Here is a 106,127-nt window from a genome sequence, read left to right on the forward strand (position 1 = left end):
GTTGGGTTCTAGAGGTGTGTGAGGGTGTTATTGTTGCTGGTGGTGCTAGTAATTATTTTGTCTGAAGATGGTCTTGAGTGCGGCTTGTTTACCTTAGTTAGTAGTGATGGCCAATGGTGGCTTTCTATATCAAGTTGATAGCTAATTAAGGAATTTTGAATAATGGAAAAGAGTGTTAAGGGTTTGATTATAGGTTTAGATGCGGCGGGTACTGGGTTGGAAATTACGGAACTGATAACGACACAGGCCACTGCGTTTAAGGAGATGAAGGCAAAGATTGGTTGCAGTACGCTTCAGTTGTTGGAGTTTGAGCATCCGAGTCTTGGTTTGTTGTCTGTTTATCTTGATGAGGAAGGTAAGTTAAAGACCGGTGACGATAAAATGTTGGTAAGTATGTTTCATGGCTGCGGTCAGAAGTTTGTCGGTAGTATCGCTGTGTTTGGTCCTATTGATTACTCTAATGATGAGAGCCCATACACTGATGTGCCTGATAATTTGACAATAGATACTGCTGAGCATGAACTTATGTGTGGAAGCGGAGTTGCAAGTCGAACTGATATCTACAGAGCTTACGGACCAAGCTTTGCTTAGGTGGTAATGAAAACAGAGATAGTCATTGGCTATCTCTGTTTTTTTTAATGGAATGTGATCGACTGTTTAGTGATGGCGCTAATGTAGGAGTGAGAAAACTCAAGCTTGTTGATATTGCACAGCCATCGAACATTTCGTTTCAGAGTTTTGTCATTTGAAAACAGTTTTACGGTGTCGATGTTTTGCATGTTGGTAGCGAGTTCTGCTCCGAGCATAAAACTCAATCCCATATCAGCCGATTGCTTGTAGTTGGGGCATCCTAGCTTCCGAATTCTCTCAGAGCAAACCTGGCTAAGAATTGAGGTTGTGGTTTGGTTGTTTTGATTGTGGGCAAAGTAGGCGGTAATGTTCTTATGCTCACGAACATACTCGCACACCTTTAGTATGGCGTCTGTGCCGATCGCGTCAGCATCAATGAGAAAAATACTCTTACTCATCGGCTAAAATCGTGTCTCATCTCGGCCATTCTGGCGCTTTGCATTTCAACGATCGACAGTCGTTCTTTTGTGGTTTTGAGTTCCTTTGAGAGGTTTATTATTTGAATAGTTTGCTCCTCGTGAGTCGTATGTAAGCATTCCAGCTCTTCCATTACACTGCCGGCAATATCAAAGATTTGTGAGGCTGAATCTTTAATGGCTTGTTTGGTGGAAGTTGGTTGTGAGTTTTGCGGTTTTACGCTGAGCGTCTGCAGGGTATTAGCGATATTTGCAAGCGTGGCCAGTTGTCTCAGACTGTTGGCGACGTTCGGATTGCGAGATTGAGTCATGCGTTAAATTCAGGTGTTTCCGAAAAAAGAAACGGAACCCAGCAAAGCTGAGTTCCGTATAGTTTAGTAAGTCACTTCTGTGCCAAAATCTTCAAGAGATTGAATTTTTGCACCACCAGCGTATTTGTGTCCACCGCCACCAGCGCGTTCTAGCATGGGTAGAATGTTAACGCCTTTGTCTTTGTGTCCTCGCACTGAGGTTGTAAATCCATCAACTCTTTGAGTCATTAGGATTACTACGTCATGGTCTGGATACAGAGCGTGTAGTCGAGCAGCCTGCACTGAGCGCAATGCCAGTAGACTGTGAGCGCAAATGCATTTTACTCCGTCAATGATGACCTCGTATGCTGTGTTATCTGCCGCGGCTAACAGTTGCTCTTGATAGGACGTTAACGTACGTCCTTTTTCAATCAACGACTCTTTGCTTAGACTAATAGCTTCTTCAGCACCTTCGATGGTCATTGGGTAACTCTCAGCTGCCAGTACAATTTCTTTTGTGTTGGGCAGTTCGTGAGTCCACAAATCGTGGTCGTTTATGACGTCAATATACCAAGGTTGCTCTGCATTGGATTGTCCAAACAGTTCATCCCAAGTGATTTTTGTGCCACAGCGACTTAGATCTAAACATCCTGTTATCAGTCCATCATTGTATAGATCAATAATGTGCTTATAGGACGTTTCGTGATGATCGTAGATACGAATGTCGTATTCACGCCCAATTAACGTCAGACAGTCTTCACGTTCCATTGTGAAGTCGGTCATAACGATGATATCGGTACCATCTTCAACTTTGCTCATGATCTCGTCAAAATCATAACCATAATTGATGCCAACGGTCGTGACTTTACAGCCGGCTTGCTCGAAGTAGTTTTTAGCAAGTAGGCCAGAGAACGTGCCGTCAACGTCGATGGAGTGGTGTAATACAGCGACTTTCTTCATTGTGTAATTTCCTTTATTTATCTGATTACAGAGGGTTAATGAATCAATGATTCGAAGGTCTGTATTCCAGATAAGGTATCTATGCACTAAGGGTTACACTTCAAAGATGCTTTGCGTTGATTGCGGGAATTATCTGCGAGGTGTTTCTCAAATCTATGGGGTTCTGAGTGGTGTCCTAGGCAAGAAAAATGACCTCTCCACAAATGCAGATAGCGATTGATTCCCCAATGAGCCATTCGTGGTGATTGCTGTTAATGCTTATTGGGTTTGGGGAGATGTCTCGTAAGTTACTACTAGGCGTAATACTTGGCTGGTGGTTTAGTATGGTTTTAGAGGCCAAAAGTAAAATTTGGCTTTGCAGGTATTGACTGTTCTTGTGTCTTTGAAAAGGTGTCTTATCAGTTTACAGTGTAAATGGTCTACATTCAGAATTTGCAGAGGTGACAAGTGTTGATGATAGGTAAGCCAGGGGATGCAGCTGTGTTTGAAATGCGTTCAATCGGTGACATAACGCCTGTTCAGGCGCAGGTGTCGCTTAAGGTTAGTTTGAACATCTTTGAAAAATGGCAGTTAACTGATACTGAGAAACTGAACCTTTTGGGTCTGGATAGTGTGTCGGATCTAGGTTTGATGGTTGCAGGTTTGGTGATGGTTAGGGAGGATGTATTGACTCGAGTAAGTTATGTGTTGCAAGTACATCGTCACTTACGCAGTTTGTTTTCGGAGGATGCGAGCGTTTATGGTTGGGTGAAGAAACCTAATGACCATCCGCTATTTAGAGGACGAACTGCAGTGGAGTACATTGGGGTTGGGGGTGTAGACCGCTTGGCGCGAGTGGTAAGTGTTCTGCGTTCCTATGTTGATGCACAACCTGCGGTGACGTTTGTTGGATAGTGGCCACTGCAGGTTGGTTTGCTTATTGTTGTGTGTCGGTGTGGTTTTGAATTTTCTTACTGAGATATCGAATGGTCGATGTGTTTCTCGCTATGGTGGCTAGTGAGTAGAATAGGCTAAGGGTTGAACAGACGATGATGGCAATTTCGTATTGCGGATCATAAATCGTGCATAAGTAGATGGTGATGGTAAAGAGGATTGCGTTTACGCTGGCCATCCATCTTACTCTAGTTAATTTTTTTCTCATCGTAGTGCAGCGTTCTACGATGTCTTTGTTGATTTCGTCTTGTGGCCGTGTAGTTGCATTGGGTAATTTGAGTGCATTGGATTGCACTTCAAGCATCTTCTCTTTCAGTAATCGCTCGGCTTTGTGGTCGCCTTTGAGTCTAGCTTGCTCGATGGATTCGAGGATCATAGTGGATTGGCGGATAACGCTTCGTGTGTTTTGCATGAGATGGCCCGGGTGTAGTAGGAAGAGATTCCTAGGTAGGTCGATAATCTTGGGTGCAGGTTACGTGAACTGTGTTTGGGCTTCGATGCAGGCAGGAAGAGTTGCGTGATGTCTCGCAAGTTGTTGCTGCGAAGACGATTCGACTCTAGTTAATCTTTGCGTTTAAAATCGAATCGTCATTATTGCTCTATCACAGATAGACGGGAAGTAATTCTGGGTGTTGTTGCAGCGCGACTACTCGTTGTTCTCTTTGTGTTGACTTGTTAAAGGTCGTTTTGGATTTCAATTTAATCAGGGTGTCATTTTCTGCTCGTTGGTGATCAACAAACGGCAACTCTAAAATGTGGTTGGTGATAATTTCTTCATCCCTGCTGATTTCAGCGCGAATTGAAGGTAGTAGATCACGTCTAGAGGTCCCGTGGAAATTAAATATGTTGGTAAATATGGCCTGCAATGAGGCTACCTGATTTCGTTTGGCGGCCTGAGTTCTCTTGAGGATGTTTTTAATTTTATCGTCGCGTTGCTCATCGAGATAGGTACCAAAATCTTCAATCGCTATGCTGTCGTATGTTCTATTTATGGATAGATGACTGATCTGAAAGCCTTCGATTTTCTCTAGACGCTCCACCAGCTCTATTAGGTAGATTGCTTTCATTGTTATGGTTAAATTCTGCGGATGAAAGTACATGTCACTCATTCCAAATACCCGATCACTGGCGCTGTATTTTCCGGTCACTTCAAAGGATAGGTCTTTAGTCTGCTTAAATTCAGTGATGGTTTGCTTGGTTCGTTCTACAAGTGCTTGAAAGTTTGCCTTGCTTTGCGTTGAGTGGCCTTCGCCCCATACGTACCCAGTCTCGATGAAAAGGTTTGCACGAACCATTTTATGAGGATTATCAGTACATAGAATCTGCTGTGCATCCTCTTGGGTGATTTGTCCGTCATCCGTTAGTATTGTAAAGCTCATGTTATGCCTCCACTGTACATTCAAATTGTGCAAGTTGTGCGTCTCTGACTTGATCTTGAATGTAGAAATAATTCGCGCGCAACTGATAGCTGACCTCTTGGGCTTTCTTAGCTTCTTCATTGATGGCCAGCTTGTCCTCTAAGGTGCCACGGCAACGTTTGGCCTTCGTTTTCAGGGTTTTGATTTGCTGATTGGCACGTTTAATTTCTCTATCTAAATCATCTTCACATTTGATGCGATCTCGACGCTGCTTGAATGTCAGTGCTTTCATTGTTCGGTAATCCTCGATGTCCGTCTTAGTTCAGTACCTAGACTACAGGGAGGGTGGGTTCGCTAAAGCGCGTCTTTTGGAATTTCAATTGCGCGATATCTCGCAAAAAAGATTTCCGGTATTTCCGTTGTGAAAGTGAAGTGATCACACTGCCTGCAGTGAGTTAAATATTGTGGGAATTGTAGTGATTGAATTATTGAGGTTAATTGGAAATGGAAAAAGTGCACTGGATTTGGATACCACGGATGGTGTAAATGGGCGTTTAGTAGCACAGACAGTTAATGCCCTAGTTTCTGTGCTTGATATGTCTAATGTTGATTTACAAGGTGACCAATTAGTTGCAGATCATTTGGCTACGATATTAGAGCGGTCGATTTTACGAGACTGTGAAGACCTTACGCCAGAAAGAGAATCTATTAATGCGGAGTTGATTGCCGTACTAACAAGGGGTTTGATGGGGGATATATTCGGCGCTTGGGAGGTTCAGTCACATCGATTTAATGATGGTGGTGAATATTCGAGTGTGAATGCATCTTTGACCTTTAAGGATGTCGCTGGTGGTAATGTCGTATTTATAGGTTTTGATATTCCCCAGAAGAAATACGATGCGGATTCTGAGGTGATGGTGACTACGTCCGTTCGAATGTCTGCGCCTAGTAATGATGGCTTTCCTAATGCTGATTTAAAGTTGGTGTACCATCGCGAAACTTGCTTGAACTTTGAAATCAATTTACTGGTTAGTCATCTACAGGCTATTTCAAATCTTGGTATGCATTATGAGTCTGGAATTTGGCGCTTTAATAGATTAAGTGCATTCAATACGACTGCAGCGATAGTTCAGCTCATGCAGGAGCATGAAGGTATAGATATATTGTCGGAATTCGATATCGGACTCTTGTATGACGTTGCATCAAATGACGTGACTGTTTTTGATTTTTGTCCTTTCATGGATGTGGAGGAAATGATAGATGTCATGCCGACGTTGCTGGTTTACTTTACCGATAATGTCCAGGGGGAAGTGCATGGATTTGGTTATCGCATTGCGCTGTCGCTCGTCTATAACGTTCTACGTTTAGGTGATGGATGTGAAATATCGCGTATGTCTGAGGAGTTGTTTTGTATTTTTGTGTATGACTTCGGACCATATGATCTAAAGGTGAGTATCGATGATGCAGTAGGCATAATGACTCGATGTGTAAATGATATTTCGCATATGCATGAAGACGATGGCCTAGATGACGTATCTGGTGCGATAGAGGTCTTTAATGAGTCTTTGACCAGTGCGGTGAGTCAGCATGCAGAGTTAGAGGCCATGTCGAAAAACGTCGCCTTGTGAAGGCCTTGTTTAAGCGCTGTGTTGAGATTCACTTTCGACATTGGCAGACGTTCCTGATTTTCTCTTTCGTCGTATTTATGGGTTTGCGTGTATGGCCTGGGTTCTTCACTCCAGTTGTCGTGAGTGGTGTTATTTGCGCTGTAGGCAGTGCGCTCGCGTCTTTCGATCGGAAGCTTTCTGGATTCTTTAAGCGCTTTTCGGTACCGGTTGCTAAGGTACTTTTACTGCTTTGCCTGTTTGCAATATTCGAAGTGTTGAGTATGTTGCTCTTGTATCTTTGGTTTATCGCTATTGCCTTCCGGCACACTGAATACTTCTTGTTTGTAAGGGAAGGTAGCCTTTCCTTAATAGGGGTGCTTGGGGCTTTGATTTGGTGGTTGTTGGCTGACGCAATCACCGGGAAGTATTTAGGTACCAAAACGATGGTAACGCTCCGGTCTATACGCAGGAGCGTTGTTGTGGTGTTCCGCTATAGTAATTCGCTCATTAGAGGGATCTGAGCCACTTCGGGTTTTAGTCTGTCTGCGGCTTCTGATACTACCGATATGCAAAGATCTATGTGTTTAATTTCTTCTGGGTTGAGGTCGTAATTAGAAAGGAGCTCAGCCTTGGTGTGTTCCATGCCCATGATGGTATCGTCAATGGTCTTCATCATGACTAATTCCATTCGTGAAAGGCTGACTTCAAATCTCGAGGCGAAGTCTGCGAGCATGTACGCCGTGATTTCGTTAGTAAAGTTACCCGCGGAGCCAGCTTCCCATTCCCCAATGGACATTGCGAAATACCGGCTGCTCCTGTCATCTGGCAATATTGGATTGTCGCTGGTGGTGTTATGAGGGGAACGAATGACCGCTTCAATATTGACGAGATCGTAAAAGGGTGTCAGTCGAAGTCCTTTCGGTGTGACATGAAAGCTGACGTTCTTGCCGTGGGCGTCATAGTTGCCGTTGAGAATATTGAAGGTCATCCACTGGATTAACTTCGTTTGATACTCAACGCGGTTGACAGTCTTAACATCAAAGAGTTTGGGGAATGAAACGCCGTCCCTGTAGAGTTGAGCATCACGTTCGTCACCATGTTGGCGCTCGTATTTATACGAGGGAGGTGTGTTGGTTGCCTGGCACGAATCAATAACATGCCTGCGCTTAACTGAGTTCCCTGATTCCTCTAAGAAGCGATCAAACCTTTTGATGGTGAATGTTCTGATAGTGCCGTAAGTTCTTAGTCCTACTTCGGGTATATCTAACCCTGCTTTTTTTGCTAAAAGCATAGTGAAAAGTTCATTGGCGACTATGCATGGCGCACGACCGGTTTCAAATTTGAAGATGTAGTTTGAGCACAAGGCGCCTTCGCCAAAACCCAGTGAGCCATCGTGCTTTACCAATAAGTTTAATTTATCTTGTACACCTGCCACTGACAGACGTGTTGCGCCGTTCCATATTGAAATAGCCTCAAGCCCTTTTTGTGCGAGTTGGAGTTTTGCAGTGAGTTTACTTTCAGATATTTCCTCAAAAGAAGTGACGGTTTCACTTGGGGTTTTAGTGTAGAAGCTTAATGCGCCTGAGGTTTCACGACCAATGGCAGCGATTAGTCCAAAAGTATTCGCTTTTGAGATTGTGGTATTGCTAGTGAGATCATCGAGAGCCTGTCCTTCCGGTAGTAGGTTTCTTAAATAGTTGCTGGCGGCGTTATGTGTGTGCTCTCTATTTAAAGGTAGGTGAGGCGAGATTGGGAATCCGGTTTTTATCCAGTTGTCAGAGTAATGCAGTTGGATATCGCTCTCTGAGCCTACAGGTAGCGTGATTGTGCCTACTTCTTTCTCTTGGCCTGCAAAGACTTTAAGTTCCTGCTTAGAACCACTCATCGTCGCTCTCCTTGCTTACATTGGATGAATCGGTTTGTAAGGACAGTGTTATCCCAAGCAAGTTGATCACTTTCATTACATTGTGCAGTCGTACGTTCAGTTCACCTTTTTCTATTTTGTTTACCGTGTCTTTAGATAATCCACATTTCTCTGCAACGTCAATGATGCGCAGATTTAGCTTGGTTCGTTGATGTTTGATCGTCAGGCCTAGCTGAACTGCTGAGAACGGCTCTTGTAGATCAGGTAGAGGTATCTCTTTGACGGCTTTGCCTTTGGCTCTGTATTGGTTGTTTTTCATCTCGGGCACCGATATAAAAATGGTGGTTACAATTGTTAAATCCGAATAAAAAAGGATTATAGCTCGTAAGTATAACAGGATTTATTAAAAGGCGAGTATGTTAGGATTTTAAAGTTACATTGCCTGTTTTGGAGCTAAAAGGCTAGTAGAGTGGGATTATAGGTCTTGAGGATGTGATGGTGGTTTTTGGAGTCGAAAAAACCCGCCATATATAAAGCGGGTTTGTGATTGAAGTGATTATTTCACTTTATGGAAGGCTTCCTTGATGTTGATTGGCTGGGCGTTAATTTCGATAAGAAATTGCGCTTGGCTTCTTTTGTACTCTGATTCATCAATCCGAAGAGTGACGACCAGGTTGTCGTGCTCAAAGAAGTGGTTTTTGTATACAACGTTTGTGTTTAGACCTTTTTGTTTCAGGAATTCCCTTACAATATCTGGCACACAATCAGTCAAAGCGGAGTTTCTTATCAAGCATTTGCTTTGAGATTTCCCATTAAACTGATCCAGGTCATGCAGGTGGCACGCATCAATCGCTTCCGGTGAAAGATCTTGGTTGAGTTCTTTCAGGTGAGTATTGATTGCTTCATTAGAGCATTCAGTGAAAGTGCTCTTAATCGTTGCCTTTGTTGTGTTGCATGTCTGCGGAAACGTACCTATCGAGGTTAGTTCGTAACCTCTAAAAGCTTGGTGGCCGCAAGCGTTGCATTCAGTGACAAAGCCGAGCTTACCGCCTTTTAATTCGGTTTCCCCGAACACGAGATCTCTACTTGCGCAAAGTGGTAATACACACTCCGCATGTTTGAGGCCTTTTGCTTTTTGTGTTTCGGTTGCTAGTTCCATTGTGTCGAAGTTCATAGAGTTCCTTATTTGCTTGAAAGCGTTGATTTAAAGCGCCTAATGCGCGGTCAGTATCACTATGGAAATAGGTGGGATGTTGAGTTGGTGTTGATGTGCATGTGTGAATAAACATTATCTAGTGGTGAGCGCTCGACCTTTCATGCGAGGGAGTTTCATGTGCGTAATGAATTGGGTGAGTGTAAAAAGCACTGGCCGATTGTTCGGTTGATGCTTTTTCGTTTCTGGCTTTGTTGAGTCGGTATTAATGAGGTTGAGTCTGGTTGTTCCACCATGCATTGATGCTGGTGGATAGGTCGCCCTCAAACTCAGGATCTAGGATTGGCACGATGCTTTCTGAGCAGCACATTAACGTAGCGAGTGGTTTGTTGGTGCGAGTAAAAATGCAGGTGACTTGCTGCAGACTTTGAGTGATCTCACCAAATTCAGTTTCCCCTTTTTTTGATGAGACCAGGCATTCCATTTTTTCTTTTGGCCAATTGAAAGTCTTTCCATCTAACACTCCAATGCTAGGGTCGCTCGAGGTGCTGGTGTTGAATCCCTTGATGAAAACAGGGTTGCTCGCCAGTTTGTTTGCCATGGTAATAGAGGTTTCGCAGTCTTTCGGTCCAATGAGAATGACAGGTTCACATTCGGCGAACAAAGCAACATGCTCACCATGGGTGATGGTGCTGCTGGGAGAGCATGTTGCCAAAGTAATAGTGGATTCTTTGAGAAGTCGGCTGAGTTCGAATGGGAGAGTGCTACGAGTCATATCGGTGCCTTGCTTATTGATTGGTTATGTAGCAACAACAATACATTAGGCGAGCCTTCGCTAAAGCCTCTTGGTTGCGTAGGTTTGCTTGAGGCAAAAAAATAACGCACTTAAAAAAATAAGTGCGTTTGGTAAGCAAGGTTGAAGTTAATCGATGACTTGCAATAAATTGCTAAGTTCAGTCTTCTCTAGTCCACATGATTCGAATACGAACGCGCGATTGGCGTGGTAAATATTAACCCAAGTATCTTTTTTCTCTTCATATAGAGCTTTGAGCTCAGGCTCCGTGGCGTTCTCCATTTTTTCGTTGAAGTGCCATGAGATCATGTTGCTGATCATTAAGTTTGCGATTATTACCGCTGTTTTGAACTCAACAACAGTGTCTTCTTCACTCCAGTTGTTGGGGTTCTGTATCTTGACCTTTGTTGTATCATCACTCATGAGCATGACTGCTCCTTTGTGGTGAACCCAATAGAATATTGAGCCGCAATTGTTATCAACATTCGCGTCCAACCACGGGTAGATATTGTTCTCAAAGAGAGCAATGTCAAAGCCGATAGCACCAAAGATGCTTAAATTAGCCTCTTGGCTTGCTTCTTCAGTAAGGGCGTTTTTCAGGTCAAATTTTTCTAGTGTTTTTTCCATTAAAGTATCTCCTAAGGCCGAGCGTTCGGCGGTTGTGCTGCCAAAATTGGCATAACACAGGAGGTAGTCACATTAGTGGTGTAGATTTATTGAGTGCTGATACTTAATCGTCGTATCGTGCTGATGGTACTGACTGAGAAAGGATCCTTGAGCATTGTCGACAGAAGAAATTAGTGATAATTTCTAATGGGTAGTCTTCGTTTGTGTATCCTTCAGGCAGAGTGGTGTCTGGGTAGTGAGGGCGTTTGTTGTCTCGTCGCCCGCAAGCGCGTGCATTGACTTCCACCATCACCGCTTCCCCACAAATGCATTTGTCCTTGATAAAGAAATTCTTTAGTTCCCATCCATTTTGAAATGCCGGCTCGGTTCTTTCTTCCCAAAACTCATTTGGTGTCACTACAACTCCATCTTCGAAGAAATAGAGGCCATCCCTGCAGGTAATCCATTCCTCTGTGGTAAACGTTCGGTGAGTCAGTGTTCTACCGGTCTTGAGTGCGTTGATTGCTTGATTCTTATTCATGCCTGGCTTGTCGCTGCTTCGTCTGATCTATTGGATGAGTGCGTTGATTTGCTCTTCAATGTGCCCAAAGGGTGTATCAATTTGGATTTTGCTGTAGTCATCGCGAAATATTCGTAATAGTTCAGCGTGGCCGGCTTCGTTAAATTTGAGGATGGTGAGGAAGGCGCTGGGTTCTATGCTATCGATGAGGTAGTCAGCTGACTGACAGGCGGTATCTAGGTACAGTTGATTGCCTGCTAGTCTGGGTGATAACGGCATAATGGTGTGGCCATGCACGCAAAGCGACGCCCCTTTGATGAAGTCTCTTTCGGCAAAGGTTTCATCGGATTGTGAGAGTGCTTTTTCGAACTGTGTCATAGCGCTATATTGCGCTACCCGATCGGGGTTGGATTTTGTTAATTCTCGGAAATCGCCCCCAGGAATACCCGCGTGAGTAAGTCCGATGATTTTTCCGTTATGCACCAGTTCTATTGCGACAGGAAACTTCTCATCAACCAGTTTAAAAATGTTTTCTAGGGCAGTCTCATCATGGTTGAAAGTCCAAGTGCCCCCATTGGCTATTATTAGATGGTAGTTTTCTCTGTCAAAGTCACAAAAACCTTTTACTGCGGCATCTTCGTGATTTCCACGTAGAGAGAATGTATTGGCTGCAAATAGGAAATGGCAGAGAGTATTAAAGCTGCCATTGTTGCGGTCTATGCAGTCACCCAGACTGATCAGTGCGTCTTTCTTGACGGAATGACCGGCAAGTTTCAGTCCTTCCATCAAGACCTCGTAGTTGCCGTGAACATCAGTAACGATGAACACATTTCGGAAATCACGAGAGGTAATCTGCATGGAGTTTTTCAAGATCTAAATCCTTCTTACATAGGTGCTACTGTGAATTTAAAGGATTTATTTTCCTTTTGCATTAACTCGCGTACACGCTTGATAGCGTCAAATGATTCATCTTCTTCAAAGCGGTTATAGCTGATGCAAAGGAAGGCATTAGAGGAATTGCGTTCGATGACTTTCGCTTCTAATCCAAACTCTTGTAGGCGATGTTTGGCATCCCATGCGTGTTTCTTTGACGTAATGATGGATTCTGTCAGGGGAGCGGCAGTACGAGGATTCATTGTGGCTAGTTACCTATTGTTTAACGTTTAAAAGGGTGATTTGGCGCTTGGTTCGCTCAAAGAGATACGGTTCAAACAAGTTGTCACTTTTGTGAATGTGTAAATGTATGTAGCGAGCGGAGTTCTGGCTCTTTGCAAGAAAGGTTGCTGCGCATTCTTTACATCGGTGTTGTGTCGTTATCTTGTCGTCAATGCCTTCAACAAAGGTGTTTGAACTGTTGCAGTTAGGGCATGAGTGGTGCGTTTTTTCCAACTTAAACAGTTTGAGATTGCGATTGGCCATCCAGTCAGCGAGTAGTGCAGGTGGATTGAATTTATTGATTCGATAGAGGTGTTCTTGGGTGCGTTTGGGTAGAGAATTTAGGAACTCACCAAAACGTATTATGTGTCTTTCGGTAATGATATCGGCGTTGTCCAATAACTTGGTCAAACTGCGTTCAGATAGGTCTAGGATTTGAGCCACTTCCGCATGAGAGAGGTTGAGGTACATTCCGACAATGTGCAGTTGTATTGGGTGTGACAAGACCATGAGTATCTCTTAATCAGTTCCGAAAAGAGGTCGTACTATGCCACTGGGTCAAATCAATCTTTTTTGTTCAGGAAAAACGTGAGAGACATCTCGCAAAACACCAAATGGCTTTTCATCGGACAAAGCCGAAGCGTGACTAATTAGTACCTTTACTCAATTTCCCTTAGAGATGAATAGGTAAATTAGAGGTAAAGTGAATGGCGAAGATTCAACGAACGCTGGGTATGGTCAAGCCTTGCAATTTTAAAAACAGCAAGTCGATCATGACGAATATTAAAGATGCAGGTTTTACGCTTTCAGGTGCAACATGCTTTAGATGGAGTAAGCAAGCCGCTGCTGAGTTTTATATCGAGCATAAAGACAAACCTTTTTATGGTGAGCTTATTGATTATCTAACCGAAGGGGATGTACTTGTTTTTGTGTTAGAAGGTGAGGATGTGGTTTCACGCTTCCGTAAGTTTGTCGGCAATACCGATCCGAAGAAAGCGGCAAAGGGTACTTTACGCGCACTGTATGGTGAAAGTAAGGCTCGTAATGGTATTCACAGTTCTGCGAATGTGGGCGATGCCGAGCGCGAGATTGCGTTAAGTGGTGTGATGGCGGTGGATGCCGGTTCTTAATCGCAAGTAAGTCAAGATAGTTAATATTCAGAAATCAGAGTGACGCAAGTTGCTCTGATTTTCTTTTCGTTTAGACAAGGTAAAGGTTTGGGTGTGTTTTGCCTTATAGGCTCCTGAAAGCGATGCAGTTGTATCGTTAATTAAAGATCATAATTGATCTCAAGGAGCAGCAAAATGGAAACGGTAAACGAAGTGGCGGGCGAAAAAATCTCAAAGATAATGACCGAATGTGGCGCATTCTTTGCTTTTGGTCAGGAGCAATTAAGTGAAGGTCTTGCTAAAAGTAAAGCGGCGGGCTTTTCTGGTGTTGCTAAGGATTATGTCCGGACGGCAGCGGGAATGATTGCCCCTCGTTCGACGGTGAAGGCTTGCAAAGAACAAATGAACCAAGCTTATGTTGATGCGATGGACGCAATTATAGCTAAATACGGTCGCAAGGCGGTGATACGTTATCAATTCAGTAACTACGAGTGTTACTACTCTGGTGATCCAGATGATGCGATTGACGCGCTTCTGCCTTATGGGTTTACCAAAGAAGAAATACTAGCCGAGTTTTAAGCGGCTAATCAAAACAAAGACCAGTCCTGCCTTATGGTAGTGACTGGTCTTTTTTCTTGGTTATTGGTTTATAGTTGTTGGCGGTAATCGGCTTCTGTGATTACAGTGACGCCTTTGTTTCGAGCCGCTTGCAGTTTAGTTTCACCTGCCTTCTCACCGTACACAAGGATGTCGGTATCTGCCGTCACTCGTTTTTGGTGGATAAGACCATAACTTTCAGCTTCGCTACCCATGTCGTCACGACCTTTTGAGCATTTACCAGTAAATACTACTCGTTTGCCAGCCAGTGAACTTGTGGATGATTCCAGTAGGCTTTGAGCTTCTATTGCGGCATCTTGTGTGTGAATGATGCTTTGATAGTTCTCAAGTAGAATACTAAGGTCGTTGCCTTTTGTGGTTTGCATTGCCATGAAGGTGTTATCAGAAGTCACATTCCCGAAGTCTTTAATGCTCAGAATATCATTGCGAGAGATTTCCTTTAGTGTATCAATTCGGTGTACCGCTAATAGCTTCTTACTTGAGCCTCTTCCAAGTTTACCGATGCCTAAAGAGCCGAGTAGAAGGTAATCGGGCATTGGTGAGGTCGTGGCTTTCTTGATGTCGGTGATCAAGTTCGTAGCATCGCCAATGCCAACACCGGCACTTAGGTAGTCATTTAAAGTCAACGAATACACGTCACTAAGCGTTGTCAGTTCTAGTTTGTCCACCAGCTTCTTGACGGTCTTGTCACCAAAGCCGTTGATTTTGAGGGTCTTAAAGTGATGAATAATGCTTCTTTCAATTCGACTTTCACAGCCTTCATTTGGGCATGTGAGGAATGTCGGATTCTTTGATTCCTTATCGTAGCTCCATACCAGTTCCGTTTCACAGCATAGGCAGTGAGTCGGGATAGCGGGTTCACCATGAGTATGAACTTGAGTGACGAAAGGAATGATTTCACCCGATTTTGTTACTGAGATTTCAGAGCCAATACCAATGCCTCTGACTAATAGTGATCCACAGTGATGAGCGGTCGCTCGGTTGTGGGTTGCTCCCTTCATAATTACATCGTTATAGCAAAGTACCGGGCTGTGCTTACCTGTGCGCCCGATCTGGAAAATGATGTCGGTAACAATTGTTCTGTAATCTTCACCACGCACTTTTTTGGCTATCTGCCAGCGATGATACGTTGTGGCAGTACCCATCTGGTTTTTGACCATTTCATTGGCGATTTCGAATACGACGCCATCAATTGCGTATCTCGATCCGATTTCACGGCATTTAAGTTCCAGTGCTTCGAGATTGCTGCTGGTGGCGTCTGCAATGTCGATGAACTGCGCGCAATCAAGGTCTTTGAACAGGACTAGCTCAATAGCGCCTTGTGAGAGGGCGAACTGCAAGTGACGGTTGGGAGTTTGAGAAGTCACAAGCCCGGCAACCGCAGAAAGCGGGTTAGCAAAGTGTTCTGAAAGATACTTATTGAAGAAGTCGTTGTTAACGACGATCTCGCCAGCGCCACTTTGCGACGCATCACCAATGATGGTTAGGTTAAGATCGAGCAGTTGTGAGATGTTCGCGCCAGAGCCACCATCGTTGCGAGTGGCTAGAGTGCGATTGTCGGCGTCATAGCACGCAGCGACACCATCGAGCTTTGGGGTGCATTTGATTTGGGTTGAAGGGTAGTTGAGTGATTCTCGTGCTTTCTCTACCTTTGCTATCCATTTGGACACTTCATCGTAAGAGTAGGCTTTCTCAGTCGAAAGCATTGGGATGATGTGAGCAATAGAGCCGTCAACTACTTTGTAACCGACCTTATTGAAGTAAGGGTGATTGGGTTCAACTGAGCGAGCTTCTGCACAAAGATGATCGTATTCAATGTCAGAGATTTCAGGTTTACCAGTAAAGAAAAGGTAATCGTGTTTTTCTAGTTCAGCGAATAGCTTTTGTGAATCAAATGCGGTTTCACCAGTAAGGGTAATCCCACCCCATTTGCGTTCTTCACGGATTTCTTCTCTGATTGGGGAGTTTGACATAATTCTGTAGACCTCTGTAGTGGTGGTTGCGGTTATGAGTAGCAAAGTTCGTGATGTTCTTTCATGGCATCAAAAACGCTTTTGAATGCACGGTGGTAAACAACTTGATTGGGCATAATTTCGTAGTAGTAGTCGAAATGTTTGGTGAGATTGTTCCTTTTGGCGCTCTCGCGCAGTGCGTGAATGAAGTCGGCTTCTTCCTTATATCGAGCTTCGATGTTATCCAGTTCTGAGCCGTCAACGTTCAATATCAGTCTTGCCAGTCGCTTTATTGATTTTCTGCGAGATGTTGTTGTCTCGGTGGGGGTAGAAATCATCCTTGTAACCTCTAGGTTCCTAATTGGTCATTCAATACTATCGGCAGAAGTCATTCGCAAAAATGCAGTGAAATGTAGAGATGGCTGAAGATGTTCCACTGAAAAAGACTGTCGGTATTGTCGTTGTTTAATATCTTCGAGGTGTTTCACAAAAAGTAGCTTATCGTCATGGGCGACAAATAGTGACGCTTAAATGTGAGTTGAAAATTTCGAGGTATCCCTAAGAAATTAGGTGTTTAAATTAGTTCTCGGAAACCCCTTGATAGTCTTTGAAGGAGTGAATTAACCGAATTTAAGAAGAAAAGCATGATGTCGATGTTTCAGTGTGTGGAGTGTGGTTGTCAGGAGAGTACGTCTACATCTAATTGGGCTTACTTGGTAGCGACAACTCAGGAGCCTCTTTGCAGTGCTTGTGATCCAGAGATAGGGCAGTGGCACGGCGCATTCAAGCGAGTGTTCCTGCCAAAAGGGCAATTTACGATGGATGAGTCTGGTTTCTTGGTTCACATAGAAACCGGAAGTTACGATATTAGTAAGTATGCGTTAGGGCGTTCAGATGCGTAGAGATGTATCTGGACTGATACTATTCGATCCCGAATCGTTTGTTGTTGCTTATCAAGAATTACCAGAGGAATTGTTGCCGCTGTCTCCGATAAGTCATTTTCAGTATGTCCATGCTGAGGTGTTGATTGATGGTTTGAAGATGGTACTGCCAGGTTCAGTATTGGGTTATAGCGGTGGTCAGTTCTATTGCAAATACCTTGATTACTACTTTTATCAAGATGGTGTTCACCAACAAGCGAAGGCTGAGCATTTACCTATCGCGCTTTACGGAAACGATCCTAGAGAAGTTGAGTTTTTGCTTCGGGTAGCGGCTATTTACGATGAGATTGAGTCGGCCACACTTGCGTTCGATATTACAGCTGAACCTGATGACTATCTTGAACACTATCAGGCCTATGCACGGTATCTGGCTCGTCAATATTTGAGAAGTGTGGGTCTTATGGAGTTGGTTTGGGATTAGTCACCACTTTAAAAAATCATCATGACCTTGTGGTGTTGGAATTTGCTCATAAAGAGAGTGATGACGCGATATTGCGTTTTAAACTCTCTTAATGGAGCGAAAGGATGTCTAAATTACACAAATTACAGGTCTGCGAGCAGACAGGAGCTTACACGCTGGAGTCACCATCTACGGTGCTTAGTGAGGATGATATTTTCAAAATCGCTAATCAGATTGTTGAGAGGCGAATGCGAAAAGGTCAGCCGATGAGTAGCCCGCGCATGCTTATGGAATATCTGAAGGTAGAACTTCAAGAGTCACCTATTGAGCAGTTTGGCGTTATTTACGGAGATGTACGAAATAGAATCATAACGAAAGAGATTCTATTCACAGGTACGATAGACGCTGCGGCGGTCTATCCTCGTGAGATAGTGCGTCGAGTTATTGAGCTCGGAGCTTCGAGCGTGTGGCTGTACCATTGCCATCCGAGTGGGATGGCAGAACCAAGCCAAAGTGATCGCGCAATTACTCGTAAGATAAGAGATGCTTTGTCTCCGATAGATGTGAGACTTCTTGACCATATCGTTGTTGGTTACGAAGGTAGTGTGTCTTTTGCTGAGCGAGGTTGGCTGTAATTAAATATAAACACCTAACATTTTGTTAGGTGTTTTTCTTTTGCGTGGTTTATGCGCGCATCGGCATGTAACGCGTTTCTGGACATGAACATGTCAGCGATTCTTCTAAATTAGCAATGTATCTTTATATGCTCTCAGCAAAATCTGGTTGCTTTGTCTTTGTTATATCGGTGATAGCACCAAGCTCCATTGCTTCTTTCAATTCAGCTTGTTTACGCATTGCTTTAGTTTCATTGAAGTCCTGTGCTACAGCAGTTTCAATGAACTCAACACCATCAATATCGAAGTTTTCAACGGCTTGCTTGATGTCAGACAGGTCTACTTGGAAAAATTCTTTACGACGATTTACCATGTTCAGACGCTCATTATCGAATACGCGGTGCAACTCTTTCTCAAGAGAAGGAGCGTCACTGGTGTGAATCATGGCATGAACATCAAAACTGAATGGTACTGAAGCATCACCCAACTCCTTCACTCGATCCATTGGTTCGAGTCGGCGGGTCATACCAATTTTATAAACGTTTTCTCCAAACGAGCCAATATTACTAATAATATAAACGTGACCTTGCTTGGTTTGCTCTGCCATGCTCTGTACTCGTTTGTGCTTTTGCTTTGCGGCTTCAAGATCAGCCTGTAGTTGTGCGATCTGCTCTTCCAGTTTACTGCGGGTTTCATTATTCGCTGACTCAAGCTGTTTTCTGGCGGTTACAAGAGCTTTAGAGAAGCGAGTTTCTTCTCTAATAGCTTCTTGTTCCACTTTCTTTATCTCAGCCTCAACCTTCGCTTCTTCACGCATTTGAGCCTTAATTTCTGCCTGCTCTTCTTTCTCGCGTTGTTTCTTCGCTTTGTGCTCATGAGTCAGGCGAAGTTCCTCAATTTTAAGTTGCAGATACTTGTTTGAAATGATGATCATGTTGGACTCATTCAGCTTATTAATTGCTTCAAAGGCTTTATTGATCCTCGCTTCCATCTTGGTGGCATTTTTCCATGTACAGTTGGCGATGGCGGCTTCACATTCATTGTTGAATGCGCGGGCTGTGAGCCTAATGCCTCTGTCAGTCATCTTCTTGCCTTCAACTTTTGAGGTACCTACCGTCCACTCAGTAGTGCAGTAAATAGCTCCAGTGGCATCCTTCAGACGAAGAAGGTCTTTTTGACGCTCTTTGCACTCGCGGATCTTCTCTTTAAATTGCTCTGCAGTGTCAAAGTCAAAATGTGGTTCATAGAAGCCTAATTCCAGCAACTCAACATCATCATCATAAATGCCTATCTGATGGATGAGTGAGTCATATATGTCTTTCTTCTCTTTGTAACTCGACTGGAGCTGCTCAATATCATTTTGAGCCTCAAGAAAAACTGCATTAGCTTCATCTTGGCGCAATTTGGATGCTTGGTCTCGAACCTCGATCTCTTTGTCCACGTTAATGATGCCAGAATATTTTTTCTCGTAGTCAGCAAGTGCTTGAGAAGCCTTTGCGGTTTCCTGTTTGGAATCTTCGAGTTCTCGCTTTGTGGATTTCAGTCGAGCAATAAATACAAAAAGCATCACAACTAGTAGTGCAGAAATCACTAGAATTGGTAGCGGGGGTAAATTTTCGAATACTGATTGAGGCATCATCACTCCTGATTAAAAAAAACTAAGGCGCAGTGTAACAGGATAATTCGGAGATGTTATGTCACTTTACATCTAGCGCTTTGCCACGCTTTACTTTTTGTATGTCAAAATTAGCTGCCTATCTGAAGCGTATGTTTGGCAGTTTTCATTAAAATGACAAAAGAAAACCCTGGCTCTTTGAAAGCGCAGGGTTTTGGGTTTAGGCAGTGGCCGGTTCTAGTAACATGCAGTCTGGAAGGTTAATTCCATGCATGTTCTGATTGGGCTTGATTTTAAGTAGCGGTCCGTACTTGTTAATAAGGAATTCCACTTGCTTACGAACTGTATCGCTTCCAAGTGCTTCTTGTGCGATGTTATCCATCTTTTTAGCACTAAAGCGACCGGCTTCCACGAGCAGGATAGAGCCTCCGGAGAACCCGCTATAAATAACAAGGTTATTAGGGAGTTCTTTAGCGACCTGGACGCCAATGTAGTAACCACCCGTTTCGTAGGTGGACGTTAGGTTGTTGTGTCCACCTTTATGGTAGCTCACTGTCACTTCAAGCAAGTTAACTTGCTTGCCTCGAATATCTAAGCCTTCGACCTCAAATGCTGCCAGTATTTTTGTTTTTGACATCACGATTCCTTCTTTTGCGATTAAGCGTGTTTATTGACTGCAAGATGCAGAGTGCAACGGTGGTAGGTCAGATAACCGGTCTGCGGTGGTATGTTGATGTTTTTCGTTGAGTGTCTTGTGAATTACCTCGAAGAAACGCAGTGAGCCTGAGAGTTGTTTGTGCGTAGGCCGAGTTGCTAATCGCGAACGTGGTAGGTTTTCGAAATCATCTACTGTCTTTGGTGGCCTCATGAAAACTCACTTTGGTCTTATTAGCGATCTTCATTTAGAAGAATCTAAGATTCTCTATACAAAACGCAGTACCCGTCATTTAGTTTCAAGCTGCATTTCATTGCCAGATACTCCGAATGGCGTAGATGTTGTGCTGATAGCTGGTGACGCTTGCGAGGTGCGGTATGAGGACTTGTGGAAGTTAATTCTTGATAAGTACAGTGCTGAGGCTGAATTGGTGGTAGTCGTGCCAGGGAATCATGAGTCTTGGCGTTCTGAGTACACAAAGTCATTAGATCAGCTTCGAGAGTATGGCTCGCGTTACCCTAACGTGGTTGTACTTTGTGGTGATGAAGTGTCCTTCAATGACGTTACAATTTTTGGGTCGACAGGTTGGTGTAATTTCGGTCACGATGAATATTTGATGACTCAGATGACGGCCAGTTATCCCGATTCCAGTTTGGGTCATATCCCGTTTGATTGTAGAAGAATCAAGTTAAAGGTTAATGGTATTTATAGGAAGTTGCCTGCGACCCGAATTTATCAAGAGAATAAGAAAGCGGTTAAAGATATTGGTCAGTTTCTTCTCGCTAATGTCTCAAACAAAAAAGTGGTTGTTACGCATCATGTTCCTTTCGATGATTTATGTGATGGTGATGAATCTTATGATTCGGTGGGTCTGGATAGAAATTTGATCGCTAAACAGGAAAGTTTGGTGATGGCATACGGGCACCAGCATGGTCTTCGCGGTGTGTCGTATCTCGGTTCGGTGCCTTGCTATAAGAACCCTAGAGGAAACTTTGAAGCAGAGACGGTAGGCCGTTATCAGATGATGGAGTTTTTCCTTTGATTGCATTGGTTGTTTGGTATAACTGGAGGCAACCTACAATCGTAACTGAGAGTAATCTTTTGGCGTAACTAAGAGTAACCTGTTAGCGTAACTGAGAGTAATGTAAAATCGTAACTAAGAGTGATACACTTACCTAACTAAAAGGGTTTGGTTTGGCGCGAAAGTGCTGACGGGAGGGTGTCGTTATGGCAAGGACAGGTAATGAAAAGCTGGCATCAGCGCTGAGAGATGCTGCATCGGTTAGATTTGGCAATATCGTGAGTAGTGCGCAGCTTAAATCAACAGTTCGTACGCTTTTGGTTAAAGAAGGGTATCTTAAGCAGATTGTACGTGGATGGTATCTGTTTGATGCAGACATAACAGTAGGTGATGCTGGTGGTTCAGCTCTTTGGTATCAATCCATTTGGCAGTTCGTAGGTTTGTATCTTAAAGAGTCTTATGGTGATGATTACTGGTTGAATCCAGAGGCATCTATCGATCTTCATACTGTGAATAACTCTCTACCTAAGCAGCTCGTCGTTTTCACTAGCAACGGAGCGACAAAGCATATTTCGTTGCCTAATGACATGAGCTTAATGGTAATTAAAAGCCCGGAAAGGCCACCAGCGGTTGTTGATTATCAGGGTGTGCGCTTGCTTTCGTTGGAGTTTGCCTTAGCGAATCTTGCGCCAACCATCTATCGTTCTAATCCTTTGGCGGTGCAAATCGCATTGGGGCAGTCTGATGTAAATGCCGTCGCTGATAGCTTGCTTGTTACTAAGAACCTTCAATCGGCTAATCGCTTGATTGGTGCCTATTTAGAGGTGGGGCAAAAGGCGAGTTCCCGAAATCTGAATAGTATGATTAGCGCAGCGGGTCTTGGGCCGGTTAAGGCGGTGAATCCGTTTGCTGAGCCTGTTATAAGCATAGGAAATAAACGCCAAGAGTCTGCAGCGGCTGTCCGAGTTCGTTTGCTTTGGCGGAAACTCCGAGATGAAGTAGAGCAAATTTTCTCTGATAAACCCAGTTCTGACTTCTTTGAAGCTCCTTTGAGTGACTTGCTAGAGTCGGTAGATCAGGTTTACGTGTCGGATGCCTACAATTCATTGTCGATTGAAGGTTATGCGGTTACTGAGGAACTGATTAGTCGGGTGGCTAGTGGTGAGTGGGATGCGGAATCTATAGAGTCCGATAAACAGCAAAGAGATGCTTTGGCGGCTCGTGGTTATTATGAGGCGTTTCAGGTTGTGCGAGGGTTTATTCAGGAAGTACATGGGGAAGGGTCGCAAGATCTAGACTTAGAGTATCTACTTGATGTGAGTCTTACTGAAATATATACCTCGTTATTTAGGCCGTGTGTTACGGCAGGTATTATTAGTGAGCGTGACATCGTAGGGTATCGCAAGGGGCCGATTATCATTAGGACATCAAGGCATATGCCACCTCAGAGTGAACAGTTGATGGATTGCATGGGTGCACTAAAGGAGTTAATGGTTGAAGAGCCTAGTTTTGCTGTTAAAGCGGTGCTTGGACACTTCTTCTTGGGGTATATACATGCTTTCCCTGATGGGAATGGACGTACTAGCCGCTTTGTAATGAATTTAATGTTCTTGATGGGTGGTTATCGCTGGACTGTGGTACCAGTGGCAGAGCGGGATCGATATCTTGATGCGCTAGAGAGTGCATCCATTGATGGTGATATCGGTCCTTTCGCTAGGTTCTTGCGTGAAGTTATGCCAGGCTGAATGAGGCTTTCTTGTATTCTCAGATGGTTAATAATTGGCATCAACAACAAGATGCCAATCTCTGCTAAAGATAGATAACTTTTGCGCCGTCGATTCTAAAGACTTTTTTGCGCATTAGATCTTTAATGATTTTGTCGACTTCAGCTTCAGATATCCCCCCCTGAAACTGAAACATAGCTCGAACAAAGTTTTTCATTGAAGTCTCTTTCGCCGGTTTGCTTTTCAGCACTCGCTCTTGAACCGTCGATATAACTTGAGCTTTTGTTGGGCTTGCTGATTCTTTCACTTGAGTTTTGGGCTTTTCCTTCTCCATCGCTTGCACCGATGTCTGAATTAAATATTGCGCCAGTTTCATTTTTTCTAGTTGCGTCAGGTTCTCACATGCTAATTTGACTACTTCGTAACTCATTGTGCTTACCTCATAAGAAAGCAGTTGATAATTAAGATTGCCAGGATTTCTTGGTTGGCGACCTTTCTCACTTTACATTTAGTTTTCTAGTTCTAGTGCTATTTTTTTAACCTAAAAGGGATAGTTAATTAGGTGTGTTTTGGGCTGATGTCTAGTCGAGTGTTGTTCATTGCCGGGTCGTAACCTACGTCCCAGCTTTTGTAGATTGTCTTTATTTTCGAGTTTGTGAATATCGTGGCTTTATGACCGCTTATTGAGTGCGTATAAGTGCCATCATCCAATTGCTTAAAATCAACAAGCCAAACTCTATCTCCTTTCCTGACAATGTGAATCGGCTCATTTGATTCACTATCATCATCCCAGCACACAGTGCCATCGCGAGTAAATTCAACTAGCACACCTTCTATTTTGTCTCCATGAATGCCGGCAAGTGACTTGTCGCCTTTGTACGAATCGCCTAGTTGGTCTGAATCGTGCTCATTGACGATATGGGTGAGTGCATTGATCAGTTCTGGTTGGTGTGACTTAAGCCAGTTTGTAAGAGTGTTGCTATCAATGTGACATCGGAATCCGCCGAGTAGAGTTTGATATTCATAGACAGTTTTTGCGTGGCCCTGGAGGGTTGAACTGATGCTGTTATCTGGGTAGAAGTCGCGGCATTCACAATCATTCAGTTCGGTAATGGCTTTGAGTAATGCCCCAGATTTCTTGGCGTTACATAGGTATTCACTGGCGTCAAAATGAATGGTCATAGTGTCGTCATCAGCGAACGCGATACCGTCAACTGGAATACGTTTGAGGGTGACTGAGTCGATATCTTTGAGGTTTCCAATATCTACAGTCTGTGGCCAATCGTGGTATTGGCATTCGTCATTTGAGCAATAACCATCTAGACGTAGTTCACGGTTGCATGCATTGCATGGTGCGAGTGCATGATCGGTGAGTAGTTGGTTCCAATCCCAATCATCATCTTTCTTGTCTACGTTCAGGTGCTCTAATTTCAGATTGAGTGCTTTGGCTATGCGGTGGCCAGTGATTGAGGGGATTGCGATATCTTCGCCTCTGCTCCGCGTGGTTTTAATAATAGTGTGCCCGTTTAGGATTAGTGCGGTTTCTGGGTCTGATTTTGTGGTTACTTTTATGTGCGTCAATTTCATGCGATGAGCTCCGTTTGCTTGAATACATCGAGCATATAACGGAGTCTGGTTCGCTAAAGTTTGGGTGTTGTAAGGGTTTGGCAGGGGGTGAATTTACGAGCGCAGGCCCACTCGATGGCGCGAGTTAAAGCGTTATCATTACTGTGAATGAGGATTTTCTTCTGTTTGTCTTGGTGAGTGGAAAATATCTCACCCAGAAGGAAGACCAAAGCAAAGTCGGCACCGTTCTTAACTTTTGGGGAAGGAATGTTGGTGATGCCCAATTTGGCATAGTTGTGAATAATGTCGGTTCTGGTTGGGCAGTGCTCGTTATGAGCGATATAGCCAATTGTTTTGCTGCTATTGCAGATATTGTGGCATAAGTGTTTCAGTCGAGTGTTGCTTATCGAGTCGGCGTCAATTAGATGAATATACAGTTGGTTCATTTTGAGTTTTTCTTCGGTGTTGGCGTGTGTTGGCTTGATAACATTTCGCCAGTTCGCCTAATAGCCAAACAGCCTTGGTATTGAGAAATTTGCGAGGTGCCTCGTAGAAAACGTCATTTGCCTATTATGCTTTCACTGAGTTGGTAGTCTGCGTTCATGTTATTGATAAGCGGTAGAATTTTGTGAAAACTTTGTTATTGGTTGCAGGTGTTGGTGGTTCAGGAAAGAGCACTTTTGCGTTGGTATTAGATCGCTTTGGTTTTAAGCGAGCAGTTACTTCAACATCAAGGCCAATGCGCCCAGGTGAGAAGGATGGTCGAGATTATCACTTCGTTGAAAAATCTGCATTGATGGCAAAATCTACTCGAGGTGAGTTGGTTGAATCTGCTGAGGTTCGAGGGCATTTGTACGGCATGGATGTGCAGTCCCTAACGGCTCTGTTTGCTCAATCCGACACTGTGTATGCGATAGTAGATCCTCAAGGAGTGCGCAGCTATCAGTGGCGTTATTCTAATGATGCGAATATCAGAGTGGTCACAGTATTTATTGATTGCCCGTCTGTATTGCAAGAAGAGCGATTAAAGAGTCGCTTGGGCAGTAATCCGACTGATGAACGATATGAGGAAGTAGCAAGGTCGCTTGTGAATGCGAGAGAGGTTGAGCCTATGTGGGCGAGGATGGTGAACGCTAATGTGTATTGTACTATCTGTGACGACATTCGAGCATTTCATCACATGCTGTTCGATATTCATTCGGTGATGTGCGGTCGTTCTGATGATTTCGTTAACGTTGCAACGATTGAACCTGTGAGGTGGTCCCCAACAGCGGAAATGATTACTGCAGTCATCAGAGAATTAAAGGCAGAGCAATAGTGGCGGCTAAAAAGATTGATAGTCGAATCGTTTTAACTCTTAAAATATTAAAAGCGATCTTTACGACAATTATTATTCTCGCAGGCCTCATTGTTCTTGCCCCAATTCAGTCTATTGCCCTGCACTTTTAAAGTAGGATTGTGCTTACTGAAAAAGTGCAGATTATGGTGGCGAGGTGTTTGACTCTACACACCTTCGAGTTTTGTGAAGCTTAATGCCACCAGCAGGGAATGGCTGTGTTTGATTTCGCCAGTAGCGATGAGTAGTTGAACTTGCTCAGGTGTGAAGGCGATAGCCTTTTGTATTGAGAATTGCTGCAGAGCCGTTTTGATCAGTGTTGGTTTATCGGTTGTCGTCGCAATAAGCCATTCTTCGTTTGGTACCAGTTCAGGCATTAAAAACAGATTCTTGATGCTGTTTACCTTGTGTTGAGTGGCTTCTTCAATAAACAGTCGCGCCTCAGTTTGTGGTGTTTTGGTCTTTAGGGTATTAACGGTAGGAATTTTCCATGTCCAGTCACGAAGTTGGTGCAGATACTCGCGTACCAGTAATAGTCGTCCATCCTCTGTCTTTGTGATGATGGAAAGTTCGATATGCTTCTTTCGAGTTGTTCGTACTTCAAATCCAATACGTCCGTTCTTATAACTCACCTTGTCATTGAAAATCGTCATGTTCTCGTTGTCGAAGACGGGTAGTTGGCAAAGTAGTTCAATTTCGCCTTTTCGGTAATTACCTTTATTAGTCATGATCGCCACCACTTCTAAGTGAAAGAAAGTGGTAGTCAAAATGTGTCTTCATTAAGTTGGTGTGGGGATACAGAATTGCAAAGAAGTTGGCAAGTTTGCAATAAAAGTCAGCATGAAATGGAAAGGAAGTAGTGGTCGTACTGAAGGATTTTGAGCGGAAAAAAAGCCTCAACAATTGTGCCGAGGCCTGCGCTTGTCTAGCTTCGGAAATCAAACGAATCTAAATATCGTAGTTTCTTCTGCAGTTCTTTGTAGTTGGTAATATTTATCTGCTTTGACCAATATCCTACGAACAGGTTTTCTGCCTCGGTAGTGGAGCAATCAAACATCTCAACCAGTTTGGAGATTGATAGGCGATCAGAATGTGTCTGATTGTGTTTTATGATCAGGTCTTTCTCGCTGAGAAAGTAGATCTGCGCAGTATCGCCAAATTGAGTAACGGCATAGTGCATTAGTTGTTGCTTGAGGCTCATGACAGCTCCTGTTTGTTTGATAGCTGTCGTAGTCCAAATTCTTGTTGAGTAGGATTGTGATGAAGCACTAATGGAGCGCTCCAATCACGGCCTGCTCGGTTCTAGATCCTTATTGTGCTTTGCTCCAAGAAAGGAATGAGTTAAATGCGTCTTCCTCTGAGTCTTCTAGGTGAAGATGTTTAGGGCCTCTAGGTAGGAATTCACCAAGGAGTTTACTCACTGTTTGGCCTACTGCGTTCTCGATGTTGAAATTGGCACCGGCCTTTTTGAGTGTAGCCAGTAGGGCATATCGACTGCGCATTACGGCGTGGTGGCTGCAGGTGAAGCCTATTGGTGATTGTGAGTTAATGGATTCTTTAACGGTAGTGATTGCTAGAGCGCGTTCTGAGACTCGCAGTGAATTGTTCTCGACACAAATGTCCATTAGCCAGAAGTTATCCATATCACGTTGGTGTAAGTCTACTCCAGCGTTAACGGCGATATTGAATAACGTTACGTCATCCAAAATAGCAGCAACAAGAGCGAGATTCTGGCGTTGCTCGTTGCTGAACGCGGCAAGGTCTTTCTTGGGTAGAACCATGATTTGTTCGTACTTTTTCTCTAAGCACAGTTTTATGATTTTCTTGTCGGCGCGAGTCATGGTCCGCTCTGGCTGTGTTCCTAGTAGTGATTGAATGTCAGCCATGGATATATTGTTCTTGTTCAAGGTGATGTCTCGTTGTTTGTTATTTGTAGGAACTTTAAGCCCTTGCCTTGCCTGTCTGTATCTGTTGGTAAGAAAACTTCGAGATATCTCGCAATTGGTAAACATTGGTTATTAAGCGTTTCGGAAGCATAAGAGCTTGCGTTTAGTGAGTTGTTTGTTCTATCGGTCGTAATTGATTTAGATAGGTGTTGATAGAAATGACAGATTTGTATTTGGGCGATCACAAGAAAGGCGAGATTGAGATAGTAAGAGAGTTGCCAGTTTTTCAGAATGAATTCGCCACTCTTTACAATGATATGGTGCGGTTCCCAGATGGTACGAAAGGCCATTACATTCGATTTTTGTGGAATGTCGACTATGGCGTCGCTGTGATTCCAAGGAAGCATGACAAAATCATGCTGATCAGAGAGTTTAGGCACGTTAGGCGCGCATGGGGCTGGCAGATTGTAATGGGTTTTGGAGAAGATCATATTACGCCAAAAGAGTGCGCTGAAATGGAATTGTATGAAGAAACGGGGTGTGTCGCTAAGTCTATCGAGCTAGTAGGTAAGATCCCAGGGCCGACGCTGATTCACTTATATGAAGTGGAAATTGGCGAGCAGTACGAGCCGGTTCGTGAAGGTACTGAAGCAATCTCTGATGTTCGTTACTTCAGTAAGGAAGAGGTGCGTGAGTTGCTTAATACAGGTCAGGTTGTAGAGCCAAACAGTTATTTGATACTGCTCAACTTCTGCAGTTAAGCAAGGCAATTGTCATAGAAAAGGAGGCTTAGGCCTCCTTTTTTGCGAGATGTTACGCAGATAAACTGGCTTAAGGCGAAAAAGTTTCGACTGTTGTTTTTAATTGCGCCATTCGCGAAAACAAACAGTACAGGTAAAGTAAGCAATGTCTCGTTCGTCTCAATTGGAGAAAATGAAATCTATCGGTCAAAATCTGTTGGAGAAAACAGAGGCTGCCATTGAGAAACGCGGAGTGCCTTGGTGCTCCAATGGTGCTGAGGTTTTCTTTGTGAAGGAGCGAGTAAAGGGTTATCACAGTTCTGAGGCGGTGTATTGTGATCGTGAAATACTCTATGCAACTCTACTGTTGCGTAGCATTCCAGAACCACTGCCGTTCTATGATGTGGCGCAAAACTATTACGGTAATTGGCCTATGGGTAATGTGCTACTGCCGAATGATTTTCACTTTAATGGTGTCTACGCCAAGTTCAATGGTGAGGATGCTGGTGGTCAGTATCACGATTTCTATCTCGTTCTTAAATCAGCTTACGAGGCGGGATTTGTTCGCTTGATTGTTGAGTTATCTTATGAGATTGCTCAATTGACTCGCATGATTTGGAATGACAATCCTATTCAGAACGTATGGTTTAATGCTGTTCGGGACCTCGATCCGGCGGTCATCTCAAAGTTGGATTCTGATAACCGTCTTGCTATTTTCTTTTTGGCTACGTCAATGGGTAGGCAGGAAGCAATGCCGTTAGCGATGTCGGTGCTTTGGACTTTGGATTTAAGTCAGTTTGAATCCTGGATGTTGAAGAACAGAGATATGGAATACCGTAAGTACGCTGAAATCATATCTGAGCACCCAAATGCTTGGCGTGAGATGTTGACGGTCAAAGATACGGGCAATCACCAAAAGTTGCATGATGTGTTTAGTTATACCATTGGTCGGGTTTTTCGCAATGTGGAGCCTGGTACTGCGATCTACACGAGCGCGGTTGGTCGTGCTATTGAAGTGGGTGTGTTGGATGCCTCTTACCGCACAACACGTTACGGTGCGCCAGATGGAGAATTGTCGGTGTTTGCTTCAATGACACAAGCTGAGCGGGAGGGTTCTCTTTCTTTTCGTAATCTCCATTATTTACGCCTTAGAGCAGAGCCTGCTATCACTTACATTAAATTGCTTGGGCTTCATTTGCAGCGAATGGGTTGTATGAACAGCGAGTTAAAGGCCAGTAAGCAAAGTATGTATGTTGAAGGTTCAACGTTGCATATCATCCGAGAGTTTACATGGAATGAAGTCTGGTCTTACAGTGACCGTATTATCTCAGGTGAGATTAATAAAATTACTATTTACTCATGCGAGTGGAGTGATTCTGATACACCAGATGAAGCTGTGTTATTGCACGAAATCGATCTTCACATTACAGAGGACTCACTGGCGATGATTCGAATGTGCTATCTGTCGTTCACATTGAGGGAGCATGAAAAGCGCTTATGTGGATTTAAGAAGAGGGGTCGATTCTTTGACTTGGTGGCTGACCGACTGCCGAGGCAAGCGTATGTACCTTCTGATATTGGTCAGGTAGCATGAATCGGGTGATTCGCTAGCTTAACAACTGAAAAATCCCCGATCGCTCTTTTGAGAGTGGTCGGGGATTTTTGGTTTTAGTCGGAAAAAGTTTTGGTTATTCGCGCTAACAAGTTAGTGCCAATTCCGCTTCGTGAACCTCGGAGTGTGCGTCCAAAAACTCTCTCAAATTAACTGTATTGGTCTTTGATGCTAGAAAGGTGACAACCTCAAAGTTCTCATTGATATGGAAGCTCCTGATTAATTTGCAGGGGCCGTCGTGGTTACTCAATAAGTGCTGTTGGTTACTCTGCTTGAAGCAGTCGGAAAAATGGTGCGTTGGTAGGTTAGCTTTCACACTGCGTAGCATTTTGGCTAATGAGAGTTCCGCTGATGCCCCATTGAAGCAAACCATGTTGAGTGTGTGCTTCCTGAAGTGATTGTCACTAATTTCAACTTTGAAGAATTCAATCATATATGCGATGTGTTCCTTATGCTGTTTTAGCGGTGATCTGCATGAGCAGGTGATAGAGAGAAAAAATCTCGCTGAACCCTAGTAGGGAAGATTGGATAGACGCTGGATGGTGTGGGGAAATTAAACTGGTTCTTGTTGTTCGCTCAAGTCTGAAAAGTAACGTGTGTCTCGATTGAATATTGCGTCCATATGATGTTGGTAACTCGAATAATTCGAGCAATTAAACAAAGCCGAAAGGCACATATGGAGATTCTTAGTATGATTAACGTAAGACTTGTACAAATCGGCCAATACATTCTGGCAATTGCACTTATTTCAATGAGTTCCTTTTCATTTGCCTGTCAGGTGAATGAGACGACTGAGTCAGCGCGGTTTGTTGGTGACTATCTAGTATTAGATGGTCATGTAGCGGACGTGGTTAGAGATGGTGATTTGAAGGTAGTTTTAAAAAGAGAAGAGGGTAATTTTCTTCTCTAGTTTATTAAAAGACTCCAACATTTTTTGTTGGAGTCTTTTTTTTGCTTAACGTGGCGTCCAGGTCACTATGTTGGTGTTGCCTTGGTAGCGGTGGCTGTGCGGAAGTGCGGACAATATATTGGTGATGATCGCGAGAATTTGACCAAGCAAAACGATGGGCATTGATATATACAATCGAGCAATGATCGCGAGTTTGCGATTGCCGGCTTTAATGTCAATTAAGAGTGCGATCGTGGCGATGGCAAGTGCTATGCAGGCGACCGGAAAGATAAATGCTGTGGTTTGGTTTGGTACTAGTTTACAGATGATAGCGGTATGAAACGGAAGCCAGAACAAGGCGTAGCGCGTTCTTGTCAGTGCTTTGGAAGGATCGACGTGCTCGCAAATCAAATCGTTAACGCGATGTCTTTCGGCAAGCAGGCCTGATGTGATTGTTGATAGTGCTTTTAATGCAAGCATGTAAGCAGCCACTGCTGCAACGATAGCTAGAATACCTAGAAATAACGAATTGCTCATGGTTGATAAATCCTATCCTAGTTGAGCAGAGGACGCCCACCGAAGGAGGTGGGTGGTGAATGCTCAGGCGTCACTCTGACGCCCCTTGATTTTCAACATATGACTTAATCACATCAAGACTTGCGCCCCCGCAAGTACCAGCAAAGTAACTTCGACTCCACAAAACATTTTTTGAATAAGCACCTGCGATATCATTAAACTCCCTACGCATCCTACGTGAACTTACCGCCTTCAAGCTGTTAACGAGCGTAGCAATGCTTGGCGTCTTTGGGGTCGTTTTGATTAATAAGTGGTAGTGATCCTGGTCGGTGTTTCCTTCGATAAACTGCGCTTCATGTTGAGGTAACAGATCCAGAAAAATCTCATTAAGGCGGTGGGCGTGAACCTCTCCAAAGATTTTCCTGCGATATTTTGTTACGAACACGATATGGAGGTGAAGCGAAAAGCAGCTATGCCTACCTCTGTCGTAGCCTTCTTTCACACTCATATTCAAAACCTTTATTAAGTCATTGTATTATGTTAGTTTAATTATCACACACTGATTTGTAAATTTAAAGGAGGGTGCATGAAAGATAAAAAAACTGTCTACGTGACAGAGTTTTCTGTGCGTGCATCTTCTCAAGATTTATCAAAAGTTAAAGTGCGTATGCAGCTTGCAACAAAGCTCTACAATTCGATTCTTGGCGTCGGGCTAAAACGGCTCGATGTTATGCGAAAAGACCCTTCTTACTCGCCTCTTATGGATGGCCTTAGAGTGATTAACAAATCACTTAAACTCGCTGAAAAGAAAGGCGAGAAAAAGAAGATCTCTGCACTAAAGAAAGAGAAAAAGCCAATCTCTGGTGAGCTTAACGCCCTACGTAAAAGCTACCTCTTAACAAAGTATGATCTGATCAAAAGTGTTACTCCGATGCGAGTGAATTGCTACTTTAATCAGCACATCTCATCAAAGGTTGCTCAAGGCCTTGCCACTCGTGCCTGGGATGCCATTGAGCGTCACATGTTTAGTGGGTTTGGCCGCCCTCGCTTTAAATCAAAGCATCGTCCCGTCAGATCATTGGAAGTTAATGCCCATGAGTCCATTATGGTTAAGATGGGTTCAACTAAAAAGCCTACACGGTTAATCTGGCAAGGCATTGAAGCACCGCTAAACCTCCTTGCTGATCGAGACACTGATGGTTATCAGGGAAATGTTCTTTCTGACATTCAGAGCAACAAAATTAAATACAACCGCGTCATCCTGCGAACAGTAAAAGGTAAAGAACGTCTTTATGTTCAGAGTGTGATTTCTGGTTTAGCACCACAAAAACAAAAGCACCTAGACGGGCAGGCTAAAGCGAAAGGACGTCGGGTGGCTTTTGATATTGGAGTGAACAGTATCGCAATCTACAGCGAAACAGAGGCAAAATTGCTTGGTTTTGTGGCGGATATTAAGAAACTAGATGGTAAGTTAGCCAAGCTACAAAGGAAGAGCGCTCGTATTCAACGTCTTTTAAATGCCGATAATTATCAGCGTGTTGCTAAGGTTCGTGGCAGAAAGACTGTCCATATTTGGCAGCGCAAGAAAGGCACAAGAGATACAGTTAAAAGCAACCACTGGCACAAGATTAATAGCCAAATTGTAGAATTACACCGATTGCTTGCGGCAAAGCGCAAGCAATATCACGATATTATCGCCAATGATATTCTGGCATTGGGTGATGAAATTGTGACGGAAAAGGTCAGTGTGAAAGGCTGGCAAAAAATGTTCGGCAAGTCGATTAACGCATTTGCCCCTAGTGGACTGATAACAACAATTAAGCGTAAAGCCGAAAATGCTGATGCTAAGTTTGAGTTTATCAATACCGTTAAGGCGCGTTTATCGCAATACAACCATGAAACAGATCAATACATCAAGAAGTCACTCAGTGCCCGTTGGACTAAAGTTGATGGAGAGTGGTACCAGCGAGACTTATACTCGGCTTACCTTGCTTGGTGTATCTGTGATTCAAGACTAACAGTTGAGCGTACCAAGGCGATAACGCATTGGTCGAGTGCCCGACAGCACTTAGATGCAGCGGCTCAACATGTAACCCAACACGCAAATCGGACTGAGTTTTTCGGTTCGAGTGCTGGTCTGCAAAGACCACCAGTGGAGCCTGTTGCTGCATAAGTTACACAAGCAAAGGACTAAGGTTTGGCATTCGTCACTCACGTTCTTGCGCCCTGTAACGGGAATCCCCCACCGACAAGCGAAGCGCAGGTGGGGTGAGGACGTCAATAAAGTATTTCCATCCATTGAAGCGAAAGTTTGCATATCCATCATTAAATTCCTTATTAAACATGAGTTTGTCTAAAGTGCTCAAGTGAGCGACATGATTAGTAGTTCAGTAATGAGTGACTTGATGGGTGTGTGATGCCTAAAAAAAACAGCTTAATCTAATGATCAAGCTGTTTAGGGTGAGTGCGTTCTACCTACGCTTTTATGAAATCAACACCGGTAACGTCGTCTGGTACTGATTGATTTTTCAAACAATCGTACACAAACAAATTAGTGACTTCGTTGTTGAGCCAGCGGTTTAGTAGTCTTTGAAAGCTACCCGTGTACTTGCCAGAACAGGCTTTTAGTCGTAAATGACGCTTCTTATTTTTCTGAGAGGCCATTTTTGACTCAAATGCTCGTTGATGTTGTTCGCTAGCAAGTTGCTGCAGCTGATCATGGATTGCATCGAATCGATGGTCAGGTAGATGGTTTGAATAAGCCATTGAAATGATCCTTGTTAAACGTGAGTTTGGTTACTTCGCTCAAAGTGAGCAACACGATTAGTAGGTCATTTCGATTGGATTGAGTTCGTGTGTAAGTACGATAAGAAAACGGCCTAATCAATGAGATTAAGCCGTTTGTTGTTGCTATGAACACTACGCAGTAAGAAGAAGTTGTTCTTCTAGTGCGCTTTCTAAAGATTTCACTTCTGTATCGATGTCCACTGATGGGTAGCGATTAGAGAGTTCTACCTCGAGAGAGTAGCTTTCGTTGCTGTGTTGACCAAACGAAAGTTTATTTCCGCTCATGTACAGTCTCGTGCAGGAAATTTTGCGTTCGCCAAACCAATCAACGGCCTTCTTTAGTGGGTTGTCTAAATAGCCCTTTAGGAAGTTTCTGCTCGCATCGAGACGATAGTCGTCGGTGTGATAGAAATTGCATTTGATTTGAGCAAATTGCCCATTAACTAAGATGCGCACCAGTTCCTTTATGCTTGGTTCTGATTTAGAGGGCATCTTGGTCAGTGGTTTCATTACCTCCTGCAGTGTAAAGGGGTTAATAGTGCCGTTGGCTTTATTCCCTTTGCACACAGTGAAGGTCAATACACCTCCAGTCTCAGGCTTTATCGTGTATGTACTCGTGTCGGTATATGCACTTTCTAGCTTGAACTGGGCACAGTCCATTTGTATCCATTCTCTCGGTTTTGCATCGCAAGCTTCGGCCCAAACGTACAACCAATCAGACAGTTCTGGTAGGGTGATTTCGTAAAGGTCTCTGCTTTTAGTTTTGCTAAACCAAGGATTTAGGATATTCCATGGGTTCTTCATTGAATCGCTCAAGTCGCTTGGGTAGCATGATGCCCTTAAAAAAACGTTGGGTATCGTTTTACCAATGCGCCCGCCGTCAGTGATGTTGTAAATTGAAATCGTCGAGTCGATACTATCAACCCAGTAATTCCAATCTCTTTTATCATCGCCTCTGAAGAAGGTGCCTCCGCGTTTGCTGTAGCATTTGTGACTATACGCTTTTGAAACACTTGGAATTTCATCAAGAAAATCGAATGTTTCATTTAGTAGGGTCTCAAAGCTCGAAACACTTGGGACACGACTGTTATAGAGAGGATGACTGTTGATGTCGCTCTCCATGCTAACCGTATGTTCCGCGGTTTCACTGATAGTCGGTACAGCTAATGGCTTTAGTGCTTCAAAAGCGGCGTTAAGTTCTTTGGTGTCTTCTGTGCATCCTCCCTTATCAGGGTGAGTGGTAAGAAGCAAAGTCTTGTACTGCTTTTTCAGTATTGCCAAAGTAAACTCACCACTTAAGGCAAGAATTTCGCGTGCTTTTTTCGTGTTCATTTTTCGCATTTTAAATTTCCCTGTGTATTCGGTTATGAATGGTTAAGATTGAAAAAACTCAATCGAGGGAGATATGCGCGATATGTCGGTCTGCTATGATGAGTTGCGGTGCAGTAATGGAGCATGTAATGAGGGAACTTGAGGCGGTGCGCCTGGCGTTCAACTATAACCGAGTAGATATTGAGAAAGACGGGGACTTTAGTGGTAAATCAATAAGCCACAACACGATACCGGTGCTCAATAAGGTAGGTGAGCGCGTTTTTTATCCCTTTTCAGGTAGCATCAGTTCGCACCTATTATCAGATAAGCAACTGGTTAAGGTTGTTTGCCTCGTGGCTTACACCTTTGACGCTAAGGATGAGTTGAGGCGAGAATGGATTGAAATACCAATGGAGCGTTTCTATGCCATTGGCGTGTATGAGCAAGGTTCGATACGACTCGCTGTTGATGCGGGTGGTTTGCTTCTCAGGGAGTTGCCTTTAGAAGTGAAGGCTAGTGCACAAGTGGTTGATATTAGTCAGTTCCGAAGAAAGGAATAGATTGGGCCTACTCGAGCGTAGGCCAAGCGCACTACCATTCACTCATTTCTCGTAGTTGTGTGAACTACTCCAACCAAACTAGCGGGGCTCGCTATGGGTGGAGCTTCGGTAAGACGTTGTAGCACCATGTCAGTCACTTGCAGTTATCACGAACGTGTTAATTGCAAATGGCTAAATTAGGCAAGTATCACTACATTACTTTCCTTTTAATACTGGCTATAGCCCTACCAGTATCGGCGTTGTCACTACGCCGCCAGACACTAAGATTGCTCCTTCGTGACCTGCTTTTCTTGCTATGTTTGCAGCACCATTTAGGTCTGCATGAATAACAGTTTTATCTCTAGAGCGGTATAATCCGCGCCTATAGCGCTTACCTGAAAAGACATGTTTCACAATCTTCTTTTCATCATAAGTCGGGACAGAGTCGTTATCTAAGAATGAGGCTTTACTTGAGTAACTTTCTTCCTGCTCAACCAAGTTCACTCCAACCTCTCGCAGTTTGTACTTAAGCATACTGATAAACAATGCGTGGGGTAAATTGGTGAAGGTTTGGTTATTCCTTTTCCCGATATTTATATCTTGCTTCCACAGCTTGTTTTTACCGACTATCACCGTACCAATATCATGTGTTAAGCATAGATTTACAATGAATTTGGATATCTTGTGTAGCTTATCTTTGATTTTCCGATTTCTCTTTTCTGCCACGGCTTTGATATGACCGTACTTTTTGAGAGAACGCAATTGCGCACAGCGCTTGTTGTACCACTGATTTATGCGCTTCATGTCACCACCATTTATAAGGATCGGACTCAAGTCAGCCTTATTTGAAACTAATGATGCGAAACGGGTAACTCCAAGGTCAATAGATAGAAAAGAACCCTTATCAAGCAACACGCTATGAGTATTGCTTGATACAAATTCTAAAGTTTTGTGCTTGTCATAGATAATCTCAAAGCGAAAGCCACTACCCGTAGGCACTAAGCGTACCTCATTGACAACTTTGGTGGCCGCTTTAGGGTTATAAAGTTGATCTTCAAACTTCCCTTTCTCTAGGCGAACAGGTTCTAATCCTAACTTTTTAGCAAAGTGGATAGCGTCATCTTTGATAAAAAATGAACTACAGGGGATGTAAACTGCTTTGGAGTGTTTTACATACTTAGGTGGTTTTGGCATTGCTAAGTATTTAGTTGGATCTTTCTTCCAATCAGCCTTAGCTGCTGCAAAAGACTTCCAGTTGTCACCGACAATCTGAATAACTCTTTGTGCCACAGCAGCAGGCAGTCGATTATAAAGCTCGATGTCAGATTCAGATAACCTACCTTTTTTAAGTAGTTTATCAACTTTGCTTTGGTCGGGTTTTCTACCAGTAAACAAGTCTTTTCGCATGATGTAGTTGGCGCGATTAGATATACGTCTAGAGATTTGAGTTAAGCGTTTTGCAGTTTTGTGGTTGGTCGAACCGTTTTTGACATTTGCCATTAACACCCGACTGGAATTATCAAATTTTGATTTCTTTTTGCGAGCCATGACAAGCGCCTAAAAGTAAGATAACATTACTCTATACTCCTTTAGTGTCACAGGTCAATATCTTTATGCGCTCCCATTATCACTGCGTTTATAAATTAAAATACCACTTAGTGTTAGTAACAAAATACAGAAACAAGTGCTTCACCGATGAGATTTTAACAAGGTTGGAAGTTATATTTAGAGAACAGTGTGCTAAATGGGATGTTGAAGTGCTGGAGTTTGGCGGTGAAGATGACCATATCCACTTGATGCTGGAGTTGCACCCTAACATTGAGCCAGCGAAGCTAATAAACAGCCTAAAAACTGTTAGCAGTCGACTTGTGCGTAAGGAGTATCAGGAGCACATGACAAAGTATTACTGGAAACCCGCACTTTGGTCACGTGCATACTGCCTTATTACAGCTGGAGGTGCACCGTTGGAAGTTTTGGCTGATTATATTGCTAACCAAGATCGCCCGAAATGATCGGGCGCGTGCTATCCATCTCCCCCTAAGCTTGCGCTATAGACGGAGAATTCCGCACATACTCGTTAAATTCGTAATAGCTTGCTCTGGTATTGTTCACCGTGGCAAAAATCGTATTCCAAGTCACGATGCGAGATGATTTCTGAACGTAGAATCGTTGTTTCCAAGCAAGTTTCACTTGGCCACTGATGGTGGTTGATAGTGTTTTTATTTCATCAGTTCTAACTTCAACGCCTTCTAGGGAAGAGAGATCGTTGATAATCTTCGCGCTCTTGGCAGTGAGGGTATCGATGGTTTCGTTGTTGAGGCTTGATGCGTGCTGATCGAAAAATAAAGTTCGTGTCATGATGTGCTCCCGGTGAATCTAGTGTCGCTAAGATTCTAACTTGCAAGTGTATTAGCAGAAGGGCGCTGCCGCACTTGTGGAGCAAGTGGAAGGATTGCAGCAGCGCACTATTTGATTCTTAATCGCTTTCCAGTTGTTTCGTCATGTCTTTGAACATAGCAACAAGCTCACTTGCGATGAGTTGGTAATTCGCAGAACACAGACCCCAAACGTCGTCTTTGGGTATGTCCATATTCTGTTCAGACAGTTCTTCTGAGAACTTAATACGCTTATAACTGCCGTCTTCGCTGAGCACGAACGTGATTCTGTCTTGCCAACACAGCGCCAACTTCGTTACAAATTTGTTCGCATCGATGTGATTAATTACTTCGTCGGTCTTCAAATCCTGATCTTTACAGCGAATGATGCCACCAGCTTCTACTACTGATTTAAGCTCGGCCTCAGCAAGAATGGTAATGCCACTCGGTTCGTACTCAGATTTAACCCACTCAGTCAGCGTGCTTTCGATTGCCTTTTCAGGAATCGCCGGTACGACAGGTAAGCTACCAATGGTTTTTCTAAGTAGGGAAAGGACGTCTTCGGCTTTCTTAAAGCTACCGCAATCCACCATGAACAGGCCACTTTCAAGATCAGCAATGATAGTGGTGTAAGATTTTCGAGAAAAGGCTCGAGGAAGAAGATCTAATAGGACGTCTTCTTTGATGCGATCACGTTCCACTTTTTTAAGGCGACGATCCTCTTTAATTTCGATCTCAGAGACCTTCTCTTTTACTTCATCGTTAATCACTGACGCTGGAAGGATTTTTTCTTCTTTCTTGGCTCTCAGTACAAGTAAGTTGTTGTCGATGAAGACTTGTTCTTTAACGCCAGGGAACACGGAAGTCCAGCCGAAGCGTTGCTTGTCAGTAGGTCCACAAGGTTTGTAAGAAAATTCGGAAACTTGCTGTTCGATGGTGTTCTTATCGATCGTAAAGTCTTCGTGATTCACGCGATAAAAAAGGATGTTTTTAGGCCACATAGGTACAGTAACTCGTTATTTCGTTATTGCGCATCATAAGTGACCTACAAAGGAACAATATTTAGCATCTTTGAAAATGTACAACGTCTCGCAAAAAACCGCATGAAATGTCTTTTCGTGATCGCCTGTTATTAAACTCGCTTTGTTTTTACATAGCAGGAATAGAAATCAAAATGGCATTCTCAGAAACTCGCCCACAGAAAGTATTTTACACAGAATTCACAAGCAAGAATAAGGCTGAGGTGGTCGCTCTGTTTGATCAGATTAGTGAGCAGTACAGGGTGAATAACGCTGTCAACGGACTTTCGTTGGTGACCTATGCTGAAAATATTGACGATCGCTACATGGTATTCATGAGAGCAGCTGAAGGGTTTGAAACGGTGGGACTTGATCAGCAAGTTAAGCAGCAGTTGTCACAACTGACGGGTTACCGCCTCCAAAGGGTGTATGAAGGTGATACAGATTCGTTGGTTCCTTTGTGCGTTAAGGCAAAAGAGTGTTTGTTGCAGAATACCGGTCTTGATGGATTTGCTCTTGATGCATACCTGGAGCAAAGTAAGAAGATTGTTGATGCCGCGGTTAGGGATATTGATGGGCCAGTTGATACTACATCACTTGTAGCGCTGGCTTGGTTGCGAGATTGCCTGCGAATGGGTTGGTTGTCCTTATATGATTTGGAGTTTATGAGGTCGCTACATCGAGGTGAGGGTGTAATTGAAGCGCTGGTGGCGTATACAGCTAAATCTTACGAATCGGAGTCTGAGCATCAAACTCGCTTGGAGGATAATGTTTTGGCATTAAGGCTGCAGTATCTGGTTAAATCTATTTAAGTGACAATCAATCGCCTGTTTGTTCGCAGCAAAGCAAAAAGACGCCCCGTTGGGCGTCTTCTGATTTAGCAATTGCCTTTCTGAATAATGAAGGTGAATACCCCATCATTAGCGGATTGCTCCACTAGAGTGTGATCCATGTGCATACAAAATGCAGGTAGATCTCTTTGGGTAGAAGGGTCTGTCGCTAAAATCTTTAACTGCTCGCCTTCTTTCATCTTGCGCACTGCTTTGCGTACCATCATTACCGGTTCTGGGCAAAGTAGCGTTTTTACATTCAATAATTCCATTGTAGTTTTTCCTTGGTCAGTTGTTAAACGTGTTTAAGTAGGGGAAGCCCTAGCTACTTAGGTATGTTTATTGGCTGTGATTACAGCTAGTAGTTGATGCAGTTTGGTAGCCATACACGGTTAGTTTCGTTTTTAAATGAGCGTATTACAGGTGTCTCCGAGAGATTCGGAAGTTATGTAAAACTCAAGTTTTTAATAGAAGGAAACGTCATGGAAAGAACTAATTTTCAAGCGGAAGTTTTTGTTGGGGGCAACTCGCCGGTAATGGTTGCGGACCTAAGGGAATACACTCAAGAGGAAGTACACGACATCGTGGAATTCTTGGAGTTAAGCGAAAATGATGTTCATTTTGAAATGAGCGAGTTTTAGATTTTAACCCCTGGGCATTGTGCTTAGGGGTTTTGTTTTTTCATAAGCTGACGTTTTGCGTACTGTCTCGAAGAAAAGCGCACTAAAGTGATCTGAATCTCTCTTTAGTGATAGAAAAGCGCACAGTGTTTTTAGTTGCGTTGAGTCCTATGTCCCCAGTTTCATTTATGGCTTTTTTATATGTTATAGGTCCGGTCACTTTTCTAGGATTGGTTGCGGGAGCCATATTTCTTGTGGCTATTCGTTGTAATGATGTGGACGGGCGTTTCCTGCTTTATCTCGCGTTTGTCTTGGTGATTGGCGTTCTGATTGCATACCTGTGTCATGGCGGTCGCTTGGGGAATCGCGATATCGGACCTGCCGTAGTTCATGATTTAACGTTGGGCGGTGTATCGGAAGAAGCAGAGCATGAACTTGATGATATAGAGGCCTGGTTGGATTGTGTTCTTGATGCATTAGATTCCGCGCACGACGAAAAACTATCGTTAAAAGCTGAGTGTGACATTTGATATGGAAGGAAATAGCGGTGATTGATTTGTTGTTCTCTATGGACTTGAAGGGTGCGTCATTAAGTGACCTCGAATCCATTCATTACTTAGGATCGGTTTATCTTACGATCATAGCCTTGAATATAACTGTATGCTTTTTTGCGTATGTCTTTGGTGCTACTCACAACAGGCCAAAAACCTTTGCTTCAAGGTACATTCGTATTTGCGGTCGCCATTGGGGTGTGATATTTCATTTCGCACTCATTGTCGTCTTTGGTTTGGGTGTCTACTTCAGTAAGATGGAGTTAGAGGCTAGGTCGGAAGGTGTTCGTATTGCTGAGATATTTGCTGAATACTATGAAGTGGGTTCTGGTACGGTGCTGCCACAAGATGCTTTGGTGAATATGGATAGGTTTCAGGCGTATTCATACGGTCGCATCAATCCTAGTCGAATGAAATATCTATACCAGGCGTATGAGCGTTTGGGTTATCACAACATCGAATTATTGACGAATCGTGCCTTGTATGAGGTCACGCTGCAGGTGATTAGTGGTGAGACTGTCCCGCGAACGCTGGTTGAAGTTGTTGTTGAAGATATAGTTGAGTCTGAATTGTAATCTGATTTGGTTACAGTATTGTCTATTTGTCTTCAAATAAGGATACAGAGTGGGTCTTATCTTCAGTGATGCATTGTCAATTTTGTTGAATTGGTGGTCGCTAGGTATCGCTATTATTTTCTTGTCGATCTGGTCTGGGTCCTTTAATTACATCCCCTTCGGGCTTGTCGCTACTGCATTGGCGGTAATATCTGTGCTTAAGCCGTTACCTGTCGTTTTTGAGGTATTTATGGTTGTGGCCGTTCTTGTTCTGTTGGTTGCAGTTTGGTGGCAACAGCAAAGTGGTAATAGTGAGTCTGAGGCAGAGCGTCTTGGGTGTCAGAGTTATGCTATTAGTCAGATAGGTGAGGTGTTAAGGCTTAGTCGACCGTTCGGTGTTGGAGTGGGAGAGTTGCATATTGATGAAGACGTGTGGATCGCTCAGAGTCGTGAAGATTTGGCTTTAGGCCAAAAAATAGAAGTCCATGCTGTCGAGGGTGCAATTCTACAAATACGGCCCGTGAGGACGTTCTCAGAGCCGGTTTGTCTACTATTTAAAGAGTAAAGGCGCCAGAATCATATTGATGCTAGCGCCTTATTTGTTTCTAGAGTTTAAAGGTTAAATCCGCTCCAACTCGAACTTCCCCTTTTTCGCTGTAAGCTCCACCCAAGTTCATATCTAAGAAAGGTACAAAGCCAAGGCGTACACCTGCTGTATACATGGTATTGGCGTTGCCGTTGAGATCATGCTGATAACCTAATCGCGCAGATCCAATCATTGGCACATTGGCTTCTGCAGCAACAGATAGATACTGAGTGTTATCGGCAATATTCTTAAAACCTGATGACTCATTTAATTGGTAATCGGCGCTCAGATTGACAAAAGGCAGTCCTTGGAAGGTAGCGCCGATAGTAGCTTGCGGTTTTACTTCATATTCGTAATGCACACCATTAATGGCTTTGCTTTTTACAGATACCGGTACAACGTCAGTAACAAGGAATCCAACTTGTAGGCCCTTACCATAATCATAGATGGTACCGATATCCAGATTAACAGCGGTCTTTTTACCTGCATCTTTCGTTAGGTTGCTGAGTTCGTACTCATCAATGCTAAAGGTGCGGTTAATAACCTGGAAGCTTTGAATTTTAGGGCTGAAACCGACACTCACATGCTTGTTGCCCACTTTGCGGCGGTGAGATATCGCGCCACCAATTTCTAATTTTGCCACGCCAGCAATATTCGCATACGCGGTATCTAGTCGGTCATATGTATCAGAGACAATTTGGCCAGCATCAGCATCAGAGGCATCACCGATACCAGTATAGTCATGACTGCCTGAGTATTTGTCCGCATGGGCTAGTGTAACGATATGAGTAGACGCGCGAATAAAACCACCCAGCCCCACGGTTCGGTTTGGAGCTTCAACACTGAAGCCTGAGCCGGCATCAACTGTGATTGGTTTTGCTTGGTAAATGTCGTCTAGGAACTTGTTTAGCTTAACTGTGTTGTTTGCGATGTCTTCTCGTGAGCTAGAGGCTTTGAAATCATCAACAAGATCACCTGCATCTTTAAGTGCACCGAAAACATCATCTTGGTCACGAGTACCGATTGACACTGGAATCTGAGCTCGGATAAAACCGCTTGAATCTGCAGATAGGATGGCAGGGTTAGCACCTGATGCTAAAGAAGTGGACGTTGTGGCTTTGATGCCTGCCATGCCAAGGCTTTGGGCGTCAGAGTTGTAAGCAAAAGCGGGAGCAGCCAGTAATGTTGCTACTGCCAGTGTGAGTTTAGTTAATTGCATATCGGAACCTAATGTTTTTCAAATAAACACAGGTAGTCGTGAAGTCGAGTTAGTTTGCGGGAGTTGCGTTATATAAATGGCAATGGAAAGGTTTGAGGGAGCAGCGAAGCTACCGAAGGCGTGAGGTGGTCGGTAGCTGCTCGTTGATTCTACAGCGCGCCAGAGGTGATGCAGTGGTCAGTCAGTTGATTGATTTCAGTCGTTAAGGACTGATTTGTCTTGGTGAGTTTAATGTTCTCTGCAGCAAGCAGTTCAATTTGGAGTTTAAGTATTTGCGTTGCTAATGAATCATTGTCGTGATCAACGAGAACTTTCTCCGTCAGTATCTTCTGGTTAATCCCCGAAAGTAGTCGTCTTTCCTTATCGTAACAATCGAAAAGCGTTTTTATTTTACCCAGTAGCGTTGTAGCAAGTTCGGCTTGGATCAGTTCTTCGGTTAAACCGTGTGTAATGGTGTTGATAATACTTAGGCAGTCATCGTGTAAATTAGTGTTGAAACTCATTGAATATCTTTGGTGGTTACTTATGTGGGTAGCCTAGATCCCAAAGGTAAAACAATAGCGAAATCCCCTCAATTTTTAGAGATGTCTCGTAAAAAATCGCATGTCGTTATCTTGTTACGGGTAGGGGGCGTAAATTTCTCGCTATCTCCTAAAGGTAAATGGATAGTTATACGTGCAACAGATAGTCATTTCAGAAACATTTGAATTAAGAAGGTCGGGATCACTTGAGGCGATTAAAGTTAGTGAATCTCTAAATGAAGTACGACAGGCCATGGTTCATATTTTGGGTGTGGGCGGTGAAGGGGGCTTCATTATTGATCATTGCGTCTCGGTGTCATCTGCTTGCTTTGATATTGCTTATTCTGGTGTCTGGCGAGTCTACGAATATGATTGTGTTGGTCAGTTGATTGATGTGGTCACTGAGAAATCACACTCCCCAGAAACACTTGAGAGTGAGGTTAAATTGTCTGTGCGAGCTGCGATAGCAGGGCTCCCCGTTGAGCAGGTGATTTATTATAAGATGGAGTTCGAGCGTGTAGTGGGAGAGTTGAGCCGAGTTGTAGAGGCTCAGGTGGTACTAAATCGTTGTGGCTTGCGTCTAGTGAATTGGTTTTCAAATAAAGATCGCTCAACTACTGCAACCGTGTTGTTAGATTTGATTTATGAAATGATGGTTATTGATCGAGATAATGCGGCCCAGTCATTTATAGAGCCTGATGCTAAACGATTTGTAGAGCAGATTATTGAAGATGCCGCTATCGTTGATGTGGATTATTCAGAAGTGAGTGAGGTTAGTGCTTTTGATGGTTTGGTTGAGGAACTAGAGCGCGATTTTCAATAAACACGAAATGCCCCCTCTAGTAACGATTGTCACTAGAGGGGGGTGATTGCTTGTTTATGCTGTCTCTTTCTTGGATTCTTTTTCCGCTTTGGCTTCTGCTTGTTCTTCGCTCTGCTTATTAGCCAGTTCAAGTTGAATAGTGCTAATTACTTTTTTCAGTCTTTCTATTTCTTCGTAGTGAGGGAATTGCTCGTTGATCTCTACTTCTGCTGACGTTTGTTCTAACTGACAGCGTGAGATTTCATCTTCCACGGTTGATTGTAGCTCTGTAAGTTGTTTGATTTTCTTCATTACAGCGTTGTCAATCGCTCGTCCTCCTGCGTTACAGTTCGGAATATTCAATGTGTAGGTGTTAGCCCCTTTAAGTGAATATCGATTGTAATACTCAGACTTACTCAGTGTTAGCGTGAAGTCGCCATAGTTCGCAAGTGTGGTTACTTCTAGATCGCGTCTGTGTCTGTAAATTGAAATAATGTCATTAAGTGCTTTTCCTGCACTCTCTGGTGACTGCCCTTGCATGGTAATGATTGGGTCAGCTATGAAACGTTGGCTCGCGTGCGTATCAGTGATGTATTTCGGCATATCGTTTGTTAGAGATTCTATGCGCTTAGGGAAGTAATCAAGGCTGTTTTCTGCATTGAAAATTCGATTGTTGTACGCTTGCAACTGCAAATTAAGCTTTTTAAGTTTGTGTTGGCTCTTCATTAGTTCCATAAGCTGAGGGTTACCCGATACAATGGCCGCTAGTGATGCGAAATCAACAGATTCATCTTCTGGCTCGTATGTGCGCTTGCTATCAATGGTTAATGTGCCGTTATTGAAAGCACGAGTAAATTCGCCTTTCTTATGAAGTAGGTTCAAGAACCACGTATCGAGTGTTTGGGTTGTTGAGTACGTTAAAACTTCTACTTCGTTATAGAAACCTGCCTCATAACAGCGACTATTAGCGCGTCTGATGCGCCCCATGCGTTGTTTAAAGTCTCCTTCTCTCAATGGCAGATCTCCGTGATGAAGTGCTACTAAACGCTCATTCAAGTTCCAACCGGTGCCAAGTCTTTCAGTTGACCCGATCAGTACGTCAATGCGCCCTGCGTTGAAGTCGGCTTTTAGTTTGGATTTTAAGATTGGTGTATTGTAATCATGCACCACCGCCACCGTTAGGCCGTGGCCTTTAAGTTCACTCGTCAGATCATCATAGAAACTAAAATCGGTAGACAGTTCTTCAAGTGCTGACTTGCGATCTAGGCCTTCGGTCAATCGAATAGCGTCTTCTTCTCCTTTCTCAGCGCGCTTAAATAGGTCGGCAATTTCTTTTTTGGCGCTAGCGCGGTGTCTTAGTGGTATGCCACGATCAGCAAATACAATCTGATTGCCATTAAATGACTTATGTTCATTGTGGATTCTTACAACGTTCTTAACGATGTTATCAATGATATTGTTGTTAGTGCGTCGGTGGGGGTGGATATGGCGAAAATCCAAAGAGGTTTTTCGTGCAATATCCATCACTTTTAGCATTGGAAACTCTTTTGAACTGTTTTTCGCTTTCGTAACTAACCATTCAAACGTTTGATTTTGTTCTGGTGATATTTCTAGGATCTCATTGGTCACTTTACCGTTTTTGTAGGGTGGTATTGCTGGGCGACCGTCTGCTAAATTCGGTAAGCGGTCTTCTAATTGTTCTTGGCTCAGAACCGTTGCACTTGAGCGATAAATCCTTAGTAGTTCTGGTAGGTTTGTAAACTTCTTAATAGAAGTGCTAAGGCGCATGTTTCGACCGCTAACGTCAATCTCAAACTCTTGGATCGGGTGGGCGAATGTCTTAATGAATGAATCAATCGCAATCGTCTTTTTATAATCACTTTCGATCATTCTCAGCCATGTTGTGGCTTCTAAAATTGAGTTAGATAGCGATGTACCCGTAGCTAAAACTAAACCGCCATTCTGAGCTTGCGTAAACTTTGTTTTTACATAGAAATCAAATGCTCTTTGACTGCCTACGCTATTTCCCATGCCTTTTACGTTGCTCATTTGGCTTGTATAGCCAAGATTTTTTACCGCTTGGGTTTCATCACGAATAATTAGGGTTGGGTTTAAATCTTCGTAGCTAATGGAATCAAACTCTGTTTTGTTGCTAAGGTCAGTTAGTTGTTCTTCTCTGAGTTCCTTTTTGCGTTCAATGCCTTTGACTGTGATGTTGTTCTCTTTGCTGGTTTCAAGGGCTTCTTCTAGTTCTTCAATCTCATGCTTGATGATGTTCATCTGCATTTCAATAGGTGCAGGTAGCGCCTTGAATGTTGACTCTGGAATGATGATGCAGTCATGATCAGAAGTGATAGCAATATTAAGTAGCTCTTCTCTTTGGGTAGGCGAGAGTCCAGGTTCGATAACAAGAATGTTCGCGGCAGGGAAGTTAGCTTGAAAATCACTCGCATATTGCGGTACTAGGGAGTTGGTTGTAACTACAACAGGGCGTGATGCCTTACCGTAGATTTCCCTTAGTTTCATCGCGATCGCTTGAGTGATGATCGTCTTACCGCTACCTACGCAACAATCGAGCATGATAGATTTTTTCAATAGGGCAGAAGAAACCGCTTCTAGTTGGTAATTCCTTAGGTTCAGATTGCAATTATTGATAACAAGGTGTTCGGCAATTGCCGTAAATGAAGGAACAACAAAGGAGTTGCAGTGCTTGTTGTAGCTCTCCGTGATCTCAGCTCTGCGCTTCGCGTCTCTCATAATCCACGCGTTAAACGCCTCTGTTACTTCTTCGACCTTTTGATTGGCTTCTGTGGTCGCTACGTGATCAACGGCATCATCTGTTTTGATCACGATTGGCTTGTGATTCAAAGCTGATTCGATAATTAAGTTGGCGTCTCGTCTTCCTGTGCCCCACTGACGCATTTTTGAGTAGTAGTTGCCATGGCCTGTTAGCAGTACATGCCAACGGTGATTAACAAGAACCACGTTCGCGCAATCTTGTTGACCCATTAGGTGACTAACAAAAGCGGAATAGTGGCAAGGGTCGATCCACTCAACGCCCATGGTTACGGAAATGTCGGCACTTTTAATTCGTGGTGGTAGCGCATCGGTCAAGGCTTGAATGTGCTGTTGGTATTCTTTGCCGCTCGCTTTGGCAAGTTCGATCTTTTCGTTAAGGTTGCCGCTTAGGTAGATAACGGCCAGTTCATAACGTTCTGTTTTCGGGTTCTTGAAAACAACATTTTCTTCAATCGCTAGGCGCTCTACGGCCTGAGGGTTTAGGTTTAGTAGCTCTGAAATATAATCAAAATCAATTTCGTCTAACTCAAACATCGAGATAGCGCAGGCTTCTGTAATGTTGTGCGCTGATGTTGGTTTTTGCGGTGGCGTATATACGCGCTCGGTCAAAATAGGCGAGTTAGAGAAGCTTTCAGGTATTGCATGAGCTTTAACAGGATCTACATAGTTAAGCTCAAGACCTTTACAGCGCAAGTAATGGCTACATGTGCGTAACTGTAAACGGTTTACTTTGCGGCTAAGAGGCCCAAAACTGCGAACGAAACGGGTGTAGCAGTTGTTGAGTGCCATTCTTAGCTTTGGGATCTCGCTTGAAAGGTCGCAACGCTCCGCATGTATCAGTGATTTGAGAGCATCTTTGATACGGATGTAAGCAAGAAAGCGGTCGCGCTTCTTGAGGTTGTCACACTCAATGCCGATAAAGCCGTTCTGTTTTAGCTGAAAAATGGTGTTATCTGTGTTCGCTAGTTCGTTGATGCTGTGATCGGTTTTATTTGGTTTGCTTGCTGTGGCGATGCTAGATAGATCCCAGTTCTTGGCGACCTGCTTTGTGGTGGTGTTTTTAAAGAAAACCGGTGCTTCGGATTGAGCGTCAAGAATGGATTCAATCTCAGCGTCTAAATCTGTACCAGAGTATGTCACTTCGCAACTGCTGTGATTGAAGTCGTTTCCTTTGGATAGTTCACCTGCTACTAAGTGTGGGTTGTCTCCAAATAAAGTGTTGATAGTAAGATCATCATAGGTCTTGGTTTCAATCCAACTAGGGTTTTGTTCACCGCCTGTTACTTTCTGAAAAATCAGAATATCGGTCGTTACGTTTGCGCCTTTTTTGTCAAAGGTGTTAGAGGGTAAGCGTACTGCTGACACTAAGCGCGCGTTTTTTGCTAGTTCCTGTCTAACGCTTGAATCTGAGCTATCCATGAACCAAGCAGACGTAAGGAATGACACAAGACCGCCTTCGTGTAGCTCTTTGAGGGCGCGTAAAAAGAAGTATGAGTGAATAGATACACGGCCAAACTCCTTTGAGCGAGCTTTGAATGATCCGAATGGAATATTTGACTGAACGAGAGAAAAGTTTCCTGTGTTCGGTAAATGGCAGTCCTCGAAACGTTGATTGTAGATCTTGGTGTTGGGTGTTGTATGGCGCGCAAATTCATAGGTTACTGGATCGAGTTCGATGCCGTATTGCTTGCCTTTGAAGCTTTGGGGTGTCAGTTTCGCAAAAATACCGTTACCAATTGATGGGTCAAGTACGTTGCCCTCGGTGCAGCCTAAGCGTTGGACTGTGCGCCACATGTGGTTGACTAGTGACTCTGGGGTATAGAAGCTCGATAGAACGCCTCTACGTGCTGTTGAGTATGCGTTGGGGGAGAAAGCATCAAGTGCTTGTTGTAGTGTGCTGTTTTTGTCATGGCCGCTGTTGAATACAGGCGCTAGCTTACCAAACCCATCAAACAGGTTTAATAGTTCAATTTCTTCTGTTGTCGGCTGTCTGGTTTCACTGTTTAGCTTCGTTAATACCGCTAAACCGTAAACGACTGTTTGAAGGTAGCTAGTACGCTGTTTCTTTGGCAGTGCTTTATTGATACTACGGGCGACTGGCGTCTCACTGGCTTTGCAATGTACGGGTAGTAAGTAATCCATTAGAGAAAGTGAGTTAAGCATAATCTGTCGGCCTGTGGGTTGTTTGAACTGATACCAACATAACAGGGGGGAGGGTTCGCAAAAGCCCTTGTAGACCATGATGTATTGTTTTTTTTATTTCATTTATAGGAAATAAGGTTCACAGAAAACAACAATAATGCCGTTGTAAATTTATTAATTGACTGTACGATTCACTATGAAAGAATTGCGAGATACCCCTCAAATAAATCACAGCCAGTATATTTGTCACGCCTAGGCATTATAATTTTACTCAATAGATGAATAGTGGTTTTTGGCGTAAATGCCGATAAGTAATGAAAAGGAGATAGTGGGTGAAAGAGATCGATAGATTAAAGATTGAGGTGTCAGCAAATTTTTCTGTCGCTATTGCCGAGATTAATAAGACGGATTCAGCGGTTGCTCGAATCTGCGTAGAAACAGCGCAAGCGAAAGCGGAAGAACTGCTTAATAAGGTGCTTGCTTTGCCAGCGGTCAACTCTGATGACAAGGCGCTTATTAGTAAGCTTCGCACTGACATTGCAATCTTGGAGAGAGAAAAGCACGATTTGGATGTGAGGGCCAAAGCTCTTAAGAGTGAGTGTACTGTGCTGTCTGGTGAGTTTCATCAATACAAGGCTTCGCAGGAAGGTTCTGTCACAAAAATACTAGAGTTGGAGCGTGAGCAGACACGGAGCCAGGATAAGTTAAAACGACTGGAAAAAGAAAATTCACGTTTAAGTTCCGTGGATAGCGAGTTGAAAAAACTCAAGAAAATGAATCCTGCCGGACTCATGAATACAGTCGCCAAATTAAAAGAGAAGATCGCGAAAAATAACGAGTTGCATAAAGATGCTCTCAGAAAGAAAACCGAAGAGGCCGAGAAGTATCGTAAGGCAAATAAGACCGTTGCGGAGCAAATACATCTATTAGTTGGGAAGTCAATTACACCTAAACCGATACGCTCAAAACAAGGGTATCTGTTTTCCGTTATTGAGCATCAGAACGCACCTACTTATGTCACCAATGGATTACAATTCGGAGTTGTCGGAATGATCCCATCGAGCGATATGGGTTGGCATCTTCAAGTGGAAAGTGAGCTTGGTATCAATATAGTTGTGTCTGTTAGTGAGCTTTTACGTCCGTTCTTTCCGATGAGTAGTGAGCTTGCGAGGGTGTGGCCACCAGAGCTTAATGCGGTCATAGAATTAGCGGTGACTGATTATACTCGACGTAATATGCCAGAGCGTGTTGGCTTTGTTAACAGGGTTGAGCAGGTGATCTTAACCAGTAACGAGGCGCTGTCTGAGCAGGAGCAGACGGCTCTAAAGCGACTCAAACTTATTACGATGTTAGATTTTCTTGATAGCCGAGAAGAAGCGACTTTTAAGGCGCTGCTAAATTTCGGAATGTCCCAGAAGGAAGTCGATACATTGGTATCAAAGGTTGGAAATTTATACCGAGAGTTACAAAAAGAATACGCTTCTTACTTGAAAGAAAAAGAGAAGCAGAAGCAAGTGGCTTAGAAATAAGTGGCTTGATGGTTTATTCCACAGAAAACTCAGTGTTGGTACTGAGTTTTTTTTCGTCTGCTTTAAGGGTGGATAGTGCTTGCGAATAAGTGTTTTTGAAGCTCTTGGGGGTAAGCTCTGTCGGCTAGGTAGCGTTCGGGATTGCCTTTGCTAAAGCCTTTTTCGGTGGTGAGCTTATGAGCTAAACGGGGGTTTACACAGAACAGTTGTTTAGCGAGATTGATTCTTGATACGAACAGGTTTTGGTCGTCTACGATCCGAAACGGCTCTAGCGTCACTAGAAGTAACTGAGCCGTTCTGTATTGCGTTCTGTCGTGCCAAATGGCAATGGCTTCACTGTCGCTCTCCGCTTCGATGTGGCTTTGCGGTAAGAGCCTGTAGAGTGGCTTCCAAGTGTTGTTATGCAGTTTCAGTATTGTGTATTTCATCTTGAACATAGCCATACAAAGACCATACATTAGGGTCTACGTTGATAGGGATGATTTCTAGGTTTCTGATGTTAATGTGCGCTCCATGAGTAGTGATACTACCATGACGCACCAAATTCCATAAAATTTGCGCTCCAAAACGTGCGGTCGTGGCGTTCACACCAAGATCTTGACGCTCTAAGCTCTCGGTTGCCGAGCAAGATTTCTTTAATGCGTCAGCGTCACTGGCGTTCTCGTAGTCGTAAAGATCGCAAATCGTGGGCAGTGTGCTTTTTAGACCGAGTTCTCCGAGTACGACTTGTAGACTAGAATCGTCATTACCAAGATCAAGCCATAATGTTTCTTTGTGGTTGTTTTTCATTGCTTGGTACAGTTTGTAGCGAGTGCTAGGGCGATCTAGTGCTGTGACAATAATATCGTATTTCTGATAGTTAGTGTTTGGGGTGAAGTCTCTGGGAACGGCTTTGAAGTCTCGACCGTAGAGATTGTTTGTTTTCCATGTGGTCGCTATCGCTTTATTGAGGCCGATCTGCGTGGGAAAGAATCTTTGTCTTACAAGGTTTGCTTGAGAAACATCACTGCCGTCATACATGGTGACATCGAAACCAAATGAGGGGTCGATAGCTCTAAAGGCGGTGTCCATCTGTGTGATTTCCTCTGCAAAGAAACTACCAGTACCACCACAGCCGATCAGCAGTACATTTAATCGTTTTCCAAGCATTTCAGCAGGTAAGTGGTAGCTCATCATAGTATTTCATCCTTGTTTGTTACTTTGTTTAGCCATTGAGAGAGTGTGCCAATCGGAGTAAGTTCTGAAACTTTAAAACGCTCTTTCTTCTTTGCTTTCGTGGTAATCAAGTCGAAAAATTCAGTATTGCTGACTTGGCTATCACGAAACATACCAGTGTGATTTAGGTGTGTTTTGGTGCTGTTTATGTACGCCTTTGCGATCTCGTCAATATCTTCGGTTTTCGGCAAATTAACGCTCCCTAGACAGATAGAGGTGTTTTGCCAAACGTTCGGGAGTGGCGCAAAGTACAGTCTCGTTGTCGCAGTACAGCGTTTTGCGTGTTGTGTAACGGCTACGCATAGGCTAGTCGTTGATTTGTCGTAGCAAAACACCAGATGATTCCAGTTGATGCTCATGGCGCATTGATTTTTTCCGTGTTTGTAGAAAAATGGCTGATTCTTTTCTGGTGTGTATTGAAAAACGATGTGACTAGGAGAATTGACTAAAACTCTAGGGTCAATAATGTCAGCACTACGAGCGTTGCGAGTTGAGAATTGAGCGAGAAAATCTTCTGTCGGAATTTGTTTGAATCCTGTTACTTCATTACCAAGGCTTTCAAACTCAGTGACGGTGCAAGAGTCGCTTGTACCCTCAATCATGTAAAGTGTGCGTGAATAATCTTCGTTATCATCATCGATCTCGTCTTGGCGAAAGGTGATTCCTGAAAACTGCATCATTAGTTACCTCAATTCTGTTGGCTATAGGGTTAGATTATCAGTGAAAGGTTTTCGCTAAAGAGTGCTTGAATGTCATCTTTAAGTTCGTATTGCGCTCTGTAATCAGCATTGATTCGGTTCGGTACACCGTAGTAACCAATGGCATCAATGATGGAGATCAGGGCTATGTTTTTTGCCACTGATTTTAGGGCATCAAATGTGCAATTAGGGTTGATAATTCTGTGCTGTCCAAGCACCTCGTCATTTTCATAGAAAGACTGTAAGTAGCTATTATTGCTTTCTGAGGTTGCTTCAAATAGAGAGAAAGCGGTCATTGGTGACATAACTGAATTTTGGTCAATGCAGTGTTTAATGTCGATGGATTCATTCTCAATATACGTTGCAAGGGGTGTGCTGAACGTTTTGTTGTGGAATGAGAACAAGAGTTCCTGTGCGATTTCAAAGCTCGGTGTGTTTCTGATTTCGTCTATTTGTTTTTCTTTAGTGTCAGTGCAATAAATATGGTAAATGTCCATATCGACACTCGGAGCTGTACTGGATTTATCTAAGAGAAAATCAAAGGCGTTATCGTGGCGGTGTCCAAACGAGTCAATGTCGGTTTGGATCTCGTCTCTTTGACCGAACAAGTCTCTGTCGTCTAGCAGTGATGTTTTTTCCGCTACTGAGAATAGTGCCTCTTGAAGTGTTATCGTTTCGGGGCAAAGAGGGAGTTTGTGTTCCATGCTGTAGAGATAGTTGGAGGACAGCATTAAGTAGAGTGAATCAGTTTCAGTGATTTCGATGTCCCTGTTACCACCGTTTGTTAAGCTCCACTCAAGATTAAAAGACGCTTCTTCGCTAAATAGTTCATAGTATTTTTTAAACTCGGCTATGGATGCGTGACGCGGAAAGAACGTGTCAAAATTGTCAGAAAGATCCGACCATACTTTTGTGGTTGCTATCTCGTACTGCTCTTTGTAGTAGTTTTCACACATTGTTAGGTAGTGTGCGAGAGCGATATTTAGGCTGTTGCTGTTCGCTTCATTTTGCAGAGTAGATGTGATACTGGGGTTATGCTGAATAGTAAATCTAAGCAGATCACAAAGATGGTCGGCATCAAAATGTGAGAATTTAACTTGTCTTACTTTGGTTTCAATTGGCATTAATTCAGCGCACTGTTGCGCTAGTTCTAATACGTTACTATGTAAATTCATCCAAAAGATTCCCAACAAAAACTGATAGGGTCACTTTATCAGTCAAGGTCGTTTGCTAAATAGCTAGATTGGCACTGTAAAAAGGTCAGTGTCAGCAGTGCGAGAGCATGATTCCAAGCAAGGTTTTCCATCAGTTCTACAGCTAGGCAGGGATGGACAGAAACCGCTTCGTAGCAACCACTATCACCCTCTGCGTAGTAGTCCTCTAGTTGTTGATCGTTGGACGCTTTAACGTCTGCAAAGATACTAAACGTATGGATGCTCTCAGTACCAATTTCACGTTCAATATAGGGTGCTATCGACTCTTTGTTTTTCTTAATAAAGGTGGTTAGGCCGAGTGATTGTGTTTGGGTTACATCAAGATAGGCGCAGACGTAGCCGATTTGTTCAACAAAGTGTTCCCCTGTGCCTTTTTGAATCTCTGCCAGTTCATTTTTCAGTGCAGCTTTCTTGTCGGTGCTGTCGGAAAGAAGTTCCCTTGTCTCGTTTTTGGCTCGCTTAAACGTGATTTGGTCAAAGCTATCAGTAAACGCAAATTGATAGTCTGTATTGCGAATACATACGCAATCATCAAGAAGCGAATTGATGGTCATATCTAGATCAACATTAAGTGGGGTGATCGGTGCGTTGAGGGTGAAGTCGATGTTGTTCAGTAGTGTTATTGTTAGTTCTAGCTGATCAAGATGATTGATTGCAATGAACGGATCTAGTCCATTGTTGATACCAAAATCAAGGTTGGTAAATGAGTGGTTCTCACTCAAATATTGTTGTTGGAATAGTAATAGGTCGTCTACCGAAGCGAAGTCGCTCATTTCAGAGTCAGTGAATCGCTCCCATAGTGAGTTCTTAGCATCACCAAAGGCCATTATGTATTTGTTTTCGAGTGTATCGAGAAGTGCAGTTAATGCGGTTTTTAGTTGTTTTTTTGAATACTTGTTAATCAAGCATTGGAACTCGCTGTTATTTAGAGTCAGACCTAGCTCGATCAGTTGGAAAAGGTCGCTGTTCTGGAAGTCTAGTGCTGAGGGTTCAGTTTCGATGGTGTTCATGTGGTGTGCAGTAAGAGCTTGCGTGGCAAGCTCTATTAGAGATTTAGTGTTCATCTGCGCTCTCGGTTGCGTTGAGTGATGCGAGTTCCAATGCCAGTTTATCGAGGATGTTTTCCGTGTCGGCTTGAATGTCTTGTTTCAAAAAGCAAATGCTAGATTCAGCATGTTTATGTTCTTCAATCTTTGCCGTTTTAATCCATTCTAAGATTTCGTCAGTGTGTGGAATATTTGACATTTGCGCTCCAAATTACGTTGATTGGTTCTGTATAAAATATCACTCGTTATGAGTCGCTAAATAGTCGGCATGGTTGGTCAAAAAAGTCAGTGTTAGGGATGCTAAGGCGTGATTCCACGCAAGGGTATTGATGCACTCAATGATGGTTTCGGGGTCAATGGCTACGGCTTCGTAATCTTCATGCTCTCCGTTGGTAGAGCAGTCCTCTAAAAACTCGTCTTGTACTTCTTTTAGCTCTTTAAATATAGAAAATGAGTGGCTTACATATCCACCAATATCTCTTGTTAAGTATGCGTCAATCGGTGATGTATTCTCCCTAATGAATACACTGAGTTTTAATGGTTCGATGCTCTCTAGTTCGGTAAATGCTTTGGTATAGCCAATGTGTTTTGCGAATAATAGTTTTGGGGAGTGCCAGCAATCCAGTTGATTTTTCGGTTCTTCCGACATTAAATCCTGGAGTGCTGCTTTTTTATCGCTACTCGCGGAAAGTAGGTGTTTTGCGTGTTGATGTGCTTTGTTAAACACTGATCCAGTGCTGTATTCTGTGAACGTATGCTCAAATCCTTTGAACCTCAAAAAGCAACATTCATTAAAAAGCTCGATGATAGCCATTTCTAAATCAACGTTTTTTGGGGTGATGGGGGCATTGATTTCAGCGTCTATGTTTCGGCATGGCGTAATTGTCAGTTCAAGTGAGTCAGAGTCGTTAATTTCGTAGAAGGGGTCGAGGCCGTTATTAATCCCCATTACTGTATTACTGTGATCGGTATTATTGGGAAGGTAGCTCACCTTTAATTCATTCAATTCAGCATCATTCGTTAGTATCTTAGATGCCTTAAAGCGCTCCCATAAGACGCTCTTAGTGTTTTTCAGTGCAGTTTGGTAGTCTGACTCGGCTTTGGCTAGAAAAGCTGTGAGCGCAGTTTTGAACTTCTCTTGAGAGTAGCTTTGAAGTAGAGCGTTAAATTCGAGAGGGCAATACTCCAATCCTGATTTGAACAGGCTGTAAAGGTGGGGGGTTTGAAAGTGATTGGGTGTCGGTTCGGTTGTCTGCCAAGTGTAGGTTTTGGTTTTTAGAGCTTGAGTACCCATTTTGATAAGATCAGATTCAGTTCGCATTGTGTGTTCTCCAAGTCAAAAAAAGCGGTGTTATGAAAACACCGCTATTTTTATCAATCGTTTAGCCGTTGTGTTTGGCCGGAATGAGGGGAACGGTGTAGATAAGCTCGTTCTTGTCATTTAGAACTCCGTCTGCTTCGTGCATCATCGTGTGTCGAATTACAGCGTAGTTCGGTTGCATTTGCAGTAGTGCATACGCATCAGCAAAATTTTGGTTTGGAGCAGGGTCAGCAACTCTTGTCGCTCCGATCACGAACACTCTTGATGGGTTTGAAATTGTCATAGCCATGAAATCTACTCCTAGTTTGAAAATCCGAACATGGATGCTAGTGGATCGGTTTGAGCTTCTTTTTCTTTTGGTGCTTGTGTAGCTTGAGTTGGTGCTTGTGGCGCTGTTGGTGATGGTGGTGTCGCATTGGTAGCGGTCGCGGTCGCTTTGGTAGCGGTAGCGGTTGCTTTCTTCTTGCCCTTAACGCCTTTTAGCGTAGAGACAGATTTGATGTTGTCTGGTGATGATAGGTAATCGGCAATCGCAGATTCAACGTCAGCAGTGTCACTTGCTTCAAATGTGCATGATAGTGGTTGTTGGTTCTCAGGCTGAATGGTGATACCAAAATGCGTATCATTGATTTTATTGAACATAATTTTCACGTTCGAGAACTGCATAAGGGCTTGAAGATTCATAACTGTTATTCCTGTATTTCGTTGCTGTGTATTCACAATATCAGACAAACTGTTTCGCAAAAGGGGGCGCATCGCCCCCCCAATATGGGATGTGTTTAGGCTTGTTCTAGTGTCTTGATAACGTACTCAGGGCAGTAATGAGTCCAATCAAAATCAAAACCCAGAATCGCCTCAATTTGTTCATCTTCTTTCTCTTTAATTAGAGCGTTGTATTCCTTTTCTGAGTGCTTTTCTGTGTAGGCTTTAGCAAAACCGCTTTGCTCAAGAATTTGGACTCTCAGACCTTTACGCATGGTTTTAAGGTTGCTTGCTGTAGGTTTCCAGTTCGCTTGTACTTGCTCCATACAATCAACGTGCTTGCCAATGCTGAGTGCGTTATCTAATGCTTGGAAGTTGTTATTTGTAGGGATCTCTTTGGTGATGCTACCGATCTCTTGGTGGATAAGTTTCGAGATTTCTTCAACGTCTTTAGTCAGCATGGCGCTCACCATTGCATTGAGTGTGCTGTCGCTCATCGGTGCGTGAAGATTACGCAGAGCAACAAGATTCATTGCTAGGTAATACTGCGGAGTGTTGAGCAGGACTTCTGATGTTTGAGTTCTGATGTAGTTTTTTGCATCGTTGATTGTGCCAGTGGTCATTAGGTTTTTCGTTGGTACTTCAACTTCAACTTCAACTTCAACCACTTCTGCATTTTCAGTTGCGGTTTCGTCAGTAGATTGAGGTTCAACTTTCGCAACCACTTTCACTGTTTTTCGTTTCTTTGGTGCTGTTGGAGTGCTGATAGAGTCTGTGATTTGTGCAGACGCATTATCTGAGGTGTCTTTTTCGTTAGCGCATTTAGGATTGATGCACTTATCTTCTAATACCTCGCCTTTGTTTTCGCCTTTGTTGGCAAGAATGGCAACGTAAGAACTACAGCTTAGGCATTGATCAACAAACTTCTTTTCTCCAACAATTTCTTTTGATGTTTCAGTGAATTTCCCCTCTACATGGGATAAAAAAATCACCTGACCATAGTCTTTTTGTAGTGTGAGCATTTGTTGGTTAAGGTGAGATTCTTCTTTCTCTTGAAAACAGGCAGGATTGCGACATTTGCCACCCTCAAAGTCGTCAAACAGTGAGGTTTGAAAAGAGGAATTGCTATTGCAGTTTTGACAGTTCGCAGTGTTGAAAATAGCAGTTTCAAGATCACGCTCTACGATGGTAGTGATGTTCTTGCGAAGTGCGCTCACTGACCATTTTTCAGAGATTAGCACAGGGAGAACAGAGTCTTGGTTGCTCTCAGGTAGCGTAGACAGTTCATTGGCGTGACCCATAGAAAGGATAAAGCCGTTTTCCTGTTTTACGTTCAGTTGGTCTAGGACGCTTGGGGAGCAAAGTAGCAATTGTAGGTACTGTTTTAGTTTTTTCACGCTCCAACCGAGCGTAGCTGACACTGCTTGTAAGTCACCGTTAAATTCTGCGATCAAATCTTGAGCGGCTTTTGCTTCATCAATCGGGCTTAACTGCTCTCGGTCGATGTTTTCACTCGCCATTAGGAATTTTGCGTCAACATCACTCAGTACACGAACAACACATAGAACAGTCTTTAAGCCTAGTTCTAGTGCGATTTGTCTGCGACCGTAACCTGCTACTAGCTCATGTGAGCCGTCAGCCATGACACGAACTTGCAATGGTGTGTGCATACCGTTTGCTTTGATAGAGTTCTTGGTTTGCTCATAAGACTTAGGATCTCGTTGTGAGCGTTGGTTGCGCCAAGGGGTATCTAAAAGCTCTTTTGGGTCAAGGTAGCGAAACTCGCCTTTATCAAATTTAGGTGTAGTAGCGTCTACTGTATTGGTAGCTACTTCATTTGCTGTTGCTTGCTCGATCATGCTGTCTCTCCTGCGGTGCGATAATGTGTCGCTTCAAATTTCATACACTCATTAAAGCATCACCTTTCATTCGCAAAATACCCAAAACAGAAGAAATATTGAGTTATTACTTTTCGCAGAAAACGGAATAAAAGCAGTGGGTTAGGGGTATAGGAACTCGTAAATAGCGAGAAGAAAAACCAACGCTGTGGGGTTATCTATCGGGGGTTTACGAAAAGGAATAGCAATGAGAGTTTTCGGTCATAACGAAATGTAATGCCAAATACCGATGGGAGTCCCCCCAAAGAAAGGCCGGTTAGTTTTAGGGGATGCCGACAAAATACCTCAGTAGCGTTTAGGGGTAATCGAAAAGAAATCCTCGTCAGTCATGCGGTGCTTGACCCGATGGGCGTTGCTGTTACATTTAACTTATCATTATTAAGGTGAATATATGTTTGATAGCTACTTTAAGGGATTGCCCGATAAGAAATTAGAGTCGTACCAGAGTTGGTTAGCGGTGTGGCCTTTAAGAATAAATATCGCGATGTTCGCTATTGTTTCTATCGTTTTTGGTGTGCTGCACGACTACCTTGATTCGATTTTCACGCTTGCTGTTGCTCTGCTCGGAGTTCAATTCATTACAACGGTGGTGCTACAGCATTTTGCTGCGATAGCGGTAACTGAGGTTCACAGGCGACAACACGAGGCAATGAAGATGGATTTGGCGCAATCTTGGGTGAATTTGCGAGGTGTCTCGAAGGAAGAGTAGCTAAGTTACGTTAATGCTCGATAGTGGCAATTTAGCTTGATATTGTTTCTCTCGTTGGTAGGGCATTAGATTATTTATTAATCCTTGTACCGTCCAGTGCTTAATGGCCTACCAACATCACCATGCCTTGTGCTCGGTGCCTTTATAATGGGAATTGCATTGCTTTATGGCGATGCTTTTTTCCAAAAAATTAAAACGTAAATGCTGTTTTTAATATTACTTTTTTCAGCGTTTATGGCGGGCAGCCATGTGGGGATAGAGCTGTCCGAGAGCGGGAGATTCGTAAAGAATCTCCCGTTTTTTTTGTCTAAGTGTTGGTGTTTTGCGAGATGTCTCGCAGCGATATTTGATGTGGTGGAAATGAAACGAAATTCCCTTTACTGTTTGTTCATCAACGCAAGTTCGGTGTCCTCTTAATCCGAATCCTTCTAACTGTGTTGGTATTTTGAAGATGTGGTAGTGATGTCGAAAGTTCTACCACTGAAATTGACATAAACATTATTAATTAATAACCGGGTTGATTTGTCGATGTCATAGAAAGGGCTTGATGTGGCTATGCTGCATCAGGCCTTTTTGCTTCCTGCAGTTATGGCCATCGTTTGGCTATCGCCAGGCACTTCTTACAGGTGACATCGTTGCTATCGACAGTGCTAATGCCGCCAGCTGAGATTTGGATGCTGTCGGCGTACAACTAAGATCGAAACTCTGACAATAATGTTTGCAGCTTTCACATTAAAGATTGAAACTTTTTTGATGGCTTTGAAGAAAATCAGATAAAGCCAGTTCAGGGGGGTGCTCCCTTCACCATATGCTTTTACAGTGTCTTCAAATTTAGCTCATGCTATAAATCCGATTCCTGCCATAACTATTTTTCCCTTACTTAACCAGTTGATATTCTTTCACAAGGCTATCCAATGGGATTCTAAGACCATCGTGTAGCTTGCGAATCATTGAGATAGATAAACGTCTTTGACGGTTCAGAATCTCCGTAACACGGCTACGCTGACCAAGGAAAGGTACAAGGTCTTTATCCTCTAAGCCTTGCTGATCCATACGGAACTTGATTGCTTCGATTGGATCAGGTGGTGCAATTGGATAATTAGCTTCTTCAAACGCCTCAATTAGAGTGGCAAGCACTTCTAGCTCATCACCCTCTGGTGTGTTTGGTTCAGCATCCCAAAGCTGCTCGATACGCGCTAAAGCAGCGCGGTTATCATCTGCTGTTTTGATTGGTTTAACTTGCATATCTGCCTCTTTTAAACGGTTTTTGCATCAACTTTGTCATAGTCTGCATGTGTGCCAATAAAGCGAATATATACCATCGAAAGTTTGTAATTGATCGCGGTGATCAGTCGATATTTGTTACCATGAATGTTGAACACAACGCGATTATTGCCAACGAAAGACGCATTTCGGTACAGTGCCTTTATGTCTTGGGGCGTTTGCCAATTTGCGTGCTTGGCTTCGTCGTACCACGCCATTAGCGGCTGTTCAGAATCAGCGTAATTAGCCTGTTCCCAAAACTCTCGTAAAGTTGCTCTTGATAAAATTCGCATGCATCCCCTTTGTTATATTTCCCATTATGGGAAATGAACAATAAACAGTCAAGTATTGGTTTCCCAAAAAGGGAAATGAACTATAAATCAGCACCCTAAAAGGCCATATCAGCGATTGCTAACATGTCCACAGTGTTTGCCAATACCTCGAAGCCTAAAGTGAATCTAACAAGCGAGTGAGCTTGGTTTTGGTGTATTCCTCAATCTTACCTGATGCAATAGGCGCAAAAACTGATACGGCCTGTATCTCACCAATCTGAGTCTCAAATGGTGTTCCGCCTTCTCCATCAATAATGTGTTCAACGGTTTTAATGTGGTGAGCGGTACGCTTAGTGCCGATCACGGTTTTGCCAAATCCATTCGTAAGATATTCAAGTAGCGGGCTTCCCTTTGCTAAGTGGATATTCCCAAAATCATCAATCTGGCTAAGAAACACATCCGTAGACAGGCGCGCACCGGCTTGGATAGCAAGTTCTGGTGTGAGGTGAGGGTTTTGGCGATTGACTATGATTGGTTGCTTGAAGGGTATATCGCCAACGGAAAATTTGAGTCTGTCTTCAATAGCTGTAGTTGGGCCCAGGTCGAGCGCGTCCCAGCTCGCAGTTAATGTTGGTTGAGTAAAAACAGTACGGCCAGCGTCACGTATGAGAGCGGAGTCAGATTCAGCGTTATTACGAATGCACTGTTCGTCACCGAAAATCAAAGTAAATGGGAGTGATTGTCTATTTATAATGTGCTTTGCAAGTTCGATTGTTGGTGTAAGGATAACTTTGCTACTGCTGGTGGTCGCATAAAACCTAGCAAGATATGCTGCATTAAGCGCGTGTGCGGCTTGTGCTATCATTTTTCCAAGGGGCATATCTAAGTCGTTGCGAATAAAGATTTTGATGCTCATGCAGTGCAGAGTTCCTTGCTTAACTTGTTAGTGCTGGGGACTGTATGTGGTGATGATATCATTTTTAAAATCAAAAATGGTTGCGAGGCCAGAAAACAAAAACGCACTACCAATCCCTAAAGGAAAGTGAGTGCGTTTGTTCATTACCAGGTTTGCATGACCTGAGTTTCCGCTTGAAGCATCTCGGTTACGTACTTGAGTGCCTTATGAGCCTTCAATCCCTCATCTCTAGTCGATATGAGTGGGATTCGTAACGGTTTGCCAAATCGGGTAGACACGAGCTTGTGAAGTACCGCTCTATCTTCGTTTGTTTCGTTTAGCATGATAGTGGCGGTCTCTGTTAGCTTGTTCCTGATGATTTTCATTTGTTCATCAGCGAGAGTGCCAATTGGCGCTAGTGTCTTACTGTGTGCTTTGACATTTGCTCGGCACGTTGTGCAGACCCAGCCCATCACACCACTTTTATTTTGCACAAGTAGTGCAGAAACAGTGGTCTTGCAGCCACAGCAATGGATAGGAGACTGATCTCCAGTTTTAAAAGGTTTCATGTTTATTCCTTAAACTATCTTACGATCCAACTTGGTTACCCAAGTGAGTAGGCGAAGGAGAACCTTCGTTTGCGTAGTCAGTAGTTCAAGAGGCGCTTGGTTTGACTGCATCTGCGAACACAAAAAGAATGAAAGTGATATACAACCTATTGCTTTTGCGCTGGTGGTTCGGGCTTATTTTTTGCGAGATATCCCGAAAGAATCGTCACTCAGAATTGGCTAGCAGGTCTGACATGTTAGTTTGGCTGCGTTGTTTGGTGGCGCGAGTTGTTAACTTTCTCTGTCTGCTGATGACCTTCTGTTTGTGTATATAAAATGCAGTCCTGGCTTTGTACGGGGCTGCATTTTTCTTTTCTGGATGTTGTAGTTGTGATTATTTCAAGTGTTTGCCGAGAGAATAGGGCTCCGGTAGTTTTTACTAATGCGATTGGTCGATCTGAATGGTCGGGATTGTACGAGTACCAGTTCACGAGTTTGATTCTATCTGAGCTGAATGACTTTATCCGCTTTGAGGCTCACAGAAGGGGTTACAACGAGTCTCGTACTCAGCGTCATACAGAGAATCCTTTCCACTCTTCATTTCTAGATGGTCGGCCTAAGCAATATTGGAATAAGCATTATCAGATTGGGCTAGCGGTGGCTTTGGTGAGTAATTAATTCAGCGGTTTCGCTTTTCCCTCAAGTACATCGGTGCAAGCGCCAAACCATTTACTGCTGAAATCAATCGCTGTTTGCTCCTGTGTCTTGATTGTTGGCTGAATTTGGTATGAATACGCGTCTTTGATGATCGTTGCTGGAGCGTCTTCCAAGTCAGTGATTTTTAATACTCTGAACACTTTTGCCATCGTGTTTCCATGTTGGCGTGCAAGCATGACTTCATGAGCAAAACCGCCGTAACCAGTGCAAAACTGCATTTGTTTTTCTGGCGTTGCGCCTTCAGCCGTTGCTTCACCTGCTGATACTGCCGGTTCTTCTGGTGCTGTTGGTTTTACTAGCGTCGCATTGCAACAGAGGTAAAGCCCAGTAAGCCAACTAAAACTAGTTTCTTCATTCGAATTATTCTTGATTATTGTAGTTGGGATGAATGTAACAGATTGATCTGGCATGGAAAGGCCGGTAATTTTTAATTGCATTTTTCATCATTGGATTGGCATCAGATTTGCGTTACTGTTCCAGTATTGTAGGTAGTGCTTAGATGTCAGGGTCTCGTGATGGATGATTGGAAAAATTCCCCTCTTAGAACTGTTGCTCTCAAGGATGAAATACCGGTTAGGGATTTGACTGAGCAAGCCATAGCAGGGCGCCTCGCCCAAAGTGATTTATCCGTAAATAGAAAGGCCACAAAGCATGCCAAGGCAGTTTTTAATATGCTGCGCCCTGGCGTGATATTGACCGATAGTACAATTAAGAAGATGTATAAGGATCTTGACCTTTTCCTTCTACATACGGGACTGAAGAAGCTGAGCGTTTGTGTTCGTGGATGCGCGCAATGCTGTACTGTTGCAGTAGATGTCAGCTACTTGGAGGCTATGTATATTGCTGATTCGACAGGTGTTGAACTTCGTTTAGATAAGACTGTATCAAAAACCGGTGGTTGCCCGTTCCTTGTTGATAATTGTTGTTCAATCTATGAGTATCGCCCAATCGCTTGCCGAATGTTTCACACAATTGATCATCCGAAATATTGCTATCTCGATGAGTCTCATCACTATTTTTCTGTGAATTCTCACCCGCAGGTAGGTGAGTTCCAATACAGTCTATCAACCATTGAGGCTGAAGGTTATATCAAGGGCAACTTTGATATTCGACAATGGTTCTCAACTCATTGAAAGTAAATGCATGTAATTTTTAATTGCATGCGCTCTGGCCTTTTTTGCAAGCATCGATGCACTTGTTCTCATTACTGTATGAAGAGAACTGGCTATCACATTCCCTTTTGCAGTAAGTGAAGCCTGTCGAACAATTGCCATTACCACCAGCAGATTCGCTGATTTGCATCATTAGCATTCGATTAAGGGATTTTACTTGATTCACGAGCTCTTGTTGATTCATCGCCAGGCATTCACCTCCAGCACGTTTGAAACCTGCATCGCATTGCCAACTCGACCCGAAAGCAAAATGAGCATTCTCTGGAAGATGTACCTTAATGCATGAGTTGCTTTGTTTTTGGTAGCCTTTGTCGCAGGTCCATACACTAGTGCCTCCAATGAAGCGGGCGTTCTTGGGTAGCTTTACCTTGTCGCACTTGTTTCCATTCTTTTGATAACCGGTATTGCATCGCCAGCCACCCATAAGGGATAAAGTTGCGTTTTCTGGGATGATTATCTTTAAGCATTGGTTGTTCTTAACTTGGTAACCAACGTCGCATCTGCAGCGTTGGCCAAGGTAGTCGGGACTGGCGTTAGCGGGGCATGTGATAGATGCAAAGGCTGGCAAAGAAAGGAATGTTAGGGGAAAGAAAATTAAGATCGGTAGTAATCGAAGCATTTGTCTTCCTTTGACGTCGAATGTCCTGATTAAATTGTAGTTAACTTTGGTGTCTTGGCGTTGTTTGGTGTGCTAGAAACAAAAAAACGCCAGCTCTACTGAGTTGGCGTTTGTTTTTTATCGCTTAATTAAGGCCATTACTAGATGGCTTGCAATGAATGCCGCCATCATGCCTAGACCTATGAATGATAGGTATGTGTCTGCTGCAGTTTGCAGAGACAGGATTAGATCTTGCGCTGGGTTTTGCATAATTTCTTCCTTAAATATTCGGTTAAGAATTAGATGGGATACCTACAACTAGGCTGCCAAGTTCAGAATTGAACTCCCGAGGCATTCTCGCTGTGAACAGCAATTACCGGTTATATGTCAGTGGATATGAAACTGATGTTGTGAGGGTGTTTTTTGCTGGGTGAACTCTAGTGCTGGTGGCTTACGATCAACTTCGAGGGAATTAAAAATAGACACTTGCATTTTGTTATCGCGAAATTGATAATCGAAATACGACCAAAAGCAACGACCTCCCTTTTTTATGACCGTCCATCTGATATACAGCCAAGCAACTGGCCAACTAAGATCTGTAAAGGCAATGTCCAGCATTAAGGGTCCTGATGGGCGAAAGAAAAGAGAAAGGTACTTCCTTATTTCAGAAATGACTAAAGAAGAGGCAATGAGGCGCGCCAAGGCACAGTCAGACATGTGGGACCAGGAGTTGGAACCGAGACGACGGAAGACACGCCTAGCTGGCGGGCTTAAAACCAACAACATCTGCGCTTTTGCATCGAATTTTTACTTGCGGTTGATGCGGAAGAACATTCAGCTCGTAAATGGCGGTTCAGAAGTTAGGTTCTACCCGCTCTTTGAGGTGCGCCGAGTTAACTCAGAAACGAAAAAAATTCAAAGTAAAACTTTTGCCATCTCGAAACTCGGACTGGATCATGCCTTCAACTCCGCTCTTGAGCTCTACCGCGACTGGCACAACCTAAGTAGTCAAGAAGTGAGTGAGTTAAGATCGCGCAAGTGGGGTCATGGGGAGTCTATTTGGCGCATTATAAAGTCATCTGAAGATAAAGGCTGGTCATTATCAAGTAAGCACAAGAAATCAATTTCAGAGAGAATTCTAGCGCATACAATGCAGTAAGATCTCTGAGGGTTTGATGCGATAGTGGCGCTCCAAAAAGGTCTACTGACTCGGAAATCAGAGTTTGCTATTTCGCCTATTGAGTACGTGATCGCCTTGAATAGGTGTATTTAGTGGCCGAAAGGTCGTTACGTGAATAGCGAAGTATGGAGATATAGCAATTATGAGTTCTTACAAGATAGTTTGGGAAGTTGAATTGGAAGCTGATAGTCCGGAGCAAGCGGCAAAATTGGCGCGTGAGATGCAATTGGATAAAGAGAGTGAGGCGCTCCATTTTAACGTAACTGATGAGGTTACGGGTGACGAAATTGAAGTGTCACTTGATGAAGTAAATTTGGCAGAATCATTCGCGGCGTTTCGCGCTATGTTTGGTGGTGCTGGTCCTTTAACTCGACAGGTGCAGCAAATCATGGATGAAATGCAGTCAATAAACGCCCAATCAACGAACCATTAAAAAACAAAACCTCAAATGAAGAGCATCTGCCTTTGTTTGAGGTTTTTCTCTTAGTCGTCAAAATCATCATCGCTATCGTCAAAACTAACACTATTTTTGGGTCGCACAATGGTGTCAGTCTCTATCGGTCGTGAGTGGAGGCAAAAAAGAAGCGCGACACCAGGTTGTCGGGTTTTAATAAGGATGTAACTAGCCACTCATACTGAGAATGTTGGATGGTTACTGAAATGATTATTGCTGCAAAGCAGAAAGTGAATCGTGCACCGGTGGTGTTTACAAATACGTTTGGTCGAGCTCGCTGGTCAGGCTGTTATGAATATATGTTTGATTCGGCTCTGATTGAGAGCATGGGTATGTTCATAGAGCAGCAAGCAAGAATGGATGGCTACAACGACATTCGTCGTCAAAGTCGCACAGATAACCCTTTTCACCCAGAGTTCTTAGATGGTATTCCCTTTGATAAGTGGGAAGACCATTATCAGTACGGCGTCATTTCTTATCGTAACGACAATCTCTAAAGCTAGTTAACTGCGTGAGTTTTGCTCAAGGGTTAGTGGGACTTGATGAAAAATCAGTGCTTCTTGAGTTAGGCAATACCCGGCTGTCATCATCGTCGTATAAATGGCGGGGAAGGAGCGTGGGTTGAGTTTGAACTTGTTGCTTTGAATGTCATACAGGTCTCTGCTGCCAATTTTTTTAAATGTGTTTACGTTCGTATTGGGCACAATCAGTTCATCCGCAAGAGAGGCTTTGGCCATAGCGAAACCCGCAAAATCACAATCGAAAAAGGCTATAACATGGCCGCTAAAATTCTTCTTGAGTAAAGACATGGTAATGCCTGTTTCTTTGTCGCCACGATAAACGATAAGAGCGTCTTTCTTGAGTGTGCTGAAGTTGAAGTTAGCGTTTTTGAGGTTTAGAAACGTCTCAAAATTCTCTACTAGGATGCATTGCGAGTGTTGAATACTGCTGATGCACTCTTTATTGAAAGTGATATAGCCACCTTCAGGAGATGTGTAGAGTTTACCTTCCACTGTAATGGACTCCCCGTTGAGTGGGTACACTGAGATATGATTTGCCTTTACTTGTTTTCCATTTAATTTCTCATCAGAAAAGTGCTCTGTAGTAGATTCTCTGCTGCTGAAATCAACGTCTGAAAAGATGTCGAAACCACTTTGTTGAAGGAAGAGCTCTCTTATCTTCTTGATGTCCCGAGAATTGAGTTCAATCTTGCTACCTGTGGCTCGTCCAATGTTCATGTCTTGATAGAGAGTTTCAAAGATACCGGTTCTGGAAAGTGTGGCTTTAGACCGTTTTGTTTTGAGTCGCATAAGACGGTTGATATCAGTTTTGCTTAGTTTTTTGTGCATTAGCGAGGCCTCACAGATATATCAACGATGTGTATGTTGCCGGTGTTGTTAGGGTAGTAGTGATCACCAATTGGTGTGCACAAGATGAAGGCCGCTTGCTCTTCCAATAAGTCTTCATGGTATCCCAAAAGTCCAAACAGCCAGGCATCCCGTGATATATCGCTGACACCGCCTTTGATGTGTTCGATGTAGTAGTCGCTGGCAAGGATTTCACGTTGCTCACTAATGCATGACGTCAGAATATCATCACAGAATGAGTCTATTGGGTCACCTGTATCGGTTGTGTCCTCAATTGTTTCATTGAGGTTTTGAGGTGGTGCGAGTTCTGCTTTCGGGCGGTCTACTTGGATCTCTATAGATGTCGTCAGAACATTAGTTGCAATGCGGTCTAGATCGTCTTCTATGTTGATGTCATGGAAGTTTGCAAATGCGGTAACCGCAATCGGTTCGACTAGATGGTGCTCTGCGCTTATAGAGGACTCCAACTCAATGTCATGGAAGGTTTCGCTGATATCTAACGCAAAGGTGTGCTCGTCGTTAAAAAAGCCGTCAAAGGCTTGTATGAGGCGTTTATCTTTCTGTCTTTCTCTAAATGCCATTAGGTGCAATCTGAGCTTCCCAATGGTGATTTCTAGATCGGCTTGGCAATCAGAGATATTTTGGGGTAACTCAAGGCAGAGTAATTCGCCTAGTCGTTGATCGCCACCGGCAATATCAGCCAATACGGCGGGGGAAAACTCTTTTAATGCCTTAACGAGATTGGTGGCTTGTTCAAGAGCGCGATTGTTTTCAGTGGCTTTCTCTTCTAAGGAAGTGGCGTACCCGAACTGCTGCTCTACGCGGGAATGCAGACGACTTTTTGCATCAATCAAATCCGTAATGAGTGTGTACACTAAACCTTGAAGTTCATTGAAGATGTTGCTCTCAGTGCGCTTGTTACGTTGAGTGAGGGATCGTTTTGCCTCAAGGTAGCTTTCTGCGAGCTCTCGAATATCGGGTATCCTGTTGGCGTATTCCGTATCAAGGTAACGTGTAGACTCTGTCTCTAAGTAATAGTGAATGAACGCCATTAGTTTTGGGTTCACAAGATAACCCGATCGAGTGTTAATCAATGCTCTCGCTTGGAGAAGCTTCGTAATGTTACCGGAGTTTTCGTTCGACTTGTGAACCCCATTGTTATTGAATGCCTCGATTAGTGTTTCTCTAGAAGCGTGTATCAGCGATAAGAGTTCTTCCAGGCCACCAGCGTGTCGTGATTTATCCATAGTTAGAATAGCCCCTGTTGCTGCTGTTCCGAATCTGCTTGAGATACAATGTCGATGCGCTCATCTAGGAAGTTAAGGGTCGCGTAGATGTAATCAATCCTGCCGGTTACTTGGTAGATTTCTCTCTCGGTGTGAGCTAAAACAATCAATCCATGGCGCACCATAAAATCAATCACTAAGCGAGATTTATCGCTGATAGTTGAGAGGTTCTTCTTTCGCTTGACGCTAGGGTGCTTACAGATCGTGTTGAGCTTTTCTGTGGCTGACGCTGAGTTGGTGACATGATCGGAAAATCGGGTAGCAGAGAACTCAGAGCCGGCAGTGATCACTGAATCGCTGTGTGTGGTTTCGCTAATAAGGGCGATTAGGGCCACGATGGGTCTTAGTGCGGTGTGGATCTCGGTTTGCTGTTTACGAATCGACGCCCCAGTAGCGCTGTTAATGTTCTTATAAACAACGTAATAGGTGCCACTGCGCTCAGTTTGGTAAAGTCTTAGATCGTGAAAGCTAAGAGCCATTTTGATTTTCTGTTGTTCATCGGTGATCGTTTTGTGGGCTTTAGGGTGAGCCCATTGGCAGATATGAGTGCCTTTTAATAGCAGTTCTAAAACTCTAGATACTTCGATCATGATTGTGCCTCCTGTGAACGCTGACGCAGAATGGCGTCCTCAAGTGCGGTTGGTGCGGGTTTGTTGGTGATGACACCGGCTTTGGTCAACTTATACAAATTATCGAAGAGGCAGGCTGTTTGGGTTTTGCCGTTAGGCATGGCTGCAATGATGTTGATGTTTGATGCTTTAAGTAGGTCAACGAGTCTTTCAAGGTTCTGAGCGGCCAGTTTGTCTGCTTCATCAATAGGGAATGAGACCGTGACATTTGATTGACTGCGCTGAGAGTTAATCATTGCGGTGTACAGCAGCACTTGGATGAGTAGGTTGGTACCGTTACTTGCAAGGTTGGCCATTTCGGTATTGGTGCGGGCCGTTTTTCTTCTTCCGTTCTCGGTAATATCAAATTCAACTTCGAATAACTGAGAGACATCAAGGTTATTGGTTTTGGTAATGTGGGTGCTTGTTGTTCTCAATGCGCTATGGAACTCTTTGGGCGGCAGTTCCTTAGATGCCTGGCTGTCGTACTTGTTAAAGATGGCAGTAAAGGTGTTGATGTCCTCCCATCCCGCCAGTTTTTGCAGTGTAGAGTTGATGTTGATTTGAATGTCATCGATCACTTCAAACTTATTGAACTTGGCTACTTCATCTGAAATGTGGCGTCCTTCGCTTTTGATCATCCCTTCGATATTAATCATTGAATCTCGGAAGTTGCGGATCATTGAGCCCATGTTCATCGAGCTAGTAATCACAGAGTTACTTAAGCTTGGAAGAATGGTTGTAATGATCTCATTGAGCACTTTGATTTTATTGCTGGCTGAGTCGAGTTGTTTGTTTGCGAGGCTTTCATGCCAGAAGCGGAGTAGGTCGCCTTCACCCCAAGTGCGGGCGAGTTCTTCGAGTTTCCTGATCTGTTGATTACGAAGGACTTTAAGTTGTCTAACGTTATTGATAAGTTTCAGTGTTGTATGCGCAATGGTGTCGAAGTCATCTGAGCACTCAAATGATTCAGTTCCTACATCGGAGCTATCTAGTTCAATAGCCACTTTGTGTTGGCAGCTGTCATAGTGAGCAATCTTATTGTCTAATTCGATGATGTCGCGTTTGATGGTCTTAAGTTTAACGTTGAATGCGTTAGTCTCTTGCTCGATAGAGAAGTGAATATCTTTTAGTTGGGTGGAGGCTTTTTCCCACAAGTCCAGAGTGGTTTCCTGTTGTTTTCTGAGTTGAGGGATGTAGTTGTTCTGGCGCGCCATAAAGGACCGGTATTCACGAATTGTATCTTGCTGCCCTTCGAGTTGGGTGATCTTCTCGCTGAGTGCGGTGATATTTGTCTTGTATTGGCCATAGACACTATCGCTCACACCTTCGTTTTTGCGGCGATCGCTGATCTCTTTTTTAAGGAGGTTTAACTTCTCTTTTTGTTGTGACGTGTGCGACGTTATGGACTTATCTAGTGCTTCAGTCTCTTGGCTGGTGGTAGTTTCAAGATCGGACAGTTTACTCAGTTTCTCAGATTGCACGGTTATGATTTTTTCAGCCAGTTCATTTTTGATGTGCTTAACGCTGCTGTGTCGGTGTTCCAATTGTTTAGTTGTGGCATCCAAGGCGTGACCGGTATCTTCAATGTTCTGGGCGATACTTTGGTCAATAGCGATATCCTTGCTTCTTACATTGGCTTTGTGCAGTTCAATCTTGTTATTAAGCTGAGTGATTTGTGTGTTAGTTTGTGTCAGCTTCTGTTCGTCTACTTTTTCCTGTTTCTTATTGGTTTTAATGGTTTGCGTAAGCGATGTGATTTTCTTATCCGTCACATCAATTTCATGGTTAAGCCTAGCTGCTTTTTCTTCCATTTCAATGGTAGAAAAAGGCGAGTTTGGTAGGTGGTCGGTGGTAATGTTGATCCCAAACAGTGACGACTCAGCGCCTTCGATTCGTGGGTTAAGGTGGGTGTCGAGTAATAGGGATTCCGTTGCAATTTTACCAATTGGTAGTGATTGCCAGTTCTCTACGTGATTATCTAGAAACGCATAGAGTGATTTCCCATTGGGGTTAAGTAGTTTCTCTAAAGACTCGAGTTGTGCTTGTTTGGTTCTTAATTGTTGTTGCAGTCCGTCGAAGGTGTTTAGGTCATTAGATATAGTCTGCTGAAAGGTACTTATAAGCTTTGATAGTTCAAGTTTGGTCGTCTGAAGTTCAGTTAACTCGTTTCTGCAGCGTTCCAGATCATTGATAATTGCGGTTTTATCTTCGAGTAATTGTTTGTCTGCAGAAGGTTGTTTTAGTTGTTGTTCTAGGCTTCCCTTGTCAGTGTTCAGTGACGCAATTTCCAAACTGAGTGATTCAATTTTTTGGGTTGCTTCAGAGGTCATTGTCTTCTCGCGTGACGCTGCTGTTGCTTCTATGTTCTTGCGTTCGACGTCTAGAAGGTGTTCTTTGTCCTTCTTTTCACTCTCAAGCTTGGCAATAGCATTGCTGTGTATCTTGGTAATACTTTCTTCTTTCGCTGTTCTGTACTTTTCGATGTCAGTCAGCTTTCTATCCAGATCTGCGAAGTTTTGCTTCTGTTGATTTAGGTTCTGACGCAAAGAAGGCAGTGAATCGTAATCAGAAACGGTTTGTGCCATTTCTACATCAATATACGTTTGGCTTAGCTGAGCGTTCTCGTCCAGTTCACTGTTAAGTTTTGCTAAGTTGATGCGGTGCTTAGATTCGTCACCGGTAAGAGTGTTGCGAATTGAGTATAGCTCTGACAGTTTTTCGTCTTTTTGTTTTGAAATCGCAGCTTTTGTCTCTTTGAGCTCAGGCATTAGTTTGTCTTGAAGGTGGGCAACCTCAATTGCTAGGTGTTCTCGAGCGATTGATAAGTAAGTGGATTCAGAGATGATGGTGTCATTGTTGGCGGCAGCTTCAGTGAATCCTTCTCTGTTTTTATCAAACGAGGTTACAGCTTCGTAGTCATTGCACCACTTGTCGATGCGTTCTGGATCGATACCGATCTTGATGTCGTTATCTTGCATGCCAATGACCTCAAGCAGTAATTTTTTAGTGCTTTCAACGTTGAACTCACCCTGCAATAAGGCAATGGTTAAGCGGTCGATGTGTTTGATATTGCGGTTCCCGGAGCATAATGAGTAACGACTATACTCTCTGTCCCAGTTTCCAGGATTGAGGTTTTGAATGATTGAGCGATAGGTTGTGATGCTTGAAATGGGTTTGGTGTAGTCGCAGCGAAACTCAATTAGATTAGCAACTAGTTCACTCGAGGCGATGGCGTATGAAAGTTCGTCTTGAGTTTCTTTAATGATGACATCTTTGTTGAAAGCTCCGTCAACAAAGCGATATGACATTTCTACACTTCGACCGGGATCTGAATAAACGATAACATGGGCTAGATTTCCACGGTTTGTCACGTACTCGAAAATCAAGTAACTGTTTGGGTTAGGAAGGTACCAAGCGACAAAAGGTTGAGGTGCGCCACCAACAACGGTTTGTCTGTCGGCACCAAAGAAGAAGCCAATGGTTTTTAGAAGGCTTGTTTTACCCGCTCCGTTAGTGCCGATAACTCGAGTAGCACCATGAAAGTCAAATTCGTTGATGAGCTTTCCGTTTGGTCGGCTGTTGATTGTGATGATTCGCCTAAGGCCTGGTGTCATATCGTAAAGTATCCTAATAAAGAGTTGTCTTTTCAGAGTATGTTATCGCAGAAATAGTATCGCAAAACTGTGATAGCACATCAAAGGGACGAAAAACGTCGCTTATAGATCAGTGGTAGCTGAATGTAGGTTTGGCAGGAGGTTTTTGCAGGGAAGTGGTGCCCAAAAGAGCGACTCGGAACGATTCTCAAGAGCACGAAAAGTTACAGGTGTCACAAGGGTATTTCTAAAGTGCGTCTGCAAGACCTTTTGTAGGGAAAAAGTCTGCTGGTGGTGAAAGGGTTAACCCTAGTTCTTCCACAGATACAAAATCAATCTCTTCTGGTCTTAACCCCAAGGCGCCGTAAAACAAATAGTCATCGTATTTCGTTCGTTCGAACATAAATAGCACTGCACTCTCGCAATTAAGAGTGGCGACTTGCGTCATTGAGTTGCGGATGCTCTTAAGCATATTAGCCTGGGTGTCTGTCGGGATGAAGAATTCACTTAGGGGTCTTCCTAAGTTTCTCATCATGTCTATCTTATTTAGCCCTATATCGCTTTCTGGATTTTTATTCCTATCTGTAAAGGCATAGTGGCAGATGATGCCATCAACCATGTATGCGCCAAGTAGTCTAAATTGCCCATCGAATTCAACGCCGATATTCCCAATCATCTTGTTTGTTCGATTGTCCATGGAGTTACTTTTGTCCTAGCGTTTTGTTTCGAATTGCAGTCAGTTTATCACTGTGATATCGCATGAATAACCGTGAAAAGTGGAAATTAAGTTACAAAGAAGTTCGCCTTTTCTGAGTATTCGCAATATCCGCAAGCTTGGTCTTATCGTGCGACTGATAGCAAAATCAAGATCTAGCTCTGAAATCTGTCCGGTAAAAAAATAAGGAGGTTGGTTCTGTTGGCAGTCTAGTGGTGGTTAGTCTAAATCGAGTGCCTTTAGAAAATGTTCAAAATCAAAAAGAATGGTGTACCTGCTTGGGCGTTGCGTTTGTGTAATCTCGTGCGTTGGCCATTAATGAGAAATGCAGTTCATGATGATGTAGGTCAGCATACCTTTCGTGTTGCCGTCATAGCACATCACATTGCAATGATCGCTAAGCACACACTTGGAAATCCAACGGTGAATCCCGACCGTGTTGCCGCAATGGCAATCTATCATGACCTTGCCGAGTCTTCTGGTCCGGGTGATATTCCTCATTCAGTTAAATACAGCTCGAAAGAGGCGATGGATCTCTTTAAGGCTCTCGAAGCTAAAGCAGAGCGCGATCTAGCTGACTCCTATAGTGATGCCGCTTTTGGTCAGCATATGCGTGAGTACATCATCCAAGATGAGCTTGATGGTGAATTGAAGTTTATTGTTAAAGCCGCTGACATAATTGATGGGTTCATTCATGCCGCAAAAGAGCTTGAGGGTGGGAATAAGGATTTTTCGCACGCGTATAATCGCCAAAAGACGCTTCTTAATGACTATGTGAGCGCTAGTCGAGCGGTGGCAGTGTTTGTTGATGACTATCTACCCTCATGCTTGATGAATCTTGATGAGTTAGCTCATGGTTCGGCAGAGTGATGAGTGATATGTCATTGCAGGAACAAATGGGTTCACCGACAAAAGAGCAGATGGAAGGTAGGGTTAACGCCCTAATTGAGTATATTTATGTACTCACTAAACTGAAGCGCGGTTTGGGTACAGAGACTCAGATTAAAGAATACCAGGGTAAACTTGCAGTGCTTCGGCCTAAGTTCAACCACCTGCTTTACGACTCATCGCCAGAAGAGCGCGATCTGCTTGTGCAAGAATTCAGTAAGATGAGTCAGGGGGCTATAGACCCAGACTTGCAACTTGAATACGTCGCACACATGGAATCCGCGGTGTCTGTCGCTAACGGTTGGCCAGCTAATCACAAAAACGAAAAGGGTGAGGTCACTAACTTTTATGTCATGCCGATCTATTTTGGTGTGATGTATGTGGGCCCTAAGTGTGTAGAGCTAGATAGTGCACTGGCAGACACGCTTAATGACGTTTGGAAACACAGCGGCTTGCCTGAAGCCTATCGAGCCATTGGTGGTGTGTCGCCTATGGTGGCAACGTCATTAGCGCTTAGTGAACCATTCGCAGTTCAGACCATAGCGAGACGATTGAGCGTAGGCATTGCAAAGAATGCTTTATCAGAGTTGAAGTTTACTTGTACTGAATCCCCAAATCTTGATGTTTATCCAGATGATGCTCATGTGCGTAGAGTGTTCTTCTTACCGGTGCCATATGTGACCCGTAATCCGCTTGATATGGGTGGTATATCTGATGCTTATGTCATGTCACCTGAAGCCCGCGATCTGGTTAATGGCGTGGTTGAGGATCTATCTAGTGTTGTCGCAGAGCGATTCCCCCGTATCGAGATGATGACTGTGCCGTTGTCACCAGAGAAAGTCTTGGGACATACCTTGGCTTGGTATAATGAGATGGAAATGCGTCAGCAGCTCCTTGAGCCTTATTTAGAGATGGATCCAGAGTCCATTCGTAGTGAGGGTTATGAGTGGCGTATTGCCAGTGCGGATAACTCGTTTAATTTCGATGTATTCCTGATGCTGCAGAAAGACGGGAAGACAGTAGACGCAATAAGATTAGAGTCAGCACCTTTATGGACTTCACTGTTGCTGGTGGTTGATCGAATTGCCGGCCTCTGTGCTTCCACTGGCCTCGAGTTGACCGTTTCTGATGGGGCAATCCCGCGAGCGTACTTACAAAAGTATGAGAAGTATGTCGCTCAAATGAAGGTAGAGGCAGAAGCAGAGAATGACGATTCAGAATAATCATAGTGCAAACGTCACGATGTTTAGTGGGGACACGAAATCGAGACTCGATGGTTTTCTCGTGATGCTTAGAAAGGAAGCGGTTCTTTATAATGTGAAGGTATTTGCGACAATACAGCCCCGCTCCGTAAGCTATCAGTGTAGCAATGGATTTCAGGCCATTATCCGTGTGGTAAAGGGGCAGTATTGGTTGAAAATAGGTGACCGAGAGACGCCAAAGGACAGTCTGCAGGTGGCATTAGTGCGTCTGCGATTTGAGTTTATCCACTTTGTAGATCCAAAGCGCGTCGTGGTACCCGATCTGTAGGGTTCTCACTCGTCCTGTATGCCAGGGAGAGCTTCAAGTAGAGCTTTCGCTTTCGGGGTGTTGCAGCTGATTTCTGACTTCACAGCTTCGTAGATATCAATCCTGACGTGAACATCCAGAGATTTGTCGAATACTTCTCGAATTGATGCGACGTCATTTTCGCGTACTAATTTTGCAGCTTCATTGAATGACATAAAAGGCGGTCCTCATGTGTTTAGTTTTCCACAATGAGGACTAGCGCAGTTAGCACTTAGATCATTAAAGTGTTGCGCTTTCTTTGCTATAACGGGTCGCGGCTATAAGTGCCCGATCTGGTCACTCTTTTTAAGGTGGGGGTCATTTTTTGAGCGTTTCGGGGTATTCAGATGCAACAAAGCCCGAATAAACGGGCTTTGTGCATAGCTGCCTATTCGGCAGGAATATTGACGGCCGGTTGAATGGTCACGAGGCCTGATGTCAATATGTTGTCTACTTATGCAGTAGCATTCTTAGCTGCCTATGCGGCAGGATTGCGACCATTCATTATTACCTTAGTACCTGGTGTTTGGTGTTTCAAATGTGCAGGTGAAATCTGTGACTTGGGTTCATGTCGTTGTACCCGATCTTAAATTGATTTCAAAACACTACTCATAACATAGCATGTTTAATTTTGCCTACTAGTGGGACAAGAGCAATGTCGCTCTCGTAAAAACGCTAAAATTAGCGATAAGGGTATTTGATGAAAAATGTTATTCGAGTTGAAGTAGCCGGTGCGATTTTCTTGCAGCCAATTAGCATGGATAGAACTGAAACTAATCTTATTGATTTTAAAGCCATAGATCTGTTGGGTTTGATGGCCAAGCGATCAATGCCTGACATGTTGCAGGCAATTGAGTTAGTGGACGGGGTAATTCTTGCTCAAAGTATTGAGTCCAAGGAATGTCATGTGGTGGCTAAGCTGAATCTGCTGTCTGATGGAACGGTGAGTTATACGCGAGAGGGTCAGGAATTTTCTGGGTCTGTTCAATCGTTCTATGAGTTTACGACTGGTTCTAATGATTGTCCGATCGTCGTGATGGTTGAAGATAACTGCATTCCACGTCTGACAACTGTTTTTCAGGCGATGATTACGATAGTGGCGCAGACTTCTGATATGGTTTGTGATGCAGGGGAGTTACATGCCTCTGATTTTAATGGCGCTATTGCTACACTCGACGCGGTGCTGGCTAGTGGGGGAGGATTGTCCAGTTCGGATGTAGATTCCCTAACTATGTCAAAAAAGGCGTTGATTGAAACAAAAACTTCTTTGTTTGGAGTGTGTGATGACGTTCAAACTATGGGCCTATTTGATTAATCGATAACAGACAGAACGGGATGCTTTGCATCCCGTTTTCTTTGCCCAAAATCGGTAAGGTCGGGTTGCGATAGTGGCAAAAAAGCACTTCAAGGATCTACAATTTGTTACCTCATGAGTAACAGATTGTAGAGCTGTGTGCCTATTTTCATCCCCTTCAATTCGAGTTTGTTTACCAAAAGCGGCGGAAAGCCCCTTCCTGAGGGGGGGGAGAGCAGTCAATTCCCGCAGTACTGATTCTTAAGTTGTTCGTATGAGTGCGCTTTTTCGCTTGGTAACTGCAATGGGTATTTTTGAGTGACACGAATGAATTTCAATATGTAAGAGCATCGATTTTGCGGCGGTAGATACTCAGTAAGGTCTTTAGAGCTTTTAGATTGATTCAATTTTCGCTCGACCACCAGCAGGTTCTTGGTGTCATTAGCAAAATCCTCACGCATATTTTGGGTCCAGTCTATTGCTCCGTGCTCCCAGGCAAACTCCAGTGGTACTACGTGAGTTACATCAGCCTTGTTGGCGTCGTTAATGCTATTTCCGGTGAATGTACTGATCCAGTGCCCACTAGTCACTCTGCATTCATTGTTAGTGTTGTACCTTACCGGTGTTACTGATGTTGAGATCAATAGCTCCGCTCTCGTGTTTCTACAATCACCATTCTTGTCTATCCAGCCAGAACCAAACTCACCTCTAGAGAATTGTCTTTGAGATTTACCTTCGCTAGGTAAGCGGCCGTCGTTTTCTAGGCATTCCTCCAAAGAAAAGTACAATTTGTAGTTTGTGAGTTCCTTGTAATTTGGAGAGCTAGCTGCATAGCAGATCCCATCACTACTTAGTTTGATGTCCTCGAAGGCCAGAGCTGGCAATGCGAATGTTGTGGTGAGAAAAGTGAATGTAGTGAGTATGGCTCTCATCATAATAGTTCCTTCCATCTATCTATAAAATTAATGATTTCAAATTCATTATAAGTGGGTGTTTGATTCGCAAAAATCGGTGACACACGTTTGCTCATCAACGGATGGCAGGCTAAAATGTGACTAGACACGGTGAGTGAAGTCATGAAATCAAAATGGTGCGTGATGGCTAGAACTGCGAGTGAAAGAAAAAGAGAGCAGAGAGCGCGTGACAAGGCGCTTGGTGTTAAGGAGATTAATATTCGAGTGCATGCTGAAGATGAAAAAGCAGTCAAAGCGCACGCTCAGGCTCTTCTGGAAAAGAGACTTAATAAGTTACAGGGGTAACGCTCAAAAGTGACAAGTCACAGATTGGCGATTATTGGTGTAAGAAATTTCATCATTGAGCCCTTTAGCGATTACAACCATGTGTTAATGTTAATGAGTGTTCACTGATAACCACAAACAACAGGAATTCGATTTGATGAATAAATTATCATTGGATGACATTAAGGCAAATAGAAGTACAGATACGATCCCGACTGATTCGGTGCAACGTTCATTGGCGTCATCCACAGATGCGCAGCAGAAGATTGAGCAGGAGCAAAAAAGAGATTCTGTAAATAAGAATCAGAAGGTGGGGGAGTTTCTATACATTAAGAAGTTGACTGCGCTGGTGGCCAGTGGTGTTTCTCCTGATCAACTTAAGCCTAAGCATCTAGAAGAGTTGGGTGGTCACTTTAATCGACGAAAGCAGATCATTGAGGAGTTCGTTGATAAGTACCTGGATGAAGACGGGAAGATCATTCAAGTTGGTAGTGAGTGGAATGAGGCAATTGGCGAGATCATGACGCTGATTACCAGTCTTCAGACGAAGGTAATTACTGCTTCTCGCACAGCAGCTCACTCACGAGTTGATTCATTGAAAAGTCGTTTGGTCGAGGCGAATGAATTAATAGCAAATTATAAGTCTTCTGACTTGGCGCAGAATGAAAGAATTCAAGATTTAGAATCTATGTTATGTACCAAGGAAGAATTGGTTGCCAATCTCACTGAGGATCTTCAAATCAAGAGTGAGGACTTGGAATCGGTCGAGAATGATCTGAAAGGAAACAAAGTAGAGCTGGCCGGCGAAAAGAAAGTGACAGAGATGCTATCTAAACAGATTCAATCTCAAGCCGAAGACATAGACGTTCTGCAAGCGAAGGTGGAGAAGTTACAGGATGAAAAGGAAGGTGCCTTAGTTGAGTTGAATGAGGAAAGAAACTCTGGTGCGCTTGTAACTCAAAAGCTGGAAGCGTTGGAGAAATCTTCTGTTGAGCAGGGAGATAAGTACCGGGTCGATATGCAAGGTAAGCAGTCCGAAATCGAGTCGCTACACCAGAAGGTTTCAGATCTGAATGATAGTCAGCTATCTCTCAATGAAAAGCTTAGCCAGGCGAACATGAGTATCACTTCGCTAACAGAGCAGCTTGCAGGTGCGAAGGGGTCGTTGGAGAGCTCGGAAGGTAAGGTGGAAGTCTTGCAGGCTAGTATTGCTGATGCGCATGTGAAGCTTGGGGTAAGTGAAGCTGAGTTGGGCCGTTTGCGTGGTGTTGAAGAAGAAATGCAAAACCTACGTGCTAGCAACGCTAGACTCGCTTTGCAGTTAGAGCAAGCGAGTGCAGCACTTGATGTGAAGAAGTCATCATCGAGTTAATACACGGAAGATAGGTAACATGCCTTATTAGGGATGCTTCTTGGCGTAAGTGACATGAGAGCTGTTAAGAGCAGTGAAATCATGTTGGCTTACCAACGTTAAGGAGTGTTTAGTGACTAAACAAGAAAATCAGTTCTTGTGGTGCGAGGTATATCATGCGCCGCGTTGTTAGAGCTGTATTGGAAATATCATTACCAAATCATCAGTTCGTGCCTCAAAGCAGCAGCCTTTGGAGTACGGTTGACGGTGAATTTAAGATCTTCAACTTAGGTCCTTTCACAAGTATCTATAAAAACGATGATCTGCAACTCACGTTTGACGAAGAGGCTTATGAAGCGAATCGGATAGCGTTTTATGATCGGATTGGTGATGTGGTTGGCAGTAGAGATTTGGCGCTTCATTTGAAGCGTGAAGATGGTTGTATTAAAGATAGGCTGGGAGGCATATATGGATTTGTACACAGCAATTGCGAATAAAGTAGAGCATAAATTTCATGGTAATTTGGTTGCAGAGGTGGCGGTTGATCCGTGTTCTCGAGTGACGCATGAGGTGGATGTTTCCCCGGGAAACTTAGTTGGAGCGATTAAGTCGCTACTCCACAGAGATATGTCTATGGGTGTTCGTATCAAGCGAATATGTGGTCTAGACGAAGACCAGATATACAGCGTCATTTAAATCAAAATGTTAAATTAATGCCCACTCTTTTCGAGTGGGCATTTTTGTGCCTGTTTTGCTGGTTTGGTAAGAAACGCAAAAAAAGCGCAACTAATTAAATGGTGGAAAGAGCACGGCTTACTTTGATTTAGGCTTCCCATGAATCAAGGTGTTTTGAAATGAAAAGCGTAATTTTACTTGTGGCTACGGCTGCTTTCTCTGTAGGTGCGATTGCTGACTCTGAGGTCTGTAAGAAGATTGGTGAGGCGCAAGCGGGCAATGATCATGATACGGTTATTGAGTTAGCGTCAAAGGTTAAACCAGAGGACCTGGAGAGCTGTAAGCTGATAGCTCGTGATGTCCGAACTGACATTAACCTTTCGTTTGATTAGAAAGCAAAAAGCCTAGAAAGATAATCTCTCTAGGCTTTGTTTTAAATCGCTTCTGTTTCTTCTAGATCGGATAAGTACATTGAATACCCAATAGGTGAATATTGGAGTTGCTCATCAACGACAAGAGTAACATGTACTTCTTGATCCGGATCCGCGCCAGCATCAAACATGGCTTTGGCTGCTAGTCTTGCTGCGTTCTCGAAGTCAGTAGCTTTGCATTTCACTATCTCGTCATCACCGCCATTTGGATGGCACTGGCACAGGTAGTTCTTTAAAGTCTCGCTCATCATTCTGTTCCTTATGTTTCATGTAGAAAGGTTAACTTCCCAAATTTGGGTCGCAGATGATGTATGAGCAAAACTGACAATAAGTTATTGTCTCGAGTTTCTTTCCTAGGCTTCTTTAAGAAGGTCTCTTAAGTCGGTAAGGGCTTGTTCTGAGTCAGGGCCTTCTGCTGATAATGCGACAGTGGCATTGCCTTGAACTCTCAAATCTACGATGTCTTTAAGGTTCTTGGCATTTGCGCTTCCGTCCCTGTAAAACAAAGTGATGTCAGATTTAAACTCGCTCGCTTTCTTCGCCAATTTTGCAGCCGGTCTTGTGTGTAGGCCGTTCGCATCGCCAATGACGACATCTTGAAATTTTTTCATCTTTTAGTTCTCTTTTTGTTGATGGTTAAGGTGCGGTTAAGCGCCCATAATCATGATGGAGAATGTGCGTTCACTGTCACTATCCAAGTCGAAGTCAATCGCGTGCAGGTAACACGTTGAGTTGATATTCAGTGCGCCATTGCGGACAATAACGGTTTCGCTATAACCGATATGGCAGGCTACTGTGTGCGGGCAGGTTATTGCCTGGTCGTTATCCTTGGTGGGGTTGGTCCCACCTTCGTTTGGTGTTTGAGTCTCATCTATAATGGTTACACTGCAGGTTGCGTGCGCGGTTTGAATAACACAGACGCCTTCCGTGACACTGGATTCAAGTAGCGCTTCCCTGACTTGTTCAGTGATGTCGTTCCAAGAGATCTCACCTGCTAGGGTGGTCACTTTTAGATCCTTGTGAAAAACCTTCATTTATCGCTCCGGGTGATCAGCTTGTTTCGGTTAATAACACTTGGTAATAGTTGCTGAGTGTTCTGCCAATCTGGGTAGCGATAGCTTTCTTCATCTCAAAATAGTTGCTGTAGTCGCCTGTCTTGGCGGCTTGCGTTCCCGCTCGCATGAAATCAGAGAAGATGTGCACTTTTGCGATACCAAGTTCGGCGCATTTCGTTAGGTTTTCATATCCGCTCAGTGCATTAGCGTTCATTGTGAGCGGAATGCTGACTTCGTTGCGTATAGCTTTGAGTTGTTCAAAGTTGATAAGAGCGGGGTCGCTATTAATATCTTGGGCTTGGTTGATGTGGATTCGGAGTGAATCGACACCGGTAATTTGTGTAAACTCTCTCGCTTCCGCAGGGTCTGTGATTGACCTGTGGTGACCGCCAATTTTGCCTTCAACGGTAACGCCATGTAGATGCGCGTAATCCACGACTGCTTTAGTTCTTGATGCGTTGGTTTCAAAATCATCCATTGAAGCGTCGAGCATTACACTGGTAAACCCAAGCTCAATAGCTTCCTTGATAACCTCAAAGTCATGGCATGCATCAAGATGAAGGGCCATTTGTGAGTCGTAGATGTCAGAAAGAAGAAAGGCTGTTATTGCTGCTTCTTTGAGGCCGAAGTGCTCTAGGTGACATGATGGCATGCTGAGAATTAACGGTTTTTGTAGCTGAGCTGCGACTTCTGCGTAGCTTTTCGCTGTTAAGAAGTCGACAAGGTTAGCTGATGGAATGGCGAACCCTTGCTTGCTTGCGTTAGATAGCATGCGTTTCGTTGTTACGAGCATTTTTGGTGATCCTGTGTGATGACTAAAAGGCAAGGCGAACCTAGCCGATCTGCCTATTAGAAATGCTATGTCTTTTGTGGGGTTGGGTTTTCGAGCAGATTCACAGTAACTAGATCTTGGTTCGGTGCTTTTCCGAGGTGCCTCGAAAAAAATAAAGAAAACCTCCGAACACATAAAGCGATCAGAGGTTTAGTTGTTTACATCTCTACAATGCTTGGCGAAAGAAGTAGTGCCGTGTAACCAGTGTGGAAGTTACTCTCTACCATTACGTAGGCGCCAGTATCGGCGCAATCCTCAAGGTCGAGGGATATTCCTGCGTTATAGAAACCTTTGCTTTCTAATTGGCTGTTAATGAGATTGCTAAGGGCATTAAAAAGCGCGAAATGGGGTTTACCTAGGTTATGCCATCGCGTGTCTTCGAATACGCTAATGTCTTCCATGGATTCCAGATCTATTTTGCTTGCTTTGGTACTGCCGACTTTATTTAAAGTCAGTTTCATACCCTCAAGAGCATCAATTAACTTCTTAACAGAACCATCTTTACCTTCAACGTCTTCACCAAGAATGAAGTCCACTTCAGTAATTTCAAACTGAACGAGACGCATCGGCTTGAGTCGTGAGTAATTGCTCAACGTGGAGCAGGTATAGTCTGTATCGAACGTACAGCCACAGATATCACACTCTACGTGGTACTCGTTAATGTGGCCACTTGAGCGATATTGCATCATGTTATGGCCGCATAGCGGGTTTGGACATACATCTCCATTCTCATCAGAGAATCGCTCGATGTCTTTTTCCGTCAGTGTTGGTTCAAAGCGAGATTTTTCAGATATTGCCATGTGTACTCCAGATCTACGGTTAGGTGGTGGCGTAAAGCCTTTTCAGCTCAATCGAGCTAACGCCTTTGTTATGGCAACCCAAGTCGTTATTACGAGGTGTAATGTTTCCGAATTGCAATGTAGGGACACGTTCTGGCTTTGACTCTGTTTTGTTGAGGTTGGTTTTGGACTAATCGTGCTTGAGCGTGTGAATTGTTCACACACATTAAATTGGCTAAGAGCCATTATTAGGAGCGCGATTATGGAAGTATTATGGGTTAAGTCTGAATCTGGTGTGGTTACTTATCGCCTTGGCGGTGCAGGTTCGATTGCAACAGTTTCTGTGCCTGAGAATCCTGCTGAAGCAGAGGTTTGCAAGTTAACTTTTGCGTTCAATACTGAAGAAACATTTCGCTGGGTTGGGACAAAAGGTTTCAACGAAGATGATTTGAAGAAATCAGTAATGAACAGTCGTGTGTTTGTGGCTGAGCAGAAGGGTTGGGACCTTTCTTTTATAGGTCTTCACCTAGCGGACGAATGGTGCAGTGAGTGCGACACTGAGGGCCAAGTGACGACAGACGGTAAAGGAAAGTGCGACTGTTGCGGCAGAACGACTTTGCCTTGCAGTCAGTGCTTGAATGACCATATGTGTGATTGGAGTAACGAGGGTTGCACCCCGTTTCCAAGAGTAGCGGCTTAAGCAGCTGGTACTAACGAAACCCGACAATTGTCGGGTTTTTTGCTATTTGGGAATTAGGTTAGATTTACAAGCTGACAAAAAAAACCACCAATAATAGTTAGTGGTGGTTTTAAGGAACGTCTATCTATGGATATTTCGGTACAGCCAAAATAGGCCGGTAAATACAGTTGCAACAATGCCAAGTGCAAGCACAGCTGTAATCTCGCCTAAGATAATAGCGTACTCAGGGAAGCCTTTCACTTTAAAAAATAATGCACTTGCTGCAGTAATGGCAGCAATCACCGTTAATGCCCAGCAAAGCAAATCTAAGCTTAATGCTATCTTTGCCTTTGATGGAATCAAGCGCCAGTTTCTAAGTTCCCCAATCATACTGCGCTCCTTTTCTCAGAAGCTCGGTTGATTGTGTCTTCCTTAGTTTTCAGCCCGGTAATAGCAAGAGAGGCCAAAACTCTGAAGCTAACACCTGCAGTGATTGAAAACAGTCCAGTCAGCAATCCAACTTTTGCGATTTCCACGGTCCATATTCGCGCACCAATCGTACCGATTATGAACGCTATAAGTGCGATTAAGAACGCACTCACCGCAACCTTCGTAGCGAGTTTATCCAGGTTTTTAGATGTGATCATGTCTTCCCCTTATGGGCTGTAATGCCCTGTTTTTGACTCGCCAATGAGTCATTCAGATGTAGGTATGCAATCAATGTGTTTGCCGGTCTTTATGATTGACCGTAAAAGCATCGGTTGGCTGTTGGGTTGTGAGTGTGCCGAAAGTGGAACAAGGTTGATTTGTGGTTTTTGATTTGTGCGAAGTGTCTCGCAGGTTCGCTGAGGTGCCAGTAATGGAACAGAGAGTGCAAAAAACAGAACACAGTGTCCGAGCGTGGAACAAGGGGAATAAAGGTGTGAGATTGGAATGACGGAAAGTGCACTTTAGCTATCTTGGTTGATTTGGACCTTCTTGTGTTGTTTTGAGTGTGTGATGGGACAGAAAAGGATCGCGTAATAGAAAACAGGAATCGTCATCGGTGCCTAATTTGTTCAAATAGTGGAACAGATTAATGGTGGGTGTTTTGTGTCTTTTGAGCAGTTAAATGGGGTAGAGCTTTCAGTTATGCGTCATGAGCTTCGTTTGTCGATAAAGGAAGTGTCTACGACGCTTGGTGTTAGTGAGCGCCTGTGGCGCTACTGGGAAATGGATGAGCGGCCAATGCGTCCAGAGATTGGCGATACAATGCGAATGATCATGAGTGAGCAAACTGCGCTGTTAGAGTCCATTTACGCAGAGATAGTAAACAATCCAGAGCTAGAACCCGATTCACTTCCCTGGTATCCAGATTACGCTGTATTTTGCAGTCTGTATCCGCAGCGAGCTAATCCTGTTGCTTGGCGTTTTTATCAGTCAATAGTTGCGGATATGTTCGTCACGTTGACCACTGTTACTTTGCATATGGATTCTAGAGTTCAGCCAGTAGGTGCGTTGTTGGGATGGTTGCAGATCACGCAAAAAGGCTAGTTGAGAGCTGTTACGCAAATAACCATGCAAAAACCAAGGGGATTTGGTCTTAGCCCTACAATATTGGCTGTTTTTTAGCTAAGTAATAGGGTGTAAGTAATGGTTGTGTTGGGGTATCTCGCGCTGGGTGTGCTGGTGGCAAGTCTGGCAGCGAGACAAGGTCGCTCGTTTTTCAATTGGTTGCTTTTGAGTGTGTTAATGACGCCAGTAGTAGGTGCTATGGCGCTGTATTTTGAAGGTAAGCCTGTATCAGCAGAAGAAAGCGCGGTTCTTGAAGGTTGTATTGAGGTATTTAATTTGATGTACGACCCTTCGCTTCACAGTACTCCTTTTTTAGTTAGTGTGCATAATCGCGTAAAGGCTGGTGATGCTATTGATTCTGTTGTGTTGCGTTCTGCGATCTCAGAGATCGAGAAAATCGACACGGAAAGAGATTGCTTAGTCAAGGCGCGCTTTGTAAATGACTAATTTAGTGTGTGGACAGCTAAATAAAAACGCAACACAGTGGTCACTGGTACGATGAACGCTCTATGGAATGTAGGTCTAGCAGAAATGCTAGTGAAGTCTATTTCCGTGGAGGAAGTTATGTATATTGCGTTGTATTTGGTAGCGGCATTGGTAGTAGGATTCTGCTCTGTTCGCTTCAACCGTTCGGGCTTCCTGTGGGTGGCTATCTCGATTGTTGTGACCCCCTTGATTGGTTTTATCGCTCTTGTTTGTCTGGGTGTGAGAGAAGATGAAGAGGATGCATTGTTGGCTGTTGGCTATACAGAGGTTTTCCTGAAGCGATACCGTCCTCGAGAGCATGATTCGATTTTTCTTGCGAACGTGCATCGCTTGATTCAAGAAGATCGCGATGTTGAAATTTCAATGCTAAAGCGTGCGCTAGATAGTATCGATACTATTGAAGCGAATAAGATTGCTCAGAAGTCAGCTAATTTTTAAGTAAATACGTTATTGAAGATCCAAGAGCAGTTGTTGCTCTTGGATTTTTTCGTTTTAAGAGGTTCGACAAAATATGGGTTGGAGCGACAAGTACGAGTATAAAGTGATTCATGTGCATGATATGGGATCGAGTTATTCTCTAGTCGAGATTTTTCAAGATGGTGTGAAGGTGCGTCCGATCGCCGGTTCATTGGTGCCCTCGAACAAAAACCCAAGCGAGTATGCTCGCGAGTGTGTCTCGGAGCTTAGAGGGAGAGGTTTCGCTCGGGCATTTGTTGGTGGTATCGAAAAAGGCAATGCTTCCGGTATGCAGGAAATGATAGAGCGATATCTTAACTCGACTTTGACCACACGCCCGCGCTTTGCTGGATTTGAAGAGGTAATCTAGGCCTCAGTGCGTTATGTGTTATGCGTTATGTGTTATGCGTTATGCGTTAAGTTCGGTCTTGCTTGGTATTGTGTATAGGCCTTTCAGTAGAGCATAGAAGTGGAAAATAGTGCTGATCGCTACACACGCTACAACCCAGTAGTCTGCTGTGCCAAACAATATAAAACTAGAATATAGGCCGATAAGGCTAACGATCGTTCCGCCACTTCTCGCTGCAAAGAATGAATCCAAAACAGCATTAAAACCGAAATGTTTTTGACCTAAGGTGTTTAGGAAGGTCACGTATTCAGAGGTGTTAATTATCCGGCCAATCTCGCAAATCATAAATGCGCCAATGGTGATTAAGCACAATATAACGCTTGATGACAACTGTTCTCTAAATACAAAGATGACCGTGGTGGTAATGATTGAGACAACGAGAAAAGACATACTATAACTGAGCATCTTCGCGTGGATACTTTCAGCCTTGGGCTTAGTATAGAACGCAAGAGATGCAGCTCCCGACACAGCGCCAATGATAGACATTAATGTGAATTTGTAGTCGGCCCAGTTCAGGTTTGTGATTACATCGAATAAGACAACTGGAATAACGTATACGCCAATGGCTGCACTGCTGATGTTTAGCCAAAACGCTGATTGCGTGTAATGCCAGAGAGGTCTTGAGTGCTCTTGATTTAGTGTCTCCTTCGGTTTTTGTTCTTTGCTGGTGGTCTTCAGAGAGAATTGCAGTGTCTTTAATGAGTACAGCAATATAGCAATATACAGTGTGCGGATATCAATATCCGCGAGTAAGCCCACTATTGGTTTGCTGAACACTAAGCCAATACCCATGAGCGTAGAACCGATAACCAGGTAATTCTTTCTCTTCGTCTTGAGCGCACGTACAAAGCGTTTAACTGTGACATTGTACTTGAGAGAGTCTTCGTCTTTTATTGTGGAGAGTAGGGCAATCAGGATAGATAGTGTTATGTGTATGTAGGCATCTGAAAATATCATCAGTAGCGACATTGCCACTGCACCGATAGCTACATAGCGTTCAAAGCCGAAATGACGCAAGTGGCTCTTCCCGGCATTAAGTAGAAACAGAGCAACATTGTTAATAACTAGCCCTAGTAATATTTCTTGCTGGGTGGACTGCATGGCGAGTAAAGCCATTACAAAGAAGCCGTTAGCGCTTCGAACTAGTGTCACTCCCCAAAACTGCTTTAGCCAGAATCGATTTTTCAAATACCACGAGACGTTTATCACTTGCTTTACTCTCCTACGTTAGAAGGAGAGATAGAGCGGTTAGTATTTATTGGATTTTATGAGTTACCAAGAAGAAAGCATGACAACTTAAGGTTCGCGATCTGTTTTGGTTTAACTGCTCGCGTTGCGAATCACAGCTTTGACTATATAGCCTGAGTCCAAAATGGTTTTGGATATTAAAACGCCGTAAAGGCGATAAGGATATATATGTTGAAAGCTTTTCTGACGGCGCTGAGCGCATTTTCATGGTTAGCTGTGATTAGTGGCCTTTGGGGTGTTTGGGCTGGAGTAATGGGTTTCGCATGGTTTGTGATCCCGGCTTCAGTTGCTATTGTGGCAGCTATCTCAAATAGCTTCGTGCGTGAACCGGCCCATTAAAAAAGAACCTCTGATGCTATCTAATAGCATCAGAGGTTCTTCTTTTTAGTGTTATATTCTTCATACTAATAAGGCTGTTTGATGCGAAATTACCGGATTCGCATAGCTGAGCCTTGGTGCTCTAGTATGATAATACGACCTAAATTGGTGAGGTTAACTCCAAGATGGCAACCTCTGGCCTTTTCATGAGGCTTAGCAACCATTTATTTCGCTGGTATTCAGTTGCGAAAGTATGTGTCATCACCTCGCCTGAGCACTAAATTTTAACGCCATGTGTTGCTAGCTTATTGAGTTCTTCGTCCTTTTCTGCGTGACTGAATCCTAAAATCCAAGAGATATGCATAGTGAAATCGCCTGAGGGATTATCGGTTCGCTCTAGGCCTTGTCGCTGGGCTTTAACGCCTGCTCTGTAGCTATCGTTGCAGATTCTGAGATGTTGTTGGTTGCTGCACATATCAAAGTCCCTCATTCTGGTGAGTATTTTTATAGCGCTTTGGGCGAGAAAACCCAGCTGATCAGCTCTGCTGTCGCTGGGATGAATCGCCTAGCCCTGATCTTGATTGTATTTCCTAATAGTCTCAGCACTGGCGTTCCCAACCGAGCAAGCGAAATAACCATCAGACCAGAATGTTTTCTCCTTCCAGAATTGCCGCTTTAACTGTAAGCGTGTCATGAACACCGCATTCTAATCTTTCAGCACGAAGAATAAGATCATCTCTCCAACCCAAAGGAGAGTTGAAATGGCAAAACGACGCACCAACCTAGAATGGCAATCACTGTTTGAGCAATATGAAAGCAGCAGTGTTACCCAACGCGCTTTTTGTGAAGAGCATGGACTGAGTTTATCCACGTTCTTTGCCAAACGGCGTCAACTCCAAACAGCAAGCCAATCGGAATCTGTCGGATTTGTTAAAGCCGAAATCGTTGAAAAGACAACCAAGTATCAGGCCCAGATAGCTATCTTGCTGAACTCATTGGAGCGTTGTCATGAAAGGTATGCTCAGCGCTCCAGACATTTACCTTTATCGTGAAAGCGTCGATTTTAGAAAGTCCATCAACGGCCTTGCAGCGATTATCGAAAATGATACTGACTTGCCTCTTGGCAGCGGTGCGCTGTTCCTGTTTACCAATAAACAGCGCGATAAGATTAAAGTGTTGTACTGGGATAAAACAGGCTTCGCCCTCTGGTATAAACGCCTTGAAAAAGCCAAGTATAAGTGGCCTTCAAAAGAGAAAAACCAGGTGTTTACCCTCACTCAATTTGAGCTTGATAGACTGCTTTCAGGCTTCACAATTATCGGCCACGAACCCATCAAAATAAACGATTTTACAATGAGTTAATCGAGAATAAAGCCTTATTCTCCAAGCGTTAACGGCACGATTTTAGTATAATCAATGCTATGAAAAAGACGCCAAATATCAACCCAGAAAGCCAAGATGTTGCCGAGCTACAAGCGATGGTAGTTGCTCTGATGTCGGAGAGAAATGAGTGGAAACAAGAGCGCCAATCGCTGCTTGAACAACTCAAACTCGCCTTCGACCGTCAGTTCGCGAAACGCTCGGAGGCATTAAAGCCTTACGATGAATCACAAGGTGACCTCTTCAACGAAGCGGAATGTGAAGCCGTTAAAGAAGACGAGGTTGAGGTGACAACCACGACCACAACGAAAAAGCGCGGTAAACGTAAACCTCTGCCTAAGACCTTGCCTCGTGAGGTTATCGAACTTGATGTAGACGACCATGAAAAGCAGTGCGCTTGCTGCAATCATAGCCTGCATAAAATCGGTGAAGACCGCAGCGAGAAGCTAGAGTTCACGCCAGCGGTACTCAAAGTGTTGGAATATGTTCGTCCTAAGTACGCTTGCCGCCAGTGCGAGAAAACAGGTGACAGCAGCCGTATCGTTCAGAAGCCATCCCCTCAGAGTCTCATCCCTAAAAGCTTCGCCACAGAAAGCTTGCTGACCAACATCATTCTTGGCAAATACCAATACGCGATGCCACTTTATCGCCAAGAATCGCTGTTTACCCAGTCGGGTATCGAGCTATCACGCACCACCATGGCAAGGTGGGTTATCCAAGTCAGTGAGAAGTTCGCCCCGCTGTATGCAGCCTTGAAGGAGAACCTGCTTCAACAAGTGGTGGTTCAGGCGGATGAAACGCCGCTCAATGTGCTCAAAGAAGAGAAGAAGTGTTATATGTGGCTCTACTGCTCAGGCGCTGACTCACCCGAAGCGGCACTGCCGAATGTGAAAAATATTGCCTTGTACGACTATCAAAACAGTCGCGCGAGGGCGTGTCCCGTGGACTTTTTAGGTGACTACAACGGTTATCTACAAACTGATGGCTACGCGGCTTATGATGGTCTGCATCACGTCACCAATGTAGGGTGCTTAGCGCATGCTCGTCGCAAGTTCATGGATGCGAAGAAGCTTCAAGGGAAAGGTAAATCAGGCAAGGCTGATAAGGCGCTGGCTAAAATCCAAAAACTCTACGGGATAGAATCACGCTTAAAAGGTGCGCCTGCCCAAGAGCGAAAAGCAGAGCGTCAAGCGCTTGCCAAGCCGATACTGGATGAGCTTTACCAATGGATGACGACCCAGAAGGTGATTGGCTCTAGCCCACTAGGCAAAGCGATAAAATATACGCTTGGGCAGTGGTCAAAGCTTATTCGTTATATCGACGATGGTCACTTATCTATTGATAATAATCGCGCTGAACGCGCAATTAAACCACTGGTCATTGGCAGGAAGAACTGGCTGTTCTCTAACACACCAAACGGTGCTGATGCGAGCGCGATGCTTTACAGCATCATCGAGACCGCGAAAGCCAACGGTCTTATCCTCTACGACTACATGGTCAAGTGCATGAAAGAGCTGGCGAAAGCTGAGCCTGATATCGACGCACTCCTGCCTTGGAACTTCAAACACTGACAAGTCGCCCCGTGGGTTCATGGGGCGGATACGAAGAAGGTGTTGTTTGCGAGAAGCGGTAACATCCGTAGTGAATCTCTGAACGAGAGTCTAAATTGAGTAATATAGTGTGGCTAATGTGAAAATATGATTTCATAAATCATGCTTTAATGAATTTATAGCTTCACTTTTTGGTTCTTTACGCTTTCATTTATAGCTAAAGTTTGATTTGCCTTTTTTATCTATGTGAAACTATAATTTCATTTATTCTCAGTAAATGAATCTATATTTTCACTATGATAACTAAGAGCCATCAAAGTAAACGAGGGGCAGTTGTCTTTCCAAAGCACCAGAAGGTCTTGAACGATTTAGCAGAGAACATCATTCTAGCGATGAAGCGCCGCCAAATAACCCAAGATATGATGCACAGAAGAACGGGTATATCGAAGCCAACGTTACGCAAGATAGCCAAAGGAGATCCTTCTGTTTCGATTGGTCATTACGTAAATGTTCTTGCAGTGCTAGGGTTGCTGGCTGATCTCGGTAAGGTCGCACTAGACGATGAGCTTGGGCGAAAGCTTCAAGACATTGAGTTATTGAAGAAAGCTAGATAGGGGCTCTCTATAATGGAAATCTATGTCTATGCAGATTGGCTAGAGATGCAAAAGCCTATGCTTGTCGGTTTGTTGCGCTCTTCTGTGATTCGAGGGAAGGAGCACTTTAGCTTCAAGTACAGTGAAGAATGGTTAGCTTCCGAATATGTACTCCAAATAGATCCCGGGCTTGAGTTATACATCGGAGAGCAACACGCTGAGGCCGATCGAAACTTTAAAGTCTTTCTGGATTCCTGCCCTGATCGTTGGGGGCGATTGCTTATGCAGCGACGAGAGGCCGTGATGGCAAGGAACGAGGGACGACGAGCGAATAAACTGTATGAAACCCATTACTTGTTAGGTGTGCATGACTCGTTTCGTATGGGGGCGCTGCGTTTCTGTACGTCTCATGATGGCCCTTTTCTTGATGACAATGACCAACTAACCGCACCTGCAATCACCTCTTTGCCTGAGCTTCAACAAGCTGCAAATGGGGTTGAAGATACGCCTGATTTTGATAACCCAGATTACCTCAAGTGGCTAAACATGCTGATTTCTCCAGGCTCTTCTCTAGGGGGTGCCCGCCCCAAAGCCTCAGTCAGAGATGTTGATAACAGTCTGTGGCTTGCGAAGTTCCCTAGCCGTTATGACGACTACGATATTGGATTATGGGAGTACGTACTTTACAAACTGGCGCTTGAAGCGGGTATTTTCATGGCAGAATCGAAAGTACAAGCGGTAGGGGGGCGTCATCATATCTTTCTGACCAAGCGATTCGATCGACTTAATGATGGTAGACGCCTTCACTTTTCGTCGGCTATGACGCAGTTGGGCTATTTTGATGGACAAGATGACGGTGCAAGTTACCTAGAACTCGCTGAATTTCTGATAGAAAAGGGGGTAAATACTAAAGAGGACTTGGAACAGCTTTGGACGCGAATGCTGTTCAATATTATGGTGTCAAATAGCGATGATCATCTTAGGAACCACGGTTTTATCTTTGATAGAGCGGGGTGGCGTTTGTCACCAGCGTATGACATCAACCCAACCATCAATGCGACCGGTTTGCACCTTAATATAGATGAGGTAGACAATGCGCTTAGCGTAGAACTGGCACTGGAGGTAGCTGAGTACTTTCAGTTAGTGCCTCAACGAGCTGATGAAGTATATCAAAGAGTGCGTGATGCGGTTGCTAATTGGGAACAAGTCGCACATCAAGCGGGTATCCCAAAAGGGGAACGAGACCTGTTGCGGGATTGTTTCTTGGTGCCTTAAGCCGTGTTTATTCCACAAAGTTGAAATTCTCACTTTTCTCATACGAACAAACGCTTATGGTTTCAAGAGTCTTTTATTAAGTGAGCGAACATCCGCTTTTGGATTTCTTCAATCGTATCTTTTACTGAAGCTAGAAATGGCCTTAAAGCCGTTTTAGACGGTGTAGTTAATGACGCAGACACCTTTAACTTAGGATGAAGCTGCCACACAACTCTAGTTGTGTGTTGCTTAATTCTTCTAACTTACTGACTTACCGAGTATCGTGGTGAGATAATCATTAAGATATGTAAAATGAGGTGGATAGCTATCAGAAACTTACAGTCCGAATTTCGTTGATACTCCATACTTGACAACCCCAAGTACTGTATTAATATACAGTATATGCAAAAGACGCTTAGATACAATTTCAGGTTAAAACCTAGCCCACAGCAAGAGTTAAAACTTGTCGAGTTTGGCTCATATGCCCGTGGTTTATGGAACTTCCTGTTGTCTGAGAACCAGCGTCAATACGAAGCCGATAAGACATTTTCTTTTTACAATGAAATGGCTTCAAAAATTAAGGAAATTAAGAAACTACCTGAGTTTTCATGGGTTAAAGCATTTGATTCAGGCGCGGCACAACAGGTCGCCAGAGACCTAGATACAGCGTTAAAAAATGGAACATCAAAGAAGTCCCGCCAACACTTTCCAAAGTTTAAGGTGAGCTATCGAGTTAAGAAGCAACACAATGACAGCTACCGCTCAGTAAATAATAACAACTGCATTAGAGTTGAGAACGGCACTATTACTTTGCCAAAAGTTGGTGCTGTTCCTATAGTCTTACACCGTAAGTTAGTCAGTTCGATTAAAACAGCGACAGTCCAATACCGACACGGGAAGTGGGAGGTAAGCCTCACTCAAGAAGTGATGTGTGACGAAGCGAAGAAGGTACTAAAGAGCATTGCGGGGTACGACATCAACTCAAAGCAAACCGTTGTCGGATCTAATAGGTTAACGGTTGATAACCCGAAATACTTAAAACAAGCAAAGCAGAAACTAACTAGATTACAGCGACAGCTTTCTAGAAAAAAGAAAGGATCTGCTCGCTGGAAGAAAACAAAATCCCGCCTGAATAATCTTCACGGTTCAATCGCTAGAAAACGAATGGACTTCGCACATAAAACCGCTCATCGGATAGCCAACGAAAGCGATATTGTAGTGTTTGAAGACCTAAATGTGGCGGGTATGCAAAAATTCAACGGCAGGATGATTGCTGACAACATCATGGGGCTTATATCTGACTTAGCGAAATACAAAATTGAGCTGAGAGGTGGTATACATCATGAGATTGGTCGGTTTGAACGCACAACGGGTGTGTGCTCACACTGCGGTCAACATCATAGATTGACGTTGAAAGACAGACATTTCACCTGCATTAGTTGCGGCACTTTTAGTGATCGAGACTATTCCTCTGCAATAGCAGTACAGCGGATAGGTGAGTTGAATTTAATGGCGGGTGGAATAGTCGCCAGGGTGAGTCAATCACCCAGCACTCAGCAGAAATCAGGTATTAAAACGAAAGTCTTTGCATTAGTTGCGAAGTTGTCTGTGGGATCTGAGGAAAAAGAAAAGGCAGCTTAACTGTCTTTGAAGCTCAGTGATCAGCTATGCTGTCGCTGAGTAGTTCACGTGTAATTGAGGTGAGGTAGGTAATTGAGTGAGCGAGGGAGGGAGAGTTTGCTTGAAAAAGGATTCCGACTATTGAATAGCAAGGTTGAAACATTAAAAAAACCTCCCGGACCAATAAATAAGTATTGGATGGGAGGTTTTGGGTTTTAGCAACGCAAGGCTTTAGCGTTAATGCGAGACTCATTAACTTTCAAAATTCGAAGAACAGAGTTGAGTTCTTTTAGCTCTGGATTACTCTTCTGGTCTGAATGGAGTAACGCGCGTGCTATTGCGAGCGCTTCCTTTACTTGTCGTTCCGCTTTATTCATTAGCTCAAGCTTTAAGGTTTCGTTTAATGCTGAGCTCAATAGTAGTAGCTTCACAAGAGCTTGTTGAGCTGTTGCAGCCTGACTCTGGTTCCCCTCGGTGACCCAGGTGACTATTGGATTGCTACGAAAATAATCAAACGTCGATAGGCATCGACGTGGATCAGAAGAAAACCCTTCTTGCTTTGCAAGGTTTGGCGTTACCGTTAAATCGTCATGGATAGTGAATAACATTTCTCCGGGACGAATCGGGATGTGCTCAGGGTTCACTTCCACCATCACAACAGGTGAGTTTCTTTCAAGACGATCGCATGAGCGTAGTGCACATGCGTGATTTGCCGCGAACGTGTGCATGACTCGATTAAATGAGTCTGCAGTTGGTCGTGCATCGTTGATTAGAAAGACTCGTTTGTTGATTGAAATGAAGTAATTTCTCGACATGATGTATATAACTGTTCGCATAAACATAGACAAATGTGATCATGCGACTAATTCGCACTCTGTTAATGTCTCGTTTCCGAGCGTGTAACTAGAGCCTAAGTCGGTCAGTCCCGACTTTTCATAGCGGTCTGTCCGCGCTAGCAAGATTTCACGCACCTTTTTATAAGGCGTGAAAAGACTTATCTCGGGGTCTTCGTTCCTTGCTAACACGTTTCTCGCAGCATTGTGGTCAGCCTGCACAACATCCCCGTTCTCACGATGAAATCTATCACCCTTCCGCGTGCCGACAAGCAACCCGTGGCAGAATGAGTCCATTTGCGATGTGTATGCAGCATTAACCACTTGCAACGTAGAACATCTACGTTGAGATACGGTGGAAAGTGCGTCAGCCAAAATACCTTTAGTCCAAGTATTTAAGCGTCTGTTTGTGTTTTTACCGTAGTTACGCGATGACTGGATTGGTGAGGTTAGATCTTCACACACAATCAAACCTGCTTTATCAACGAGCCTGTGAGCACCAGTGTAGATAACGGTTTTTAACTTCGATTTCTGGCGGTCTTGGCGCTTATCCAACTTCTTACGACCAAGATTGTTCTTGAGGATGTTCTGACGCTTATGTGGCTTTTTGTTAGCCACTGAGCGTAGCTTATTCCTGTTTTTGTACTTTTGATTTAGGTAATCTGACTCACTAGAAATCAACTTACCTAAACCCTCACCAAATGAGTCACCATCCGAATCAACAAAAGCTTCTGTGAAGCCTTTATCAACACCGACAGTTTCAGTACCACAATTTTCTACAACCTCAATCTCGTACTGTGAGTGAACCTCTACATCACCGTCCTTTAAGATGATGCGAAGTGTGCCTTTTGGGGCAAACTCCATTGTGGTATTTAAGGGGATTTGGATGGTTTTTCGTGGTACTAAGCTTGGAACTTTAAGCCAGCATTGTCCGTTCAGCTCAAAGGTCTTGCACATATCAGCACGAACGATGATTTGGTTGTGAGTGTGGTTTACGCCATGCTTGAAGTGCTTGCGCATCTGACGGCGCAAGAAGTTATCTTCCATCCATTTATCACACTTCAGTAACGTGTAGAGTCGCTTTAACTCTTGTTTACAAGATGTGCGCTCGCGGATGGCTTTTTTAACTTTTTCCTTGGCAGCTTCACGGTATGCTTTAATGTCACTCACAGCATCACGAAGTGTTTCTTTCCAAGGGTTGGCAGGCACTTTGAAATCAACACCTAGCTTTAACCATAAGTCCCGAATCTCACGATCACGTAAACCTACTCCGTTGATAGAGCCATACTCTCGCCACACCTTACTGCGAACAACGCCAAGTAGAGCAGCTTGCTTTTCAAGTTGCTCATACTTAGAGTCGTTCAATGTTTTACAGTGGTGGATTCGGGTTAGTTTCACTTATCTTCCTTTGTTTCAACTAGCTTTTTAACCTTGTCTTTATATTTTCTAAGTCCATAAAGGCGTGAAGAAAAGCAATGAATAATTGCTAGTAGATCTTGAGTTACTTCTTCTGCTGGCGATAAGGATTCTTGGTTCATAATCACCACTTCACATCCATGCCTTTCAGCAAAAGCCTCAAACCACTCAAAGCCAAAGCGCACTAGACGATCTTTATGAGCAATCACCAACAAAGAAACCTTGCCCATTTCGATATCAAGAAACAGTTTATTGAACTTCTTGCGTTTATAATTAAGTCCACTACCTGTTTCTGATAACCACTCATCAACAGCGTATCCATTCGCTGAACAGAACTTCTCTAACGCATCAATCTGGTTTTTAAGATCAGGTTTTTGAGCGGCACTTGAAACCCTGCTATATACAACTATTGAAGATTTATCCTTTTGTGCTTTTACACCTATGTACTCAAGGTATTGCTCGTGAGTGTAGTATCTTCTGTTCTTTGGGTTTCTCTTGGCAATAAGTACCCCAGTAGCGTCCCACCTCTGAAGGGTCTTTACAGACTTACCTATGATTTTTCCGAACTGTGCAGGTGAGTACATTTAAACAACCACTAAAGACTTGAAATCATCAAGAGTCATATCTGCAAAAATCGAATCATCGTCGAAGATATACTCACCGTCATCTGCAACACCACGAATTTCACACATGTAACTACTAACATCGATGCCGAAACTCCCAAAGCGACAAACAATGTCCTGACACACATCATCTAATTCAGGGTCTTCTAGGTGATCAACGATTCCGCAAAAGATTAATTCATTGATATCTTCACAATCTTCTTTGTACCTATCAGGTACAGATAACCCATGCAACTCAATGAGTTGATTTAGTTTTTCAGAACAAGCGTCACCAAACACCTCGTATAGCTTCTGCTCGTATGATTCACAAGCCATTCCACTACCAGAAGTAAAGGTGCAAACACTGTTACCTGTATTTGAATTAATAAAATCTTTGTAAGTTTTGCACTTCTCTGATGCAAGTTGTCCAGTTCTAACAGGATGAGTAGAACAGTCATAGCCAACATCAACTACTTCAGTATCAACAAATTCACATTTAGACCATGTCTTGTAAACCCAAAAACAGAACTTTCTGTAAAACCCATCCTTGTTATCAGGGGATGTGAAACTTTCCATTTCGGATTCAAGTTTTCGAAGGCTTGTTGCTAAGTCCATACATTGAACTCCAAACTTAAATTAGATGCCTATTATAAGTATACTTGACCACTTTTGTCTATGTTTTTACTTGTAGCATATTACTCCTTTTGTAGATTTCTCTATCGTTAAAGTAGAAGCGAATTGCTTCGACGAAAGGAGTAGTTAAAAGCGAATTGCTAACGCATTTTGTTGTGTTGGTAAATTGTCGAAACTCTCAATTACCAGTCTCTCGGGTCTCTTGATTCGCCAAATTCTTTGCCCACGTGAAACCATAGATCGGAGTCGTGGTGACGGCCCCCTCTTGTGAGTCTGATTTCTGGTGTCTTGCCCATGTACAACGTTAATTCTTTAAAGCTGGTTCCCTTTGCGTGTCTAAACTCGACTTTTGATATCTTGTCGAAAGGCACTACGATGTAGTCCTTACCAAAGCAAGAGATTCCAATGATTTCGGTGCTGTTGAAGAGAACGATATTAGTGCGCTGAGCAATAGTGATTAGCGGCGCTATAATCACGCCAATCGCAAGAAAACCATAGGCAAATCCACCAATAAGTTCTAGGTGGTTGGAATACATTTCAACCCCAATCAGTGCAAGTACCCAAAGCACTAAATAGTCGATTAATGCTATGTGGAGCTTCTCTTTGACTCTAGTATGTTGGTGCCAGAGTTTGCGTATTCTGAATTGAATATGAGTGCAGTACAGCACCACCATTGCAGTGATTAGCAGGGCGATGCTATTAACGGTACCAAACGATACAGCCACTCTACGCAGCTTCTAGTTGTTCTATGCTGTGCATCGTCAGGTCGAGCATTGACTTGATATCTGTGAGGTTTGCAGAGCCTGTGTCGGCCTCTAGTCTAGATTCAAGTAATGAGCTGCACTGGTAGAGAGAATCCAATCCTCGATCCAATTCTTTGCTTTCCAGTTGTTGGATGGCGTTACGGTGCAGTTCGTGCACTTTTCTAATGAGATCTTCAAATCTAAAGAGTGAAGCGGTGCCGCCTGTGCTTAAGGTGTAGAAATCATTATTCGCAATTTGGTTTGTCTGTAGGCAGAGGAAGTCAATTGCTCGACCTTCAAAAATAACCGTATCCGCCTTTGTGAGCGTTAGCTTTAGGTCGTTAGTGAAGGTAGCAACAACATCAGCACAATCCGTAGATAGCGCTGGCTCAAATGATCGAGCTGTATAGTCGGTCATCTTTTCAATGCTAGTTAGTGTGGAATCAATGCTCTCGATGATGCTCTCAGCAATAATTTGGACCAAGAAAATGTCCCAGTGCTTGCCTTCCTGGCTAATGAAGTATTTTTGCTCGTCTTTCTTATTGTCAGGAAAGTGAATAAGCAGTGTTTGGTCAACGCAGGCAGTCATTATCAATTCTCGCAATCAAGTTCTATATACAGGTATAACGGCATTGCGAGAGGGGTTTGACTCAACTTGCGTTACGATTTGGGATGGACATCGAAAATCAAAATAGGGATGAAAAAACACCTCCGCTATCAAAAAATGATGGGGAGGTGTTAGGTTTAGTAAACAATACGTGAACTAGAGTAGTAATCCATGTTCCAGTTGTTTTTGTATTTCACTCCACGGTCGATTCTTTCTTTAAAGAGGCCGTAGCTCATGGGGTATGGTTCATAGGGGGTCATTAGCGTTTCTTCGGGCATCACATATGAAATGTGATGGCGAAGTCTGCCGTTGACCAGTGTTGACGCTGAACCGTAAGCTTGAACTACTGCTACTACCTGGTCGGTAGTCTTGTAATGAATAATCATGTCAGGTGCAAAGTACAGACGAACTGTTGTCTTATCCTTAATCATCTGTTCCGCTACTGTAGCGTTCACATAGATTCGGTCGGAATGATCATTTTTGCTCGATGGGTTCATCTTGTGAATGTCATTCAACGTGTAAAAATGATGCCTATCTTGATAGCTCGCTTTGTAGAGGTTTCCTACGTTTGAGCGCTTGTCATCAGACAATTGCTTGCGGGCTTTGAAGAAGGTGGATTTTCCGTATTCACTGTCAATAACCTCGGGTTTATCACTTAGCGAAGCAAGAGCAAACATATCAATAAAGGTCGCACTGTATGTGTTGTTTCTTGGGTGCTCCCTATAAGGTATGTAGGTCTCGCTAATAATTTCAGCTTTTAAGTTTCTAGGTGAAAGCAAGCTCAGTTCGAAATCACTTTCAATCGCCCCAGTATCGTTAAGATATAAGGTGTTGAATGAGATGACGAATGCCTTAATGTTCGAGTTATACATCTCTCGGGTCAGCACGACATCTTTATAGAAAAAATGAGGTTGCTGGTAAGTAGTAGTCACATGTTTGAGGCCGCCTTCTCGGATATGTCTTCTGAATTCAGTTTGGTTGATAGACCAAAACGTGTCGGGATCTATATCGTCGATTTGAGCCTGCAACTCATTGTAAGCAAGAACATTTTCTTTAGTGAATGGCTGAGCGTTATCCATAAAATAGCGATCAGCTTCGTGATAATTGACGCATCCACTAAGCATTGTTAAGCAAAAAATTGCGGTTATTAGAGTTTTAAGCATGTTGAAATTCCTATTGGGTAAGTTGCCTTGGATGAAAGTATGTGCGCTCAAAACCTGATGGTTTGAGCGCAATAGTGTTAGAGGTTGGTGCTATCTCTGCCTGGTCTCAGGTAGAGATAAGTCAGGATTGGTGGAGCAATGCTAATTACCATTGCTATCTTCAGAACCAGTTCACTAGCCCAAGAGGTGAACTCTGGATTAATGGTCTCTGGCATTAAGAAAACACCTCCTAGTGCGCCTGCACATAGGAAAGCCGAAATCTTGATGCAGAAATTAAATACTGCATGCACGGCACCCGCTAACGGAATAGTCTTTCTTGTATACATATATATTCGTCCTTATGTGCGTTGAAGCACGTCTATAACATCGCTGAATGCGAGGTTTTCAGAACTATGTATGGGTGTTTGCTGGCGGTTAGGTGGGGGTTGATATTCGTTTGTGCGCGGAGATATTTCTGGGCGTTAATGTCGGTTCGTAGTGGTACTCAATCAATAAATAATGAGTGCGGTAAATATGAAACAGACATTTGCAACTAAGAGCATTAGTGTCCAGACTTTTTCACCTACAGGTGAGTTGTATAGCATCGAGTTGGTGGTTGTTGATGCTGACTTGCCAGATTTGGCTAGAGTCAAACTATTGATGGCGTGTGAGCAGGGTCTTGGCCGCCCAGGCGTTATGATTCGAATCACTTTTGATAGCTCAGTAAGTAGTGATTTTAGGGGGTTCCATGCCGCAGAAATATGGGTTAATTCTACTTTTGACTACTACAGAGCTAAGCGCAATGAACGTTAGAACTGAATACTCAGCGCTGTCATGATGACGTTGACGCACCACGTCGTTTTTAGCGTTATGTTTTCGGTGGGATGAAGGTTAAGAGCCAGTCCGGCCAGTGGTAATACTGGTCCAATAGTGAAGTTTTTAGCCGTTCCGTTTTTGAACGGCTCTTCTGCTTTATAGCCAAGTGCGCCACCGAGTGCGAATCCAAAGTCCATCCATTTGTTTTCATGGATCTTAGGGTTCCAGAATGCATATAGGGCAGGATTGTTGTAGCTGTTCTTATGTGTGTAGATTACAGCTACATCTTTATATCCGATGCCGATACTTGGGTTCCACTCGTTTTCCTCTACATCGGTAAGTAGGTGGAATGATCTCGCGCCAAGGATAAGCTCAAAGTCTTCGATGTTGGTATCTGCAAAGGCTGTTGTTGAGATTGATGTCAGGGTTAAGATAAATAGCAAAGATAGTTTATTCATGCGTTGATTACCGTTGGCTGATGAGTGTCAACGGTGTAAATCAACGAAGGGAATTTTTGTGCTGGTGTTGTGTTCTTAAATTGAGAAAGAAAATGTTTTCACATCAAAGAGCTCTTTTTTTCTTCGGCCTAGAACAGTTCGTCTTCTAATGGAGTAGGGCTTCCATGTTCTATATCTATGGTTTGAGCCTCGATTTCGCTCCACTCGAAGTTATCAGGGGTTGGTTTGGTGTTGCCTTTTGAGCTCACGGCATAATCTCGCGAAAACTCCAACATGTTACCTTTCCCGCGGATAAAGAGGCTTCCTCGAGTAATAGTCATGTGACTCCATTGGCTCAAGGTCTCTGTCAGTCTTTTCTCAGTTCTCATGGCGCCAGGTTCACATAGCAGTTTACTGCCACCTAAATGGGTGAATCGCATGGACTTCCCATTAACTTCTGCGTGCCCTGAGATCGTGTTGCACCCTGTATTTCCTGATACCTCAAGAGCGTGGTCAATATTGATTTCTGGAATGGTAGATTGGCCACTTATGATCTGATAATTGACGCTGACAAGAGTCCACTGACCTGCGAGTGATTGTGTGGCGACGTTATCGTTCTGAGCTGACGTGCTCATTGAAAATGCTAGGGTGCACAAGTAAAGATTGTATCGAGCTAGGCGGTTGATAGAGAGCATGATTTTGACTGGTTTGTTTAAGATTGGCGCCAGTTTGATTTTCTAGAGGTGAGAAGTCGAAGTGGGTCCAATTTAATGCGAGACGTCTCGAAAAATCGGCTCTCATGCGGTCGAGCAAGGCTAGTTTTCAGTAATGATACTGCCTCTTTGTATTGTTTAATGAGCTGTCTATGTACAACGCACCTATCAGTCAGTATTTCCATCACAACTGCTATCAGCGCAAGAATGCCGCAAGCTCTGTTAGAAGGTTGATAAAGCATAATCTTCGCACGCTGGCTCTATCGGATGCTTCGTTTTCAAAGTTAATTCAACTGCTGGTGGCTGAGGGTCATTCTCCAAACCATGCTGCTTTTTGTGTTGCTCGTTATAAGAAAACCCCTCCATATCAGTTGCGCTACTTGGAAGCGCAGTCGCTAATCAATATTGAAGATGAAGTTGAGTTATCGATTTCGGCAGAGCAGAAAGTGCCTTTTGTTACGCGAGTTGTTATCCCTTCCATTCTGCGAGTTATTGAGGCAGAAGAGCAGGTTCCCGATCGGTATTCAATGTTAATCGCTGCATTGCAGGCAGAGTACCGTGAGGTAGAAGGTTTTCTACCTAAGGTAATTAGCGAATACAAGGTTTACGACCATGCGGCGGTGAAGGAAATCGTCTATCGCGTCTATCCTGCACTACGACTCAAGTTACCTTTGGAGGTCGGTATTGGGGATCGAATTCAAGCCGGTCTTCAAGATAATGGTTTGATGGAATATCAGGTTAACGCTTACTTGGGCATACACTGCGGCAGTCTTCGCTATTTGGCTAATTCGATGCGCTCACCATTAAGGTTCAACGAATCGGGTTTTGCTACAACGTTGATGTCTGAGGGTGACCGCTTGTGGGCGGCGCGTCGATACCTTAAGCGATTGTCTAAGTATAAAAAATCAAAATGTCGCGACACTAAATGCTCTGGCGGTGCAGAGAAAAGTCGATGTCGTAAGTTGGCTACTAAGATGCTTCGGGAAGACTCTGCTGTAGAGATTTAATTGCTGAAGTGCTGTGTATTCTGTTGTGAGAAAAGGATTGTAGTATCAATGAGTCGTAAAATTCTAGGTTTAGCACTGGTGTATGTACGTTCAGATTCTAGTGCCCTTAATGAGCTAGGTATTTCCCGATATCTAGTTGCTCAGAAAACAGAAAACCACCCGGAGCCTAAAGGCGAGGGTGGTTTTTTGTTAACTTAAATTCAATTCATGTCTAAGCATACAGTCGAACTCTAGCTCATCTTCAAAACGTTGTTCATCGGCAATCTTTGCAGAGTTAAACGCTTTCTGTTCAATTACCTCGCTGCGTTCAGCGTCTGAGAAACGAACTAGGAAGAAGTCTTTAATATTGTTCATGTTCATGAGTAGTCCTTATTTCCCTGTCGGGAGAGTTATAAAGTCCAGA

133 protein-coding genes and 3 pseudogenes are annotated in these 106,127 nt (G+C 43.6%); 54 read left to right on the plus strand and 82 right to left on the minus strand.

All coding sequences use genetic code 11. The features are described 5' to 3' along the window. Nucleotides 1–162 precede the first annotated feature (162 nt). On the plus strand, nucleotides 163–591 hold the full coding sequence (locus tag A6E01_RS19475; RefSeq protein WP_065211158.1) for a hypothetical protein: 429 nt from the start codon (nucleotides 163–165) through the stop codon (nucleotides 589–591). 44 nt (nucleotides 592–635) lie between these two features. Here A6E01_RS19475 and A6E01_RS19480 read toward each other — a convergent pair whose 3' ends face one another. The 3 genes from A6E01_RS19480 to A6E01_RS19490 all read right to left on the minus strand — a co-directional run bounded on the left by A6E01_RS19480 (nucleotide 636) and on the right by A6E01_RS19490 (nucleotide 2,296). Further along, nucleotides 636–1,028, minus strand: a complete 393-nt coding sequence (locus A6E01_RS19480) for a hypothetical protein (protein WP_065211159.1) — start codon at nucleotides 1,026–1,028, stop codon at nucleotides 636–638. Then, on the minus strand, nucleotides 1,025–1,357 hold the full coding sequence (locus tag A6E01_RS19485) for a hypothetical protein (RefSeq protein WP_065211160.1): 333 nt from the start codon (nucleotides 1,355–1,357) through the stop codon (nucleotides 1,025–1,027). The genes A6E01_RS19480 and A6E01_RS19485 overlap by 4 nt, the downstream gene beginning before the upstream one ends. A gap of 63 nt (nucleotides 1,358–1,420) precedes the next feature. Continuing rightward, nucleotides 1,421–2,296: a hypothetical protein gene (locus A6E01_RS19490; RefSeq protein WP_065211161.1), complete on the minus strand. Its 876-nt coding sequence runs from the start codon at nucleotides 2,294–2,296 to the stop codon at nucleotides 1,421–1,423. Between the two features lie 453 nt (nucleotides 2,297–2,749). Between A6E01_RS19490 and A6E01_RS19495 the strand changes: the two genes are divergently transcribed. Next, a complete protein-coding gene (locus A6E01_RS19495) occupies nucleotides 2,750–3,190 on the plus strand; it encodes an antitoxin Xre/MbcA/ParS toxin-binding domain-containing protein (RefSeq protein WP_082961424.1) in 441 nt (146 codons plus the stop codon). 22 nt (nucleotides 3,191–3,212) lie between these two features. On the opposite strand, the gene A6E01_RS19500 is transcribed toward A6E01_RS19495, so the two are convergent. From A6E01_RS19500 to A6E01_RS19510, 3 genes are all read right to left on the minus strand, one after another. Further along, nucleotides 3,213–3,641, minus strand: a complete 429-nt coding sequence (locus A6E01_RS19500) for a hypothetical protein (protein WP_065211162.1) — start codon at nucleotides 3,639–3,641, stop codon at nucleotides 3,213–3,215. A 190-nt stretch (nucleotides 3,642–3,831) separates the two neighbouring features. Beyond that, a complete protein-coding gene (locus A6E01_RS19505) occupies nucleotides 3,832–4,608 on the minus strand; it encodes a hypothetical protein (protein ID WP_065211163.1) in 777 nt (258 codons plus the stop codon). 1 nt (nucleotide 4,609) lies between these two features. Continuing rightward, nucleotides 4,610–4,879 carry a hypothetical protein gene (locus A6E01_RS19510; protein ID WP_065211164.1) on the minus strand — a complete coding sequence of 90 codons (270 nt, stop codon included), beginning with the start codon at nucleotides 4,877–4,879 and terminating at the stop codon, nucleotides 4,610–4,612. A 184-nt stretch (nucleotides 4,880–5,063) separates the two neighbouring features. Here A6E01_RS19510 and A6E01_RS19515 point away from each other — a divergent pair, with 184 nt between their 5' ends. Continuing rightward, nucleotides 5,064–6,215: a hypothetical protein gene (locus A6E01_RS19515; protein WP_065211165.1), complete on the plus strand. Its 1,152-nt coding sequence runs from the start codon at nucleotides 5,064–5,066 to the stop codon at nucleotides 6,213–6,215. 469 nt (nucleotides 6,216–6,684) lie between these two features. On the opposite strand, the gene A6E01_RS19525 is transcribed toward A6E01_RS19515, so the two are convergent. From A6E01_RS19525 to A6E01_RS19565, 9 genes are all read right to left on the minus strand, one after another. Beyond that, nucleotides 6,685–8,079 (minus strand): HipA domain-containing protein, encoded by a 1,395-nt coding sequence (locus tag A6E01_RS19525; protein WP_065211167.1) that lies wholly within the window; start codon nucleotides 8,077–8,079, stop codon nucleotides 6,685–6,687. Beyond that, a complete protein-coding gene (locus tag A6E01_RS19530) occupies nucleotides 8,066–8,377 on the minus strand; it encodes a helix-turn-helix domain-containing protein (protein WP_065211168.1) in 312 nt (103 codons plus the stop codon). The genes A6E01_RS19525 and A6E01_RS19530 overlap by 14 nt, the downstream gene beginning before the upstream one ends. A gap of 237 nt (nucleotides 8,378–8,614) precedes the next feature. Next, on the minus strand, nucleotides 8,615–9,232 hold the full coding sequence (locus A6E01_RS19535) for a hypothetical protein (RefSeq protein WP_065211169.1): 618 nt from the start codon (nucleotides 9,230–9,232) through the stop codon (nucleotides 8,615–8,617). 244 nt (nucleotides 9,233–9,476) lie between these two features. Continuing rightward, nucleotides 9,477–9,986: a hypothetical protein gene (locus tag A6E01_RS19540; protein ID WP_065211170.1), complete on the minus strand. Its 510-nt coding sequence runs from the start codon at nucleotides 9,984–9,986 to the stop codon at nucleotides 9,477–9,479. Between the two features lie 147 nt (nucleotides 9,987–10,133). Continuing rightward, nucleotides 10,134–10,631 (minus strand): hypothetical protein, encoded by a 498-nt coding sequence (locus tag A6E01_RS19545; RefSeq protein ID WP_065211171.1) that lies wholly within the window; start codon nucleotides 10,629–10,631, stop codon nucleotides 10,134–10,136. Between the two features lie 103 nt (nucleotides 10,632–10,734). Beyond that, complete coding sequence (locus tag A6E01_RS19550) at nucleotides 10,735–11,151, minus strand: hypothetical protein (protein WP_065211172.1); 417 nt, start codon at nucleotides 11,149–11,151, stop codon at nucleotides 10,735–10,737. A gap of 27 nt (nucleotides 11,152–11,178) precedes the next feature. After that, the gene (locus A6E01_RS19555) at nucleotides 11,179–12,000 is read right to left on the minus strand and encodes a metallophosphoesterase (protein ID WP_156744649.1); all 822 of its coding nucleotides are present in this window, start codon (nucleotides 11,998–12,000) and stop codon (nucleotides 11,179–11,181) included. A gap of 14 nt (nucleotides 12,001–12,014) precedes the next feature. Beyond that, nucleotides 12,015–12,266 carry a hypothetical protein gene (locus A6E01_RS19560; RefSeq protein WP_065211174.1) on the minus strand — a complete coding sequence of 84 codons (252 nt, stop codon included), beginning with the start codon at nucleotides 12,264–12,266 and terminating at the stop codon, nucleotides 12,015–12,017. A gap of 13 nt (nucleotides 12,267–12,279) precedes the next feature. Beyond that, nucleotides 12,280–12,795 carry a hypothetical protein gene (locus tag A6E01_RS19565; RefSeq protein WP_065211175.1) on the minus strand — a complete coding sequence of 172 codons (516 nt, stop codon included), beginning with the start codon at nucleotides 12,793–12,795 and terminating at the stop codon, nucleotides 12,280–12,282. Nucleotides 12,796–12,992: 197 nt separating this feature from the next. On the opposite strand from A6E01_RS19565, the gene A6E01_RS19570 reads away from it, so the two are divergent. Further along, nucleotides 12,993–13,415, plus strand: a complete 423-nt coding sequence (locus A6E01_RS19570; protein ID WP_065211176.1) for a nucleoside-diphosphate kinase — start codon at nucleotides 12,993–12,995, stop codon at nucleotides 13,413–13,415. A gap of 174 nt (nucleotides 13,416–13,589) precedes the next feature. Continuing rightward, nucleotides 13,590–13,973, plus strand: coding sequence for a DUF7659 family protein (locus tag A6E01_RS19575; protein ID WP_065211177.1), 384 nt, complete (start codon nucleotides 13,590–13,592; stop codon nucleotides 13,971–13,973). A gap of 68 nt (nucleotides 13,974–14,041) precedes the next feature. Here A6E01_RS19575 and A6E01_RS19580 read toward each other — a convergent pair whose 3' ends face one another. Next, nucleotides 14,042–15,985: an NAD-dependent DNA ligase gene (locus tag A6E01_RS19580; RefSeq protein WP_156744650.1), complete on the minus strand. Its 1,944-nt coding sequence runs from the start codon at nucleotides 15,983–15,985 to the stop codon at nucleotides 14,042–14,044. Nucleotides 15,986–16,017: 32 nt separating this feature from the next. Further along, nucleotides 16,018–16,302: a hypothetical protein gene (locus A6E01_RS19585; protein WP_065211179.1), complete on the minus strand. Its 285-nt coding sequence runs from the start codon at nucleotides 16,300–16,302 to the stop codon at nucleotides 16,018–16,020. 306 nt (nucleotides 16,303–16,608) lie between these two features. On the opposite strand from A6E01_RS19585, the gene A6E01_RS19590 reads away from it, so the two are divergent. The 3 genes from A6E01_RS19590 to radC all read left to right on the plus strand — a co-directional run bounded on the left by A6E01_RS19590 (nucleotide 16,609) and on the right by radC (nucleotide 17,940). Then, complete coding sequence (locus A6E01_RS19590; RefSeq protein ID WP_065211180.1) at nucleotides 16,609–16,866, plus strand: hypothetical protein; 258 nt, start codon at nucleotides 16,609–16,611, stop codon at nucleotides 16,864–16,866. Beyond that, nucleotides 16,859–17,326, plus strand: a complete 468-nt coding sequence (locus tag A6E01_RS19595) for a hypothetical protein (RefSeq protein WP_065211181.1) — start codon at nucleotides 16,859–16,861, stop codon at nucleotides 17,324–17,326. Before A6E01_RS19590 ends, A6E01_RS19595 begins: the two co-directional genes overlap by 8 nt. 104 nt (nucleotides 17,327–17,430) lie before the next feature. After that, the gene (gene radC / locus A6E01_RS19600) at nucleotides 17,431–17,940 is read left to right on the plus strand and encodes a RadC family protein (protein WP_065211182.1); all 510 of its coding nucleotides are present in this window, start codon (nucleotides 17,431–17,433) and stop codon (nucleotides 17,938–17,940) included. 124 nt (nucleotides 17,941–18,064) lie between these two features. Here the strand turns inward: radC and A6E01_RS19605 are convergent, their stop codons facing one another. Both A6E01_RS19605 and A6E01_RS19610 read right to left on the minus strand, forming a co-directional pair. Continuing rightward, the gene (locus A6E01_RS19605; RefSeq protein ID WP_065211183.1) at nucleotides 18,065–19,555 is read right to left on the minus strand and encodes an SNIPE associated domain-containing protein; all 1,491 of its coding nucleotides are present in this window, start codon (nucleotides 19,553–19,555) and stop codon (nucleotides 18,065–18,067) included. Nucleotides 19,556–19,754: 199 nt separating this feature from the next. Next, the gene (locus A6E01_RS19610) at nucleotides 19,755–20,171 is read right to left on the minus strand and encodes a hypothetical protein (RefSeq protein ID WP_065211184.1); all 417 of its coding nucleotides are present in this window, start codon (nucleotides 20,169–20,171) and stop codon (nucleotides 19,755–19,757) included. A 229-nt stretch (nucleotides 20,172–20,400) separates the two neighbouring features. On the opposite strand from A6E01_RS19610, the gene A6E01_RS19615 reads away from it, so the two are divergent. Beyond that, nucleotides 20,401–21,231 carry a metallophosphoesterase family protein gene (locus tag A6E01_RS19615; protein WP_065211185.1) on the plus strand — a complete coding sequence of 277 codons (831 nt, stop codon included), beginning with the start codon at nucleotides 20,401–20,403 and terminating at the stop codon, nucleotides 21,229–21,231. A 185-nt stretch (nucleotides 21,232–21,416) separates the two neighbouring features. Continuing rightward, complete coding sequence (locus tag A6E01_RS19620) at nucleotides 21,417–22,955, plus strand: Fic family protein (RefSeq protein ID WP_065211186.1); 1,539 nt, start codon at nucleotides 21,417–21,419, stop codon at nucleotides 22,953–22,955. 64 nt (nucleotides 22,956–23,019) lie between these two features. Here A6E01_RS19620 and A6E01_RS19625 read toward each other — a convergent pair whose 3' ends face one another. The 3 genes from A6E01_RS19625 to A6E01_RS21345 all read right to left on the minus strand — a co-directional run bounded on the left by A6E01_RS19625 (nucleotide 23,020) and on the right by A6E01_RS21345 (nucleotide 24,946). Continuing rightward, on the minus strand, nucleotides 23,020–23,364 hold the full coding sequence (locus A6E01_RS19625) for a hypothetical protein (protein ID WP_065211187.1): 345 nt from the start codon (nucleotides 23,362–23,364) through the stop codon (nucleotides 23,020–23,022). Between the two features lie 128 nt (nucleotides 23,365–23,492). Continuing rightward, complete coding sequence (locus A6E01_RS19630) at nucleotides 23,493–24,521, minus strand: hypothetical protein (protein ID WP_065211188.1); 1,029 nt, start codon at nucleotides 24,519–24,521, stop codon at nucleotides 23,493–23,495. Between the two features lie 53 nt (nucleotides 24,522–24,574). Beyond that, the gene (locus A6E01_RS21345) at nucleotides 24,575–24,946 is read right to left on the minus strand and encodes a hypothetical protein (protein ID WP_156744651.1); all 372 of its coding nucleotides are present in this window, start codon (nucleotides 24,944–24,946) and stop codon (nucleotides 24,575–24,577) included. Nucleotides 24,947–25,128: 182 nt separating this feature from the next. On the opposite strand from A6E01_RS21345, the gene A6E01_RS19640 reads away from it, so the two are divergent. After that, nucleotides 25,129–25,818 carry a guanylate kinase gene (locus A6E01_RS19640; protein WP_065211190.1) on the plus strand — a complete coding sequence of 230 codons (690 nt, stop codon included), beginning with the start codon at nucleotides 25,129–25,131 and terminating at the stop codon, nucleotides 25,816–25,818. A 185-nt stretch (nucleotides 25,819–26,003) separates the two neighbouring features. Here the strand turns inward: A6E01_RS19640 and A6E01_RS19645 are convergent, their stop codons facing one another. The 3 genes from A6E01_RS19645 to A6E01_RS19655 all read right to left on the minus strand — a co-directional run bounded on the left by A6E01_RS19645 (nucleotide 26,004) and on the right by A6E01_RS19655 (nucleotide 27,743). Beyond that, a complete protein-coding gene (locus A6E01_RS19645) occupies nucleotides 26,004–26,564 on the minus strand; it encodes an NUDIX hydrolase (protein WP_133152927.1) in 561 nt (186 codons plus the stop codon). Nucleotides 26,565–26,761: 197 nt separating this feature from the next. Continuing rightward, nucleotides 26,762–27,037, minus strand: coding sequence for a hypothetical protein (locus tag A6E01_RS19650; RefSeq protein WP_065211192.1), 276 nt, complete (start codon nucleotides 27,035–27,037; stop codon nucleotides 26,762–26,764). A gap of 109 nt (nucleotides 27,038–27,146) precedes the next feature. Beyond that, entirely contained in the window at nucleotides 27,147–27,743 is a 597-nt protein-coding gene (locus A6E01_RS19655; protein WP_156744652.1) for an ankyrin repeat domain-containing protein, read from the minus strand. Between the two features lie 197 nt (nucleotides 27,744–27,940). On the opposite strand from A6E01_RS19655, the gene A6E01_RS19660 reads away from it, so the two are divergent. From A6E01_RS19660 to A6E01_RS19675, 3 genes are all read left to right on the plus strand, one after another. Further along, entirely contained in the window at nucleotides 27,941–28,483 is a 543-nt protein-coding gene (locus A6E01_RS19660) for an NUDIX hydrolase (protein WP_065211194.1), read from the plus strand. A 145-nt stretch (nucleotides 28,484–28,628) separates the two neighbouring features. Beyond that, complete coding sequence (locus A6E01_RS19665; protein WP_133152951.1) at nucleotides 28,629–30,056, plus strand: hypothetical protein; 1,428 nt, start codon at nucleotides 28,629–28,631, stop codon at nucleotides 30,054–30,056. Nucleotides 30,057–30,765: 709 nt separating this feature from the next. Further along, nucleotides 30,766–30,984: a hypothetical protein gene (locus A6E01_RS19675; RefSeq protein WP_065211197.1), complete on the plus strand. Its 219-nt coding sequence runs from the start codon at nucleotides 30,766–30,768 to the stop codon at nucleotides 30,982–30,984. 45 nt (nucleotides 30,985–31,029) lie between these two features. On the opposite strand, the gene A6E01_RS19680 is transcribed toward A6E01_RS19675, so the two are convergent. Together A6E01_RS19680 and tnpA (A6E01_RS19685) are read right to left on the minus strand one after the other, a co-directional pair. Beyond that, nucleotides 31,030–31,500: a hypothetical protein gene (locus tag A6E01_RS19680; RefSeq protein ID WP_065211198.1), complete on the minus strand. Its 471-nt coding sequence runs from the start codon at nucleotides 31,498–31,500 to the stop codon at nucleotides 31,030–31,032. A gap of 70 nt (nucleotides 31,501–31,570) precedes the next feature. Next, on the minus strand, nucleotides 31,571–31,987 hold the full coding sequence (gene tnpA, locus A6E01_RS19685; protein WP_065211199.1) for an IS200/IS605 family transposase: 417 nt from the start codon (nucleotides 31,985–31,987) through the stop codon (nucleotides 31,571–31,573). 78 nt (nucleotides 31,988–32,065) lie between these two features. On the opposite strand from tnpA (A6E01_RS19685), the gene A6E01_RS19690 reads away from it, so the two are divergent. Next, nucleotides 32,066–33,652, plus strand: a complete 1,587-nt coding sequence (locus A6E01_RS19690; RefSeq protein WP_065211200.1) for a hypothetical protein — start codon at nucleotides 32,066–32,068, stop codon at nucleotides 33,650–33,652. Between the two features lie 302 nt (nucleotides 33,653–33,954). On the opposite strand, the gene A6E01_RS19695 is transcribed toward A6E01_RS19690, so the two are convergent. Beyond that, entirely contained in the window at nucleotides 33,955–34,245 is a 291-nt protein-coding gene (locus tag A6E01_RS19695) for a hypothetical protein (protein ID WP_065211201.1), read from the minus strand. 153 nt (nucleotides 34,246–34,398) lie between these two features. After that, nucleotides 34,399–35,607, minus strand: a complete 1,209-nt coding sequence (locus tag A6E01_RS19700; protein WP_065211202.1) for a hypothetical protein — start codon at nucleotides 35,605–35,607, stop codon at nucleotides 34,399–34,401. 119 nt (nucleotides 35,608–35,726) lie between these two features. On the opposite strand from A6E01_RS19700, the gene A6E01_RS19705 reads away from it, so the two are divergent. Further along, nucleotides 35,727–36,137, plus strand: a complete 411-nt coding sequence (locus A6E01_RS19705) for a hypothetical protein (protein WP_065211203.1) — start codon at nucleotides 35,727–35,729, stop codon at nucleotides 36,135–36,137. Between the two features lie 216 nt (nucleotides 36,138–36,353). On the opposite strand, the gene A6E01_RS19710 is transcribed toward A6E01_RS19705, so the two are convergent. Beyond that, on the minus strand, nucleotides 36,354–37,664 hold the full coding sequence (locus tag A6E01_RS19710; RefSeq protein WP_065211204.1) for an RNA-guided endonuclease InsQ/TnpB family protein: 1,311 nt from the start codon (nucleotides 37,662–37,664) through the stop codon (nucleotides 36,354–36,356). 65 nt (nucleotides 37,665–37,729) lie between these two features. Between A6E01_RS19710 and tnpA (A6E01_RS19715) the strand changes: the two genes are divergently transcribed. Next, nucleotides 37,730–38,128: an IS200/IS605 family transposase gene (gene tnpA, locus A6E01_RS19715; protein WP_082961425.1), complete on the plus strand. Its 399-nt coding sequence runs from the start codon at nucleotides 37,730–37,732 to the stop codon at nucleotides 38,126–38,128. A 25-nt stretch (nucleotides 38,129–38,153) separates the two neighbouring features. On the opposite strand, the gene A6E01_RS19720 is transcribed toward tnpA (A6E01_RS19715), so the two are convergent. Continuing rightward, nucleotides 38,154–38,474 (minus strand): hypothetical protein, encoded by a 321-nt coding sequence (locus A6E01_RS19720; RefSeq protein WP_065211205.1) that lies wholly within the window; start codon nucleotides 38,472–38,474, stop codon nucleotides 38,154–38,156. A gap of 118 nt (nucleotides 38,475–38,592) precedes the next feature. Further along, a complete protein-coding gene (rdgC, locus tag A6E01_RS19725; protein WP_065211206.1) occupies nucleotides 38,593–39,492 on the minus strand; it encodes a recombination-associated protein RdgC in 900 nt (299 codons plus the stop codon). 173 nt (nucleotides 39,493–39,665) lie between these two features. Between rdgC and A6E01_RS19730 the strand changes: the two genes are divergently transcribed. Beyond that, entirely contained in the window at nucleotides 39,666–40,322 is a 657-nt protein-coding gene (locus A6E01_RS19730; RefSeq protein WP_065211207.1) for a hypothetical protein, read from the plus strand. A gap of 65 nt (nucleotides 40,323–40,387) precedes the next feature. Here the strand turns inward: A6E01_RS19730 and tusA are convergent, their stop codons facing one another. Further along, nucleotides 40,388–40,612, minus strand: coding sequence for a sulfurtransferase TusA (gene tusA / locus A6E01_RS19735; RefSeq protein ID WP_065211208.1), 225 nt, complete (start codon nucleotides 40,610–40,612; stop codon nucleotides 40,388–40,390). 210 nt (nucleotides 40,613–40,822) lie between these two features. On the opposite strand from tusA, the gene A6E01_RS21350 reads away from it, so the two are divergent. The 4 genes from A6E01_RS21350 to A6E01_RS19750 all read left to right on the plus strand — a co-directional run bounded on the left by A6E01_RS21350 (nucleotide 40,823) and on the right by A6E01_RS19750 (nucleotide 42,630). Next, nucleotides 40,823–40,981, plus strand: coding sequence for a hypothetical protein (locus A6E01_RS21350; RefSeq protein WP_156744653.1), 159 nt, complete (start codon nucleotides 40,823–40,825; stop codon nucleotides 40,979–40,981). Nucleotides 40,982–41,214: 233 nt separating this feature from the next. Then, on the plus strand, nucleotides 41,215–41,490 hold the full coding sequence (locus A6E01_RS19740) for a hypothetical protein (protein WP_133152950.1): 276 nt from the start codon (nucleotides 41,215–41,217) through the stop codon (nucleotides 41,488–41,490). A 17-nt stretch (nucleotides 41,491–41,507) separates the two neighbouring features. Continuing rightward, a complete protein-coding gene (locus A6E01_RS19745) occupies nucleotides 41,508–42,086 on the plus strand; it encodes a hypothetical protein (protein ID WP_065211210.1) in 579 nt (192 codons plus the stop codon). Between the two features lie 49 nt (nucleotides 42,087–42,135). After that, nucleotides 42,136–42,630, plus strand: a complete 495-nt coding sequence (locus A6E01_RS19750) for an NfeD family protein (RefSeq protein ID WP_065211211.1) — start codon at nucleotides 42,136–42,138, stop codon at nucleotides 42,628–42,630. Between the two features lie 40 nt (nucleotides 42,631–42,670). Here A6E01_RS19750 and traF read toward each other — a convergent pair whose 3' ends face one another. Both traF and A6E01_RS19760 read right to left on the minus strand, forming a co-directional pair. Continuing rightward, nucleotides 42,671–43,870, minus strand: coding sequence for a conjugal transfer protein TraF (gene traF / locus A6E01_RS19755; protein ID WP_065211212.1), 1,200 nt, complete (start codon nucleotides 43,868–43,870; stop codon nucleotides 42,671–42,673). A 149-nt stretch (nucleotides 43,871–44,019) separates the two neighbouring features. After that, nucleotides 44,020–44,373, minus strand: coding sequence for a hypothetical protein (locus tag A6E01_RS19760; protein ID WP_065211213.1), 354 nt, complete (start codon nucleotides 44,371–44,373; stop codon nucleotides 44,020–44,022). Between the two features lie 172 nt (nucleotides 44,374–44,545). Here A6E01_RS19760 and A6E01_RS19765 point away from each other — a divergent pair, with 172 nt between their 5' ends. Further along, nucleotides 44,546–45,214 carry a hypothetical protein gene (locus tag A6E01_RS19765; protein ID WP_065211214.1) on the plus strand — a complete coding sequence of 223 codons (669 nt, stop codon included), beginning with the start codon at nucleotides 44,546–44,548 and terminating at the stop codon, nucleotides 45,212–45,214. A gap of 54 nt (nucleotides 45,215–45,268) precedes the next feature. Here A6E01_RS19765 and A6E01_RS19770 read toward each other — a convergent pair whose 3' ends face one another. Then, nucleotides 45,269–50,155: a DEAD/DEAH box helicase family protein gene (locus A6E01_RS19770; protein WP_065211215.1), complete on the minus strand. Its 4,887-nt coding sequence runs from the start codon at nucleotides 50,153–50,155 to the stop codon at nucleotides 45,269–45,271. A 311-nt stretch (nucleotides 50,156–50,466) separates the two neighbouring features. On the opposite strand from A6E01_RS19770, the gene A6E01_RS19775 reads away from it, so the two are divergent. Next, nucleotides 50,467–51,657, plus strand: coding sequence for a hypothetical protein (locus A6E01_RS19775; RefSeq protein ID WP_065211216.1), 1,191 nt, complete (start codon nucleotides 50,467–50,469; stop codon nucleotides 51,655–51,657). A gap of 68 nt (nucleotides 51,658–51,725) precedes the next feature. On the opposite strand, the gene A6E01_RS19780 is transcribed toward A6E01_RS19775, so the two are convergent. The 10 genes from A6E01_RS19780 to A6E01_RS19825 form a co-directional block, all read right to left on the minus strand. Further along, complete coding sequence (locus A6E01_RS19780; RefSeq protein WP_102484650.1) at nucleotides 51,726–52,091, minus strand: hypothetical protein; 366 nt, start codon at nucleotides 52,089–52,091, stop codon at nucleotides 51,726–51,728. Next, on the minus strand, nucleotides 52,063–52,839 hold the full coding sequence (locus A6E01_RS19785; RefSeq protein WP_065211218.1) for a PRTRC system ThiF family protein: 777 nt from the start codon (nucleotides 52,837–52,839) through the stop codon (nucleotides 52,063–52,065). Before A6E01_RS19785 ends, A6E01_RS19780 begins: the two co-directional genes overlap by 29 nt. Further along, the gene (locus A6E01_RS19790) at nucleotides 52,836–53,558 is read right to left on the minus strand and encodes a hypothetical protein (protein WP_065211219.1); all 723 of its coding nucleotides are present in this window, start codon (nucleotides 53,556–53,558) and stop codon (nucleotides 52,836–52,838) included. The genes A6E01_RS19785 and A6E01_RS19790 overlap by 4 nt, the downstream gene beginning before the upstream one ends. Before the next feature lie 29 nt (nucleotides 53,559–53,587). After that, a complete protein-coding gene (locus A6E01_RS19795; RefSeq protein ID WP_065211220.1) occupies nucleotides 53,588–54,751 on the minus strand; it encodes a hypothetical protein in 1,164 nt (387 codons plus the stop codon). Between the two features lie 38 nt (nucleotides 54,752–54,789). Then, complete coding sequence (locus tag A6E01_RS19800; RefSeq protein WP_065211221.1) at nucleotides 54,790–55,854, minus strand: hypothetical protein; 1,065 nt, start codon at nucleotides 55,852–55,854, stop codon at nucleotides 54,790–54,792. Further along, nucleotides 55,844–56,035 (minus strand): hypothetical protein, encoded by a 192-nt coding sequence (locus tag A6E01_RS19805; protein ID WP_065211222.1) that lies wholly within the window; start codon nucleotides 56,033–56,035, stop codon nucleotides 55,844–55,846. Before A6E01_RS19805 ends, A6E01_RS19800 begins: the two co-directional genes overlap by 11 nt. Nucleotides 56,036–56,074: 39 nt before the next feature. After that, nucleotides 56,075–57,157 carry a hypothetical protein gene (locus tag A6E01_RS19810; RefSeq protein WP_065211223.1) on the minus strand — a complete coding sequence of 361 codons (1,083 nt, stop codon included), beginning with the start codon at nucleotides 57,155–57,157 and terminating at the stop codon, nucleotides 56,075–56,077. A 61-nt stretch (nucleotides 57,158–57,218) separates the two neighbouring features. Further along, nucleotides 57,219–57,446 (minus strand): hypothetical protein, encoded by a 228-nt coding sequence (locus tag A6E01_RS19815; RefSeq protein ID WP_065211224.1) that lies wholly within the window; start codon nucleotides 57,444–57,446, stop codon nucleotides 57,219–57,221. Between the two features lie 11 nt (nucleotides 57,447–57,457). Continuing rightward, on the minus strand, nucleotides 57,458–57,841 hold the full coding sequence (locus A6E01_RS19820) for a hypothetical protein (RefSeq protein ID WP_065211225.1): 384 nt from the start codon (nucleotides 57,839–57,841) through the stop codon (nucleotides 57,458–57,460). Nucleotides 57,842–57,936: 95 nt separating this feature from the next. Further along, the gene (locus tag A6E01_RS19825) at nucleotides 57,937–59,718 is read right to left on the minus strand and encodes a ParB/RepB/Spo0J family partition protein (RefSeq protein WP_065211226.1); all 1,782 of its coding nucleotides are present in this window, start codon (nucleotides 59,716–59,718) and stop codon (nucleotides 57,937–57,939) included. A gap of 430 nt (nucleotides 59,719–60,148) precedes the next feature. Between A6E01_RS19825 and A6E01_RS19830 the strand changes: the two genes are divergently transcribed. Continuing rightward, complete coding sequence (locus tag A6E01_RS19830; protein ID WP_065211227.1) at nucleotides 60,149–60,466, plus strand: hypothetical protein; 318 nt, start codon at nucleotides 60,149–60,151, stop codon at nucleotides 60,464–60,466. A gap of 876 nt (nucleotides 60,467–61,342) precedes the next feature. Here the strand turns inward: A6E01_RS19830 and A6E01_RS19835 are convergent. From A6E01_RS19835 to A6E01_RS19855, 5 genes are all read right to left on the minus strand, one after another. Next, a complete protein-coding gene (locus tag A6E01_RS19835; RefSeq protein WP_065211228.1) occupies nucleotides 61,343–61,711 on the minus strand; it encodes a helix-turn-helix domain-containing protein in 369 nt (122 codons plus the stop codon). An 11-nt stretch (nucleotides 61,712–61,722) separates the two neighbouring features. After that, complete coding sequence (locus A6E01_RS19840) at nucleotides 61,723–62,022, minus strand: type II toxin-antitoxin system HigB family toxin (RefSeq protein WP_065211229.1); 300 nt, start codon at nucleotides 62,020–62,022, stop codon at nucleotides 61,723–61,725. Nucleotides 62,023–62,176: 154 nt separating this feature from the next. Then, a complete protein-coding gene (locus A6E01_RS19845) occupies nucleotides 62,177–62,917 on the minus strand; it encodes a peptidyl-tRNA hydrolase (protein ID WP_065211230.1) in 741 nt (246 codons plus the stop codon). Between the two features lie 143 nt (nucleotides 62,918–63,060). Continuing rightward, entirely contained in the window at nucleotides 63,061–63,465 is a 405-nt protein-coding gene (locus tag A6E01_RS19850; protein ID WP_065211231.1) for a zinc-finger-containing protein, read from the minus strand. Nucleotides 63,466–64,118: 653 nt separating this feature from the next. Further along, on the minus strand, nucleotides 64,119–64,598 hold the full coding sequence (locus A6E01_RS19855; RefSeq protein ID WP_065211232.1) for a hypothetical protein: 480 nt from the start codon (nucleotides 64,596–64,598) through the stop codon (nucleotides 64,119–64,121). 78 nt (nucleotides 64,599–64,676) lie between these two features. Here A6E01_RS19855 and A6E01_RS19860 point away from each other — a divergent pair, with 78 nt between their 5' ends. Beyond that, nucleotides 64,677–65,294, plus strand: coding sequence for a YkgJ family cysteine cluster protein (locus A6E01_RS19860; RefSeq protein ID WP_065211233.1), 618 nt, complete (start codon nucleotides 64,677–64,679; stop codon nucleotides 65,292–65,294). Between the two features lie 19 nt (nucleotides 65,295–65,313). On the opposite strand, the gene A6E01_RS19865 is transcribed toward A6E01_RS19860, so the two are convergent. Together A6E01_RS19865 and A6E01_RS21655 are read right to left on the minus strand one after the other, a co-directional pair. Continuing rightward, nucleotides 65,314–65,952 (minus strand): hypothetical protein, encoded by a 639-nt coding sequence (locus tag A6E01_RS19865; protein WP_065211234.1) that lies wholly within the window; start codon nucleotides 65,950–65,952, stop codon nucleotides 65,314–65,316. A gap of 117 nt (nucleotides 65,953–66,069) precedes the next feature. Then, the gene (locus tag A6E01_RS21655) at nucleotides 66,070–66,201 is read right to left on the minus strand and encodes a hypothetical protein (protein WP_257744633.1); all 132 of its coding nucleotides are present in this window, start codon (nucleotides 66,199–66,201) and stop codon (nucleotides 66,070–66,072) included. 337 nt (nucleotides 66,202–66,538) lie between these two features. Here A6E01_RS21655 and A6E01_RS19870 point away from each other — a divergent pair, with 337 nt between their 5' ends. The 3 genes from A6E01_RS19870 (at nucleotide 66,539) to A6E01_RS19880 (ending at nucleotide 68,062) form a co-directional block, all read left to right on the plus strand. Next, nucleotides 66,539–67,090: a hypothetical protein gene (locus tag A6E01_RS19870; protein WP_102484648.1), complete on the plus strand. Its 552-nt coding sequence runs from the start codon at nucleotides 66,539–66,541 to the stop codon at nucleotides 67,088–67,090. 163 nt (nucleotides 67,091–67,253) lie between these two features. After that, on the plus strand, nucleotides 67,254–67,544 hold the full coding sequence (locus tag A6E01_RS19875; protein WP_065211236.1) for a hypothetical protein: 291 nt from the start codon (nucleotides 67,254–67,256) through the stop codon (nucleotides 67,542–67,544). Nucleotides 67,545–67,759: 215 nt separating this feature from the next. Continuing rightward, nucleotides 67,760–68,062 (plus strand): hypothetical protein, encoded by a 303-nt coding sequence (locus tag A6E01_RS19880; RefSeq protein WP_065211237.1) that lies wholly within the window; start codon nucleotides 67,760–67,762, stop codon nucleotides 68,060–68,062. Nucleotides 68,063–68,068: 6 nt separating this feature from the next. Here A6E01_RS19880 and A6E01_RS19885 read toward each other — a convergent pair whose 3' ends face one another. From A6E01_RS19885 to A6E01_RS19905, 5 genes are all read right to left on the minus strand, one after another. Continuing rightward, on the minus strand, nucleotides 68,069–68,914 hold the full coding sequence (locus A6E01_RS19885) for a DUF7281 domain-containing protein (protein ID WP_065211238.1): 846 nt from the start codon (nucleotides 68,912–68,914) through the stop codon (nucleotides 68,069–68,071). Continuing rightward, a complete protein-coding gene (locus tag A6E01_RS19890; protein ID WP_065211239.1) occupies nucleotides 68,914–70,179 on the minus strand; it encodes a hypothetical protein in 1,266 nt (421 codons plus the stop codon). The genes A6E01_RS19885 and A6E01_RS19890 overlap by 1 nt, the downstream gene beginning before the upstream one ends. A gap of 2 nt (nucleotides 70,180–70,181) precedes the next feature. Then, entirely contained in the window at nucleotides 70,182–70,808 is a 627-nt protein-coding gene (locus tag A6E01_RS19895) for a condensin complex protein MksE (protein WP_065211240.1), read from the minus strand. Then, nucleotides 70,805–74,443: an ATP-binding protein gene (locus A6E01_RS19900; protein WP_065211241.1), complete on the minus strand. Its 3,639-nt coding sequence runs from the start codon at nucleotides 74,441–74,443 to the stop codon at nucleotides 70,805–70,807. The genes A6E01_RS19895 and A6E01_RS19900 overlap by 4 nt, the downstream gene beginning before the upstream one ends. 226 nt (nucleotides 74,444–74,669) lie before the next feature. Continuing rightward, nucleotides 74,670–75,119: a hypothetical protein gene (locus A6E01_RS19905; RefSeq protein WP_065211242.1), complete on the minus strand. Its 450-nt coding sequence runs from the start codon at nucleotides 75,117–75,119 to the stop codon at nucleotides 74,670–74,672. Between the two features lie 264 nt (nucleotides 75,120–75,383). Here A6E01_RS19905 and yfbR point away from each other — a divergent pair, with 264 nt between their 5' ends. The 3 genes from yfbR (at nucleotide 75,384) to A6E01_RS19920 (ending at nucleotide 77,555) form a co-directional block, all read left to right on the plus strand. After that, nucleotides 75,384–76,007: a 5'-deoxynucleotidase gene (gene yfbR / locus A6E01_RS19910; RefSeq protein WP_065211243.1), complete on the plus strand. Its 624-nt coding sequence runs from the start codon at nucleotides 75,384–75,386 to the stop codon at nucleotides 76,005–76,007. Then, nucleotides 76,007–77,248: a hypothetical protein gene (locus tag A6E01_RS19915; protein WP_065211244.1), complete on the plus strand. Its 1,242-nt coding sequence runs from the start codon at nucleotides 76,007–76,009 to the stop codon at nucleotides 77,246–77,248. Before yfbR ends, A6E01_RS19915 begins: the two co-directional genes overlap by 1 nt. A gap of 61 nt (nucleotides 77,249–77,309) precedes the next feature. After that, on the plus strand, nucleotides 77,310–77,555 hold the full coding sequence (locus tag A6E01_RS19920; RefSeq protein ID WP_133152949.1) for a hypothetical protein: 246 nt from the start codon (nucleotides 77,310–77,312) through the stop codon (nucleotides 77,553–77,555). 5 nt (nucleotides 77,556–77,560) lie between these two features. Here A6E01_RS19920 and A6E01_RS19925 read toward each other — a convergent pair whose 3' ends face one another. Then, complete coding sequence (locus A6E01_RS19925; RefSeq protein ID WP_065211246.1) at nucleotides 77,561–77,749, minus strand: hypothetical protein; 189 nt, start codon at nucleotides 77,747–77,749, stop codon at nucleotides 77,561–77,563. 524 nt (nucleotides 77,750–78,273) lie between these two features. Here A6E01_RS19925 and A6E01_RS19930 point away from each other — a divergent pair. Continuing rightward, entirely contained in the window at nucleotides 78,274–78,888 is a 615-nt protein-coding gene (locus A6E01_RS19930; RefSeq protein WP_065211247.1) for a hypothetical protein, read from the plus strand. A 218-nt stretch (nucleotides 78,889–79,106) separates the two neighbouring features. Here A6E01_RS19930 and A6E01_RS19935 read toward each other — a convergent pair whose 3' ends face one another. Next, nucleotides 79,107–79,802: a GmrSD restriction endonuclease domain-containing protein gene (locus tag A6E01_RS19935; RefSeq protein ID WP_157939653.1), complete on the minus strand. Its 696-nt coding sequence runs from the start codon at nucleotides 79,800–79,802 to the stop codon at nucleotides 79,107–79,109. Nucleotides 79,803–79,943: 141 nt separating this feature from the next. On the opposite strand from A6E01_RS19935, the gene A6E01_RS21355 reads away from it, so the two are divergent. The 5 genes from A6E01_RS21355 to A6E01_RS19955 all read left to right on the plus strand — a co-directional run bounded on the left by A6E01_RS21355 (nucleotide 79,944) and on the right by A6E01_RS19955 (nucleotide 82,523). Beyond that, complete coding sequence (locus tag A6E01_RS21355; RefSeq protein WP_133152954.1) at nucleotides 79,944–80,126, plus strand: hypothetical protein; 183 nt, start codon at nucleotides 79,944–79,946, stop codon at nucleotides 80,124–80,126. Nucleotides 80,127–80,262: 136 nt separating this feature from the next. Continuing rightward, nucleotides 80,263–81,477, plus strand: a complete 1,215-nt coding sequence (locus A6E01_RS19940; RefSeq protein WP_065211248.1) for a coiled-coil domain-containing protein — start codon at nucleotides 80,263–80,265, stop codon at nucleotides 81,475–81,477. Nucleotides 81,478–81,632: 155 nt separating this feature from the next. After that, on the plus strand, nucleotides 81,633–81,953 hold the full coding sequence (locus A6E01_RS19945; protein ID WP_065211249.1) for a hypothetical protein: 321 nt from the start codon (nucleotides 81,633–81,635) through the stop codon (nucleotides 81,951–81,953). Next, the gene (locus A6E01_RS19950) at nucleotides 81,925–82,152 is read left to right on the plus strand and encodes a hypothetical protein (RefSeq protein WP_065211250.1); all 228 of its coding nucleotides are present in this window, start codon (nucleotides 81,925–81,927) and stop codon (nucleotides 82,150–82,152) included. The genes A6E01_RS19945 and A6E01_RS19950 overlap by 29 nt, the downstream gene beginning before the upstream one ends. Nucleotides 82,153–82,310: 158 nt before the next feature. Then, entirely contained in the window at nucleotides 82,311–82,523 is a 213-nt protein-coding gene (locus A6E01_RS19955) for a hypothetical protein (protein ID WP_065211251.1), read from the plus strand. Between the two features lie 41 nt (nucleotides 82,524–82,564). On the opposite strand, the gene A6E01_RS19960 is transcribed toward A6E01_RS19955, so the two are convergent. The 5 genes from A6E01_RS19960 to A6E01_RS19980 all read right to left on the minus strand — a co-directional run bounded on the left by A6E01_RS19960 (nucleotide 82,565) and on the right by A6E01_RS19980 (nucleotide 85,249). Continuing rightward, entirely contained in the window at nucleotides 82,565–82,813 is a 249-nt protein-coding gene (locus A6E01_RS19960) for a hypothetical protein (RefSeq protein WP_156744654.1), read from the minus strand. Nucleotides 82,814–82,915: 102 nt separating this feature from the next. Next, nucleotides 82,916–83,173 carry an HPr family phosphocarrier protein gene (locus A6E01_RS19965; protein ID WP_065211253.1) on the minus strand — a complete coding sequence of 86 codons (258 nt, stop codon included), beginning with the start codon at nucleotides 83,171–83,173 and terminating at the stop codon, nucleotides 82,916–82,918. Nucleotides 83,174–83,209: 36 nt separating this feature from the next. Then, nucleotides 83,210–83,596 (minus strand): YjbQ family protein, encoded by a 387-nt coding sequence (locus tag A6E01_RS19970; protein WP_065211254.1) that lies wholly within the window; start codon nucleotides 83,594–83,596, stop codon nucleotides 83,210–83,212. Nucleotides 83,597–83,612: 16 nt separating this feature from the next. Continuing rightward, complete coding sequence (locus tag A6E01_RS19975; RefSeq protein ID WP_065211255.1) at nucleotides 83,613–84,410, minus strand: class II fructose-bisphosphate aldolase; 798 nt, start codon at nucleotides 84,408–84,410, stop codon at nucleotides 83,613–83,615. A gap of 197 nt (nucleotides 84,411–84,607) precedes the next feature. Further along, nucleotides 84,608–85,249 carry a hypothetical protein gene (locus A6E01_RS19980; RefSeq protein WP_065211256.1) on the minus strand — a complete coding sequence of 214 codons (642 nt, stop codon included), beginning with the start codon at nucleotides 85,247–85,249 and terminating at the stop codon, nucleotides 84,608–84,610. A 241-nt stretch (nucleotides 85,250–85,490) separates the two neighbouring features. Between A6E01_RS19980 and A6E01_RS19985 the strand changes: the two genes are divergently transcribed. Next, the gene (locus A6E01_RS19985; protein WP_065211257.1) at nucleotides 85,491–85,928 is read left to right on the plus strand and encodes a hypothetical protein; all 438 of its coding nucleotides are present in this window, start codon (nucleotides 85,491–85,493) and stop codon (nucleotides 85,926–85,928) included. A 120-nt stretch (nucleotides 85,929–86,048) separates the two neighbouring features. Here A6E01_RS19985 and A6E01_RS19990 read toward each other — a convergent pair whose 3' ends face one another. Both A6E01_RS19990 and A6E01_RS19995 read right to left on the minus strand, forming a co-directional pair. Next, entirely contained in the window at nucleotides 86,049–86,297 is a 249-nt protein-coding gene (locus A6E01_RS19990) for a hypothetical protein (protein ID WP_065211258.1), read from the minus strand. Then, entirely contained in the window at nucleotides 86,294–86,554 is a 261-nt protein-coding gene (locus A6E01_RS19995) for a hypothetical protein (protein ID WP_065211259.1), read from the minus strand. The genes A6E01_RS19990 and A6E01_RS19995 overlap by 4 nt, the downstream gene beginning before the upstream one ends. A 418-nt stretch (nucleotides 86,555–86,972) precedes the next feature. On the opposite strand from A6E01_RS19995, the gene A6E01_RS20000 reads away from it, so the two are divergent. The 4 genes from A6E01_RS20000 to A6E01_RS20015 all read left to right on the plus strand — a co-directional run bounded on the left by A6E01_RS20000 (nucleotide 86,973) and on the right by A6E01_RS20015 (nucleotide 88,773). Beyond that, a complete protein-coding gene (locus A6E01_RS20000) occupies nucleotides 86,973–87,440 on the plus strand; it encodes an Aca2/YdiL-like domain-containing protein (RefSeq protein ID WP_065211260.1) in 468 nt (155 codons plus the stop codon). Nucleotides 87,441–87,539: 99 nt separating this feature from the next. Then, on the plus strand, nucleotides 87,540–87,908 hold the full coding sequence (locus tag A6E01_RS20005; RefSeq protein ID WP_065211261.1) for a hypothetical protein: 369 nt from the start codon (nucleotides 87,540–87,542) through the stop codon (nucleotides 87,906–87,908). 117 nt (nucleotides 87,909–88,025) lie between these two features. After that, nucleotides 88,026–88,385, plus strand: a complete 360-nt coding sequence (locus A6E01_RS20010) for a hypothetical protein (RefSeq protein ID WP_156744655.1) — start codon at nucleotides 88,026–88,028, stop codon at nucleotides 88,383–88,385. 73 nt (nucleotides 88,386–88,458) lie between these two features. Then, nucleotides 88,459–88,773, plus strand: a complete 315-nt coding sequence (locus A6E01_RS20015; protein ID WP_065211263.1) for a hypothetical protein — start codon at nucleotides 88,459–88,461, stop codon at nucleotides 88,771–88,773. Between the two features lie 39 nt (nucleotides 88,774–88,812). On the opposite strand, the gene A6E01_RS20020 is transcribed toward A6E01_RS20015, so the two are convergent. Further along, nucleotides 88,813–90,021: a hypothetical protein gene (locus A6E01_RS20020; RefSeq protein ID WP_156744656.1), complete on the minus strand. Its 1,209-nt coding sequence runs from the start codon at nucleotides 90,019–90,021 to the stop codon at nucleotides 88,813–88,815. Between the two features lie 207 nt (nucleotides 90,022–90,228). On the opposite strand from A6E01_RS20020, the gene A6E01_RS21360 reads away from it, so the two are divergent. Then, nucleotides 90,229–90,399, plus strand: a complete 171-nt coding sequence (locus A6E01_RS21360) for a hypothetical protein (RefSeq protein WP_156744657.1) — start codon at nucleotides 90,229–90,231, stop codon at nucleotides 90,397–90,399. 256 nt (nucleotides 90,400–90,655) lie between these two features. Here the strand turns inward: A6E01_RS21360 and A6E01_RS21180 are convergent, their stop codons facing one another. Both A6E01_RS21180 and A6E01_RS21185 read right to left on the minus strand, forming a co-directional pair. Next, complete coding sequence (locus A6E01_RS21180) at nucleotides 90,656–90,853, minus strand: hypothetical protein (protein WP_082961429.1); 198 nt, start codon at nucleotides 90,851–90,853, stop codon at nucleotides 90,656–90,658. 90 nt (nucleotides 90,854–90,943) lie between these two features. Beyond that, nucleotides 90,944–91,057, minus strand: a pseudogene (locus A6E01_RS21185) (transposase); the annotation flags it as partial. Nucleotides 91,058–91,139: 82 nt separating this feature from the next. Here A6E01_RS21185 and tnpA (A6E01_RS21190) point away from each other — a divergent pair. The 6 genes and pseudogenes from tnpA (A6E01_RS21190) to A6E01_RS21485 all read left to right on the plus strand — a co-directional run. Then, nucleotides 91,140–91,430: an IS66 family insertion sequence element accessory protein TnpA gene (gene tnpA, locus A6E01_RS21190; RefSeq protein WP_082961430.1), complete on the plus strand. Its 291-nt coding sequence runs from the start codon at nucleotides 91,140–91,142 to the stop codon at nucleotides 91,428–91,430. Beyond that, entirely contained in the window at nucleotides 91,387–91,740 is a 354-nt protein-coding gene (gene tnpB / locus A6E01_RS20030) for an IS66 family insertion sequence element accessory protein TnpB (protein ID WP_017037716.1), read from the plus strand. The genes tnpA (A6E01_RS21190) and tnpB overlap by 44 nt, the downstream gene beginning before the upstream one ends. Before the next feature lie 59 nt (nucleotides 91,741–91,799). Then, complete coding sequence (tnpC, locus tag A6E01_RS20035; RefSeq protein ID WP_065211266.1) at nucleotides 91,800–93,329, plus strand: IS66 family transposase; 1,530 nt, start codon at nucleotides 91,800–91,802, stop codon at nucleotides 93,327–93,329. 275 nt (nucleotides 93,330–93,604) lie between these two features. Then, complete coding sequence (locus A6E01_RS20040; RefSeq protein ID WP_017027416.1) at nucleotides 93,605–93,922, plus strand: helix-turn-helix domain-containing protein; 318 nt, start codon at nucleotides 93,605–93,607, stop codon at nucleotides 93,920–93,922. Nucleotides 93,923–93,934: 12 nt separating this feature from the next. Continuing rightward, entirely contained in the window at nucleotides 93,935–95,176 is a 1,242-nt protein-coding gene (locus A6E01_RS20045; RefSeq protein WP_017027415.1) for a type II toxin-antitoxin system HipA family toxin, read from the plus strand. A gap of 111 nt (nucleotides 95,177–95,287) precedes the next feature. Continuing rightward, nucleotides 95,288–95,359, plus strand: a pseudogene (locus A6E01_RS21485) (type II toxin-antitoxin system prevent-host-death family antitoxin); the annotation flags it as partial. Here the strand turns inward: A6E01_RS21485 and A6E01_RS21715 are convergent. Beyond that, nucleotides 95,359–95,520 (minus strand): annotated as a pseudogene (locus A6E01_RS21715) (IS200/IS605 family transposase); the annotation flags it as partial. The pseudogenes A6E01_RS21485 and A6E01_RS21715 sit on opposite strands and share 1 nt — an antisense overlap. Nucleotides 95,521–95,557: 37 nt before the next feature. On the opposite strand from A6E01_RS21715, the gene A6E01_RS20050 reads away from it, so the two are divergent. After that, nucleotides 95,558–96,796 (plus strand): RNA-guided endonuclease InsQ/TnpB family protein, encoded by a 1,239-nt coding sequence (locus A6E01_RS20050; RefSeq protein WP_065211267.1) that lies wholly within the window; start codon nucleotides 95,558–95,560, stop codon nucleotides 96,794–96,796. Between the two features lie 194 nt (nucleotides 96,797–96,990). Here the strand turns inward: A6E01_RS20050 and A6E01_RS20055 are convergent, their stop codons facing one another. The 8 genes from A6E01_RS20055 to A6E01_RS20090 all read right to left on the minus strand — a co-directional run bounded on the left by A6E01_RS20055 (nucleotide 96,991) and on the right by A6E01_RS20090 (nucleotide 103,098). Then, nucleotides 96,991–97,611 carry a hypothetical protein gene (locus A6E01_RS20055; RefSeq protein WP_156744658.1) on the minus strand — a complete coding sequence of 207 codons (621 nt, stop codon included), beginning with the start codon at nucleotides 97,609–97,611 and terminating at the stop codon, nucleotides 96,991–96,993. Nucleotides 97,612–97,629: 18 nt separating this feature from the next. Continuing rightward, nucleotides 97,630–99,006 (minus strand): transposase, encoded by a 1,377-nt coding sequence (locus tag A6E01_RS20060; protein WP_065211269.1) that lies wholly within the window; start codon nucleotides 99,004–99,006, stop codon nucleotides 97,630–97,632. Then, the gene (locus A6E01_RS20065; RefSeq protein ID WP_065211270.1) at nucleotides 99,003–99,608 is read right to left on the minus strand and encodes an IS607 family transposase; all 606 of its coding nucleotides are present in this window, start codon (nucleotides 99,606–99,608) and stop codon (nucleotides 99,003–99,005) included. The genes A6E01_RS20060 and A6E01_RS20065 overlap by 4 nt, the downstream gene beginning before the upstream one ends. Continuing rightward, complete coding sequence (locus A6E01_RS20070) at nucleotides 99,609–100,241, minus strand: hypothetical protein (protein ID WP_065211271.1); 633 nt, start codon at nucleotides 100,239–100,241, stop codon at nucleotides 99,609–99,611. 200 nt (nucleotides 100,242–100,441) lie between these two features. Continuing rightward, nucleotides 100,442–100,984 (minus strand): hypothetical protein, encoded by a 543-nt coding sequence (locus A6E01_RS20075; protein ID WP_065211272.1) that lies wholly within the window; start codon nucleotides 100,982–100,984, stop codon nucleotides 100,442–100,444. 1 nt (nucleotide 100,985) lies between these two features. Beyond that, nucleotides 100,986–101,591, minus strand: a complete 606-nt coding sequence (locus tag A6E01_RS20080) for a hypothetical protein (RefSeq protein WP_065211273.1) — start codon at nucleotides 101,589–101,591, stop codon at nucleotides 100,986–100,988. A 155-nt stretch (nucleotides 101,592–101,746) separates the two neighbouring features. Continuing rightward, nucleotides 101,747–102,772, minus strand: coding sequence for a hypothetical protein (locus A6E01_RS20085; RefSeq protein WP_065211274.1), 1,026 nt, complete (start codon nucleotides 102,770–102,772; stop codon nucleotides 101,747–101,749). A 77-nt stretch (nucleotides 102,773–102,849) separates the two neighbouring features. Continuing rightward, nucleotides 102,850–103,098, minus strand: a complete 249-nt coding sequence (locus tag A6E01_RS20090; RefSeq protein ID WP_065211275.1) for a hypothetical protein — start codon at nucleotides 103,096–103,098, stop codon at nucleotides 102,850–102,852. 187 nt (nucleotides 103,099–103,285) lie between these two features. Between A6E01_RS20090 and A6E01_RS20095 the strand changes: the two genes are divergently transcribed. Continuing rightward, nucleotides 103,286–103,564: a hypothetical protein gene (locus A6E01_RS20095; protein WP_065211276.1), complete on the plus strand. Its 279-nt coding sequence runs from the start codon at nucleotides 103,286–103,288 to the stop codon at nucleotides 103,562–103,564. Here the strand turns inward: A6E01_RS20095 and A6E01_RS20100 are convergent. Both A6E01_RS20100 and A6E01_RS20105 read right to left on the minus strand, forming a co-directional pair. Continuing rightward, nucleotides 103,561–104,025: a hypothetical protein gene (locus A6E01_RS20100; protein ID WP_065211277.1), complete on the minus strand. Its 465-nt coding sequence runs from the start codon at nucleotides 104,023–104,025 to the stop codon at nucleotides 103,561–103,563. The two genes, A6E01_RS20095 and A6E01_RS20100, sit on opposite strands and share 4 nt — an antisense overlap. Nucleotides 104,026–104,153: 128 nt before the next feature. Continuing rightward, nucleotides 104,154–104,639, minus strand: a complete 486-nt coding sequence (locus A6E01_RS20105; RefSeq protein WP_065211278.1) for an META domain-containing protein — start codon at nucleotides 104,637–104,639, stop codon at nucleotides 104,154–104,156. 230 nt (nucleotides 104,640–104,869) lie between these two features. Between A6E01_RS20105 and A6E01_RS20110 the strand changes: the two genes are divergently transcribed. Both A6E01_RS20110 and A6E01_RS21365 read left to right on the plus strand, forming a co-directional pair. Further along, nucleotides 104,870–105,724: a ProQ/FINO family protein gene (locus A6E01_RS20110; protein WP_065211279.1), complete on the plus strand. Its 855-nt coding sequence runs from the start codon at nucleotides 104,870–104,872 to the stop codon at nucleotides 105,722–105,724. A 48-nt stretch (nucleotides 105,725–105,772) separates the two neighbouring features. Next, nucleotides 105,773–105,922 carry a hypothetical protein gene (locus A6E01_RS21365; RefSeq protein WP_156744659.1) on the plus strand — a complete coding sequence of 50 codons (150 nt, stop codon included), beginning with the start codon at nucleotides 105,773–105,775 and terminating at the stop codon, nucleotides 105,920–105,922. On the opposite strand, the gene A6E01_RS21370 is transcribed toward A6E01_RS21365, so the two are convergent. Further along, nucleotides 105,914–106,084, minus strand: coding sequence for a hypothetical protein (locus A6E01_RS21370; RefSeq protein ID WP_156744660.1), 171 nt, complete (start codon nucleotides 106,082–106,084; stop codon nucleotides 105,914–105,916). The two genes, A6E01_RS21365 and A6E01_RS21370, sit on opposite strands and share 9 nt — an antisense overlap. Nucleotides 106,085–106,127 lie beyond the last annotated feature (43 nt).

Origin of the sequence: Vibrio breoganii (genome assembly GCF_001677275.1) — a bacterium.
Lineage (GTDB): Bacteria > Pseudomonadota > Gammaproteobacteria > Enterobacterales > Vibrionaceae > Vibrio > Vibrio breoganii.

What these genes read in the sequence shown, in the direction of transcription:
- A6E01_RS19475 (WP_065211158.1), top strand. Translation starts at nt 163, where the DNA reads ATGGAAAAGAGTGTTAAGGGTTTGATTATAGGTTTAGATGCGGCGGGT.
- A6E01_RS19480 (WP_065211159.1), bottom strand. Translation starts at nt 1,028, where the DNA reads ATGAGTAAGAGTATTTTTCTCATTGATGCTGACGCGATCGGCACAGAC.
- A6E01_RS19485 (WP_065211160.1), bottom strand. Translation starts at nt 1,357, where the DNA reads ATGACTCAATCTCGCAATCCGAACGTCGCCAACAGTCTGAGACAACTG.
- A6E01_RS19490 (WP_065211161.1), bottom strand. Translation starts at nt 2,296, where the DNA reads ATGAAGAAAGTCGCTGTATTACACCACTCCATCGACGTTGACGGCACG.
- A6E01_RS19495 (WP_082961424.1), top strand. Translation starts at nt 2,750, where the DNA reads ATGATAGGTAAGCCAGGGGATGCAGCTGTGTTTGAAATGCGTTCAATC.
- A6E01_RS19500 (WP_065211162.1), bottom strand. Translation starts at nt 3,641, where the DNA reads ATGCAAAACACACGAAGCGTTATCCGCCAATCCACTATGATCCTCGAA.
- A6E01_RS19505 (WP_065211163.1), bottom strand. Translation starts at nt 4,608, where the DNA reads ATGAGCTTTACAATACTAACGGATGACGGACAAATCACCCAAGAGGAT.
- A6E01_RS19510 (WP_065211164.1), bottom strand. Translation starts at nt 4,879, where the DNA reads ATGAAAGCACTGACATTCAAGCAGCGTCGAGATCGCATCAAATGTGAA.
- A6E01_RS19525 (WP_065211167.1), bottom strand. Translation starts at nt 8,079, where the DNA reads ATGAGTGGTTCTAAGCAGGAACTTAAAGTCTTTGCAGGCCAAGAGAAA.
- A6E01_RS19530 (WP_065211168.1), bottom strand. Translation starts at nt 8,377, where the DNA reads ATGAAAAACAACCAATACAGAGCCAAAGGCAAAGCCGTCAAAGAGATA.
- A6E01_RS19535 (WP_065211169.1), bottom strand. Translation starts at nt 9,232, where the DNA reads ATGAACTTCGACACAATGGAACTAGCAACCGAAACACAAAAAGCAAAA.
- A6E01_RS19540 (WP_065211170.1), bottom strand. Translation starts at nt 9,986, where the DNA reads ATGACTCGTAGCACTCTCCCATTCGAACTCAGCCGACTTCTCAAAGAA.
- A6E01_RS19545 (WP_065211171.1), bottom strand. Translation starts at nt 10,631, where the DNA reads ATGGAAAAAACACTAGAAAAATTTGACCTGAAAAACGCCCTTACTGAA.
- A6E01_RS19550 (WP_065211172.1), bottom strand. Translation starts at nt 11,151, where the DNA reads ATGAATAAGAATCAAGCAATCAACGCACTCAAGACCGGTAGAACACTG.
- A6E01_RS19560 (WP_065211174.1), bottom strand. Translation starts at nt 12,266, where the DNA reads ATGAATCCTCGTACTGCCGCTCCCCTGACAGAATCCATCATTACGTCA.
- A6E01_RS19565 (WP_065211175.1), bottom strand. Translation starts at nt 12,795, where the DNA reads ATGGTCTTGTCACACCCAATACAACTGCACATTGTCGGAATGTACCTC.
- A6E01_RS19570 (WP_065211176.1), top strand. Translation starts at nt 12,993, where the DNA reads ATGGCGAAGATTCAACGAACGCTGGGTATGGTCAAGCCTTGCAATTTT.
- A6E01_RS19575 (WP_065211177.1), top strand. Translation starts at nt 13,590, where the DNA reads ATGGAAACGGTAAACGAAGTGGCGGGCGAAAAAATCTCAAAGATAATG.
- A6E01_RS19580 (WP_156744650.1), bottom strand. Translation starts at nt 15,985, where the DNA reads ATGTCAAACTCCCCAATCAGAGAAGAAATCCGTGAAGAACGCAAATGG.
- A6E01_RS19585 (WP_065211179.1), bottom strand. Translation starts at nt 16,302, where the DNA reads ATGATTTCTACCCCCACCGAGACAACAACATCTCGCAGAAAATCAATA.
- A6E01_RS19590 (WP_065211180.1), top strand. Translation starts at nt 16,609, where the DNA reads ATGATGTCGATGTTTCAGTGTGTGGAGTGTGGTTGTCAGGAGAGTACG.
- A6E01_RS19595 (WP_065211181.1), top strand. Translation starts at nt 16,859, where the DNA reads ATGCGTAGAGATGTATCTGGACTGATACTATTCGATCCCGAATCGTTT.
- radC (WP_065211182.1), top strand. Translation starts at nt 17,431, where the DNA reads ATGTCTAAATTACACAAATTACAGGTCTGCGAGCAGACAGGAGCTTAC.
- A6E01_RS19605 (WP_065211183.1), bottom strand. Translation starts at nt 19,555, where the DNA reads ATGCCTCAATCAGTATTCGAAAATTTACCCCCGCTACCAATTCTAGTG.
- A6E01_RS19610 (WP_065211184.1), bottom strand. Translation starts at nt 20,171, where the DNA reads ATGTCAAAAACAAAAATACTGGCAGCATTTGAGGTCGAAGGCTTAGAT.
- A6E01_RS19615 (WP_065211185.1), top strand. Translation starts at nt 20,401, where the DNA reads ATGAAAACTCACTTTGGTCTTATTAGCGATCTTCATTTAGAAGAATCT.
- A6E01_RS19620 (WP_065211186.1), top strand. Translation starts at nt 21,417, where the DNA reads ATGGCAAGGACAGGTAATGAAAAGCTGGCATCAGCGCTGAGAGATGCT.
- A6E01_RS19625 (WP_065211187.1), bottom strand. Translation starts at nt 23,364, where the DNA reads ATGAGTTACGAAGTAGTCAAATTAGCATGTGAGAACCTGACGCAACTA.
- A6E01_RS19630 (WP_065211188.1), bottom strand. Translation starts at nt 24,521, where the DNA reads ATGAAATTGACGCACATAAAAGTAACCACAAAATCAGACCCAGAAACC.
- A6E01_RS21345 (WP_156744651.1), bottom strand. Translation starts at nt 24,946, where the DNA reads ATGAACCAACTGTATATTCATCTAATTGACGCCGACTCGATAAGCAAC.
- A6E01_RS19645 (WP_133152927.1), bottom strand. Translation starts at nt 26,564, where the DNA reads ATGACTAATAAAGGTAATTACCGAAAAGGCGAAATTGAACTACTTTGC.
- A6E01_RS19650 (WP_065211192.1), bottom strand. Translation starts at nt 27,037, where the DNA reads ATGAGCCTCAAGCAACAACTAATGCACTATGCCGTTACTCAATTTGGC.
- A6E01_RS19660 (WP_065211194.1), top strand. Translation starts at nt 27,941, where the DNA reads ATGACAGATTTGTATTTGGGCGATCACAAGAAAGGCGAGATTGAGATA.
- A6E01_RS19665 (WP_133152951.1), top strand. Translation starts at nt 28,629, where the DNA reads ATGTCTCGTTCGTCTCAATTGGAGAAAATGAAATCTATCGGTCAAAAT.
- A6E01_RS19675 (WP_065211197.1), top strand. Translation starts at nt 30,766, where the DNA reads ATGATTAACGTAAGACTTGTACAAATCGGCCAATACATTCTGGCAATT.
- A6E01_RS19680 (WP_065211198.1), bottom strand. Translation starts at nt 31,500, where the DNA reads ATGAGCAATTCGTTATTTCTAGGTATTCTAGCTATCGTTGCAGCAGTG.
- tnpA (WP_065211199.1), bottom strand. Translation starts at nt 31,987, where the DNA reads ATGAGTGTGAAAGAAGGCTACGACAGAGGTAGGCATAGCTGCTTTTCG.
- A6E01_RS19690 (WP_065211200.1), top strand. Translation starts at nt 32,066, where the DNA reads ATGAAAGATAAAAAAACTGTCTACGTGACAGAGTTTTCTGTGCGTGCA.
- A6E01_RS19695 (WP_065211201.1), bottom strand. Translation starts at nt 34,245, where the DNA reads ATGGCTTATTCAAACCATCTACCTGACCATCGATTCGATGCAATCCAT.
- A6E01_RS19700 (WP_065211202.1), bottom strand. Translation starts at nt 35,607, where the DNA reads ATGCGAAAAATGAACACGAAAAAAGCACGCGAAATTCTTGCCTTAAGT.
- A6E01_RS19705 (WP_065211203.1), top strand. Translation starts at nt 35,727, where the DNA reads ATGAGGGAACTTGAGGCGGTGCGCCTGGCGTTCAACTATAACCGAGTA.
- A6E01_RS19710 (WP_065211204.1), bottom strand. Translation starts at nt 37,664, where the DNA reads ATGGCTCGCAAAAAGAAATCAAAATTTGATAATTCCAGTCGGGTGTTA.
- tnpA (WP_082961425.1), top strand. Translation starts at nt 37,730, where the DNA reads ATGCGCTCCCATTATCACTGCGTTTATAAATTAAAATACCACTTAGTG.
- A6E01_RS19720 (WP_065211205.1), bottom strand. Translation starts at nt 38,474, where the DNA reads ATGACACGAACTTTATTTTTCGATCAGCACGCATCAAGCCTCAACAAC.
- rdgC (WP_065211206.1), bottom strand. Translation starts at nt 39,492, where the DNA reads ATGTGGCCTAAAAACATCCTTTTTTATCGCGTGAATCACGAAGACTTT.
- A6E01_RS19730 (WP_065211207.1), top strand. Translation starts at nt 39,666, where the DNA reads ATGGCATTCTCAGAAACTCGCCCACAGAAAGTATTTTACACAGAATTC.
- tusA (WP_065211208.1), bottom strand. Translation starts at nt 40,612, where the DNA reads ATGGAATTATTGAATGTAAAAACGCTACTTTGCCCAGAACCGGTAATG.
- A6E01_RS21350 (WP_156744653.1), top strand. Translation starts at nt 40,823, where the DNA reads ATGGAAAGAACTAATTTTCAAGCGGAAGTTTTTGTTGGGGGCAACTCG.
- traF (WP_065211212.1), bottom strand. Translation starts at nt 43,870, where the DNA reads ATGCAATTAACTAAACTCACACTGGCAGTAGCAACATTACTGGCTGCT.
- A6E01_RS19760 (WP_065211213.1), bottom strand. Translation starts at nt 44,373, where the DNA reads ATGAGTTTCAACACTAATTTACACGATGACTGCCTAAGTATTATCAAC.
- A6E01_RS19770 (WP_065211215.1), bottom strand. Translation starts at nt 50,155, where the DNA reads ATGCTTAACTCACTTTCTCTAATGGATTACTTACTACCCGTACATTGC.
- A6E01_RS19780 (WP_102484650.1), bottom strand. Translation starts at nt 52,091, where the DNA reads ATGAAATACACAATACTGAAACTGCATAACAACACTTGGAAGCCACTC.
- A6E01_RS19785 (WP_065211218.1), bottom strand. Translation starts at nt 52,839, where the DNA reads ATGATGAGCTACCACTTACCTGCTGAAATGCTTGGAAAACGATTAAAT.
- A6E01_RS19790 (WP_065211219.1), bottom strand. Translation starts at nt 53,558, where the DNA reads ATGATGCAGTTTTCAGGAATCACCTTTCGCCAAGACGAGATCGATGAT.
- A6E01_RS19795 (WP_065211220.1), bottom strand. Translation starts at nt 54,751, where the DNA reads ATGAATTTACATAGTAACGTATTAGAACTAGCGCAACAGTGCGCTGAA.
- A6E01_RS19800 (WP_065211221.1), bottom strand. Translation starts at nt 55,854, where the DNA reads ATGAACACTAAATCTCTAATAGAGCTTGCCACGCAAGCTCTTACTGCA.
- A6E01_RS19805 (WP_065211222.1), bottom strand. Translation starts at nt 56,035, where the DNA reads ATGTCAAATATTCCACACACTGACGAAATCTTAGAATGGATTAAAACG.
- A6E01_RS19810 (WP_065211223.1), bottom strand. Translation starts at nt 57,157, where the DNA reads ATGCGAACTGAATCTGATCTTATCAAAATGGGTACTCAAGCTCTAAAA.
- A6E01_RS19815 (WP_065211224.1), bottom strand. Translation starts at nt 57,446, where the DNA reads ATGGCTATGACAATTTCAAACCCATCAAGAGTGTTCGTGATCGGAGCG.
- A6E01_RS19820 (WP_065211225.1), bottom strand. Translation starts at nt 57,841, where the DNA reads ATGAATCTTCAAGCCCTTATGCAGTTCTCGAACGTGAAAATTATGTTC.
- A6E01_RS19825 (WP_065211226.1), bottom strand. Translation starts at nt 59,718, where the DNA reads ATGATCGAGCAAGCAACAGCAAATGAAGTAGCTACCAATACAGTAGAC.
- A6E01_RS19830 (WP_065211227.1), top strand. Translation starts at nt 60,149, where the DNA reads ATGTTTGATAGCTACTTTAAGGGATTGCCCGATAAGAAATTAGAGTCG.
- A6E01_RS19835 (WP_065211228.1), bottom strand. Translation starts at nt 61,711, where the DNA reads ATGCAAGTTAAACCAATCAAAACAGCAGATGATAACCGCGCTGCTTTA.
- A6E01_RS19840 (WP_065211229.1), bottom strand. Translation starts at nt 62,022, where the DNA reads ATGCGAATTTTATCAAGAGCAACTTTACGAGAGTTTTGGGAACAGGCT.
- A6E01_RS19845 (WP_065211230.1), bottom strand. Translation starts at nt 62,917, where the DNA reads ATGAGCATCAAAATCTTTATTCGCAACGACTTAGATATGCCCCTTGGA.
- A6E01_RS19850 (WP_065211231.1), bottom strand. Translation starts at nt 63,465, where the DNA reads ATGAAACCTTTTAAAACTGGAGATCAGTCTCCTATCCATTGCTGTGGC.
- A6E01_RS19855 (WP_065211232.1), bottom strand. Translation starts at nt 64,598, where the DNA reads ATGCAATTAAAAATTACCGGCCTTTCCATGCCAGATCAATCTGTTACA.
- A6E01_RS19860 (WP_065211233.1), top strand. Translation starts at nt 64,677, where the DNA reads ATGGATGATTGGAAAAATTCCCCTCTTAGAACTGTTGCTCTCAAGGAT.
- A6E01_RS19865 (WP_065211234.1), bottom strand. Translation starts at nt 65,952, where the DNA reads ATGCTTCGATTACTACCGATCTTAATTTTCTTTCCCCTAACATTCCTT.
- A6E01_RS21655 (WP_257744633.1), bottom strand. Translation starts at nt 66,201, where the DNA reads ATGCAAAACCCAGCGCAAGATCTAATCCTGTCTCTGCAAACTGCAGCA.
- A6E01_RS19870 (WP_102484648.1), top strand. Translation starts at nt 66,539, where the DNA reads ATGTCCAGCATTAAGGGTCCTGATGGGCGAAAGAAAAGAGAAAGGTAC.
- A6E01_RS19875 (WP_065211236.1), top strand. Translation starts at nt 67,254, where the DNA reads ATGAGTTCTTACAAGATAGTTTGGGAAGTTGAATTGGAAGCTGATAGT.
- A6E01_RS19880 (WP_065211237.1), top strand. Translation starts at nt 67,760, where the DNA reads ATGGTTACTGAAATGATTATTGCTGCAAAGCAGAAAGTGAATCGTGCA.
- A6E01_RS19885 (WP_065211238.1), bottom strand. Translation starts at nt 68,914, where the DNA reads ATGCACAAAAAACTAAGCAAAACTGATATCAACCGTCTTATGCGACTC.
- A6E01_RS19890 (WP_065211239.1), bottom strand. Translation starts at nt 70,179, where the DNA reads ATGGATAAATCACGACACGCTGGTGGCCTGGAAGAACTCTTATCGCTG.
- A6E01_RS19895 (WP_065211240.1), bottom strand. Translation starts at nt 70,808, where the DNA reads ATGATCGAAGTATCTAGAGTTTTAGAACTGCTATTAAAAGGCACTCAT.
- A6E01_RS19900 (WP_065211241.1), bottom strand. Translation starts at nt 74,443, where the DNA reads ATGACACCAGGCCTTAGGCGAATCATCACAATCAACAGCCGACCAAAC.
- A6E01_RS19905 (WP_065211242.1), bottom strand. Translation starts at nt 75,119, where the DNA reads ATGGACAATCGAACAAACAAGATGATTGGGAATATCGGCGTTGAATTC.
- yfbR (WP_065211243.1), top strand. Translation starts at nt 75,384, where the DNA reads ATGTTCAAAATCAAAAAGAATGGTGTACCTGCTTGGGCGTTGCGTTTG.
- A6E01_RS19915 (WP_065211244.1), top strand. Translation starts at nt 76,007, where the DNA reads ATGAGTGATATGTCATTGCAGGAACAAATGGGTTCACCGACAAAAGAG.
- A6E01_RS19925 (WP_065211246.1), bottom strand. Translation starts at nt 77,749, where the DNA reads ATGTCATTCAATGAAGCTGCAAAATTAGTACGCGAAAATGACGTCGCA.
- A6E01_RS19930 (WP_065211247.1), top strand. Translation starts at nt 78,274, where the DNA reads ATGAAAAATGTTATTCGAGTTGAAGTAGCCGGTGCGATTTTCTTGCAG.
- A6E01_RS19935 (WP_157939653.1), bottom strand. Translation starts at nt 79,802, where the DNA reads ATGATGAGAGCCATACTCACTACATTCACTTTTCTCACCACAACATTC.
- A6E01_RS21355 (WP_133152954.1), top strand. Translation starts at nt 79,944, where the DNA reads ATGAAATCAAAATGGTGCGTGATGGCTAGAACTGCGAGTGAAAGAAAA.
- A6E01_RS19940 (WP_065211248.1), top strand. Translation starts at nt 80,263, where the DNA reads ATGAATAAATTATCATTGGATGACATTAAGGCAAATAGAAGTACAGAT.
- A6E01_RS19945 (WP_065211249.1), top strand. Translation starts at nt 81,633, where the DNA reads ATGCGCCGCGTTGTTAGAGCTGTATTGGAAATATCATTACCAAATCAT.
- A6E01_RS19950 (WP_065211250.1), top strand. Translation starts at nt 81,925, where the DNA reads ATGGATTTGTACACAGCAATTGCGAATAAAGTAGAGCATAAATTTCAT.
- A6E01_RS19955 (WP_065211251.1), top strand. Translation starts at nt 82,311, where the DNA reads ATGAAAAGCGTAATTTTACTTGTGGCTACGGCTGCTTTCTCTGTAGGT.
- A6E01_RS19960 (WP_156744654.1), bottom strand. Translation starts at nt 82,813, where the DNA reads ATGATGAGCGAGACTTTAAAGAACTACCTGTGCCAGTGCCATCCAAAT.
- A6E01_RS19965 (WP_065211253.1), bottom strand. Translation starts at nt 83,173, where the DNA reads ATGAAAAAATTTCAAGATGTCGTCATTGGCGATGCGAACGGCCTACAC.
- A6E01_RS19970 (WP_065211254.1), bottom strand. Translation starts at nt 83,596, where the DNA reads ATGAAGGTTTTTCACAAGGATCTAAAAGTGACCACCCTAGCAGGTGAG.
- A6E01_RS19975 (WP_065211255.1), bottom strand. Translation starts at nt 84,410, where the DNA reads ATGCTCGTAACAACGAAACGCATGCTATCTAACGCAAGCAAGCAAGGG.
- A6E01_RS19980 (WP_065211256.1), bottom strand. Translation starts at nt 85,249, where the DNA reads ATGGCAATATCTGAAAAATCTCGCTTTGAACCAACACTGACGGAAAAA.
- A6E01_RS19985 (WP_065211257.1), top strand. Translation starts at nt 85,491, where the DNA reads ATGGAAGTATTATGGGTTAAGTCTGAATCTGGTGTGGTTACTTATCGC.
- A6E01_RS19990 (WP_065211258.1), bottom strand. Translation starts at nt 86,297, where the DNA reads ATGATTGGGGAACTTAGAAACTGGCGCTTGATTCCATCAAAGGCAAAG.
- A6E01_RS19995 (WP_065211259.1), bottom strand. Translation starts at nt 86,554, where the DNA reads ATGATCACATCTAAAAACCTGGATAAACTCGCTACGAAGGTTGCGGTG.
- A6E01_RS20005 (WP_065211261.1), top strand. Translation starts at nt 87,540, where the DNA reads ATGGTTGTGTTGGGGTATCTCGCGCTGGGTGTGCTGGTGGCAAGTCTG.
- A6E01_RS20010 (WP_156744655.1), top strand. Translation starts at nt 88,026, where the DNA reads ATGTATATTGCGTTGTATTTGGTAGCGGCATTGGTAGTAGGATTCTGC.
- A6E01_RS20015 (WP_065211263.1), top strand. Translation starts at nt 88,459, where the DNA reads ATGGGTTGGAGCGACAAGTACGAGTATAAAGTGATTCATGTGCATGAT.
- A6E01_RS21360 (WP_156744657.1), top strand. Translation starts at nt 90,229, where the DNA reads ATGTTGAAAGCTTTTCTGACGGCGCTGAGCGCATTTTCATGGTTAGCT.
- A6E01_RS21180 (WP_082961429.1), bottom strand. Translation starts at nt 90,853, where the DNA reads ATGTGCAGCAACCAACAACATCTCAGAATCTGCAACGATAGCTACAGA.
- tnpA (WP_082961430.1), top strand. Translation starts at nt 91,140, where the DNA reads ATGGCAAAACGACGCACCAACCTAGAATGGCAATCACTGTTTGAGCAA.
- tnpB (WP_017037716.1), top strand. Translation starts at nt 91,387, where the DNA reads ATGAAAGGTATGCTCAGCGCTCCAGACATTTACCTTTATCGTGAAAGC.
- tnpC (WP_065211266.1), top strand. Translation starts at nt 91,800, where the DNA reads ATGAAAAAGACGCCAAATATCAACCCAGAAAGCCAAGATGTTGCCGAG.
- A6E01_RS20040 (WP_017027416.1), top strand. Translation starts at nt 93,605, where the DNA reads ATGATAACTAAGAGCCATCAAAGTAAACGAGGGGCAGTTGTCTTTCCA.
- A6E01_RS20045 (WP_017027415.1), top strand. Translation starts at nt 93,935, where the DNA reads ATGGAAATCTATGTCTATGCAGATTGGCTAGAGATGCAAAAGCCTATG.
- A6E01_RS20050 (WP_065211267.1), top strand. Translation starts at nt 95,558, where the DNA reads ATGCAAAAGACGCTTAGATACAATTTCAGGTTAAAACCTAGCCCACAG.
- A6E01_RS20055 (WP_156744658.1), bottom strand. Translation starts at nt 97,611, where the DNA reads ATGCGAACAGTTATATACATCATGTCGAGAAATTACTTCATTTCAATC.
- A6E01_RS20065 (WP_065211270.1), bottom strand. Translation starts at nt 99,608, where the DNA reads ATGTACTCACCTGCACAGTTCGGAAAAATCATAGGTAAGTCTGTAAAG.
- A6E01_RS20070 (WP_065211271.1), bottom strand. Translation starts at nt 100,241, where the DNA reads ATGGACTTAGCAACAAGCCTTCGAAAACTTGAATCCGAAATGGAAAGT.
- A6E01_RS20080 (WP_065211273.1), bottom strand. Translation starts at nt 101,591, where the DNA reads ATGACTGCCTGCGTTGACCAAACACTGCTTATTCACTTTCCTGACAAT.
- A6E01_RS20085 (WP_065211274.1), bottom strand. Translation starts at nt 102,772, where the DNA reads ATGCTTAAAACTCTAATAACCGCAATTTTTTGCTTAACAATGCTTAGT.
- A6E01_RS20090 (WP_065211275.1), bottom strand. Translation starts at nt 103,098, where the DNA reads ATGTATACAAGAAAGACTATTCCGTTAGCGGGTGCCGTGCATGCAGTA.
- A6E01_RS20095 (WP_065211276.1), top strand. Translation starts at nt 103,286, where the DNA reads ATGAAACAGACATTTGCAACTAAGAGCATTAGTGTCCAGACTTTTTCA.
- A6E01_RS20100 (WP_065211277.1), bottom strand. Translation starts at nt 104,025, where the DNA reads ATGAATAAACTATCTTTGCTATTTATCTTAACCCTGACATCAATCTCA.
- A6E01_RS20105 (WP_065211278.1), bottom strand. Translation starts at nt 104,639, where the DNA reads ATGAGCACGTCAGCTCAGAACGATAACGTCGCCACACAATCACTCGCA.
- A6E01_RS20110 (WP_065211279.1), top strand. Translation starts at nt 104,870, where the DNA reads ATGTACAACGCACCTATCAGTCAGTATTTCCATCACAACTGCTATCAG.
- A6E01_RS21365 (WP_156744659.1), top strand. Translation starts at nt 105,773, where the DNA reads ATGAGTCGTAAAATTCTAGGTTTAGCACTGGTGTATGTACGTTCAGAT.
- A6E01_RS21370 (WP_156744660.1), bottom strand. Translation starts at nt 106,084, where the DNA reads ATGAACATGAACAATATTAAAGACTTCTTCCTAGTTCGTTTCTCAGAC.